The following is a 112,656-nucleotide window of genomic DNA, read 5'->3' as shown; positions in this document are numbered from 1 at the left end:
CCTGCAAGAGCGGGCGGAAATTTATCAACTTTCTCCGCGTCTGAAAAGCCCCCCTGCGCATATTTTTTGTTTTAAAACAGCCACTTGTCCCTAGACGAACGGTTGATGGCTGGTTACGCAGTGAATTCCACCACCTCCGGCAGACACGGCATCAATATTGAGCTGCACCACTTCGCGGTCCGGATAGAGCCCGGACAACAGCTCAAAAGCCTTTGCGTCCGCCGCTTTGTCACCGAACTCGGGCGCAATGATCGCCCCGTTGATCACAAAGTAATTGATGTAGCCGGCCGCAAAATCCGGGTTGTTGCGGTTGAACTTGCTTTGGCGCGGTTTCAACGGTGGCGACACGGTGTGCACCTGGAGCTTGCGACCATCGGCGTCCGTGGCGTTTTGCAGAATCTGCAGATGCGCTCGGGTGACCTTGTAATCGTATGACGCGGGATCGTTGTCGAGGTTGGCGATCACCACGCCCGGCTTGATGAAGCGCGCATAGAAATCGACGTGGGCGTCGGTGATGTCCTTGCCTTTGATCCCCGGCAGCCAGATGATTTTGCGCAAACCCAGGCGAGCTTTCAGTTCTTGCTCGACCTCGGCCTTGCTCCAGTCGCGATTGCGGTTGCTGTTGATCCAGCTGCTTTCGGTCATGATCCCGGTGCCGTGACCGTCCACTTCGATCGCACCGCCCTCGCCCACCAGTTCGCTGCGCAGATACTCCGCCTCGGCGTTGCGCGCGACCAAAGCCGCCAACTTCGCATCCTTACGATGCTGCTGTTTGTTGCCCCAGCCGTTGAAGTTGAAATCCACGGCGCCCAGTTCGCCTTGCCCATCGACCACAAAGTTGGCGCCGATGTCGCGCATCCAGATGTCGTCGAGTTCGGTGATGACGTAGGTGATGTTGGTGGTGCCGCAGTGTTCTTCGGCTAGTTCTCGTTCACGCTGACGACAGAACACGGTCACCGGTTCATAACGGGCGATGGTGCGCGCGATCAGGCCGATGGCGGCTTGCACGTCGGCAGTGAAATCCTCCCAGATCGCGTCCTGAGCGCCAAACGCGATGAAGGCCCGCTCATGTTTATCGCCCTCATCCGGCATGTGCCAAACACCCGGGGTGGCCGCTTGCAGGAGCGACGGCGTCAGGCCCATGGACACGGCAGCGCCGAGGCTGGCAACCACCGAAACCTGTTTGATGAACTCACGACGCGTCGACATGTATTGCTCCCTTTGTGAAGTCATTTCGCGGTGGCCGTTTTGAACTTGGTCCAGGTGCGCATCCGCGCGCGCATATCGGACTGAGGAATGTCCTTGCCGGTAATCAGCCGCGCATAGGTGGCCTCGTCGAGGTAAATATCCGGGTTGTTGCGCATCGCAGCATCGACGCTCGGGCGCGCCTTGGCATTCGAAGTCGGGTAACCGGTGAAGTTACTGATGGCAGCCATGTTCTCCGGGCGCATCACGAAGTTGATGAACGCATAGGCATATTCCGGATGTTTGGCATCCACCGGAATCGCCATGGTGTCCATCCACACCGTGGTGCCTTCGCGGGGAATGCGGTACTGGAACGAAGTGGTCTTGCCAGCGCTGTCGGAGGTGCGTTGCGCCTGGGTCATGTCACCGCTGTAGCCAAGGGACAGGCACAGGTTGCCGTTCACCAAATCAGTCACCGGTTGCGACTGAAACTTGCGAATGTACGGGCGTACTTTCATCAGCAGCTCACTCGCTGCGGCCAGGTCTTGCGGCTTGGCGCTGCGAGGATCGCGACCGAGGTAATTGAGCACCACTGCCAGCACTTCGTCGGGCGAGTCGATCATCGAGATGCCGCAGTCGGCAAATTTGGCCGCCAGTTCCGGTTTGAACAGCATGTCGAGGCTGTTGACCGGCGCATCCGCCAGACGCTGTTTGATCTGCTCGGCGTTGTAGGTCAGGCCGATGGTGCCCCAGGTGTAAGGCACGGTGGCTTTGCCTGAGTACTCGTAATGAGTGCGCAGTTTCTGCAAGCCGGGTTCGACGTCGCCCACAGCGGTGAGTCTGGATTGATCCAGCGGCAGCAAACTGCCGGCGCGCATCAGGCGCTCGGACACCGTGTCTCCGGGGAAGATCAGGTCATAACCGCTGCCACCGGCGAGCATTTTGGCTTCCAGGGTTTCGCTGCCATCCATGACGTCGTAGATCACCTTGATCCCGGTTTCGGCGGTGAATTTGCTCAGGGTGTCCTCGGCAAAATAATCGGCCCAGTTGTACAGCCTGAGGGTTTTCTCTTCGGCATGCAGCGATGGCGTGGCACACGCGAGTGTCAGGGCCGCGAGCAACAGTTGGTTGGCAATGCGCATGATCAAACCCCTTGAGTGGCCCAGCGAGAATGGAGATGACGGCCGTCCTGGCTCAACAGCGCGCCGTACATGTCCGGACGGCGATCGCGGTAGATGCCCCAGCTCAGGCGTTCTTCGCGCATCAGCGACAAGTCCAGGCTGTGCACCAGCACGCCGGTGCTGTCGCGGTCGGCCTCGGCGAGCAACTTGCCCTTGTGGTTGCAAATAAACGACGAGCCATAGAAGCTCATCTGCAAGGTCGGATCGGTAGTCGCCGTTTCTCGGCCGACGCGATTCGACGCCACCACCGGCAGCAGATTGGCCGCCGCATGCCCGCGCATGGTCATCTGCCAGTGATCGCGGGAATCCAGCGCTGCGCAGCCCGGTTCAGAGCCGATGGCGGTGGGAAACAGCAAGACTTCGGCGCCCATCAACGCCAGGCAGCGTGCGGTTTCGGGGAACCACTGATCCCAGCAGATGCCCACGCCGAGGCGTCCGAATGCGGTGTCCCAGACACGAAAACCGGTATCGCCGGGGCTGAAGTATTCCTTCTCCTGATAACCGATGGCGTTGGGGATGTGGGTCTTTCGATACACCCCGAGCAAGCGCCCGTCGGCATCGGCCACGCTCAGGGAATTGAAGTAGGCATTGCCGGCCTTCTCGAACCAACTCAGCGGCAGCACAACGCCCAATTCCTTGGCCAACGCGGCAAAGCGCTTGAGCACGTGGCTGTCGCGATATTCTTCGGCCAGCGCCAGGTGCTTGTGGCTTTGCTCGATGCAGAAATACGGCGTGGCAAACAGCTCCTGCAACAGGATGACCTGCGCGCCTTTGGCTGCCGCGTCACGCACCAATTGCTCGGCCTGATCGAGGTTGTGTTGCAGGTCCCAGGTGCACGGCATCTGGGTGGTCGCAATCGTCAACAGGGTCATGATCTCAACCCTCCACCGGCCAGGCAGGCTGCTGCTGGGTGATGCAATGCACCCCGCCGCCACCATGGGCCAGGTGATTGATCCGCACCGGCACCACTTCGCGGCCCGGGAACGCTTGGGCCAACACTTCGGCCGCCGCGTGGTCGGCGTCGATGCCATAAGCCGGCATGATGATCGCGCCGTTGGCGATGTAGAAGTTGGTGTAGGACGCACAGAACACTTCGGCTTCGGTGTCCACGGCATCGGTGGCTTCGTACAACTCGATAAGCTCGAATTTGCGGCCCTGGGCATCGGTGGCCAGTTCGAGTGCGCGACGGTTTTCCCGAGCGACTTCGGCGTACACCGACTGTTTGTCGTGGGTCGCGTCCACCAACAACACACCGGGACGGGCGAAGGCGCAGACGCCATCGACGTGGCCGTCAGTCATGTCGCCGGTCACATAATCCGGATCGCCCGGCAGCCAGATGGTTTTCTTCACGCCCAGCAGGCGACTGAAGATTTCTTCCATCTCGGCTTTGCTGGTGTCCGGGTTGCGATTGGCGTTGAGCAACACCGACTCGGTGGTGATCAGCGTACCTTCGCCATCGACATGAATCGCCCCGCCTTCGTTGCTCAACGGTGTGCCGAAGCACGGCACGCCGAGGTGATTGAGTGCACGGCGCGCCAGACCTTCATCCAGGTCGTGGGCCGACTTGCCGCCCCATGCGTTGAAGCGCCAACTCACCCCGGCCAGTCCGTGTTGCGGATGGCAGACGAAGCTCGGGCCGGAGTCGCGGCACCAACTGTCGTTCACCGCCAACGGGATCAATTCGATGTTGGGACCGCACAACGCTTTGGCACTGGCGATAGCCGAAGGATCAACGACCATTTTCACCGGTTCGAAACGGGCAATCGCATTGACCACGCGAGCGAAATCTTCTTGCACTGCCGGCAAAGTCACGCGCCAACCCGACTCCCACAGCGCCTGGTTATGCGGCCAGACCATCCAGGTCGCGGCGTGCTTCACCCACTCTGCCGGCATCATCCAGCCATTGCTTTGATTTTTTTCTTGCTGCATGACAAACACCTTTTAGTTAAGTCATTGTGTTCAATGAAAACTGCCTCGATGGGCTTGGCATGCATGCTACGGCTGTAAAATCGGGCGAACAAACGATGGATTTAGTGGAAAACTGATTAGAGGAACTTATCGATATGCTCAAGCACTGGCCCCCGCTCAGCACCCTTCGCGGCTTTGAAGCCGCCGCGCGACTGGGCAGTTTTCACAAGGCCGCCACCGAGCTGAACCTGACCCAATCGGCGATCAGTCAGCAGATTCGCAGCCTTGAGGCCTACCTCGAACAACCGCTGTTTTTCCGCAGTGGGCGCAGCGTCAGCCTGACCGATGCCGGCCAGGATTTGCTCAGCACCACCCAGGCGCTGTTGCAACAATTGGCCGTCGGCATTCGCCGTCTCGGGCAGTACCAGAAACCCAATCAACTGGTGCTCAACACCACGCCGGCGTTCGCCCGTCACTGGCTGCTGCCACGCCTGGGGGATTTTCGCCGCCAGCATCCGGAGGTCGATCTGTGGATCTACAGCACCGACGAAGTCCCGGACATGACCACCCAAACCATCGACATCGCGGTGCGCGACGACATCAGCTCCCAAGCCGAATGCAGCTTCAAAGTGCTGCACACCGACCGCCTCTACCCGGCGTGTCACCCGAGCGTGTTGGCGTTGCCGCAGGAGCAGCGCACCACCCTGCACGGCGAGCGGGAAATGGATTGGAGTCACTGGGCGGTGGAGGCTGGTGTCGATGTCGGCCAGCAGGATCAGGGGCTGAATTTTTCTGATCCCGGCCTGCTGCTTGATGCGGCGTGTACGGGACTGGGTATCGCGCTGGTCAGCCAACTGTTGAGTTGTCAGGCCCGTGCCAATGGCTTGTTGCAACCCTTGGTGGAGCAAACCATTCGCGGCCCGAATTGGGCGCTGCTGACCCATCGCGACAGTGAAAGCAATGCGCGGAGTTTCACTGAGTGGCTGCTGAGTCAGCTGGAGGCGGCATAACGATTCAATTCATGCGGAATCCGGCAACAGTGTTTGTCCTGTGCCCCGCTGTTTGGGGCAAAGCCAAACACCTAGCATCGTCTCTACCCGGTGAGCAAACAGCTCCCCGAGGTAAACAACTAACCCTTGGACGAGACGGTGAACATCATGAAACTTTCAAGTGCAGCAATTTTTCTGGCCCTTATCGGTATCGGCGCACCTGCCTTTGCAGACGACGCGACCAGCACCACACCGGTCGAGAGTTACAGCTACGGCATGAAACTCGACATTCAAAAAGTCATTTCGATTTCCGATACCGCCGATAAGTGTGGCCCGGTGCCGACCCAGATGACTTATGAAGACTCGAAAGGTCAACGGCACATCCTGCAGTATTCCGTGATGGGTACTGGCTGTTCGAACGGTTGAGCCCGGTGCAGAAGATGGAGGGTCGACACTCCATACCTGCGGTGCCAGCGACGATTACTTGTTTGATGACCCGACGACTTTTGCATCTGCGGCCAACATGCCCGGAATGTAGTCTTTAAGAAACTCCACCCACGTCCTTATCTTCGCGTCCACGAACTTGCGTGACGGGTAGATCGCAAACAGATTCAACTCTTCCAGATGGTAGTCCGGCAGCACGCGCACCAACTTGCCGGCCCGCAAGCCATCGACCGCCGAAGCAATCGGCTGAATCCCAATCCCCATCCCGCTGAGTATGGCAACCGTCATGGCGTCCGCCGTGTTGACGTGAATGGGCGACTCGGGAATCGTCACCGTGACCCCGCCGTCCGGCCCTTCGAATGCCCAGTTTTCTACCGGCATTACCGTGTTCACAATCCGCAAGCAATCATGTGAGGCCAACGCATCCGGTAACTCGGGGGTTCCGCGCTTCTTCAGGTACGCGGGCGACGCGCACAGAATGCTGAACGTGATGCCGAGCCGTTGCGCGACGAAGCCTGAGTCGGGCAAATCCCGCGCCAGCACAATCGACATGTCATAGCCCTCCTCCAGCAAATCCGGCAGCCGATTGGTCAGGGTCAGATCGAACATGACCGAGGGATGCGTCTCCCGGTATTTGGCGATGGCGTCGATTACGTAATGATTGCCGATGGCGGCCATCGCATGAATCTTCAGCCGGCCTACCGGCATGACCTGGGCGGTGCCCGCCTCTTCGTCGGCCTCACGCACCTCATCCACAATTTTCTCGCAGCGCTGTAGATAACGATGGCCAGCTTCGGTCAGGGCCAAGCGTCGGGTGGTGCGGTTGATCAGGCGCGTTTGCAACCGGGCTTCCAGGCTGGACACCGCTTTGGACACGTTGGTCGTGGTGGTGTCCAGCAGGTCGGCCGCCGCCGTGAAGCTGCCGCTTTGCGCGACGGCGATAAAGACCCGCATGGTTTGGAAAACGTCCATCGTTTCGCCTCAACGGTATGGCCAAAAATTGGAGTGATTATTGTGGGAGCGAGCTTGCTCGCGATAGCGGTGGTTCAGTCAGCATCAATGTTGACCGATAAATCGCCATCGCGAGCAAGCTCGCTCCCACAGGTTCGGTGTCAGTCCAAGTGACCGGGTTTACTCGGGTTTCCTACGCGGAATAAACCCGGGCACTCCAGTCTCCACCACCGAGTTGAAGCGCACCCGGGTGGTAATGTCTTCCTTGATCTCACGCATGGCCCTTTGCGGCAAGGTCTCGATATTGATGTTTTCCTGGATATGGCTCGGTGTCGCCGACGTGGTCAGGAACGCCACGCCACGCTGCACTGCCCAGGCCAAAGCCACTTGCGCCGGGGTCTTTTGCAGGCGCTTGGCGATGCCGGTGATCACCGTATCTTCCAGGACGTTCGGCTCCATGCCGTGACCCAGTGGCGCAAACGCCAGGACGATGATGCCGTGTTGCTGACAAAACTCCAGCAGTTCCCATTCCGGCAGATAAGGATGGGATTCCACCTGCACCACCGCAGGCTTGATCCGGGCCTCCGCCACGATCTCTTTCAATGCCTCCAGCGTAATATCCGACAAGCCGATGGACCGGCACTGCCCTTCATCCACCAGACGTTCAAGCTCGCGCCAGGTCTCAAGCAACGTCACGCCCGAATCGTAGATCACATGCCCGAACGCATCCCGCGGATCCTGGTTATCACCGGGCTGAAAAGCAAACGGCGTATGGATCAGGTAGCAATCAATGTAGTCAACTTGCAGGCGCCGGCAACTGGCCTCGAATGCAGGTTCGACCCGCTCGGGACGGTGGTTGGTGTTCCACAGTTTCGTGGTGATGAACAATTCTTCGCGGCGAATCATGCCTGCCTCCAGCGCGTCCTTTATTGCAACGCCGACCTGGTCTTCATTGCGATACCGTTCCGCACAATCGAAATGGCGAAACCCGGCGTCCAGCGCATGCTTGACCGCTTGCGTGGTGACGCTCAGATCGCGAAACAGCGTGCCAAACCCTACGGCCGGCATTTCAACCGACCCGTGATTAAGCGCGAACCGGGTATCGCGAAGTCCATCGTGAAAAGCTTCGTATGACATGTCATTACTCCACAACTTGGGGCCGCAGCCGTTATTGATACGTATGTTTCGGTGCTTCGCGAGACGCGACTTTCTGCTCGAACACGCCGACGGAATTACCGCCGAGTGCCACGTACAACCGCACGGTGTCGAGGTACTGTGCGGTCTTCACGCGGATTTGCCCCAACAGCGCTTGCTCATAGGCACGCTCTGCTTCCAGCACTTGCAGGATGCTGTTCTCGCCCTGGGCGTAGGCTTGCTGGTTCAAGCGAAAACTCGTGTCGGCGGCGCGCAACGCGTCTTCCTGGGCGAGGTTTTGCTCGGCGTCATGGTTAATCGCTTGCAGGGTGTCCGCGACCTGGCCAAACGACTGGATAACGGTTTGCTGGTAACCGGCGAGAGACGCCTGATAACCATCGACGGCGGCCTGACGTTCAGCCTTGAGGGTGCCGCCATTGAAAATCGGCGCCGTCAGCCCCGCCGCAAAACCCCACAGCGCCGCGCCGCCATTGCCGGAAGCGGCTTGCGCCAGTGAGGCCGAAAGCTCGACATGCGGATAGAGGTTGGCGGTGGCGACACCTACCGCCGCGCTGGCCATGTGCAGTTCGGCCTCGGCTTGCAGGACATCCGGCCGGTTGCGGGCCATCTCCGAAGGCAAACTGACCGGCACGTTGGACGGCAAGGCAAATTCGGCCAGTTCGAACTCAGGCGCGATCCAGTCAGCCGGGCCTTTGCCCGTCAGGATCGACAGCGCATGACGAGCCGAATCGCGCTGCTGTGCGAGGGGCGGCAACAGCGTGCGATCCTGGGCCAGACGGGTCTCGGTCAGCGAAACGTCGATCTGGGTGGTGGCGCCATTGGCATGCGCCGCGCGGACCAGTTCGAGGTTTTTGGCGTCATTGGCCAGCAACTTTTCAACGGCCTTCATCTGCGCATTGGCAGATGCCAGCAACAACGCCTGACTGGTGACATCGCCGGTCAAGGTCAGGTACGCCGCTTCGTAGCGATGCTTTTGCAACTGGGTAAACGCTTGCTGTTGTTCGACCAGACGCTTGTTGCCGCCGAATGCATCCAGATCAAAGCCAACTCGCGGCCCGATTGCGTAGAAGTTCGAAACGCTTGGCTCAGGGCCGTTATGGGTGCGTTGACGCCCCGCCTGAGCGCCGAAATCGACCTGAGGATAAAGCGCCCCTTCCGCCGCCGCGACCGAGGACGCTGCTTGCCGAATCGTTGCATCCGCCGCTACGAGATCAAGGTTGCCATCGATGGCGCGACGCACCAGCGTGTCGAGCTTTGGCGACCGAAAAGCAGTCCACCAATCACCGTTGATTTTCTTGCCGTAGCTGATGTTTTGAGCGAGTTGCTGTTCGGCCTGCGGGTCATAGTGTTGCGACTCGCTGGCCGCAGGCGTTTTAAAGTCCGGGCCGACGGTGCAGGCGGACAGGAACACCATGAACGACATCGCACCGACCACTCTCGGGAGCTGATGTCTGTTGATGAAAAGCGCAGGGGATTTCATTGGGCACACTCCACGACAAATTAGTTGGTCGGAACGGGTTTACGAAGAAAGACAACCAGTGGGCTCACCACCAGCATCGCGACCATCAAAATCTTGAATTGGTCGACCACCGCGATAAAAGCCGCCTGCCCGGTGATCATTTCATTGAGTCCCGCCAGCGCTTGCAGGGACGGCATCTCGGCGCGATACGGCGTTATGTTGCTGACCAGCGCCAGGTGCATCGCCTGGGTGTTGTTGAAGAAAAACAGCTGCACAATCGCCACGCCCAACGTGCTGCCGTAGACCCGTGATAGGTTGAACAGCCCCGTGCCTTCCGGGCGCAGCGTCGGGTCGAGGGTGCTGAATGCAACCTTGGTCAGCGCCGGCATCAAGATGCCTATACCGATCCCCTGAACCGCGCCGGCAACCGCCACTGGCGTCCAGTCCATCAATGGCGAATAGCCGAGCATCATCCAGTTGGCATAAATCACCAGGGCCACACCCGCCGCGACAAACAGCCGACGGTCGAAACGCTCGGGAACCCGGCCCATCAACAGAAACGCGCCAACCAGGCCGATACCACGCGGGATCGTCAGCGAACCGGTGGTGTCAGGCGGGTAGCCGAGAATCTCGTCGAGCATTGGCGAGGTCAGGGCCATGGTCGACAACAGCACGAAACCGACGGCGAAAAAGATCACGGTCGACAGCACGAAGTTGCGGTCGTCGAACAAACGCTTGTTGAGAAAATGCACCTTGGCGGTGAACACATGCACAAGGAACAAGTAGAAGCCCAGCGCAGCTCCCAGCGCTTCCAGCCAGATTTCGGTCGAGGCGAACCAGTCCAGGCGCTCCCCGCGATCAAGCAACATCTGCAGGCTGATCAACCCCAGCGTGAAAGTGCCAAAGCCGAAAAAGTCGAACGTCGGGCGCTTCTCGGCCTTTTTCTCGGTGAGCAACAACGCCATCGCCAGAAAGACAAACGCCGACACCGGCAGGCTGATGTAGAAGATCGGCCGCCAGCCGAAATGCTCGCCGATCCAGCCGCCGATGCTCGGGCCGCTGACGATGCCAATGAGCACGATGGCCGTCCACGTCGCGCCAAATTTAGCGCGCTTGGGCAGTGGCAACGTCTCCATGGCAATTACCATCGACAACGGCGCCAACACACCACTCGCCAGTCCTTGAACAATCCGCGCGCCGATGAATTCCAGCGAGGTTGTCGCCTGCGTCACCAGCAGCAGGCCAAGTACGAAACACGCCAGCGCGATTTGGTAAACCCGCTTCAAGCCATAACGCCCGGCGAGCCACTGCGCGATCGGCAACGTGATCGCGCTCGCCGCGAGGTACGAAGTGAAGATCCAGCCCGCCTGATCATCGGTCATCGACAGGCTGCCCTGAATCAAGCGCAGTACAGCATTGGGTAATGGCAGGTTCGCCGACTGCATGTAGGTTGCGAGCAGTGCGGCGAACCTTAATGCCCCCGCACCTTGAGGCCCGGCAAGATTGGCGTTCATCAGAAGGCTCCTGCGGTCAACAGCGTTTTGAACGGACGCCACCACGGCGAGCGAAAACCGGTATCGACCTTGACCGTGGCGCTGGTGCCCGAGAACAACGGCAGCGCCGGATTGGCCTCATCGAGTTCAAGACGAACCGGCACCCGCTGGACCACCTTGACCCAGTTGCCAGTGGCGTTTTCCGGCGGTAACAGAGCAAAATCCGCGCCGGCACCCGGGCTCATGCTGGTGACGTGAGCCTTGAAAACGTGATCAGGGTAGGTGTCGATGCTGATCGTCGCTTCCTGGCCCGGACGCATGTGAGTGACGTCGGTTTCACGGAAGTTGGCTTCGATCCAGACTTCACGATCAGACAGCAGCGCAAAGGCTGGCGCGCCGTTGTTGACATAGTTGCCTACTTGCAAATCATCAACCTTGGCGACGATGCCATCGTCCGGCGCATACACCGTCGCATACGACAGGTAGAGCTGCGCCTCGTCGAGCTGGGCCTTGGCCTCATGCACCGTCGGGTGGTTGTCGGCATCGATGTCGGGGTCGCCGTTCAAGGCAACCACGGTGCTGGCGATCTGTTGTTCGATCGACGCGATCCGCTGGCGGGAAACCTTGAGGTCGGTGTCTGCGCGTTCATAAATAGCCCGGGAGACGAACTCGGTCGCCACCAGTGCTTTCTTGCGGGCAAATTCCTTTTGGTCGAAACCGGCCGATTCTTTGGCCGATTGCAATTCGGCCTGTTGCTGGCGGTAACTGGCCTTGAGGCCATCGATGCGCAGCCTGGCGACGCTCAATTGTGCTTGCGCTCGATCAACCGCGATCTGCAACGGTTTCGGGTCGATGCGAAACAGCACCTGGCCCTTGTGAACCGGCTGGTTGTCCTCGACCGCGATCTCGACGACTTGCCCGGAAATCCGCGCATTGATCGAGGCCTTGGCCACCCGGGCGTAGGCGTTGTCGGTGCTGACGAAGGGTTCGCCAGCCACGTAATGCGCATACCCGACGGCTGCGAAAAGCACCGGAAAACCAATCATCAGAAACGGCCGCAGTTTCTCTCTGAGCGGCTTCTTGATGGGCAGGTCCGGGCCTGGATGCTCGATGGCCTGTGCTGCTGAGATATCGAACTGTTTAGTCATGATCGAATGCACCTATAACCGGGGAATTGGGGATAGCACCCTTAAAAAACAGCCATTCCGTGTGCGGTCTGGAGGATCGCTCCACCGCACTTGTTTCGTCGCCGCAACACCCAGTTCGAGCTCCGCTACAACAAACCTGAAGCCAAGGAATTTTTGGTTCCTTAATTTTGTGCGATGATGTAAGAATATAGACGCACCCACCTTCCATCAAGAGTTTTATACGACATGGCACAAAAAAAGATCAGCGAAGGAAAAGGACGTGGTCGCCCTCGCGCGTATGACCCGCAAACAGCCTTGCAGCAAGCGCTTGGTGTGTTCTGGAACACCGGCTATTCCGGCGCCTCGCTGGACAGCATCGCCACCGCCGCCGGGATGAATCGCCCCAGCCTGTATGCCGCGTTCGGTGACAAGCACGCGCTGTACATCAAGGCGCTTGAGCAATATTGGGAGTTCGCCGCAGCGGCCATGCACGAGGCGCTGACGGACAGCACGCTGACCTTGAGCGAGGCGCTGATGCGTTTTTACGAGGGGCAGTTGTCGATCTACTTCTCGGGTGAAGGCCAACCGCGTGGCTGCTTTGCGATTGGTACGGCGACCACCGAAGCCGTGGAGGATCAGGAAATCCGCGACGTGCTTTCCGATCGACTGAGCCGGCTGGATGCCGATCTCGAAGTCCGTCTGCAAACCGCCGTCAGCGCGGGCGAATTGAAAGAAGGCGCAGACCCGGCAGCCCTCGCCGTTCTCGCGTCCTCCTTGCTGCACAGCATTTCGATTCGTGCACGAGCAGGCAAATCCCGGGATGAACTGACGGAACTGGCACGCAATGCGGTCAGCGTCATCTGCGGATAAGGGGCTTTTAAGGTGGGACTCGAAGACATTCTGGCCGAGCAACTGGCAGTGGTTTTCTGCGGGATCAACCCGGGAATGCTGGCTGCAGCGCAGGGACATCATTTTGCCGGCCGGGGCAATCGTTTCTGGCGCACGTTGCATCTCGCTGGCTTCACGCCGCAGGAAGTGCGTCCTGAACACGACCGGACGATCTTGCAATACCAGTGTGGATTAACCGCCGTGGTTGACCGACCCACGGCGCGGGCGGATCAACTGTCGCAACATGAATTCGCCGCAGCGGCTGCGGCCTTCGAACAAAAGATCACTCGTTATGCGCCGCGCTTCGTCGCGTTTCTCGGCAAAGCGGCGTATTGCGCGTTATCCGGCCAACGAACAATTGCGTGGGGGCTTCAGCCAAGGACATTTGCAGGTGCAGCGGTGTGGATCCTGCCGAATCCGAGCGGACGAAACCTGGCATTCACGCAGGATCAACTGGTCGACGCGTACCGCCAGCTCTATTTAGCCGCGATAAACGGAGCCTGACTCCGGTAGCATTACCCAACGGATCAATTCCCCCCTCAAGGAGCTTCAATGCTGTTCACCCAACGCTCGACCCACACCCCGTTTCTGCTGTGCGTGGCGATCTTCGGCACGTTCTTGCTGGTCCAGCTCAATGTGTTCAACATCATTGTCTGGAGCTACAACTTCTGCCACTTCCTGTATGGCTTCTGCGCGGCAATGTCGTTGGGCTACGTGACCGTCCCGTCGCGTTTTTTCAAGCGCTCGTTGCGAGAAAACCTTCACGTGCTGAAGGATGGAATCCCGTGGAGTCCATGGGGTGGCTTGATCATTGTGCTGTTCCTCTCGGCGTACAACGAGATGTATGTGGACCCGCGAGAAAACGGCATTCCGTTCAGCGCTGCCTACGCCAATTTTGTCGCCGATATGCTGGGCCTTGGCCTATGCCTTTTTCTCAGCCACTTCACCTTCCGTGACCGCCAGGGCAAGACCCGGACGGACTACGAAACAGCGCCAGCGATGGGTACTGCCGGCGATCAATGCTGACTCATCAACCCATGCATCACACCAAAGCGTAACCCCGGCTCGGACGGAGTCATGTGCGAGATGCCAAACACCTTGAACGCCGCCAGCATGACCACCAGGCCGCCGGGCAGAATGCTCAGCCGATGGGTCTGCAACCCGGCCAGTTTGAGTTGTTTGACGTGCCCGACTTCGAGCAGGCGCAATGACAGGCGCAACAGCCCGCCATAAGTGATGCCGCTCTGGCCATCGTCGTTCAGGCCGTTGGCCTTGAGCACCTTGGCCAGCATCCGCGCGGTGCCTGAGGAGCCGATGGTCTCCTGCCAGCCCAGCGCGCGATAACGCCGGGCGACTTTTTCAAACTGCAACGAGGCTACGCGCTCGGCCTCCAGCAGCGCCTGGGCGGTGATGCGACCGCCATGAAAGTACCGTGAGCCGAAGGTGCCACTGCCGATGGCAATGCTTTCGGTCATCAGTGGCTGAGTCCCGCGCCCCAGGATCAACTCGGTCGAGCCGCCGCCAATGTCCACCACCAGACGCTGACTCTCCGCGCCCGGCAGCGTGTGGGCAACCCCGGCGTATACCAGGTGCGCCTCTTCCTGGCCGGAGATGACGTCAATCCGAAACCCTAAATGTCGCTCGGCACTGGCCAAGAACAGTTGCGCATTTTCGGCTTCGCGCACCGCGCTGGTGGCCACTGCCCGCACCCGGCACGACTCAAAGCCGCGCAACTTCTTGCCAAATCGCGCGAGCGCCTGCCAGCCCCGGTCCAGCGCCAACTCATCCAGCGCACCGCCCTGTAAGCCTTCGGCCAGACGCACCGGCTCGCGCAGGGTTTTCACTTCCTGAATGACGAACTGCTGATTCCGCCGGACCGATTGGCCAATCATCATGCGAAAGGCATTGGACCCCAGGTCAATGGCCGCAAACAGAGAGGCGTCTCCTTTCATGGTAGGGATTCCTGGCAGATTCATTCGCCCGCAATCGGGGCCTTCAAGACGGTTTGCGAAGATCTTGCCATGGCTTAGGTGACACGAAGATGACACCGCCCTATCTGATGTCCTACAGCCTTTTCGTCACCACTTCGTCATATCTCCCGGAATACCATCGTCAGTGCCACCTTCCACGGGAGCCTCCCACCATGCTTGTAAATGACCACACCCTGATGCAGCGGATCCATCGCGAGCTGCTCGACCATAACGACGAAGAGTTGGAGCTGGAACTGCTGGAGGACGGCCACGATCTCGATGCGATGTTCGACGGGCACGTCAACGACGGCAGCGAGAAGGAAGAGAGACGACGTTATTTCAGCGAACTGTTCCGCCTGCAAGGCGAGCTGGTGAAGCTGCAAAGCTGGGTGGTCAAGACCGGCGCCAAAGTGGTGATTCTGTTTGAAGGACGCGATGCCGCCGGCAAGGGTGGCGTGATCAAGCGCATTACCCAGCGACTCAACCCACGGGTTTGCCGGGTCGCCGCCCTGCCCGCGCCGAATGACCGCGAACGTACCCAATGGTATTTCCAGCGCTACGTTTCACACCTGCCGGCAGCAGGTGAAATCGTGCTGTTCGACCGCAGCTGGTACAACCGCGCCGGGGTCGAGCAAGTCATGGGCTTTTGCAACGCCGATCAGTACGAAGAGTTCTTCCGTACCGTGCCGGAGTTCGAGCGGATGCTCGCCCGTTCCGGCATTCAGTTGATCAAATACTGGTTCTCGATTTCCGACCAGGAACAGCACCTGCGCTTTCTCAGTCGCATCCATGACCCGCTCAAGCAATGGAAACTCAGCCCCATGGACCTGGAGTCCCGTCGGCGTTGGGAAGCCTATACCAAGGCCAAGGAAATCATGCTCGAGCGCACCCACATCGCCGAGGCACCATGGTGGGTGGTGCAAGCCGACGACAAGAAAAAGGCCCGCCTCAACTGCATCAACCACCTGCTCGGGCAAATGCCTTATGAAGAGGTGGAACATCCGACCATCGAACTGCCCCAGCGCGAGCGACAAGAGGATTATTCCCGCAGCCCGACGCCGCCGGAACTCATCGTGCCGCAAGTCTACTGATCGTCATCATTCTGTAACCTGACGCCGTCAATACTCAGGCCATACAACGCGTGCTTTTTTTTATTGCTGCCTTAACCGGCAGCATTTTTTTTGCCTGTGGTTTTTGCACCGGCAGACGCTTCAAGCCTGCCCGTCAAACCGCTTCAACGAAAACGCCGACAAATCCAGCTCACTGCTGCCCCGCACGCACCACTGCGCGAGTGCTTCACCCAACGCGGCGGAATGCTTGAAGCCGTGCCCGGAACAGGCGGACACCACCAGCGTGTTTTTCAGATGCGGATGCTCGTCGATGATGAAATCGCCATCCGGCGTAACGGTGTAGGCACATACCGACGACTTGGCGACGCGTGAAGTGACGCCCGCGATCTTGCCACGCACCTGGGTCTCGAACATCTCGCGTGCTTCGGCCTCGCTGACGGTCCGGTCGAGCGTGTCTGGCGAAGACGCTTCGCTGTATTGCTCGGTGGCGACTTTCAGGCTGCCTTCGCCAGGCAACGGTGGAAAACCATAGTGCAGGTCCTCATCACCCGGCCCGTGATGCAGGATGAACGTCGGCGAAACCGGGGCAAACCGGGCGTGTTCTTCCAGCTCGAACCAGAACAGCTTCTGCCGACACACCCGCAGCAAGCGGTCGAAGGGCTGGCCCAACAATTCCCGGGACCACATGCCGGCGCTGATCACGACCTTGTCGGCCAGGATCGTTCGCTGGTCGGTAGTAACGGTGACGCCCTGCTCGTCCGAGGTTATTTGCGTGACGGTTTCACCCTTGAACAGGGTCGCGCCCAGCGTTTCGGCGAGCTTGAGTTGCACGGCAATGCAGCGCTCCGGACGGACGTAACCGCCCTGCGGTTCGAAGTAGCCGATGGCGCTGTCCAGCACCGGTGAAAACTGCGGGAAGCGCTGGCGGATCTGCGCAGCCGACAGCCGCTCATGTTCGATGCCGTTGCTGTGGGCGAGTTGCAGGGTGCGATGAGTGAAGTCCGTGGCGTCCTGCGCGTCATAGTCGGGGCTGGAGGTCATGACCAGCACGCCGCACTGCTCGAACAGCGACTCGCCCGACAGCGCTTCGAGCTCACGCCAGATTCTGTGCGAGTTGCGAACGATAGGCAGATAGGCGGCACCTTCGCCGACCGAGAGTCGGGTGATGCGCGTATCGCCATGACTTGAGCCCTGAGTGTGCGGAGGATGATAACGATCGACGCCAATCACCTTGACCCCGGATTTCGCCAGTTGGTACGCCGTGGCGGCGCCCATCGCGCCCAAACCGAGAACCGCTACTTCACACCGTTCCATTCAATCGCCTTCCAGTCATCACCCGTTGAATGCTCAACCCTATGACATTCGCCGGCTGAAAAGCCAGACGTCTGCGCAGCACTGGCCGTAGACCCGCCATTACGCATACCATGCCGCCATTCCAAAAAAGGCAGACATGTCCATGTTCAAAGCAAGCCTGCGTAGCCACCTGACCCTCTGGTTTGCCGGCCTGTCGCTGCTCACCTTATTGAGTGTGGGCTTCTACGTCGGCCACATCGCCACCGGGCAGATGAAGCAGGCGAGCGGCAATGCGTTGCTGAGCACCGCCAAATCCGCCGCCGAGTTGTTGGGTGCGCAATTGCGTGAACGTCAGCTCGAAGTGTCGCTGCTCAGCCGGGCGCCGCTGTTGAAGCGTGGCAACCTCGACGACCCGGACATTTTGACTTCGATGCAATTGCGCACTCAGTCCCGCGCCGAATACGCCTGGATGGGTGTGGCCGATGCGGATGGGCGCGTGCGGCAAGCGGTGAACGGGTTGCTGGTCAATCAATCAGTGAAGCAACGCCCGTGGTTTCAGGCCGGACTGCGCGGTGACTACACCGGCGATCCGCACGAGGCAGTGTTGCTCGCCAAGCTATTGCCGGGAAGCGCCAGCGGCGAACCGTTGCGGTTCATCGATTTTGCCGCGCCGATCCGCAATGCCCAGGGCCAGGTGGTCGGCGTGCTGGGTGCCCACGCGCATTGGAGCTGGGTGACGAAGATTGTCGATGCCGCCGTGTTGCAAAAAGGCACGGCGCCGGAAGTCGAAGCGTTGATCGTCGATCACGACGGCAAAGTGCTGTACCCGGAACAACTCGCCGGGGAACAACTGCCGAATTTGCCAGGGACATTGAAAAACCCTGACACCGCGCCAGGCTGGTCGGTGGGCAATGGCTACCTGACCAGCGCGGTCGCCGTGCCGACACCGTCGAGCGCAGGCCTGACGTGGTACATCGCGGTTCGCCAGCCACTGGATATCGCCTTGCATCCGGCGCGAGTGCTGTTCTACAAATTGCTGGCGCTGGGGTTCATCGCAGCGATCATTTTCGGTCTGGTGGCGTATTACCTGGCCCTGCACCTCAGCCGTCCGATCGAGCAACTGGCGCGAGCGGCCAAACAAGTGCAGGACCATCAACCGGACGTGGCCTTCCCGCTGCAGCATTCGGTACGGGAAATCGCCCAACTGGTGCAGTCCATCCAGGGCATGACCCAGTCGTTACTCGGCAAGGAGCGCGAATTGCAGGAGGCCAATACCTCGCTGGAAGCCACGGTCGCGCAACGCACGGTCGCCCTCACTCAGGCCAATGCCGACTTGTTGAAACTGGCGACCCATGACGCGCTGACCGGGGTGTTCAACCGCCGGCGTTTCGATGAGAAGCTGGCCGAGTGCAGCCTGTTGTTTCAGCGCACGGGACGCACGTTCGCGCTGCTGTTCATCGACGTCGACTACTTCAAGCGCATCAACGATACCCACGGCCATGCGATCGGCGATGAAGTGCTGGAACAATTGGCGAAGCTGATTCAGCGCAACACCCGCGCCACCGACTTCGTCGCACGCTACGGCGGCGAAGAGTTTGCCGTGCTGTTGCCCGAAATCGAGGAGCCGGAAAGCCCCGAGGTCGTCGCCGAGAAGATTCGCGTGGCGATTGCCGAGGCGCACTTTTCCTCGGTCGGCCAGGTGACCGTGAGCATCGGCGTTGGCCTGGCTGGGCTATCGGATAGCAATGCCTCGGCGCTGATCAGACGCGCCGATCAGCAGTTGTACCAGGCCAAAGGCGCGGGACGGAACCGGGTTTGCTGTACAGCGTAAATATTCAAGATTGACTGAAACCTCCTTGTGGGAGCGGGCTTGCTCGCGAAGACGGTGTGTCAGTTGACGATGATGTCGACTGACACGGCCCCTTCGCGAGCAAGCCCGCTCCCACAAGGGGATCAGTTGGGTATCCGAAAGTGTTTAAGGCGCCGGATAGCCTTCGACCTGATCCGGCCAGGAGGTCAGCACTTCGAAGCCATCATCCGTGACCGCCACCATGTGCTCCCACTGCGCTGACCACGAAAGATCCTTGGTCACCACGGTCCAGCCATCGGCCAGGGTTTTGACGTGGCGTTTGCCGGCATTCAGCATCGGCTCGATGGTGAAAATCATCCCGGTCTTCAGCTTCAGGCCCTGGCCCGGATAGCCGTAATGCAACACCTGCGGCTCATCGTGATAGACCTTGCCGATGCCATGCCCGCAGTACTCGCGCACCACACTGAAACCGTCGCGCTCGGCCACGCTCTGGATCGCGTGACCGATGTCGCCCAGTGTCGCGCCGGGGCGTACGACGCGGATACCGGCGCACATCGCTTCATAGGTGGTCTGCACCAGACGTCGTGCTTCGGGGCTCGGTTCACCGACGAAGTACATGCGACTGGTGTCGCCGAACCAACCGTCCTTGACCACGGCAATATCGATGTTGACGATGTCGCCGTCCTTCAGCACCTGGGCTGAAGGAATGCCGTGACACACCACTTCGTTGACCGAAATGCACACGGTTTTCGGAAACCCGTGATAGCCGACATTGCCGGGAATGGCTTTCTGCACGTTGACGATGTAGTCGTTGCAACGGCGATCGAGCTCATCCAGCGTAACCCCGGCTTTAACGTAGGCCCCGATCATTGCCAGCACCTCGGCCGCCATCTGACCCGCCACGCCGGACTGGGCGATTTGTGCCGGACTGTTGATCACGACGCTGGTTCTCACGGCGCGGTTCATTGCACGGCTCCTGCGCTGGCTTGCGATTCATCGGCCAGTGCGCACACCTGTTGCAAATCGAGGCCACCAGCCTGTTCGGCGCGAATCAACAAACGGCAAATGTCACTGTGATCCAGGTCGGGATGCAACTCCGCGAGCATGCCGATGCGCATCCAGTGCTCAGCCTGAGCGTTGATCGAGCGACTCAGCGCATTGCTGGCGACGCGCAGATTCTCGTGCATGTCTTCTGAAATTTTAACGATTCCCACAGATCCATCCGATACGAAGTGTATATGATTCGTATACTAGCTGAGCCACTTGGGGGATCGCAACCGCCGATAGCGTTTTTCCGTCCTGCGGCGCTTTTGCTTGGGCACAATCGATCTAAAAAGACTGGCCCTGGCCTGGGAGTTTTTGGCTATTCTGAAGTGGTAGGTGAAGACGCAGACTGATGCGCAAGAGGATAGCGAGGAAGCGTGGGGCGCGCTCCGAAGGGTACACGGTTAGAAAGATCTCCGCGCTGAGATCCAGCCCTTATGCCGTGTGAGGCAGTGAAGCACAACGCTTTGCTGTGAGAGGCCTGATAAATCTCGTAAGCCGGAGACCAGCACCGGCCACCTACTCAATTTCCAAAGCCCGCCCTGTGCGGGCTTTTTCGTTTCTGCGAAATCATCAGGCAAATCGCAAAAGACGCTTCTCCACCCTTCCCTCAATTTTGAAAAATCGCTTTGCGTTCTTGGCCATAACCTTAAGAGCGGCTGCGAATTAGACTGGCTGACGTCTGATCCGCGCCACGATTAAGGAAGAGAACGTGCATGACATTTTCACTATCAACTGGCTGCTTTGGCTGTCCACCATGGCACCGATGACCCTGAGCGCTGGCCCCGGCAACCTGATGGTGGCGACCTCTGGCGCACAGAGCGGTGTGCGCCGCTCGGTGCGGTTTATCGTCGGGCTCGATATCACCTACTTTCTGCTCGCGGTACTGGTGGGGTTGGGGCTTTATCACACGCTGATGAGCCATCCGGCGCTGGTTTGGTGGCTGCAAGTGGTCGGCAGTTTCTACATTTTGTGGCTCGGTATACGGCTGCTGCGCCGTCCCTTGAAAGCCCCCGACGACAAGGCCCTGCACCTGCAATTTCGCGACGGCATCGTGGTGCAACTGGGCAATGTGCAAGGCATCGTGATGTTGCTGGTGATGTTCACCACGTTTTTGCCCTCCGCTGACACCAGCAGCAGCGTCGTGCTGATCCTCAGCGCCGCGCTGATTTCGTTGAATTTTTTCTCCCACGTCATCTGGGTATCGATGGGCTCGACGGTGCAGAAACTGATCCGGGCACGGCCCAGGCTGTTGGCATTTCAGAACACGGTCTTCGGACTGATGCTGATCGTCGTAGCGATCTGGATTTTCCTGCGTACCGGCCCGCTGTAAGGAGCTCCAATGACCCACGCACACGGAATTGTGTTCGCCGCCCCCGGAACCCCGGACGTCCTCGAACTGCGCGAATATGAATTGCGCGCCCCCGGCCCTGGGGAGATCACCGTCGCCATCGAAGCGGCGGGCGTGAACTTCATCGACCTGCACCGTCGCTCCGGCGTGCTGGAGGACGGCTCGCCCTTCCCCCGGGGCCTTGGCATGGAAGGCGCGGGCCGGGTTGTCGAATGTGGACCACAAGTGCATGGTTTTGCACTGGGTGACCGGGTAGCGTTCGTCGACAGCTCGACCGGAAGCTATGCCAGCCATGCGGTGCTGCCGGCAGCAAGGACGATCCGCCTGCCCGAAGATGTGCCGAGCGAACTCGCCGCGTCATTGATGTTCAAGGGGCTGGCTGCCGAATACCTGACCCATCGCTGCGTACCGCTCAAACCGGATGACTGGGTGGTCTGGCACGCGGCGGCAGGCGGGGTCGGCAGCATCGCTACGGGCTGGCTGATCGCACGCGGCGTGCGCGTCATTGGTCTGGCTTCGACTGTAGCGAAAAGGCGCCAGGTGCTGGAGGCCGGTTGCAGCGCCGCCTTCGATGCCCAAGCCCCGAGGACGCCGGTGTTTATTCGTGAAATGACCGAGGGCCAGGGCGCTCACATCGTTTTCGACTCCGTCGGGGCCGCGACCGTGGAACTGTCACTGGCAAGCTTGCGCCCACGCGGCCATCTGGTGCTGTTTGGCAATACGTCAGGCGACGTGACCGGTTTCAATCTGTCGCGACTCGGCTACCTGGGCTCGTTGCATGTGACCCGACCGTCCTTGAAACACTACATTGGCCAGGACAACGAACTCGCTGCCGCTGCAGATCGGGTGCTACTGGCGTTGGCTGCCGGCGCAATCCTGCCGCCGCAGGTGACGCGCATGCCGCTCGCCGAGGCAGCACATGCGCATCGCATGGTTCAGGACCGACAAACCCGGGGCTCACTGATCCTCGTGCCCTGAGCGTCCGGCACAATGGCCGTCAGGGTATTTCGGTGGTTCGGCTGTGGAACAGGCCCGTCAAATAGTCCACCACCCGATCAACCCGGCCCAAGCCCTGGGTCGCCTGATTGCGCAACAGCCAAATATCAGAATGGCGCGAAGGCCCGTCGGGCAGCACCTGACGCAAACCCAATCGGTGCCCGACATAGGCTGGCAGCGCGGCGATGCCAAGATTGGATTCGACGGCCTTGAGCTGGGCATTGAGGTTGGACACACGCATCCAGAGCTTCTGGTCAGCGCTTATTTCTTTCAACCACCGGGCGAGCGGCATATAGGACATTTCTTCGGTCCAGCCGATCAGATAGTGGTGCTTCAACTCGGCGACGTCCGTTGGCAGGCCATAGACGTTGGCATAGCCTTCGGAGCAGAACAGGCTCTGCACCAGGGTGCCGACCCGGCGCATGGTGAAATTGCCGTTATCGGGCCGGTGCAACCGGATAATGATGTCGCTCTGGCTCTGCGTCAGTTTTGACGACACCGCCGAATTCATGAAGTCAAAGCCGATCCCCGGGTACTGCTCGCGAAACTCGGCCAGCGCCGGAATGATCAAGTGCGTGCCCATCAGCTCCGGGCAATCGATACGCACCTGCCCCGCCATCCCCTCGCCTGGCTGCGACATCTGCCTTTCGATCAGTTTGAAGCGTTCCTCCGACTCTAGCGCCAGCGGCAATAGCGTCCTCCCGGCTTCGGTCAGGAAATAGCCATTGGTCTTCTTCAGGAACAACACAGTACTGAGCGATTCCTCCAGCCCGGCGATTCGTCGCGCCACGGTCGAGGCCGAAACTTTCAGCAAGTTGCCGGCCTCGGTCACGTTGTTCGATTTGGCGACAAAGATAAAAACCTTCAGATCGTCCCAGTTCATGTCATTCCCAAAAATGGAGTATCGATCACCACCTATTTCTATTCGAAATAAGAGGAGGTCACGTTAATTTTTTCGCATCGAGCCAAACCAGGGGAAACAGGGATGATACGTAACTCGATGCGCGCACTTCCGGGGTTCATGCAACCGTTTTTGAGCTGGCTCACGGCCAAGCCCCTGCCTGAAGATCTCAATCAGGTCCGCCAGTTGAAGCCGGTTCACCATATTCTTGTGTCAGTGGGATTAATAGCGTTCGGCGTGGTGTTTGCTGCAATCGGTTACTTGCACGCCAGCCTTGCCCTCTGGTTGTCGGGCTTTGTCATCGCAACCGGTGGCATCAAGCAGATGCAAGTCATGATCTGCCACAACTGCGCCCACGACATGGTGTTTGAACAGCGTGAGTTGAATGTTCGAGTGGGCCGGCTTATCTCTGGCGTACTGATGCTCAAGCCGTTCGATATCTACAAACAGGAACACGCCCTGCATCACAGCTCCAGAACCCTGCTGACCGACGATGACGACACACTGTCCTACCTGCGGAACGTGGTGGGCTTAACACCGTCCGACAGCATCGCAACCCTGTGGACCAAACTGGTGAGCGCCGCGTTGTCGCCACAGGCCATGCTGCGTTCTGCCTGGGGACGATTAAAGGCGACGGCTCGCGCACCAAACAGGCCCGTGGCGCGATGGACGCTGATCTTCTGGGCGACCCTCTCGTTGCTGGCGGCAGCCGTTGGGCACTTTGATCTCTTTGTGATGACGTGGGTCGTACCGGTGTTCATCGGCTATCACATCAGCACCACCTTCCGCCTGGCGGCCGAGCACACCTGGCCCAGCATCGAGGTGCTGGAGCGACGCGGTATCGACTTCATTTGCGAAAGTACGACCGGGGTGTTTATCGGTGAAGAACTGCGCATACCTGAAGGGGCTGGCGTTGTTCGACGCTTCGCTCATATCGGCGTATGGCTGATCAAAATGCTGGGGTTCCACTTGTTTATCCGCCTGTTCGTCATGGTCGGCGATACGCCGTGTCACGACTTTCATCACCGGCGCCCGAGATCGAAGGACTGGCCCAACTACGTGACAGCGCGAGAGCGGGACAGGCTCGAAGGCGCCCTGCCTTTTCCCAGTAACTACATCGACCATTGGGGATATATCAGCGCTGTCACGACCAACTTTCGCAAGTTCCAGCAGGCACTTCCGTATTACACAAACAGGCTGGCTACCTCAGAGGGATTTTAATGATGGCGTTCAACAAGACCGTTCTTCTTATGACTGTTCCCTCCGATTCCCATAGCTGGAACCTGGTATTCATGGAATTCCTGCTTAATGACTTCGGCTACAAGGTCGACAACATGGGGCCCAACACGCCGATGGATGAAGTGATTGAGCGGCTGCATAGCCACGGTTACGCGATGGTCGTGGTGAGCACTGTCAACGGCCACGGTTACATCGAAGGCACTCAACTCGCCCGACGCATCCGCAGCGAAACGAAACATGCCGAGGCGTTATATATCGGCGGTAAGATCTGTACCGAAAACGACGCCCGGACCATTGCCCGGCATAGCGATACGCTGATGGCTGCCGGTTTTGACGAGGTGTTCGACGACAGCGTGGCGAACAGCTTCGATGCCTTTCAGCGACTGGTCAGCGCACAGCTATACCCGACGTACCTGGAAAAACGGGTCGCCGGATGATCGACTTCAACCGCCACGTCCTCGAACGATACGACTCGCACGGCCCGGTCCTGCAGCCGCGAATGGGCTTCAGTTGCCCGGTCCGGATGCAGTCCGGGCTGGAAGCCACGGCGGCCAGTCGCGCGAACACCGTGTGCACCATCACCCTCGATGCCTTCACTCGGGTGAAAGATCTCGACGCGGCTCAGCGCGCGATTGATAGCGGATCCATGCTCAACGGCTATCCGATCGTCAACCATCCGGCGGCCCAGACCCGCGCCATGCTCGATCAGATTCATGCCCGCTATCGTTTGCCGGTGCAGATTCGTCATGGCTCTCCCGACCCGCTGCATATTTTTCAGCGCATGGTCGAAATTGGCTCGGCCACCACCGAGGGCGGGCCGCTTTCCTATTGCCTGCCCTACAGCCGCACGCCGTTGCGCCAGGCTTTCGCTCATTGGGAGAAAGCCTGTCAGGTGTTGGCCAGTGGTGTCGAACACAGCCATATCGAAAGCTTCGCCGGTTGCATGATGGGGCAAATGTGCGACCCGGCTGTCCTGATCGCACTCAATATTCTTGAAGGGTTATTTTTGCGCGCCCAAGGGATTGAGACCCTGTCCTTTTCCTACGCCCAGGGCACCTCTCCCGTACAGGATCGCGCGGCGGTGACGGCCCTGCAGCAACTTGCCGCCGAGTTCTTTGCGCCGGGCAGTTATCACTGCGTGGGGTATGTGTTCATGGGGTTTTTCCCGCGCACACTGGGCGGTTTCTGCCGAATCACCGGCGATGCGCTGGGCATGATCCGCGCCACCGGTGTGCAGCGGGTGATCATCAAGACGCCGGTGGAATCACGCCGGATTCCTCGGATCGAGGAGAACATCGCCGCGCTGGAATATGCCGATTACTGCCTGCGCACCGACGGTGCTTTGCCGGACATACCTTTCGACAGGCAAGAATATGTGCGCATTTTCAACACTGCGAAACGACTGATCAAGGGCACACTGGCACGGGATTCCGACTTGTCGGAAGCGATTCTCGACGCTTTCGACAGTGGTTTCCTGTCGATTCCGTATTGCCTGCACCCGGACAACAAACGGGGGGCTGGCACCGTGGTCACCGCGCAAAACTACTACCAGGGGTTCGAGGGCGAACGAGTAGAAAATGCCTTCTCGTTCCTGGCGGCGCTGCGGCACAACATCCGGACTTACGATGCGGTGCTCTGAAGTACACCACCTGACAATGTGGGAGCGGGCTTGCTCGCGAATGCGGTGTGACAGTCACCCTCCAGGCTGAATGACACACCGCATTCGCGAGCAAGCCCGCTCCCACAGGTGTTTTGAGGCGGGTCTTACTGAACGGTTTTCAGCTTGATCACGTCACCCGAAACCTTGGTGGTGTAACCGGTCAGGACGTAGGCCCAGAACCAGTTTTCTTGCACTTGGGTGTTGATCATGGCGTCGCCGCCCTTGGCCTTGATCGCCGCGTCTTGCGCGCGGACAAAACGGTTGTTGTGCTTGATCGGGATGCAACCGAACAACAGCATGCCGGTGGCCGTGGCTTCACTGTGGCCCAGGACCGTGTATTGGCTGCTGTCGTAATGCTGGGTTGTCATCGGGGTGCCGGTGCAACCCGCCAGAACCAGACCGAACATTGCAACGGCGACCATTTTGCTGAGGTAATTCACTGTGTAACTCCATTAGAAAACGCCCGGGATCCGTCTCCCGAGCGGCGCGTACTCTAACGAAGGTAATGGCTGATAGATATCACTTTCTAGGGAGATTCAGACCGCTTCCTGCACCACGCCCCGCTCCTCCAGCAAACGCACAAACATGGTCAGGCTTTGCGACACGGTGCCCCGGCGCCACACCAGCCAAGTGCGCAAATAACGGAAAGACTCAGACAGCGGCCAGATGCTCACCGTGGTGCAGCCCGGCATGCTTTCGAGCATGCTGCGGGGCATCAGCGCCAGACCCGCGCCGGCACTGACGCAGGCCAGCATGCCGTGATACGACTCCATCTCGAAAATCTTGCCGGGCACCGAAGCGTCCTTGCTGAACCAGCTTTCGAAGTGGTGTCGATAGGAACAGTTGGCGCGAAAGGCGTAGATGTTCTCGCCATTGACGTCCTGCGCACGATGGATTGGCGCGTGATTGAGCGGTGCGATCAGCACCATTTCTTCCTCGAACGCCGGTACGCCTTCAAGTGCCGGGTGCAGGACCGGCCCGTCGACAAACGCGGCAGCCAATCGCCCGGACAGCACGCCGTCAATCATGGTCCCGGAGGGTCCGGTGGACAGGTCCAGTTCGACTTTGGCGTGCTTCTGGTTGTAAGCCGCCAACAACTCGGGAATCCGCACCGCCGCCGTGCTTTCCAGCGAACCCAAGGGAAACGATCCCTGGGGCTCTTCGCCCGCGACCGTCGCCCTCGCCTCTTGGACCAGGTCGAGGATACGCCGGGCGTAATCAAGAAAACTCCACCCGGCCGGCGACAGGCGCAGACGGCTTTTCTCGCGGATAAACAGGTCCACGCCCAGATCCTGCTCCAGTTGTTTGATTCGCGTTGTCAGGTTCGACGGCACCCGGTGGATGTGTTGAGCCGCCGCGCTGATGCTGCCGTGCTCGGCGACAGCCTTGAAAATTTCGAGCTGGACCAGATCCAAGTCATTCTCCAAACGTGAACGATAGACTCAGTATTATTCAGTTTCCAGAAAACAACCACCCCCGTAACCTGAGCGCATTCCCACCCAGCAGGACGGTGCCATGAACCCGATTTCCAGTCTCACCCACGCCATTTCGATCAACCCCGTCAACGGCGAGCAGATCGGCCACTATGCTTTTGAATCCGCTGCGGAACTGGATGCCGCCCTCGCCCGTGCCGCCAGCGGCTTCTCGGTCTGGCGCCGCACGCCCGTCGATCAGCGCGCGCAATTGCTGATTGCCCTGGCCCGTACCCTGCGCGACGACGCGCAAAAACTGGCGCAGATGATCAGCCTGGAAATGGGCAAGCCGATCAACCAGGCCCGCGGTGAAATCGAAAAATGTGCGCAGCTGTGCGAGTGGTACGCCGAACACGGCCCCGCCATGCTGACCGCCGAACCGACCCTGGTTGAAGGCGGCAAGGCCCGCATTGAATACCGGCCGTTGGGCCCGATTCTCGCAGTGATGCCGTGGAACTTCCCGATCTGGCAAGTGCTGCGTGGCGCCGTTCCCGCGCTGATCGCTGGCAACACCTATGTCCTCAAGCACGCACCCAACGTGATGGGCAGCGCCTACCTGCTGCGCGATGCCATTCAGCGCGCCGGGCTTGCCGAAGGTGTGTTTGAAGTGATCAACGTCACGCCGGAGGGCGTTTCCAAGGCGATCACCGATCCGCGCATCGCCGCCGTGACCCTCACCGGCAGCGTGCGCGCCGGCATGGCCATCGGTGCCCAGGCCGGTGCCGCGTTGAAAAAGTGCGTGCTGGAACTGGGCGGCTCCGATCCGTTCATCGTGCTCAACGATGCCGACCTGGATGACGCGGTCAAAGCCGCAGTGATTGGCCGCTATCAGAACACCGGGCAAGTCTGCGCCGCAGCCAAGCGCCTGATTGTCGAGCAAGGCGTGGTCGAGGAATTCACCCGCAAGTTTGTCGAAGCCACGCGCCAACTGGTGATCGGTGATCCACTGTCCACCGACACCTACATCGGTCCCATGGCTCGCTTTGACCTGCGTGATGAACTGGACCAACAAGTGCGCGACACCCTGGAAGAAGGCGCGACCCTGTTGTTGGGCGGTAACAAGGCTGCAGGCCCTGGCAACTTCTACGAGCCTACCGTGCTCGCTGATGTCACCGACCAGATGACCTCGTTCAAACAGGAACTGTTTGGCCCAGTGGCCTCGATCATCACCGCGCGGGATGCCGACCACGCACTGGCGCTGGCCAATGACAGCGACTTCGGGCTGACGGCGACTATCTACACCCGCAATCTCGAACTGGCCAGGCAGATGGCCGACGAACTGGAGACCGGCGGTGTGTTCATCAATGGCTACAGCGCCAGCGACCCACGCGTCACCTTCGGTGGCGTGAAGAAAAGCGGGTTTGGCCGTGAACTGTCGCACTTCGGCGTGCGTGAATTCTGCAACGCCCAGACCGTTTGGCTGGATCGTCGCTGAGTGCATCGATAAGCCTGGGGGCGTTTAGCTCCCGGGCGTTGGTCAGGCTTTAACTGACGGATTGCCTGGGCCATGTCGTGCAAACCACTGCCCGGTAATCCGCCCGCCCCACTGCTCCACTTCTTGCTCCTGCTCCAATGTGAAGCCCACGTCTTCATACAATTTGCGCGCCGCATCCAGGCCCTTGAACGTCCAGAGTCGCGTTTCGCGAAAGCCCCATTCATCACAGAACTTGATGGCCTCGGCCAACAGGCGTTTGCCCGCGCCTTTGCCCCGGGCGCTGTCATCCAGAATGAAACAGCGCAGCAGCGCGCCGCCACCCTCGCCTTCACCGTCGATGGCGATCGAACCGACAATGCGCTCGCCATCCAGCGCTGCCCACACCTCGTTGCGCGGGTTGTGCAGTCGGCCCATCAGTTCGGCCATGTCAGAGGCGACCAGGCTTTCAAATGGCTGACCGAAATTCGCGTACCGGGCGTAGTAGCTGGCATGCATTTCCACCATGCGACCGATGATCCCGGGCCGGTAGCCCCGTGCAATCGCCAGCGACGCCGTGAGTGGTTGTGTACCGAGGCGCTGGGTTCGCAGGGCAGTTGCGTAATGACCAAGCCCTGCACTGACCGTCTGCTGTTGCACCTCGCTCAAATGCGCCATGGCCGCACCGACCCGCTGGACTGCAAAGGCGTCCACCGCGCGCAGAGTCTGCCGACCCTGATCGGTCAGTTGCAGCTTTTTTGAGCGTGCATCCTGCTCGTTGGGCACTTCTTCGATCTCACCCGCCTCGATGAGTTTGCGCACCATGCGGCTGACACTGGATTTTTCCAGACCGAGCATTCCTACCAGTTCCACGGCGGTCAGCGAATCGTGGTTACCCAACTCGACGATGGTGTGCACGGAGGACGGCGGATAGTCCGTCGCCGCCAGCGTGGCCTGCATGAAACCCAACTCGCGCACCATCAGGCGCGACGCCGAGCGAACGTGGTGGATCAGGTCGGAATCGATCACGGCGCGCACCTCATGGAAAACGGTTATTTAGTTGTATCGCACAACAAAATAACCGTCAATTGAGGATCGTCTGGCCATGGAATTTTGAAAGGAGCGGTCACATCACTTGGCAGCCCCGACTCCTGGTGACAGAGACGGGGGGTTAGGTATCGGTTTATTGATGAATGGTGATGTAAGCAATAACCGGCTTACTCACCCGAGCCGCCCATGCATTCCGCAGTGGCGGCAAGCGACGTTCCAGCTTGTTGGACCAGCTTGCGCCACTCGTCACTGGTGATGAGATCGGCTCGCTCCATGTCGTCAGCTCTCCTCAACAACCTGAAGTATTTGTCCTCTGGGTTTATTTGGTTTTCAGTCAAGGCGAATAGCTTGCGCCAGGCTGTCATGACGAGTCTTCGCTGCGCCTCTCTCATTGGAACCCCTATTGTTGGTCTACAAGGGTAGAGGTTAGCCCTTCGGTAGCGTTCCATATGATGGCACACCACGCGACCAATGGTGGCCGCGCGCCATTAACATGAAGGCATTCAGAGGAAAGAAGGGACTCGACACGGCCAGCTGTAGACAGCCGGTGAAGGAGAAAAGGGATCAATGAGCCCGATGCACGGGTGCGAGCAGTTGGCCAAGTCGCAGCTACGATCCCTGTATTGGCATTCAGACTCATTGATCATTGCCCAGCTCAATGTTGGGCTTATTTCCATTTCACCAATGGAGATGATGCAGTGGTCACGCGAATCGCGGCCATGCACTTATTTTTTAGCAAGGTTACTTTTGCCTGTCTAATAACCTTTTGACTCGGCTTTATAGGCTAATGAAATAGCTGATTTGCCCAGGCGCGATGCCGTGCGGTGGACCGTCTGGAAGACCTTGAGGCGCAGGGTCCTGGCTTGCCAGCGCAACCGTTAGCGCCTCAGCGTGATGAGGGCATAACCGTTCGCGATACGAGCCATGCAAGTACGCAAGCGATCAGAAGAAATACGCCACTTGCGATGAAAGTGGCTTGGAAGCCAGCGCCGTCATACAGCACACCACCCACCGTCGCGCCGAGTGTGATTGCCAACTGAATGACTGCCACCATGAGACCGCCGCCGGTTTCGGCATCCCGGGGAAGCATGCGTGAAAGCCATGTGAACCAGCCTACAGGCGCGCATGTAGCAACCAGCCCCCACGCACCCAACAGAACGGCTGTAATCCAGAACGAACTACCACAGACAATCAACGCCACTGCAATTCCCGACATTACCAGTGGAATGAGCATCAGCACTCGATAAAGACTGTGGTTCAGCACTGAGCCGATCACCATCGTGCCCGCCAATCCGGCCATTCCGATGATCAGCAGTAGCAGGGATAATCCAGGCACATCAACGCGGGTCACCGACTCAAGAAACGGACGCAGATAGGTAAATAACGCGAACTGCCCCATAAACAAAAATGCTACTGCGGCCATGCCCAGCGAGACATTGGCGTTACCTAACAGCCGAAACACATCAGTTACAGATCCGGACTCATTTTGACCAGGCATTTTCGGCAACGTGAATGCTTGCCAACACAGCGCCACAGCGGCGAGCGGAACCACACAGAAGAATGCACCTCGCCAGCCGATCAGCCCCCCCATGAAACTGCCGATGGGTGCTGCAACTGCAGTGGCCAGTGCAGTACCGCCCTGGATCAAAGCGATGGCTTTAGGCACGAAACTCTCGGGTGCAATCCGCATCATGACGGCGGTCGACATTGACCAGCTGCCACCAATAGCGATCCCCAAAATGGCTCGACCCACCATCAGTGTCGAGTAGTTCGGGGCAAAAGCAACGAGCGTGCCCGAGGCAATCAACAAGGCTGTCAGGAATAGCAAAACGGGCCTTCGGTCGAGCCGGCGAATGACTGAGGAGATGAAAAGACTGGTGACGACCGCAAAAAGCCCAGAAATGGAAATCGCTTGCCCGGCTTGCCCTTCGGTCAGCGCGAGATCGGTCGCAATCGGCGTGAGCAAACTCACCGGCAGAAACTCGGAAGTCACCAAGGCGAAAGCGCACAGCGACATGGCCAATACGGCGCCCCAAACCTGTCGGCTCGTTGTTTGAATGGGTAAGGCGGTGCTGCTCATCTGGTTCCCTCGAATACTCAAATACATAAAGCGCCAGCGTCGTTCCACGACAAAAGTCACTTAAGGCCGGATTGGAAGAACGCGGTCAGCTTGGCAAACGGGATCAGGTCAACCCGATCGTAGAGATCCACATGGCCCGCACCGGGAATGATGACCAGCTCCTTGGGTTGACCCGCCAGTCGATAAGCCTCTTCGCTGAACTCACGCGAGTGAGCATTTGCACCGGTGATGAACAACATCGGGCGCGGCGAGATCGTCTCGATATCGTTGAACGGATAGAAGTTCATGAACTTGGCATTGCTGGTCAGCGTCGGGTGAGTGGTCAGCAACGGTGACTGGTCTTTGGGGGTGAACTCACCGCGTGGCGTGCGGTAGAAGTCGTAGAATTCGCGCTCGATAGCGTTGGATGTGTCCGTCAGTTCATGGACGGTTCCGCTGGTGTATTTGCTTTTGCCACCAGTGAACTCGACATAACGCTGCTCGGCAGCAGCGGCAATGGCTTGCTTCCTTTGCTCGACAGTGACGGAATGCTGCAAGCCGTTTCGATTGGCCGCGCCCATGTCATACATGCTAACCGTGGCAATGGCCCTCATCCGAGGGTCAATCTTGGCAGCGCTGATAACAAAGCTCCCGCTACCACAAATGCCCAGGACACCGATCCGGCTCCGATCAACGAATGTCTGTGTGCCGAGGTAATCCACGGCTGCACTGAAGTCTTCCGCATAAATTTCTGGCGAAACCGCGTTGCGCGGTTGCCCATCGCTTTCGCCCCAAAACGACAGATCGATGGCAAGGGTCACGAAACCTTGCTCAGCGAGCTTCTGGGCATACAGGTTCGAACTCTGTTCTTTGACCGCGCCCATGGGATGACCAACGATGATTGCTGCACTTTGGCTGCCGGGCTTCAGACCTTTAGGGACGAACAGATTCCCTGCAGTTTTCATCTGGTACTGATTTTTGAAGGTCACCTTCTGCATCGTGACCTTCTCGCTTTTGTAAAAATTATCAGCTCCGTTAGACATGTCTGCTCCCAGTACGGAGAGCGACGCCATCAGAAGGCCGAGCAAGATAACGAGTTTTCTCATGAGGGTGCTCCCATCAATGAATAGGTGCTGATCCACCTGGTTGCCGGGTCTGGATCAGCGAGTGGTATGAGCCATACCTGTAGCTACAAGTGAGGCTTGCCCTATTCTCTGGGAATACGTCATGCTTGATAATCTAATGAAAGCTTGTTGTAGCTATAAGCACAGCTAATCAATCTGGATAGGCGGGCTTCGATGCCACGACATAATCTGAACGACCTCCTGGCCTTTGTGACGGTCGCCAGGGAAGGTAGCTTTACCCGAGCGGCGGCCCATTTGGGTGTCACGCAGTCCGCCCTGAGCCAGACTGTTTCCGGGCTTGAAAAGCGACTGAAGATTCGTCTGCTTACGCGCACAACCCGCAGCGTTTCGCCGACCAGCGCGGGCGAACGCCTGATGCAAGCCATTGGTCGTCGTTTCGATGAGATCGAGGCCGAGCTGGATGCGTTGACCGAACTTCGTGACAAACCTGCGGGCACGGTACGCATTACCTGCGGTGATTTTGTCTTGAAGACAATCCTCCTTCCGCGACTTACGCCTTTGCTCCTCGAATACCCTGATATCAAGGTTGAGTTTGATATCAACTATGGCTTCCGGGACATCGTTGCTGACCGCTTCGATGCGGGCATCAGATTTGGCGACACCGTCGATAAAGATATGATCGCCGTTCCAATCGGCCCGCAGGTAAGGATGGCTGCAGTGGCATCACCAGCGTATTTCGCAGACAATCGCGCGCCAAAAAAACCGCAGGATCTGGTGACTCACCGCTGTATCGACATACGCTATCCAACCCTTGGCGGACTTGATGCCTGGGAATTCGAAAAACGTGGTCGAAAGATCAACGTGCGCGTGGTGGGCCAAGTCATTGTGAACACGAGCGCACATGTCCCGGCGGCGGCAGTAAACGGTTTAGGTATCGCCTATTTACCGGAAGAAGAATTTGCACCGTACATTGAGGATGGCCGCTTGATACGAGTATTGGAGGACTGGTGCCCGTTGTTCTCGGGTTATCACCTGTACTACCCAAGCCGTCGCTTGCCAACACCCGCCTTTTCACTGGTTCTGAATGCTCTTCGAGGTGATGAATTCTCTAGAGGCGGCGCATGAGACGGGGATTGTCTTGCCGTGCCGAGTCAGAATCCGTCTGACGCTTGCCATGGATTGTGGCATCGACCGGAATCAAGCCAGCAATTCAGTGATCCACCGTGCCTGCTGGGCGATCTCTTGCAGCTTCTCCTCGGGCACGGCTTGCCGCGCTTGGGCGAAGTTGGTCAGGGTCTTGTGCTTCTCACGCAGGATGCGTTGCCACTTCGCCAGAAACACCGGGCTGCGGGCCTGCATCTGTAGCGGGCCGAAGTAGAGTTCCTCGGCGGTATACGTCACTGGCCCGGCGCGCTCGGCGACGATGATTTCGTAGTCGAAGCGGTTTTCCCGCAGCAGTTCCTCACAGAGGATGCAGTAGCCGTTTTCCATCAGCCATTGGCGCAGGGGCTGTTCGCCGCCGTTGGGTTGCAGGATCAGGCGCTCCTCGCCGCTCAGGTACGCCTTGCCGCTGTCGAGGATGTCGCGGATCGTCTCGCCGCCCATGCCGCAGACGCTGATCGCGGTGATCGCGTCTCCCGGCATGATCGCCGCCAGGCCACTGGCCAGGCGCACGCTGATCTGTTGCTCCAGGTCGTTCTCGCGCACGGTGCGTTCAGCCGCGCGGAACGGCGTCAACGCCACCTCCCCCGCCACCGCCGCCACGATGGCGCCACGGCGCATCAACGCCACCGGCAAGTAGCCGTGATCCGAGCCGATATCGGCCAGGCGCGCACCGGCAGGCACATGCGCCGCCACGCGCTCCAGGCGCATGGACAATGTGTGTTGGTTCAACTGCTGCCCCTTTTCACCACGAACGACCGGCATCACTGGCCGGGTCGGGGCGCGACTCTGTCGAGCAACGCCGCGCATGTCAAATTTCTGCGACCGGGGCCATTTGAATGCGTGGCCGCGTATCCCAATGTATCCGGCGCCCTCCCAGACATCTTTTGCCTTAAAAGCCACGGTTTACGACACATGGCAGATACCTCGGATCGATCAAATGGGTTCCATCGAGGCAAGACGACTTGCCTCACAACAGCTACCCATTAAATCCTGAGGAAATCATCATGAACTGGAAAACACTTGCTACCGCCAGCTTCTTCGCTGTCTTGAACGTTGCAGCGTTCTCGGCCCATGCCGACGACAAAAACCAATCCCAGGCCCGCACTCATCTGGATATTCAGAAGGTGATTTCAATCGTCGACAACGGCGGCGGCAACTGCGGCATCGTGAACGCCCGGATGACCTACCTCGACTCCAGCGGTACGCAGAAGGTGCTGGATTACAGCAAATTCGCAGAGTGCGGCAATCAGGGCAGTTGAGTCCCAGCCACTCGATGTTGCGATCCAATTAACTGAACTGGCTGGCCAGCATTTCCCGTACAGCACTCACCAGTTCCGACTCCCCCGGACGGGGCGGTAATAGGCTGAACTCGACCTCCGGCAACAGTGGCAAATTCGGGGCTGATCGGCACACCTCGGCCCCCGGCGGTACGGCAGACGCGTTCAAGCAAGCGACGCCCAAACCGGCCACCAGCGCCGATTGAAGCCCCGCGACGCCGGAAGCGGAATGCGCGACCACATAAGCCACGTCATGCTGCTCCAGCGTCTCGCGGGCCAGGCGTTGCAAGCTGCATCCCTGGGGCAGGACCAACAATGGCAACGGGGTGTTTTCTTCTCGCTCGGGTTCGAAACCGGCGACCGATACCCAGTGCAACGCCTCCCGTCGAACCGGTATGCCTTCGGGAAGGCTGCGGCCGTCGAGGATGCGCATGGACAGGCCGATATCAAACTCATCCGCGTCCGCCCCGCTCTCGATCTGCATGCTCTTGCGCACCGACACGTGCAGACGCAGGTGTGGATAGCGTGTGCGCAGTTTTTTCAGCAGATCGGCGATTGAGCTGGGCAGGAAGTAGTCGGTGATGGCGAGCCGCAACTCTCCGGCAAAGGTGACGCCCCGCACGTCTTCAAGAGCGCGATCACTGAAGGCGAGCATTTCTCGTGCATGCACCAGCAAACGCTCGCCCGCCGGCGTGGGCCTGACGCCTTTTTTGCCGCGCTCCAGCAAGGTCACGCCGGTGAAGGCTTCAAGTTTGCGCAGCTGCTCGCTTAACGCCGATTGCGAGCGAAACAGTTTAGGGGCGGCATCTGAGAGCCTGCCGGCTTCCATCGCCACGGCGAAGGAGTGCAAGAGATCCAGATCGAAGGGGCGCATGTCTTATCCTGCCGTTTTCCCGATGGATAAGATCATATCTTCCGGCTTTTCAGCATTCAACCAGCGACTTAATCTGAATCCGACATTACTTCCTGCGAGGATTCAATCATGCCTGGTATCACCCTCAAACTTGCTGGCGAACCCAATGCTGAACTGGTCCAGCGTATCGTCCCTCAACTCACCGCGTTGACGTGTGAGGTGCTGGAGAAGCGTCCGGAACTGACCATGGTGATGGTGCAATTCGTCCCGCATGCGCTGTGGTTCATTGACAGCCGTTCGCTGGCAGAACTCGGGCGCAACTCGTTCCGCCTGGAGGTCACCATCACGGATGAGACCAACACCAAGGCGCAGAAAGCCCGGTATCAGAAGGAGGCTTTCGCGCTCTTGGCCGAAGAAATTGGCAACCTGCACCCGCACTCGAATATTCATGTGATCGATTGCAAGGCGAGTTCTTATGGCTATGGTGGGGTGAGCCAGGAATACAAGCTTTACCATCCTTGATCCACATAGCTTGCGAACGGCACCGGACAAAATGCGGGAGTGGGGTTGCTCGCGAAAGCGGTGGGTCAGGTGACATTGATTTTGGCTGGGTCACCGCCATCGCGAGCAAGCTCGCTCCCACAGGGGATCTTTGGTGTTGTCGAATATTCGGCCTGCCACAGAATCAATGTGGGAGTGAGCCTGCTCGCGAAAGCGGTGGGTCAGTCGACATTGATTTTGACTGGGCTGACGTCTTCGCGAGCAAGCCCGCTCCCACAGGGGATCTTTGGTGTTATCGAATATTCGGCCTGCCACGGAATCAATGTGGGAGCGGGCTTGCTCGCGAAAGCGGTGGGTCAGGCGGCATTGATTTTGGCTGGGCCGGCGCCATCGCGAGCAGGCTCGCTCCCACAGGGGATCTTTGGTGTTGTCGAATATTCGGCCTGCCACAGAAGCAATGTGGGAGCGGGCTTGCTCGCGAAAGCGGTGGGTCAGGCGGCATTGATTTTGGCTGTGCCGGCGTCTTCGCGAGCAGGCTCGCTCCCACAGGGGATCTTTGGTGTTATCGACTATTCGGCCTGCCACAGAATCAATGTGGGAGTGAGCCTGCTCGCGAAAGCGGTGGGTCAGTCGACATTGATTTTGGCTGGGCTGACGTCTTCGCGAGCAAGCCCGCTCCCACAGGGGATCTTTGGTGTTGTCGAATATTCGGCGCGCCACAGAATCAATGTGGGAGTGAGCCTGCTCGCGAAAGCGGTGGGTCAGTCGACATTGATTTTGACTGGGCTGGCGCCTTCGCGAGCAGGCTCGCTCCCACAGGGGATCTTTGGTGTTGTCGAATATTCGGCCTGCCACAGAATCAATGTGGGAGCGGGCCTGCTCGCGAAAGCGGTGGGTCAGGTGACATTGTTTTTGACTGGGCTGACGTCTTCGCGAGCAAGCCCGCTCCCACAGGGGATTGGGGTTGGCCACACATTTTGCGAACGACACCGGACAAGATGCTAACCCCGAATCGCCGCCTCAATCGCCGCGATGTCGATCTTGCCCATGGTCATCATGGCGTCGAATGCGCGTTTGGCTTTGGCTTGATCTGGGTCGGTGACGGCATCGGTCAGGACGCGGGGGCTGATCTGCCATGACACGCCCCACTTGTCCTGGCACCAGCCACAGACATTTTCCTTGCCGCCGTTTCCGACAATCGCGTTCCACAGGCGGTCGGTTTCGGCTTGGTCGTCGGTGGCGACCTGGAACGAAAACGCCTCGTTATGCTTGATCCCCGGCCCACCGTTGAGCCCGAGGCAAGGGATGCCGATCACGGTGAATTCGACCGTCAAGATATCGCCCTGCTTGCCCGCTGGATAGTCGCCAGGCGCGCGGTGCACGGCGCCCACTGCGCTGTCCGGGAAGGTCTTGGCATAGAACGTTGCAGCGTCGAGTGCAGTGCCGTCGTACCAGAGACAAATCAGGTTTTTGCTGACCATTTTGGTTCTCCAGAATTGGGAATGACCCGTTCATTGTAGGAGCTGCCGAAGGCTGCGATCTTTTGGCGTTTGTGACGGCGCCAAAAAATCAGGATCAAAAGATCGCAGCCTTCGGCAGCTCCTACGCGAGGTTTGAGTACGCCCGCGTCATCGGGCAACACCCGGCGCCGTTGGAGGTCCGGGTGTCGTCGCCCCCGCCGTTACTTCTCCCACTCAGCCTTGGGAATCAGCAAGCCATGGTTGCCGTTATAGGCCGCACGCTCAGGCTGTTTCCAACCTTCCAGCAGCGATTCGTCGAGACGGTAAATCTCCACGCCCAACGGCCGGCAAACCTTCAACGGATCTTCCGCATCCGGCCCCCACATCGGCAATGACAAGTCACCGCCCGGACAGGTGGACAGCGCACACAGCAGATCGATTTCCGCAAAGAATTCCAGGTAATCACCCTGCTTCGCCGGGCACGCCTTCATGAAGTACATGTCGTCGTGATTGAGGCCGGTGCACTGGAAAATGTTCAGCACATCGTGCACGTCGAACTCGGTCAGGCCGTGAGGCAACACGGCGCGGGTCAGGTTGGAGTGGCAGTGATGATGGAAGTCCTCGCCGGTGAGCATCTTGTTCACGTAAGGATCACAACGGGTGCCGAGCAGGTCGTGCAAACGGCCACCATGTTCGTCAATGCCGTAGCCGGCCAGGCTGTCGTCGGTGATGGTGACCATCGGCCGCAAGAACGGCAGGTTCGACCATAACCGGTCGTAAGTGGTGACGTGCGCGCCTTGCAACTGGCGGGTGCGGGACGCCCACATGCGTTCGCGGGGATCGTTGGCGCTCCACACATTGAAGTCGCCAACCTGCGGCCCCACCGGCGTGGTCACGCGAAATACATGCCCCGCCGGCACTTTCCAGGCCCGGCCGGTGCGGATCGGCACTTCGAATTGCTCGACCAGCGTGCGGCCATCCTTGCTTTCACGCACACGGTCATAAAACGCTTTATCGACCTGCAAGGCGGCGCCTTTGCTGACTTGGTAAGCCGCTGGATAATCCTTGTACATGATGGATCCTCTCTTCAGTGTTTGGGTTGGCTGCTCAGGATGTGCAGCAGCTCCGTTTCGGAGTCGTTGAGGTAGCTGCTCATGGCTTCCTCGGCGTCTTTCTTGCGACCATCGCCCAGCAAGTCGTGAATGTGTCGATCACGTTCGAGCCAGGGTTTCTGGAAGGTTTCCTCGCTGGGCGCGTTGGAAAACACCAGGCGCATCTGCGCCGCCACATGGGTGAAGAATTCGTCGAACAGCGGGCTGCGCATCAGGCCGACGATGTGTTGGTGAAAACGCAGACTGTGGGTGCCGAAGGCTTGCCAGTTCTCACGATCCTGGGCCAGTTGCGCCGCCTCGATGGCATCGAGCATCAGGTCGGACTGGTACTCGCGCAGCGGCTTGCTCGCGGCAATCGCCTGCAATTCAAGGGTGCGGCGGACCTTGAAGATGTCGCGCACATCGTCGATGCCCATTCGGCGCACCATCACGCCTTTGTTGCGCACATAACTGGTCAGGCCTTCGCGACCCAACTGGTGCAACGCCTCACGCACCGTGTTGCGCGAGGCGTTGTAGGCGTTGACCAGCTCGCTTTCGACCAGCGCCATGCCCGGCAACAGTCGCCCGCCGATGATGTCTTCGCGCAGCTCGATGGCGACCTGGTCCGGCAGCGACAGGCTTTTTTCCTTGGGTTGACTCACCGTTGCACTCCTCCGCTCACGCCAGTTGTACGTCTTTGAGGAATTTGGTCATGCGCTCGCTGCGCTGCTCCAGCATCTCGCGCGGCGCGGCGTTCTGGATAATCTCGCCACCTTCCATGAACACCACCCGGTCGGAGAGCCGGAAGGCGAAGTTCATTTCATGGGTCACGATCACCATCGTCATGCCTTCGCGGGCCAGTTCCTCGATCACGGCCAGAACGTCGCCCACCAGTTCCGGATCGAGAGCCGAGGTCGGCTCGTCGAACAGCATTACCGACGGTCGCATGGCCAGCGCCCGGGCAATCGCCACCCGCTGTTGCTGACCGCCGGACAGTTGATGCGGGTATTTGCCGGCGTGTTCCAACATGCCCACTTTGCGCAACAGCGCCAGGCTCAACAAGCGCAGCTCATCGCCGCCGCCATGGGCGTGATAGACCGGTGCGAGCATGACGTTTTCCAGGGCGGTCTTGTGCGGGAACAGGTTGAAGCCTTGGAACACCATGCCGACCTGCACAATGCCTTGCATGTGTACCTTGTGGCCCAACGCGCCCTGCGGTTCTTTTGTGCCCCGCAGAAAGGGTTGGCCCTGCAGGGTGATTTCGCCGTGGTCGAGGCTTTCCAGGCCGTTCATGGTGCGGATCAGCGTAGTCTTGCCCGATCCGGATGGGCCGATGATCGACACCACTTCGCCCCAACGCACATTCAGCTCGACGCCTTTGAGCACTTCCAGCTCGCCATAGGACTTGCGCACGCCCCGCGCCTGCAACGCAAACTCGCCGGGCTCAGCCTGACCGGCCGCACGCCGGGTCGCTACCTGCCCGAGTTCGACGGCGGCGATGCGCTTGGGTTTGCGCCGGGTCACGTCCAGATGGTTTTCCAGCAGCCGCAGCAGACGGCTGAACACCGTGACGATAAACACGTAGTAGAAGGCCACCGCGAACATGGTCTCCATGACCAGGAAGTTCTGGGTGTAGAGCTGTTGGCCGACCAGCAGGATTTCCGACAGCGAAATCACCGAGACCAGCGAGGTCAGCTTGACGATGGTGATGTATTCGTTGGCCAGGGTCGGCAAGGCGACGCGCAGCGCCTGAGGCACCACGATCAGCCGCTGCACGCCGCGATAACCGACGCCCAACGCCTTGCCCGCTTCCAGTTGACCCTTGGCCACCGCCAGCAAACCACCGCGATGGATCTCGGCGATATACGCCGCTTCACTCAGCACCAACGCGATCAGACCGGCCGAGTACGGGTTGGACAGCAACGCGCTGGTGGACGGATACGCCTGGGGCAAGTTGTAGACGAAGATCAACAGCACCAGCAGCGGCAGGCTGCGGAAGAACCAGATATAGAGGCCCGCCGCATCCCGCAGGAAACGTCGCTGCGACTGTCGCGCCAGGGCCAGGAAGAAGCCCAGGACGATACCCAGCAGCCAGGTTTCCAGGCTCAGTTCGACCACTGTCGCCACGGCGCGCCAGAAGTCGCCGTTCCACAACAGGCCCAAGGTGTAATGCCAATCGAATTGCATGTACGTACTCCGCGTTGCTGTGAGGTTTCCACAGCCTGGAAAGAATCGATGAATCGGCTACCGAATGGCTCAGGGTGCAGGGGTGCCCAGCGCTGCGTTGACTTCCTCGGCATTCGGTTCGTCCAGGTTGTAGCGGGCGAGCAACTCGCCGTAGCTGCCGTTCTGTTTGATCTGGCCGAGTGCCGTGGTCAGTTCCCCCAACAGCGCCTGATTGCCTTTGCGCACCGCCAGGCCGATGACCACCGGGTAGATCAGTTCGGTGGAGCTGATCACCGTTTTACCCTGCAGTTTTTGCACGGTGATCTTGGCCACGGCGGGGTCTTCCATCTGCACGTCAACCGCCTTGGCCAGCAGGGCCTGGGCTGCTTCCGGCGAGGTCGGGAATTCACGGGACTCAATCGCCGGTTTACCCGAGGCCAGGCAATAGTCGGCGGACACTTTGTTGAGTTTCGGCACCCAGGACGCGCCTTTGATCGAGCCCACGCGTTTGCCGCACAGGTCTTCCGGGCGCTGTGGCCGGAAGTCACTGGCAGTGAGCACCATCAGCGAAGACCCGGTCTTCAGGTAGCTGAGAAAATCCACCTGTTTGGCGCGTTCCGGGGTGACGTACAGCGCCGAGGCGACCAGGTCGTAACGCTGGGCATTCACACCCAGGATCAGGTTGGCAAACCGCGTGTCGAGAAAGCGCGGCGCCAGCCCCAGTTGTTTGCCGATCAACTGGATGAATTCGGGATCGAAGCCGCTGGGCTGCTTTTGTTCCAGATAGGTGTATGGCGGATAGGTCAGGTCGGAACCGACCGACAGCTCGCCCGGCTTGAGCGTGCCCTTGATCTCGGCGGCAGACAGCAACGGCGCCACGCACGCCAGGGCGACCGTTAACGCAAGGTTGCGCTTGGTGTTCTTGCCAGTCAGACCTTTTTGCATGTTCTTATCCTCGGTTGGCGGGTGATGACGATTGTTCAACAATCGTGTAACCACACACATGCGTTTAGCGTGCCAAATCCAGAATCGAAGGTCTGATGGAAAGTTTTTTATCTGTGAATTGTTCTTTTTCGACGGGCGCGCATGCCAATCCAGTGCACGTGGTTACCGAAGGCCACGTCGCGGGGCAAAAAGCAGCGGTTTTTCAGGCGGGGATGACGTTTCAGGCTGTTACCCATCGCGCACGTCCCGGACCGATGGTCAGCGGCTCGAGCCCGTCGCCATTGGCGATCTATACTTTTGAGTTCGATATCTGAGCGTCACGCAACACGTCGACACCTGTGCGCTGTGCAGCGCACCCGTGCCAATCGCCAACGTAACCAGCCCGAGCCCCAGCGTCGGATCGTTCGACCGACCGTGCTCGATGGCTTTGCGGCTGATGGGTTATGGAGAACATCATGAAATATAAGTTTTTTTCAGGCGTTGTATTGGCACTTGCGGCCACTGTGGTAATGCCGGGTGCGTGGGCGGCAGAGGCGCGAGCCTTGGCTTCGGATGGTGCGGATCATGTAGGCGCGGGATCGGTTGCGGCGGATGGTTCTGATCATGTCGGGGCTGGGGCAGTTGCTTCCGATGGGGCCGATCATGTTGGCGCTGGGGCAGTTGCGTCCGATGGTTCCGATCACGTCGGCGCCGGCGCAGTCGCCTCTGACGGTTCTGATCACGTCGGGGCTGGGGCAGTTGCTTCCGATGGGGCTGATCACGTTGGTGCCGGAGCAGTCGCGTCGGATGGCGCGGATCATGTCGGTGCCGGCGCAGTCGCCTCCGATGGCGCAGATCACGTCGGTGCCGGAGCAGTCGCCTCCGATGGTTCCGATCACGTCGGTGCCGGGGCTGTCGCTTCCGATGGCGCGGATCACGTCGGTGCCGGCGCAGTCGCCTCTGACGGTTCCGATCACGTCGGTGCCGGCGCAGTCGCCTCTGACGGTTCCGATCACGTCGGTGCCGGCGCAGTCGCCTCCGACGGTGCCGATCACGTCGGCGCTGGAGCCTTGGCCTCCGACGGCGCAGATCACCTCAATGCTGCTCGCCTCGCTTACTCGCGCAGTGGAATAGGTTCTGATCGCGTGGCATCCTCGCTCATGGACGGCAGTTACTCCGACCAGTTCAACAGCCCGATCGGTAACCAGTAAACGGGCCACTTCATCAAGGGGAATGACTATCCATGACGACGCAAACCGAAACCGCCATCCTGGCCGGTGGTTGCTTCTGGGGCATGCAGGATCTGCTGCGACGCTATCCCGGCGTGGTGTCCACGCGGGTCGGTTATTCGGGCGGCGATGTGCCGAACGCGACGTATCGCAACCACGGTAACCACGCCGAAGCGATCGAGATCGTGTTCGACCCGGAGCAGATCAGCTACCGCCAGATTCTCGAGTTTTTCTTCCAGATCCATGACCCGACTACCCAGAATCGCCAGGGTAACGATATCGGCGCCAGCTACCGCTCCGCCCTCTTCTACCTCAGCGATGAGCAGAAACGGGTCGCCGAAGACACCATCGCCGACGTCGAGGCTTCCGGCCTCTGGCCTGGCAAAGTCGTCACCGAAATCACCCCGGCCGGCCCGTTCTGGGAAGCCGAACCGGAACATCAGGACTACCTCGAACGCCTGCCCGACGGCTACACCTGCCACTTCATCCGCCCCAACTGGAAACTGCCGCGACGAGCGTAATCACACAACAGAGGCGGCTCGAATGAGTCGCTTCTGTTACACCCGTTGCCACCTCACCCGACTGCTTTATCAAAACGGCATGCGGCTTTAACGCGTGACCGGATACCTTTGACTATCTACACTGCCAAAGACGCCAAAAATGCCTTTGGCCAGTTCGAGAAAACACGCATGGATCTTCAACATCGCAACAACGTGAAAGTGCTGGGTGAAGGTCCGTCGACACTGGTCTTTTCCCACGGCTTCGGTTGCGACCAGACCATGTGGCGTTACCTCGTCGACCACTTCACCGGTCGCTTCAAGGTCGTGCTGTATGACCTGGTCGGTGCGGGCCAGTCGGACCTCGATGCGTATGATCGGGAAAAATACAACTCGCTGGCCGGGTACGCCCGGGACCTGGGTGAGATCATCGATCAATACGCCAGCGGCCCGGTGATTGTCGTCGGCCACTCCGTCAGCGGCATGATCGGCGCCTTGGCTGATCGACTGTCCCCCGGCAAAATCGCCGCCCACGTGATGATTGGCCCTTCGCCCTGCTACATCGATGTCGACGACTACGTGGGCGGTTTCAAACTCGAGGACATCCACTCGCTGCTCGATACCCTCGACAGTAATTACCTCGGCTGGTCCAGCACCATGGCCCCGGTCATCATGGGCGCACCCGGGCAACCGGCGCTGGGCGAAGAGCTGACCAACAGTTTCTGCCGCACCGAGCCCGAGATCGCCAAGCAATTTGCGCGGGTGACGTTCCTGTCCGACAACCGCCAGGACATCGCCGGGCTGACCACGCCGACCCTGATTGTGCAATCCACCGACGACCTGATCGCCCCCGTCGCGGTCGGCGAATACCTGCACGCCGTCCTGCCCAACAGCACGCTCAGCCTGGTGGCCAACGTCGGCCATTGTCCGCACATGAGCGCGCCGAGTGCCTGTTCCGAAGCGATGGACCAGTTCCTGTCGCCGTGGATGGGTGCCAATGTCGACTGAGCAACCGTCGCTGCCCGACGCGCAGACACTGTTCGAACAAGCCCCCTGCGGATTGGTGGTGACGAAAGAAGATGGCACGATCCTGCGCAGCAATCAGACGTTCAGCCTCTGGATCGGCTTCGACGCCCAGGCGTTGATCGGTCGGCGTTTCCAGGATCTGCTGACCATGGGCGGGCGGATTTTCCATCAAACCCATTGGGCGCCGCTGATGCAGATGCAAGGCTCGGTGGCCGAGGTGAAACTCGATCTGATCCATCAGGAAAAACGCACCGTCACCATGTTGCTCAACGGTGTCCGCCGCGAACACGCTGGCAGTGCCTATTATGAACTGGCGCTGTTCGGCACCACCGATCGCGACAAGTACAAGCGCGAACTGCTCAACGCCCGGAAAATCGCCGAAGACCTGGTGCGTGAAAAAACCGCGGCTGAAACCGCCCTGCAACGCGCCCAGATCGAACTGAACGACGCCTACGAAAAATCCCTGCGCCGCGCCACGTTCGCCGAGCAAATGGTGGCCATCGTCAGCCACGACCTGAAAAACCCGCTGACCGCCATCAAGATGGCCTCCGAGGTCCTCGCCCGCGCTGAACGCACGCCCAAAGAAAGCAAAATGCTCGGCCACATCAGTCAGTCGGCGGACCGTGCCGAAAGGATGATCGCCGACCTGCTGGACTTCGCCCTGGCCCGAGTCGGACGCGGCATTGCGATCTCACCTGACTGGCTCGATCTGCACCGGTTTATCAGCCATAGCATTGATGAACTGCGTGTCGCCTTCCCGCAAGCGACGCTGCTGCATCAGTCCATCGGTTCGGGCAACGCGTATCTGGATGCTGACCGCGCGCAACAGATTATCGGCAACCTGGTCGCCAACAGCGTGGCTTATGGTGATTTGCAGCAGCCGATTACCGTGACGTCGGAATGGATCGAAGATCACGCCGTTATTGCGGTGCATAACCACGGGACGGTAATCCCGGACGCGTTGCTGGCGGTGCTGTTCGAGCCCATGACCCGGGGCACGGAAACCGACAGTGACGTGCGCAGCGTCGGGCTTGGGTTGTTCATTGTCCGGGAAATCGCCAGGGCGCATGGCGGGGATGTTTCGGTGGTTTCAAAAACCGGCATTGGCACGACGTTTAGCGTGCGCTTTCCGGTAGTCGACACTCAGCATTGAACGCGCTCCCCACCTGATCAAACTCTTCAACGCCATCAGTTCGAATCTGCAACCCCACCTTGACGTTGCTCTGGAACACCTGCGCCTTAAAGCACCGGGCGCGCCCTCAGTCCATGTTCAACATCCCCTCCTATCACCCCGGCCAACGCCGCGATTGACACTTATAGACTTAACTGTCTATTGTGGAAAAAAATAACAGAAAGCCCGTTTCCATGGGCCACGCCAAGGTTGTCTTCAGTCGTCTATCTGCCCGTCCACCTCAATCAATCAATCAATCAATAAGGGGCTCGTCCGTCGATGGTCTGCGGCCTGCCCCGGAAACAGGAGAGACACCGTGAACAAAGCACTATGGCTGGGACTCGCATTGGCAGTGTGCACCTTGGGTGCCCAGGCGGCGGACAAGCCGTTGCGGATCGGCATCGAAGCGGCTTATCCGCCGTTCGCGTTCAAGACGCCTGACGGCAATATTGGTGGCTTCGACTACGACATCGGCAATGCCCTGTGCGCGAAAATGCAGACCCAATGCGTGTGGGTCGAACAGGAATTCGATGGCCTGATTCCCTCCTTGAAAGTGCACAAGATCGACGCGGCGATTTCCTCGATGCTGATCACCGATGAACGCAAACGCTCGGTGACCTTCACTGACAAGTACTACGCAACCCCGGCCCGTCTGGTGATGAAGGAAGGCGCGCAAGTCGATGACAGTTTCAGTTCGCTCAAGGGCAAGCGCATCGGCGTGCAGCGCGGCGCGACCCAGGATCGTTTCGCGACCGACAAGCTGCAACCGCTAGGGGTGGAAGTGGTTCGATACGGCTCGCAGTCGGAAATCTACCTGGACCTGGTGTCTGACCGCCTCGACGGCACCATCGCCAATGCCGCGCCGCTGGAAGAAGGCTTCTTGAAGACCCCGCGCGGCAAGGGTTTCGCCTTTGTCGGGCCGGAGCTGCGCAGCAAGGAATACTTCGGTGAAGGCGCCGGCATTGCGGTGGCCAAGGACAACACCGAACTGGCCCAGCGTTTCAATGCGGCGATCCAGGCCCTGCGTGCCGACGGGACTTACTTTCAGGTCCAGCAGAAGTACTTTACCTACGACATTTACGGCAACTGAAACCTGCCGCGCGGGAGTCCCTTGCATGACGGTCATTCAAACGCTGATCCGCAATGCCACCCTCATCGACGGCACGGGGGCCGCTCCATTTATCGGCGATCTCGCAGTCGTGGACGGGCGCATCCATGCCATCGGCGATTTGTCCGGGCTTGAGGCGCTGAGCGTGATTGACGCGGGTGGCAAGATCCTCAGCCCAGGCTTCATCGACGTGCACACTCACGATGACCTGGCACTGCTCAACCAACCGGCGATGCTGCCGAAAATCTGCCAGGGCGTGACCACGGTGATCGTCGGTAACTGCGGCATCAGCGCGGCCGGGGTGCGTCTGCGCGGTGAGCCACCGGACCCGATGAACCTGCTCGGTGGCGCCGCAGATTTCAAATACCCGAGTTTTGCCGATTACGCGACGGCCATCGAAGCGGTCCGGCCGGCGGTGAACGTCGCGGCGCTGGTGGGGCATACCGCGTTGCGCGCCAATCATATGGAGCGCTTCGACCGCCCCGCCACACCCCTTGAGCTGGAGGGCATGCGCGACGATTTGCAGGCGGCTCTGGATCAAGGTGCGCTAGGCCTGAGCACCGGGCTGGCCTACCGCAATGCGCTGCAGGCACCGACAGTGGAAATTGATTATCTGGCGGCGACTTTGCAGGCGGTCGGCGGGATCTATGTGAGCCACATCCGCTCCGAAGATGACGCAATTATCGAAGCCATTGACGAGGCCATCGACATCGGTCGAGACGCCGGGGTGCCGGTGATCATCTCGCACCTCAAGTGCGCCGGGCGGCAGAACTGGGGGCGCAGCACGGCGATTCTGGGCCGGCTCGATACGGCTCGGCAGCAGCATCCCGTGGGTTGTGATTGCTATCCCTATGCGGCGAGTTCGACCACGATTGACCCAGCCATTGTTGATGACGGTTTCAAGATCCAGATCACCTGGTCTACTCCGCACCCGGAAATGGCCGGCAAAACCCTCGAGGAAATAGCCGGGATTTGGAATCTGCCGCAGGTTGAGGCCGCGCAACGGCTGGAACCGGGCGGTGCGATTTATCACGAGATGGAGGAGCGTGATGTGCAGCGCATCCTGGCGCATCCGCAGACCATGATTGGCTCGGATGGTTTGCCGAACGACCCGCGTCCGCACCCTCGGTTATGGGGCACTTTTCCTCGGGTACTCGGGCATTACAGCCGCGATCAGGCGTTGTTTACGCTTGAAGAAGCCGTGCGCAAGATGACCGGACTGCCAGCCGAGCGTTTCGGGCTGCGCGATCGTGGTCAACTGTGCGTCGGCGCGCACGCCGATCTGGTGCTGTTCGACGCCGCCGCTATCCGCGACTGCGCTACCTTCGACGAGCCGACGCTGCAACCCCAAGGCATCGACGCGGTGTGGGTCAACGGCGAACTGTCTTTTAGCCAGGGAAGCAGCACCGAGGCGCGCAGCGGGCAGTTCATTCGCCGCTAGAGCGTAGCGGCCGCGCGCAATGCACGGCCGCCAGATCAGTCCGCAGACTCAGCCCTTCGCTGCCATCGCGGTGACTTCCACACGCATGCCTTCCACCGCCAACGCGGCCACGCCGACAGCGGCGCGTACCGGCCACGGCTTGGCGAAGAAGCGCTGGTACACCTCGTTGAACGCGGCGCGGTCGGCCATGTCGGTGAGGTAAATGGTCAGGTGCAAGACCCGATCCATGGAACTGCCAGCGCCTTCCAGCGCGATTTTCAGCGCCTGCAAGGTGCATTCACTCTGCTCGACAATCCCGCCCAGTTCCAGGCTGCCATCGGCACGCGTGGGGATCTGCGTGGAAACCAGCAGGCCACCGAAACCGGCGACGTCGGAGGAAATGGAGTCCGCGTCTGGGTCGGGGATGAAGGTGATGTCTTGGTTTGCCATTGAGGATCTCTTGAAGATGGATCGGGCGATGAGTTTACAGCCCCATCGCCAGACTGTTCGAGCAATGCCTTCGAAATACCGCGCGACGCCACTCGTCGGCTAGCCCCTAAATTCCCTGTTGACACGTCTCTGCATCTGGAGGAATATTATTCCATCGGATACGATATAAACGTATACGATAACAAACCCAAACCTAATGCAATTTTTGAGGATTCATCCCATGAGCAAGATCGAAAAAGTCCTGGCCAGCGGCAAAACCCACACCACCCTGAGCAGTGCTGGAACCACTTCCCGTGGCCATAACGGCAGCGTCGATATTCAGCTCTCTTCGCCTGGCAGCACCCAACCGGCCCACGTGTTCACCGCCATCCAGCCACACCCGACCGCCGAGCAACTGTTCTCCGGCGCCTGGTCTGCCTGCTTCATCGCCGCTGTCGGCCTCGCCGCCAAGCAACTGAACGTCGAGCTGCCAGCCGATCACGCAGTCGACATCGAAGTCGATCTGGGCCAGACCGGTCAGGCCTACTTCCTCCAGGCTCGCTTGACCCTGCGCGTTCCAGGTCTGTCGGAAGACACCGCCAACGCACTGGTACACGCCGCCGACAGCATCTGCCCGTACTCGAAAGCGATCAAAGGCAACATCGACGTGGCCCTGAACGTTCTCACGGCGTAACGCCCTGAGCAGAATTGATAACACCTGACCTACTAAAAGCCCCACATATATCGCATGCGATACACTCGCATGCGAACATCACTACAAAACAGTGAGAATCCATCATGAGCAAGATTGAAAAAGTATTGGCCACCGGCAAAACCCACACCACGATCAGCAGCACTGGGACCACCTCCCGTGGGCATAACGGCAGCGTCGACATCCAGCTCTCGTCGCCCGGCAATGCGAAGCCAGCCCACGTGTTTGCGGGCACCCAACCACACCCGGCCGCCGAGCAACTGTTCGCCGGCGCGTGGTCGGCCTGCTACACCGCTGCTGTTGGTTTGGTGGCCGGTGAAATGAACGTGGTGTTGCCGTCGGATTTCTCCGTGGATATCGAAGTCGATCTGGGCCAGACCGGTCCGGCCTACTTCCTCCAGGCGCGGCTGACGTTGCGAGTGCCAGGCCTGGCGCATGATGTGGCGACGACCCTCGCGCACACTGCCGACCAGATCTGCCCGTACTCGAAAGCAACGCGCGGCAATATCGACGTGGCTCTGAACGTTCTCACGGCGTAACACCCCGTGTGGCCGGTTCGACGCTGCCCTGCGCGTCGAACCGACCGCCCACCATCGAAGGCCGCGCTAATTTTGAGCATTTCCGACACCATCGCACACGATGTATATTTCACGCATTCAAGCCATAAAACTGGCCAAAGAGGATGCCCATGGAACCCACCGACAAATTTAACCCCGCCGACCTGAAGCTCTCCGACTTCCTGTGTTTCGCGGTCTACTCCACCAACCTCGCCTTCGGCAAAGCCTACAAACCGGTGCTCGAACGGGTCGGGCTGACCTACACGCAATACATCACCATCGTTGCGCTGTGGGAGGCAGACAATCAGACCGTCGGCAGCCTCGGTGAAAAGCTGTTTCTGGAATCGAACACCCTGACCCCCATCCTGAAAAAACTCGAAGCGATGGGCTATGTCCAGCGCCAACGCGACCCCGAAGACGAGCGCCAGGTGCGGATCAACCTGACCCAGGCCGGTCGTGATCTACGCAAGGACCAACCGCAATTGGGCGCCGATACCACGGGCCTGACCCAGGACGAGTTCACCCAATTGCAGAAAGCGATCGTGCGGTTGCGCAGCAACGTCATCAAGTCGACGAAAGACGGGGAATGAACGCAGACCGCCCTGCCCTGACCGCCCGCGAGGTCTGCCAGTTATTGCGCGACGCCGCTCTGGGCGTTCGTCCGTTGCAGCGCCTCGATCCACCCGGCACGTCCGAGTCTATGAAGATCGATATCGAGGGCTGGCGCCTGACCCTCGACCTTGACGGTCAACGCCTGCGTCACTGCCAAAGTTGTCAGAGCCCGGACGGTCGCGAGGGTATTTTCGACAGTTGGCAACGCTACGGCACCGACCCGGTGAGTTTGCTCAGCACTTGGGAATTGGCGCAGATCGAGCGGTTACTGAGCGCCGAACCCGGTCAGGTGGATGACGCGTCCGACTCCAGGTGAAGGACGATCTGCTCGACGAAACGGCTGACCGCCAGCGGCACCTGCCGACGACTCGGGTACACGATGTTCAGGCCATTCTTGAAACGCCCGTTGTCCGGCAGTATCTGAATCAAGCGCCCGGTTTGCAGGCTCTCGCGCAAGAACGGCAGCGGCAGCAGGCAGACACCGAGTCCCGCCAGCGCCGCCTTCAATTGTGCTTGCGCAGTGTTGGCGCAAAAACGCCCCGTGACGTCGACACTGACGGTGCCCTGTGGCCCGTCGAGGTTCCACACCGTGCTCGCGGCGGGCCTCACCGGGCGAATGCATTCGTGGGTCGACAGTTCTTCTACCGTCTGCGCAATGCCATGGGTTTGCAGGTAATCCGGGCTGGCTGCCAACACCTGAAACACTGTGTTGATTCTGCGTGCCACCAGACTCGAGTCCGGTAAATCGCCGCCTCTGAACGCGACGTCGATGCCCTTGTCGATCAAGTCGTCCCGGCCATCGCTGAGCAGAAAATCCAGCTGCACGCCGGGGTACTGCTGGAGAAATTCAGCGATCCGCTCCATCGGGTACACGTCGAAAAAATCCGCCGGCGCAGCAACCCGCACCGCGCCGCTCGGCTCCTGGCTGTCCCCGGCCAAATGACGCGCCGCGTCGATCAACTCATTGACCTGGGCCGCGCTGCGATCGTGCAAGGAGCGCCCCGCGTCGGTCAGCACCAGTTTGCGCGTGGAGCGCTGCAACAACCGCACACCCAAGTGCTGCTCCAATTGGCCCACGCGCCGACTCAAGGTATTGGCCGGCATTCCCAGCCGCCGCGCCGCCCCGGCAAAACTGCCGGCCTGCACCACCTGGACAAACATCGCCACTTCATTCAGATCCAGCATGGCATTACTTCCAAAAATGGACGGGTTCAAGCCAATCATAGCGACTTATCAACGTATTACACGCTGGATACCCTTGGCTTCTCTTTTTCGAAGTCCGAGACATGAAGATGAATTCGCTCAGCGCTCGCCTGCCCGATAACGCCCGTCGCATCAGCCACAGCACCCGCGGTCATGGCCACGGCCCTATCGTGCGGCTCATGAGCCCTTCGGATTTCGGGCAGTTGCTCAAGCCGTTCGTGTTCCTGGACCTGTTCGAAACCGATCTGCGGTCGTTTGGCAGCATGCCGCTGCATCCTCATTCCGGGATCGCCACCATTACTGTTATCACCGAAGGCAACTTGCGGTTTGACGACCCGGATTCCGGTACCGGGCTGATCGGCTATGGCGGCGTCGAATGGATGCGCGCTGGCGCGGGTGTGTGGCACGGCAAAGAGTTGTCGGCCGGCACCTCGTCGCAGGTTCAGGGATTTCAATTGTGGATCGCGCTGCCCGCCGCGCTTGAATTGGCGCCCGTCGACAGCCAATACCTGGAGGCCGATGCGATGCCACACGCGGGTCCGGCCCGGGTCATTCTCGGTGAGTATCAAGATGTGCGCAGCCCGGTGCGCGCGCCTTCGGGGATCACCTATCTATTGGTGACCCTGGCTGCCGGCCAGCGCTGGGAATACCAGCCACCCGCAGGCCATGAGGTGCTGTGGTTGAGCGTCAGCCGCGGCACGTTGCACTCGCCGGAGCCGATCCTGGAAGGCGAACTGGTGGCTTTCGAGCCTGGCAACGGTGCGTTGACGCTTGAGGCGGGCGATCAGGGTGACGCGGTGTTCGTGCTCGGTTCGGCGGTGCCTCATCCTCATGAGCTGAAAATGGGCAGCTACTCCGTGCACACCAGCGTGCAAGCGTTGAACACCGGGGAAGCCAATATTCAGCGGTTGGGCGAAAGGCTTAGAGCGCAGGCGTCCCCGGAGTCTGGAACACGTTCGACCCCAATCTACAAATAACCACCCCCTGTAGGAGCGAGGCTTGCCCGCGAAGGCGTCGTATCAGTCGATATCAATGTTGAATGAAAGGACGCCTTCGCGGGCAAGCCTCGCTCCTACAAGGGACTAGGTTCAGGCCATGACGCCGATCACACCTTGCGCATGCATCTGCTGCAACAGCGCCAGGCCATTGTCGATGAACTCCTGAGACCCGGCAGCCCCCGCCTCCTCCGCCAGCCCTTGCAGCTGCGCACGCCCGTCCAGCTCGGGAAACTCGCCAATCCGCTGCAACAGACGCCATGCCAACGGACTCAATTCGGAGAACTTCACGCTCCAATCCGCCGTGCGTCGAACCAGCAGCAACGTCGGTTGATCCGGCAGCGTTTCCGGTTGATAATCCGGCCCCACCCATTGCACCGGCCAGCCATACGCCAACGGCCAAGCCAATGGCGAAAGCTGCAACGGACGCTCCAATAGCAACCCGGCATCACTCGCCGGCAACGGCTCGTCGTCCGACTGTTGCAACGCCATCTCGACCCACTCGTAATGCGCCAGTTCGACCATGAACGGCGGCCAGGTTGTTTCGCCCAAGCCTTGAGGCTCACCCGCGAGAAACTCGACAAACTCCTTTGCGATCTCACCAAACTTTGGCGTGCGGGCACGGTAGTCCCGCAGGAAGATCCGCATCAGCAAACGCCAATCCTCATCCCCGAGAATCTTCACCAGCACCGGGAACGTACCGCTGAGCAACAGCGACAGATTGTTGAACACCAGATCGCGATAAACCTGCACCCGTGCGGCGTCCATTCCGGCCGGCGGCGCGCAATGTTCGGGGTCGCGCAGGTAGCGAGTCAGGGCATCCTGTTGTTGATGCAACGATGGTTTATCCACGCTTCACCTCCGCGCCTTGCAAGCGGCGAATGGTCTGCAACTCGGCCACCAGTTCTGAAAACGCCGGGAAGTTGAAATCACGTTCCAGTAGCGTCGGTTGCGCGCCGAACTGCGCGTACGCCTCGGCCAGCAGCTTCCACACCACCGGTTTCACCGAGGCGCCGTGGGTGTCGATTTTCAAGGTGTCGGACTCATCGAAATGCCCCGCCACGTGCATCGCCACCACACGCCCGGCATCGATCCCGGACAGAAAAACCTGCGGATCAAAACCGTGATTGATCGAGTTCACGTACACATTGTTGACGTCCAGCAACAGGTCGCAATCGGCTTCCCGCAGCACGGCATTGGTGAAGGTCAGCTCGTCCATGTCTTGTCGAGGCGCGGCGTAGTAGGAGACGTTTTCCACCGCCAGGCGCCGACCGAGAATGTCCTGGGACTGACGAATTCGTGCGGCCACGTGATGCACCGCTTCTTCGGTGAACGGCAGCGGCAGCAGGTCATAGAGATGACCGTCATCGCTGCAATAACTCAGGTGCTCGCTGTACAACGGCACGTTGTAGTGATCGAGGAAAACCCGCACTTCCTGCAAAAACCCGACATCCAGCGGCGCCGATCCGCCCAATGACAAAGACAAACCGTGGCACGACAACGGATAGCGTTCGGCCAAGGCCCGCAACGCCGCGCCATGGGCGCCACCGATGCCGATCCAGTTTTCCGGCGCGACTTCCAGGAAGTCGAAACTGCCCACCGGCGCGGCCTGGAGGTCTTTCATCAAACCGCGACGCAGGCCCAGGCCGACGCTGGTTTTCGTGGAGGCAGTGGAGGTCTGCATAGTGTCGATCTCGTCCGGGTTCAAATGAGCGGGAGCACCTGGGGTGCCCCCACCAAGCGGTCTCAGGATTCTTCGGCGGCGCTGCCGCACTTGCCTTCGCCACACTTGCCTTCAGCGCTCTCTTTCGCTACATCAGCAGAAGCCTGGGCCTGGCTGTAACCCGACGCCAGGTCGGTCATGCTCAGCGCGGAGGCGGCTGTGGAAAGACCCAGGCCGCCCACCAGGGCCAGACCGATTGCCAGGGACGAAACTTTAGTGAAATTGAACATGGGTGAAACTCCTGCAATGCATAACGGTGAACCGGTCTCCAGCACCGAGGGCTCGGTGCTGGCCGGTGAGTCCATTTAAACCAAGGGATGTATCGGGTCTGTGTGCGGTTTGGCTGGAAAATGCCAGCGGATGTATCGTCGGCGGGCCTGTACACAGTTCGGTACAAACCCGCCGATTGCGGTTACGGCAAGTCGTACTTTTCCCGCACCAGATGGCCGATGCCTATGCGATCCAGCACCGCCATCGGGCACAGAAAGGTCACGCGCACGGTGCCCGGCAAACGGCTGATGTCGATCGAACCGGTGATGGTCGCGCGGTTGAGTACTTCGTCGTAAGGCAACCCGGTGACCGCAGCGGCGCGTTGCAAGCCGTTCTCCACCGCCAGGTTGAGGTTCTCGCCGCTGCCGATAAACGTGATCGGGCCGCTTTGCTCGATCTCGTGCTGGCCCCAACGGGCGCCGAGTTCACGGACTTTTTGCTGCTGCGCGGCATTCATCGGGCGGGCCATGGGCGGCAGGTCGTCGAGGTTTTGCAGCAGGATCGGCCCCTCTAAACGCAGGTGTTTGATCACGTGCACCTGCACTTCGGTTTCCCCGGAGCAATCGGTGGCATGCCCGGCGATCTCGCCGTTGCCCTGCTGGGCGTGCATGTCGCCCATGTACACCCCGGCGCCCGGCACTTTGACCGGGCAGATCAGCACACAACCTTCGCGAATCGAATTGGTATCCATGTGGCCGTCGGTCTTGGCCGCGTGCAGTTCTTCGCGGGTCATGCCGTAACGGTGCGGCGCGTCGATCAGGTACTGGCCGAAATCGGCGCAATTGTGCGAATCGGGCAGGTCCCGGGACGGCGTGGTGCCGATGTTGCCGAGGAACGGACGCATGTGCGCCGCCACGCCGGGCATGTCGGCGCGGGCCAGGGACAGGATCGAGTGCTGGGCGGCGAACTCCGGCAACGCCGCCATCTCGGAAGCATTGCCGGCCAGTTGATTGGCGATGTCCTGATTGACGGTCAGGCTGACCTGATGCTGCGCATCGAACACGATCACATAGCCATGGCTGAAGCGAAACGCGCTGACCTCGGCGCCGCAGTTGTTGCAGCGGATCGCGTCCTCGCCAATGCCTTCGACATGGCTGGCCGGGTGTTCGGTGCCGCACTTGCCGCAGAACTTAGAGACGAAGGGATCGCCGTGATAGCGCCCTTCCACGAAGCTCATCACCCCGGACGAGGTGGCCAGGGACGTGACGCGCATACTTTTGATCTTGATCGCCACCGCATCGCCGATCTCGGCGCCGGCAATCGACACCGGTTGCGTGACTTCATGGCCGCCCTGGAAGGCCGGCGTAATCATCGGTCCCCAACAGCCCGGCGGCGTGCCGGTAATCAGGGTGCCGCCGTCGGCCAACGGGCCGAGCATCGGTTGGCTCGGGCCGATAATGCCGTTGGTGTAATGGTCGACGCGCAGCCGATCCAGCGGTGCCGGTTGCAGATCGGATTGAGGCAGGAGCGTTGTCATGGAAGGTCCCTTCACAGTCAGGAGCGAACGGCCGCCGATTGTGTGGCGACCCCGGGATGCCATGGGCGAACCCTTTTGCGGGGCAGCCGTTGGCCTTCACAGTTCATCGCAGGTTTGTATCTGGTCTGTGTTCGGCAGGGGCTGGTGTTGAGGGGAACTGTATCTTGAGGCGCGTTATATACAGTGGGATACAGGCGGGAAAACGCGGATTATCACTTGTGGGAGCGGGCTTGCTCGCGAAGGCGTCGCATCAGCCAACATCAATGTTGAATGACACACCGCTTTCGCGAGCAAGCCCGCTCCCACAGGTTGACGGGTGTTTGTCTGGGGTTACGGGGTTGGGATGTTGAGGGGTTCAGACATGAATTGGCTGATGCGCGAACGCAGCCATTTCTCCGCCGGATCGTTGTCATGCACCCCGCTCCAGGCCATCGACAGTTGCGCGGCTTCGATGGGGAACGGCGGGTCTTCAGCGCGCAGGGCACAGCCTTCGACCAGGGCACACGCTGCATAGTCCGGCACGGTGGCGATCATTTCGGTGCCGGCCAACAAGGCGCGCAAACCGCTGAATTGCGGCACGCCCAGCACCACTCGCCGACTGCGACCGATCTTGGCCAGATCGAGATCGATGTTGCCGCTCAAGTCCCCGGAGAAGGACACCATCGCATGCGGCCGTTCGCAGTACTCATCCAGGGTCAGCGGACCGGGGCGCTTGTCACCGCGCAAGACTTTGCAGGGAATATCCCGCAGTTTCTTGCGCTTGGCATTGGCCGGCAAATCGGTGGTGTAGCTGACACCGACGGAAATTTCCCCGGACGCCAGTAACGCTGGCATCAGCAGGTAATTGGCCCGGCGCACGACGACGATGATCCCCGGCGCCTCTTCGCGCAGCTGGCTCAGCAGCGGTGGAAACAAGCCGAACTCGGCGTCGTCCGACAGGCCGATACGAAACACATCACAACTGCTCTGCGGTTCGAATTCCTTGGCGCGGCTGACGGCGCCGGAGATCACGTCCATCGCCGGTTGCAGTTCCTTGAGAATCGCCAGTGCCCGCGCCGTCGGCTCCATGCCGCGACCGTTGCGCAGCAGCAACGGATCGTCGAACAGATCGCGCAAACGCCCCAGCGCCGCACTCACCGCCGGTTGGCCCATGAAGAGTTTTTCAGCGACCCGGGTCAGGTTCTTTTCGAACATCAGGGCTTCGAAAATCACCAACAGGTTCATGTCGACGCGGCGCAGATCGTTACGGTTCATCAGCATGGTTCCTTTGTGTGCCTGAACACCCTGTGGCGAGGGAGCTTGCTCCCTAGCTACAGGTATTGCGTTCGCCTTGGCTAAGCAGTGCTGGGGACTTTACTCGATCAACGGCACTTTCGCCGCTCGTTTGTAAGGACCGTACTCCACGGGCACCCACTGGAAATGCTTGCCCTCGGCGGCGATGTGGCCGATGCCCGGGAACGGCAAGTGCGCGGCGGTGACCCAGGTCTTGCTGGTCGCGGCATCGGTGAAGACCTGGTTGCGGCTCTTGATCGCTTGCTGGCCGTTGACGTCAAAACCGATCGACACCTCAGGGTGCAAGAACTGCACCGCCAGGTTATGCACCAGATCGCCCATGAACAGAATGCTCTGCCCTTGGGAGGTGAAACGGTACGTGGTGCTGCCCGGCGTGTGCCCGGCTTCCAATGTGGCCTCGACACCCGGCACCGGCGATTGGCCGGCGTCGAAGGTTTTGAAGCGACCCGCCGCGACATAAGGCGCGGTGGAGTCCTGAGCGATTTTGAAGTACGGCTTGGCGCCTTCGGGTGCTTTGGCGAGGGCTTGCGGGTCAAGCCAATAAGCGGCTTCGGCCTTGGCGGCGTAGACCGTGGCGTTGGCGAACACCGGTTTTTGCTCGGCATCGACCAGACCACAGACGTGGTCGAGGTGCAGGTGAGTCAGCAGGATGGTATCGACCTGTTCCGGCTGATAACCCGCCGCTTTCATGTTGTCCGAGAGCATGCCAGCGGTGGCGCCGATGCACTGCCCTGCCCCGGTGTCCACCAGGATCAATTGCTTGCCGGTATTGATCAGAAAGGCATTGAACGCGGTTTGCACACCCGGGGTTTCAATCGAACGACGGGCCAATAGTGCGCGGATCTGACTCTGGGTCAGGCCCTTGAGCAGTTTCGGCGACAGGTCGTTGTAACCGTCAAACAGCGCGGTGACTTCGTAATCACCCACCGCCAATCGGTAGTAACCGGGCACTTGGGTGCCGACCTGCGCCGGTGCCGCCGCAAGGGAAATACCGGAGGCCAGCGCAACCGCGAGGCCCAGTGTGCAAACCAGAGAATGCTTCATGCGTTCACCTTTGATGTCCTGAGGAAAGCAGCCCGCCAAGGGCCGCCATACGTATCCCATGTTGCACCGTCGCGCCCCCTGCCCGATTGCAGCGATGTGCTGAGTTAGCGCGGTTTCTTCGCCCGGACCGGGCGCGGAATTAACAACGTTTAACTCGCCTGCCAGACCCTCGCGCCCAAGAATGAAGCCTTCTGCGCAGACCTGTTTTCTTCAAAAGGGAAGGTGCTGACCCACCGTGCAGTGCGCCCGCGCATTCCCACCGACACGGATATTTGTCATGGCCCATGTTCAGCACTACGCCGTCAGGGCGTCCGCCACGCCGGCCCATAAAACCACCACCGGCGGCCTTGCCCCCTGGCGCGAAGCCTTGGTCAAGCAACTGATTCTCGAAGGCCTGAGCGACACCCTGGAAGTGACCGAACTGGCCCGGGCCTGCGCCCTGTCGCGCAGTCATTTTTCCCGAGCATTCAAGTGCAGCACCGGGTTGTCACCGCAGGACTGGATTCGCTGTCAGCGCATCGCCAAAGCCAAGCAATTGATCCGCGATACTGACCTGACACTGACGCAAATTAGCCTGGAATGCGGTTTTTGCGATCAGGCGCATTTCTGCCACATCTTCACCCGCAGCGAAGGGATTACCCCGTTTGCGTGGCGGTGCAGGGTTGTGCGCTCAATCCCATGCGGGAATGGGTTGGCAATCCCAGTCATCTGAACAACACAATCCCCTGTGGGAGCGAGCTTGCTCGCGATGGCGGAGTATCAGTCAACATCAATGCTGACTGATCAACCGCTATCGCGAGCAAGCTCGCTCCCACAGTTTTGTTTTGTGATCCTGATCAGGCCTTGAGGAATGCCAACAGATCTTCGTTGAGCTGATCCTTATGCGTATCCGTCAGGCCATGCGGCGCACCCGGATACACCTTCAGCGTCGAGCCCTTGACCAACCGCGCCGAAGCAATCCCCGCCGCTTCAATCGGCACCACCTGATCCGCATCGCCATGCACCACCAATGTCGGCACGTCGAACTTCTTCAGGTCTTCCGTGAAGTCGGTTTCCGAGAAGGCCTTGATGCAGTCATAGGCGTTCTTGTGGCCCGAGGTCATGCCTTGCAGCCAGAACCAGTCGATCATGCCTTGCGAAGGCTTGGCATCCGGTTTGTTGAAGCCAAAGAACGGGCCGGCGGCGAGGTCTTTGTAGAGTTGTGAACGGTCCACCAGTGAGGCCTGGCGAATCCCGTCAAACACTTCCAGTGGCAAGCCACCCGGATTGGCGTCGGTCTTGAGCATCAGCGGCGGCACCGAGGAAATCAGCCCGGCCTTGGCAACGCGAGCGGTGCCGTGGCGACCGATGTACCGCGCCACTTCGCCGCCACCGGTGGAGAAGCCGAACAGCACGGCGTCTTTCAGGTCCAGCAATTCGATCAATTGCGCGAGGTCGTCGGCGTAGGTGTCCATGTCGTTGCCCGACCACGGCTGGCTGGAGCGGCCATGACCACGACGGTCGTGGGCAATGACGCGGTAGCCCTTGGAGGCGAGGAAGATCATCTGCGACTCCCAGCTATCGGCGTTCAGCGGCCAGCCGTGGCTGAAGATGATCGGCTGACCGGTGCCCCAGTCCTTGTAGTAAATCTCGGTGCCGTCGCGGGTAGTGAATGTGCTCATGTGGCGTGCTCCTTTTTGGGGGGATGTTTCAAATCGGGGTGTGATGCAGACGTTCAGCCAGACGCGCGACCCGCTCGCCCAGAAGCGCGGCGGTGCAACGGTCCTCGGGCGGTGGCGCATCGTCGGGGGATTGCTCGACATTCGACTGGGCCATGGCCCCGAGGGAGCTGCCGAGGCGATTGAGTTGCCCATCGAACAGGCCGGTGCCGCTGCGTGCCGGTAACACGTCGAGACCGACCCAGATCATCGAATGCTGGGCCGCGAACACGGCCATTTGCAGCAAGGTGTTGAGTTTGTCGCCGCACAGGCAGCCAGAGTTGGTGAAGCCAGCGGCGAGCTTGTCGCGCCAAGGCTGGGCGAGGTAGAACGCCGCCGTGGCTTCCATGAATCCTTTGAAGGCTGCCGAGGCGCTGCCCATGTAAGTCGGGGCGCCGAAGATGATCGCGTCGGCCCGGTGCAGGTACTCCCACTGGGTCTCGACGTCTTCCACCGCAATCAGCCGACAGGTGCTGCCCAAGTGTCGTTCCACGCCCAGCGCCACGGCTTCGGCCATGACCCGGGTGTGCCCGTATCCACTGTGATAGACCACCACCACATCGCTCATTCCGGCATCCTCCAGAGGTGTCCATTCCTTTGCAGCGCGAAGACACCGGTCTTCGTTGGACTTGAAGCCCTAGAGTTTTGGGCGTAGACCAGAGTCTCGACGAGTTAAACGTTGTTAATTTTCAAAACCGCGTCCAGCGCCCCGCCGTGCTTTTTGTCACACTCGAGCGCAATAAATACGCAGCAGCGCCCCCACTGCGAACGCGACGGTCGCAGTGAACACCTGACAGTCAGTCGAGAGGTCATTGCGTTGATGGACAATCCTTAGGAATATGCTCGGAAACCGCGATCTAGACGGATGCAAGCAGGAGTGACCCGTTGACCCTTTCCCCCGAACAGGCCGTACTTTTCGGCCCTTACCGGATCTATCCCGGACAACGTCTGATCCTCGAAGGCGACCAGCCTTTGCGCCTGGGCCGGCGCGCCATGGACATTCTGTTGATCCTGCTGGAACACGCCGGGAATGTGGTCAGCAAGCAGCAATTGATCGCCGGGGTGTGGCCGAAAAGCGTCGTCGAAGACATCAATTTGCGGGTGCACATGGCGGCACTGCGCAAGGCGCTCGGCGACGGTCAGGCCGGCCAGCGTTTCATCGTCACCGTGGCGCAGCGCGGCTACAGTTTTGTCGCGCCGTTTTCCCTGGAGGCCGCCGGGCCACATCCTGACAATGGGGTGCCCGAACCGCGTCGGCATAACTTGCCGGTGCGTCGCACACGCATGATCGGGCGCCAGCATTTGGTCGACAGCGTGGTGACGCAACTCGCCCGCCAACGTTTCATCACCCTGGTCGGCCCAGGCGGGATCGGCAAGACCACCGTGGCCTTGCGGGTGGCCGAGCAGTTGATCGGACACTACCGCGACGGCATTCGCCTGTTGGACCTGGCGCCGATCAACGACCCGGGGATGATTACCGCGCACCTGACGACGCTGCTGGACCTGGCCCTGCACGACGGCGAGCCGATGAGCGGCTTGGCGGCTTTCCTGCGCGAACGGCAGATGCTGCTGGTGATCGACAATTGCGAACACTTGCTCGACGCGATTGCGCTGCTGTGTGAAAGCATCCTGCGCGGTGCGCCACAGGTGCATATCCTGGCCACCAGTCGCGAGAGCCTGCGGGCCGAAGGCGAATACGTGCAACGCCTGGAATCCCTCGACTGCCCGCCACCCATCGCCGTGCTCGACCGCGCCCAGGCCCTGAGTTTTTCCGCGCTGCAATTGTTCGTCGAGCGCGCGATGGCCAGCCACGACAGTTTCGAACTGAGTGATGCCGAGTTGCCGCTGGCGATTGATATCTGCCAGCGCCTGGACGGCATTCCGCTGGCCATCGAACTGGCGGCTGCGCAAGTCGCCGACCTCGGCATCAGTGGATTGCACACGCAACTGCAAGGCAGTTTTCGCCTGCTGACCCAAGGCAGCCAAACAGCCCTGGGCCGCCATCAAACCCTGCGCGCGACACTCGACTGGAGCTTCGAACTGCTCAGTGCCTGCGAGCAAACCTGCCTGCGCCGGTTGGGGATATTCCGCGACAGTTTCACCCTGGAATCGGCAGCGGCGGTGATCGTCGGCACGTACATCGAGCCCAGCGAGGTGTTTGCCTCAATCACGCAACTGGTGGCCAAATCTTTACTGAACGTGGAAGTCGGTGACGACGAGGTGTTCTATCGGCTGCTGGACACCACCCGTAGCTATGCCCTGGAAAAACTGCATCTGGCGGGCGAACTGTCGGACACCCGACAACGGCATGCCGAGCGCTGCCTGGCCTTGATGCACCAAGCCCAGAACGATTGGGAACAAACCCCCACGCACCTGTGGATCGAGCGATACGCCCGCGGTCTGGAGGACATTCGCGTCGCCCTCGAATGGGGTTTGAATGCCAGCGGTCCGCAGGACCTGGCGATTCGCTTGACCGCCAGTTCCACACCGCTGTGGCAGGAGCTGTCACTGCTCAAGGAGCACGGGCTCTATGTACGCCGGGCCCTGGCGCTGCTGGCGGCCAGCCCCGCGCCCTGCCCTCGCCTGACCATGTCCCTCAAGCTGGCCCTCGGCAGTTCCTGCTACCACGCCCAGGGTGGCAGCGCTGAAACCGTCGACGCGTTTGTCAGCGCCCGAACCCTGGCCGAACACTGCGAGGATGTCGCCGGTCAGTTGCGCGCGGTGTCCGGGCACATGGCGGTCAATCTCTGTAGCGGCAACTATCAAATGGCCCTGGAGCAAACCCGGCAATTCGACCGATTGGGCCTGCACGGCGACGCGGTGCTGGCGCTGAGCGCTCATCGTTTGCGCGTCCTGGCCCTGCACTTTTGCGGGAATCAGCACCAGGCGCGGGTGGATGCCGAGCAGGTCATCCAGCGCATGGCCCAAAGCGGGCACCTCAACCGTTTCACCCACGGCTTCGGCGTGCAGTACGACCAGAGCGTCGCGTCACTGACGATTCTGGCGCGGATCCTCTGGCTGCAAGGGCTTCCAGAACAGGCCTGGCGCACTGCGCGCCAGGCGTTGGACATCGCGATCCAGATCAACCACGGCACGTCCATCTGCTACACCCTGGCGCTGTCCGGTTGCCTGATCGCCCAGTACAACGGCGACCTCGCCACCGCCCGCGATCTGGTGCGACTGTTGCTGGAGCAAGCGCAGAAGCATTCGGTGCTGCTGTTCTACAACTGGGCGCGGCAATACGCGCGGGTGATCGATGGTGTCGAGGGGCCTGCGCAGCCGAGTGTCGGATTGGTGAAAGAAATCATGGTGACGCTGGACGGCAGTTTTGTGGATGAGGGGTTGTTGGAGCGCGCTGAAAGTGGTGCGGCGGGATGGAGTGCGGCGGAGATTTTTCGGGCTCGGGGGGAGGCGCTGGTGGCGGAGGAGAATCTGCAGGCTGTGGGTTGTCTGGAAGGACGCCATCGCGAGCAAGCTCGCTCCCACAGGGGTGAGGCGGTGTTGCTTAAAGCGCTGGGGGTGGCGCGTGAGCAAGGGGCGTTGGCCTGGGAGTTGCGCAGTGCGACTTCACTGGCGCGGCTTTGGCAGGGTCAGGGGCATTTTCAGCGAGCTTATGAGTTGCTCGCACCGATTTACGGGCGGTTCACTGAGGGCTTTGCCACGCCGGACCTGACGAAAGTCCGGCGTTTACTCGACGAACTCAGCGGCCAATGGCACGCCTGAGAACCAGCGCGCCCGACTCGTGTACTGCGCATGACTGCGTTCGAGTGCACGCAGGTGGCCGCTGTTTTCGAGTTTCTCCAGGGCGTAGGTGCGCGTGGTGTTGAGGAAGCGATAACGGGGCATGACGTTGGCCTGTTCGACCGACAGCAGCGATTTGCGCACCAGGCGTTCCACGATGGCCAACAGGTGCATGGGCGGCAGCACGGCGCTACTGATCACGCCAATCGCCGCATCGAGCGTGAAGCCCATTTTGAACACCGCCAAATGCTGCAAGACCATTTGCTCCAGCGGGCTCAGGCGTTCGTAGCTCCAGTCCAGCGCGGCTTTCAGGGTTTGATGGCGCGGCACGGCGGTGCGACGGCCCTGGGTCAGCAGCTGTAAGCAGTTGTCCAGTTGCGCTTGCAGCCCCACCAGCGCCAGAGCATCGATCTGCGCCGCCGCCAATTCGATGGCCAGGGGCAGACCGTCGACCCTGCGGCAGATGTCGCGCACGGCGTTGAGGTCTTGTTCGCGCAGGGTGAAACCTTGCTGACGCGCGCGTGCGCGACTGACGAACAGCTGCACCGCCGAGTAGCTCATGGTTTCGGCCACGCTGTACAACGCCGAGGCCGGCGGCACCGCCAGGGGTGGCAGCCGCAGTACGGTTTCGTCCCGGGCCAGCAGCGGTTCGCGGCTGGTGGCCAGGATCGACAAACGTGGTGCCATGGCCAATAAGTCGTCCACCAGGGTGCGACAGCGTTCGAGCAAGTGCTCGCAGTTGTCGAGCACCAACAAGGCATGCCGTGAGGTCAGGCCCGTGTCGAATGGCAGGGTGTTGGTCAGATGATCGACCACTTGCGACGGATCGTCGAGGCTCGCCAGGTCAATCAACCAGACGCCGTCGCGGTAGTGCTGCAGCAGCAATTCGGCCACGCGCAACGCTACGGTGGTCTTGCCGATACCGGCCGGGCCGGTCAGGGTCATGAATCGCCGCACCGGCAACTGGCGCACGATACTGCCAACAATCGAGTCGCGACCGATGACCGGCGTGAGTCGCGCAGGCAGGTTGTGCTGGGGCGCGTGCACGCTGTCGATGAACACCGGCGTCGCTTCCAGCGTGCGCTGCACCGGGGCGATAAAGCTGTAGCCGCGCTGTGGGATATTGACGATATAGCGCGCGCCGTTCTGGCCATCGCCGAGTGCCCGACGCAGGGCGGCGATGTGCACGCGCAGGTTGATCTCTTCGACCACCGAAGTCGGCCAGACCCGGGCGATCAATTCGTCCTTGCTGACCACATCGCCGGCGCGCTCAAGCAGCACCTGCAAAATATCCAGCGCCCGGCCCCCCATGCGTAGCGGCCGATCACCTTCAAGGATCAGGCGTTGGCTGGGGTGAAACGCGTAGGGGCCGAAGCGCAGCACCGCATCGCTGGTTAAATCTCTGAGGCTGTTCATGCACGTTCACGCGCTGAAACCTGGCCGGGCTCAAGGTTTGAAACTTCCGTTGCGCCGTCTATCCAGATCCCCGCACCTCCATTGCAAAACATTCACAGCTATCTTGGCAGGCATCCGTGACCGTACAACGTCCGCGCGGTGAGCAGTACGGACATCACGGTGCGCAATACAGCCACAAGCGCTCTAGCTGAACTGTTCGCGGTATTGCGCGGGGGTCAGGCCGAGTTTTTCACTGAACAGAAAGCGCATGTGCCGCACGCTGCCGAAGCCGCTTTTGTAGGCCACGGTCTTGAGCGGTGCGTCGCAGGTTTCCAGCAGATTGCGAGCGTGGTCGATGCGCGCACTTTGCAGGAATTCCATCGGCGTCATGTTCACCTCTCGGGCAAACAGACGCGCGAAGTGGCGCGAACTCATGTTCGCGAGGCTCGCCATGCGTTCGATGCTGAAGGCTTCATTGAGGTGTTCGAGCACGTAGTTCTGCACACGCGTAATCGGTGTTTCCTGGGGCGCGACGGTGGCCATCAACGGACTGAATTGCGCCTGCCCGCCCTGGCGTTTCATCACCACCAGCAGCACTTTGGCCACGTCCTGGGCGACTTTCTTGCCATGGTCCTGAGCGACAATCGCCAAGGCCAGGTCGATGCCGGCGGTGACCCCGCCGGAGGTGATGAGTTGGCGATCCTCGACGTAGATCTGATCGGTCTCGACCATCGCCTTGGGAAAACCTTTGATCAGCCGTTCGGTGTAATGCCAGTGAGTGGTCACGCGATAACCGTCGAGCAACCCGGCATGCCCGAGCACGAACGCGCCGGTGCAGATAGAGCCATAACGTCCGGCACGGGTCACGGCGCCGCGCAGCCAGTCCAGCAAGGGTTGCGGTTTGTCGTTATAGGCGCCGGGGCCGCCGGGGATCAGTAACAAGTCGTAGGGCTCGCTGGCCTGATCGATATGCAGGTCGGCCTGAACGCCGACGCCGTTAGAGGCGCGCAACGGACCGTGCTCGGTGCCGATCATCGACAACACATAGTGATCGGCCGGCTTCAGGTAACGGTTGGCGATGGAAAACACCTCCATCGGCCCGGCCATGTCGAGCAGGAGAAAGTTGGGGAACAGCACCATTGCCACGGTTTTCATGGGATCAACATCATTGAAGTCATAAGAAGGTCTGTTTGCCGAACACCTAACCCCTGTGGGAGCGGGCTTGCTCGCGAAAGCGGTGGGTCAGCCAAAGCAGATGTCGACTGACACGACGCCTTCGCGAGCAAGCCCGCTCCCACAGGGTTGTGTGTTGTGCATTATGGCTAAGTACAGCGATGGTGTCGGATAAGAATGCGTGATCGCCCGCACAAACTGTCAACCTGAAAGGGACAGTATTTCAATTTCCATCTACTTATTGCATCGCACGGTAAACATTAACCTTCTCCTCACTCGGACGAATTCACGTCCTGACAGGAGATTTCATTATGCTGACCCTTCGCAAAGCCTCGGATCGCGGCGCCGCCAATCACGGTTGGTTGAAGTCGTTCCACACCTTTTCCTTCGCCAACTATCGCAACCCGAAAGAACAGGGTTTTTCCGATCTGTTGGTGATCAACGATGACCGCGTGGCGGCCGGCAAAGGCTTTGGCCAGCACCCGCACCGGGACATGGAGATTTTCTCCTATGTGCTCGAAGGCGCTCTGGAACACAAGGACACCCTGGGCACCGGCTCGGTGATCCGCCCCGGCGATGTGCAACTGATGAGCGCCGGCAGCGGCGTGGCACACAGCGAGTACAACCACTCGGCCACCCGTGGCGTGCACTTCCTGCAAATCTGGATCGTGCCGGAAGTCAGCGGCGCCAAACCGCGTTATCAGCAAGAGCACTTCAGCACCCAGAAAAAACGCGGTCGCCTGCAGTTGATCATCTCCCCGAACGGGGCCAACGGTTCGCTCTCGGTACGCCAGGATGCGCGGGTGTACGCCGGTCTGTTCGACGGCAAGGAAAGCGCCACTCTGGAACTCGCGGCCGACCGTTACGCCTATGTGCATGTGGCTCGTGGCAGTGTTGAGCTGAACGGCGTGCAATTGCAGGAAGGCGATGGTGTGCGGGTTCGTGAAGAACAGGTGCTGACGCTGAGCAATGGCGTGGATTCGGAAGTGCTGGTGTTTGACTTGCGGCCGCAGGAATTGCCGGAAATGCCATAACACATCAAGATCAAGAGATCGCAGCCTCGTTTCACTCGACAGCTCCTACAGGGAAATGCATTCCATTGATTGCATCCCTCTCCTGTAGGAGCTGTCGAGTGAAACGAGGCTGCGATCTTTTGATTTTCATTCACCCGTGCCGGAAAACCCCGCCACAATCTCATCAATCACCGCCCTCACCCGCGCCGTGTGCCGCAAATCGGCGTGGGTCACCAGCCATACGTCATACGGCACCGGTCGCGTGCGTTCCGGCCACAACCGGACCAACCCGTCCCGCTCGCCCATGTACACCGGAATCTCGCCAACCCCGATCCCCGCCGCAATGGATCGACGCACCAGCAAACCGGACCCCAGGCTCGACACAATCCGCCCTCGCGTCAGCGGTTCCGAGACCAGCGTCATCTCCTTGTTGCCCGCCAGATACGGCTGATACACCACCAAATCATGCCCTTCAAACGCCGAGCCCGGCTCGGGTACGCCGTGTGCGTCCACATAACCTTGGGAAGCGAACAATCCCACCGGCCAGCGCGCGATGCGCCGGGCGATCAGGTCCGGGTTGTCCGGCCGCGCATTGCGCACCGCGATGTCGGCTTCGCGCTTGGCCAGGCTGATCATTTGCGTGGACGCGTCGAGTTGCACCTGCACATCTGGATGCTTGTCGTGCAATCGGGCAATCGCCGGGATCAGAAAATCGATGGCCAGGGAATCCGTGGTGCTGACCCGCACCGTGCCGGTCAGCCGATCATCCAGGCCCTGGATTTGCCGTTGCAGGTCCAGCGCCGACACCTCCATTTTCTCCACGGCCTGCAACGCCGCTTCGCCCACCGCCGTCAGCGCATAGCCTTCGGAAGTACGCAGGAACAGCGTCGCGCTCAAGGACTTCTCCAGCGCCGTCACCCGCCGCCCGACCGTGGCCTGATCGACCCCCAGCACCCGCGCCGCACCGCGCAACGTCGATTCGCGGCACACCGCCAGAAACACCCGTGCGTCATCCCAATTCATACCGTCCCCCTACGATGCATATATGCATCACTGTAGCGCGAAATCGCTGCAATACTGCATCAATCATTCTCGGTAGTCTGGAGGCCAGAGATAACCTCACAGGACTGCTCTCATGCACAGCACATCGACCACCTCACCCAGGGCCATTTGGCTGCCAATCTTCGCTGGCCTCTGCGCCAGTCTGGTCAGCATCGGCCTGGCGCGTTTTGCTTATACGCCGTTGATTCCTTCCTTGATCCAGGCGCAATGGTTTTCCGCCAGTGACGTGGTGTACCTCGGCGCCGCCAACCTGGTGGGTTACCTGATCGGCGCGCTGATCGGTCATCCGCTGGCCCGACGGGTGGGCAACAGCACTGCCCTGCGCCTGATGATGCTGGCGGTGACGCTGTCGTTTTTCGCGTGTGGCTTTCCCTTGTCGGTGAGCTGGTTCTTCGGCTGGCGCTTGCTGTCAGGCGTGGCCGGTGGCGCGATCATGGTGCTGGTTGCCGCGACCGTGTTGCCGCATGTGCCAGTGTCCCGTCGAGGCCTGGCCAGCGGTGCGATTTTCCTTGGCATCGGCTTGGGCATTGCCGGCTCGGGGACGATTGTTCCGCCGCTGCTGAGCCTGGGTTTGCAGAACACCTGGTTCGGGCTCGGTGTGCTGGCGCTGGCGTTGACCGCCGCGAGCTGGTTTGGCTGGCCGACCTCGACCCCGCAGCACTCTGCGCCGGCTCACAATGACAGCGTGAAATCGCCAACCCCGCCCGCCCTTTACCTGCTGTTCGCCCAATACGCTTTCATGGCGGCGGGCCTGGTGCCGGCGATGGTGTTCCTGGTGGATTTCGTCGCTCGCGGCCTCGGTGCCGGAGCGCATGTGGGTGCGCTGATCTGGGTCATGTATGGCCTGGGGGCGATTGTCGGGCCGGTGAGCTACGGTTTCCTGGCGGACAAACTCGGCGCGCGGTTGAGCATTCGGATTGTGTTGGTGGTGCAGGCGATTGCCCTGGGTTTGCTGGCGGTTTCCAATTCGTTCCTGGCCTTGGCGTTGCTCGCCGTGATCCTCGGCTCGTTCCCGCCCGGCATCGTGCCGCTGGCCTTGGCCCGGGTGCATGAACTGGTGCCCAATCACCATCAGCAACAAATTGCCTGGAGCCGCGCCACGGTGTCGTTTGCCACGTTCCAGGCGCTGACCGGGTTTGCCTACTCGGCGATTTTCAATGCCACTGGCGGGCATCACGCGCTGTTGTTTGTGATCGCGGCTGGGGCCATTGTTGTGGCATTGGTTTTGGAGTTGGCGATGCGCTTGATCGCCAAAATCAAAAGATCGCAGGCTTCGCCAGCTCCTACATTGAATCGCGCACACCCTGCAGGAGCGGTGTAGGAGCTGTGTAGGAGCTGTGTAGGAGCTGTCGAGTAAAACGAGGCTGCGATCTTTTGATCTTCAACCACCCCACACGGTCCACCTGATATCCACCTTCCCAACAGGAACCCAAAAATGACCCTGCCGCAAACCATGACCCTGATCGAAATCACCGAACCCGGCGGCCCCGAGGTCCTGAAACCTCGCGATGTGCCCATGCCCACCGTCGCCGCCGGTGAAGTGCTGATCCGCGTGCACGCCGCCGGGGTCAATCGCCCGGACGTGCTCCAACGCGCTGGCAAGTACCCGATGAAACCTGGCATGAGCCTGATCCCCGGCCTGGAAGTGGCCGGTGAAGTGGTGGCCATCGGCAAAGGCGTCAGTGAGTTTGTACTGGGTGACAAGGTCTGCGCGCTGACCAACGGCGGCGGCTACGCGCAATATTGCGTCGCCCCGGCGAGCCAGACGCTGCCGATCCCCGACGGCATGGACTGGATTCAAGCCGCCGCGATCCCGGAAACCTTCTTCACGGTCTGGGCCAACCTGTTTGAAATGGGCGGCGCGAGCAAAGGCCAGCGTGCCTTGATTCACGGCGGCACCAGCGGCATCGGCACCACCGCGCTGATGCTCTGCCGCGAGTTCGGCGTTGAAGCCTTCGCCACCGCTGGCAGCGAAGAAAAGTGCGACGCGATTCGCAAGCTCGGGGCCAAGGCGATCAACTACCGCGATCAGGATTTCGCCCAGGTCATCGCCGAGAAAACCGGCGGCAAAGGCGTCAACGTGATCCTCGACATCATGGGTGGCTCGTACTTCAACAACAACGTGGCCGCCTTGGCGATGGAAGGCCGGCTGGTGATGCTCGGCTTCCTCGGTGGCGCTCACGCCGACGGCGTCGACTTGCTGGCGATCATGGCCAAGCGCGCAATCATCACCGGCTCACTGCTGCGCTCGCGCACCCGGGAAGAGAAAGCTGCCATCGCCCAAGGGTTGTACGAATACGTCTGGCCGGTGCTGTCCGCCGGGCGTTGCCTGCCGATGATCGACAGGGTCTACCCGTTCACCGACGCCGCACAGGCCCATGCGCGGATGGAAGCAGGCGATCACATCGGCAAGATTGTGTTGCAGATGAACTGACGTTCAACGCGTCTCCCCAGCCCGGTTTCTGACCTTCAGAACCCGGGCTTTTTATTGTAGAAAACTTGTACAACCTTTTCACATAAATAACCGTTCATCGCTCTATACCGGCCGTTCGACAAATAATTAGTTGTACACAGAACTTTTAATGTACAAGAAAAGTCGTAATACGAGACACTATATTGACATCACCCAGGCGTCCGCTCCAGGAGCAACACATGCATGATCATCATTCGGAAAAACTTCGCCTGGAAGCAGTACAAGCCCTGGAATGGCTGAAAACCGCAGAGTCGGAAAACTTCGACCGGATCTGCCGACTGGCCGCCGCCTATTTCAAAGTCCCCACGGTCCTGATTTCGCTGGTGGAGAAAGATCGCCAGTGGTTCAAGGCGCGAATCGGTTTTGACCGGGACGAAACTCCTATCGACCAGTCGTTCTGCGCTTACGCGATTTGCGAAGCCGGGGTGCTCCACGTCCAGGACGCTTCACGCGATCTGCGCTTTTGCGCCAACCCGTTGGTGACTGCGCCCGACGGTATTCGCTTTTACGCCGGAGCCCCGCTGCGCACCCGGTCGGGACACGCCATCGGCAGCCTGTGCATCATCGACAAAGAGCCCAAGCAACTCAGCGATGACGAGCGCCTGGTATTGCAGGATCTGGCAGAGATGGTGATGGCGCAGATCGAGCAACGGCAGCTCACCGACTGCCATGACCCGGTCAGTGGCCTGCCCAATCAGCGGCGGTTTTTTGCTGACCTCCATGATTTGGGCCTGCAAGCCGGTTCGGAACAACGGGTGCTGGTGCTGATCGATGCCCTCGACTCGCACCGACGCCACGAAATGGCGCTGGAGCTTGGGGCCGGTGCGCTGCAGTCGATCATGCTCGATATTGCCCTGCACCTGAAAAAAAGCCTGGTGGGTATCAGCTGTGCGTACCACGTCAATGATCGGCAGTTCTGCTTCATGTTGCCGGCCACGATGCCGGACTATGAGCTGTTCGTTCACCGACTGATCGACCGCTTGCGCTGCATGACGCAATCGGACAGCGCCCTGACCAGCCCTTCGCCGCGCGCCGGCATGGTGATCTTCGATCACGATGCGCAGTCCCACGCCGACCTGTTGCGCAAGGCCATGCACGCCGTGGAATCGGCTCGTCAGGCCAACACCTATTGGGGTCTCTATGATGTCGCGCGGGACTGCGCCTGGCGTCGCGCGTTTGCGCTGGCCAGGGACGTCGACCGCGCGCTGACCACGGATCAGATGTACCTGATGTTCCAACCGCGTTTCAGCCTGCTGGACGGTCGTCGGATCAGCGCCGAAGCCTTGCTGCGCTGGAACCATCCGCAATTGGGCGCAGTGTCCCCGGCAGAGTTCATTCCGGTGCTCGAACGCAATGGCTTGATCCAGCGGGTTACGCATTGGGTGATTGATCAAACGCTGAGCACGATGGCGCTTTGGGACGATGTCGAATGCCGGGTTTCGATCAACCTGTCACCCAAGGATTTTGATGACCAGGACATCGGGGAAATTCTCAGGCTCGCCTGCAAGCGCTTCAACATCGAGCCGCATCGTCTGGAAATCGAAATCACCGAGGGCGAATGGATCCGGTCCCACCCGCATGTGATCCAGCAACTCAAGGGAATACGCGAGCTGGGCATGGACGTGGCGATCGATGATTTCGGCACCGGCTACAGTAACTTCGCCTACCTGCACGAAATCCCGGCCAACGTGATCAAGCTCGACAGGTCCATCGTGACGGACCTGCCCGGCAGCCTGCGCAACCAGATCATCGCCCGTTCAATTCTGCAACTGGCCAGGGACCTGGGTTACCGCACCGTCGCCGAGGGCATCGAGGACTTCCAGTGCCTGGCGCTGATTTCCCACTATGGTTGCCACGAAGCTCAGGGCTATTTTCTGTCCCGGCCCCTTACGCAGATGCAGTTCATGGCACAGGGACAAAAGAGCCGTTGCTTGCTGCCCGTCCAGCTTGTGGACAATGCGGCTCTGGAGCAGCGGATCCCGGGAGCCCTGTGCCAATCCGTCGAACCCGCGGAGGCGCCTCAGTTGGCATTGCGCTGACTCAGTAGCCCTCGCCCGCCGCCAGTGCTCCACCGATGATCGCGATGCCGGAGCTGCTGCCCAGACGGGTAGCGCCAGCCTCGATCATTGCCACGGCGGTCGGGTAATCGCGCACGCCGCCCGAGGCTTTCACGCCGATGATCGGGCCCACGGTGCGGCGCATCAGGGCGACGTCTTCGACGGTAGCGCCGCTGCGGCTGAAACCGGTCGAGGTCTTGACGAACGCGACGTTCAGCTCGCGGCAGATCTCGCAGGCCTTCACTTTTTCCGCGTCATTGAGCAGGCAGGTTTCAAGGATGACCTTCAACGGCACATTGCCGCAGGCCTGTTTGACCTTGGCGATGTCGTCCTGAACCTCGGCGAACAAACCGTCCTTCAACCAGCCGATGTTCAACACCATGTCGATCTCGCCCGCGCCGGCGGCAATCGCTCGCTCGGCTTCAAAGGCCTTGGTGTCGCTCAGCCCGGCGCCCAGCGGGAAGCCAACTACCGCGCAAACCTTGACGCTGTGCCCCGTCAGGCACTGCGCGGCGTGGGGCACTTGCCCGGAATTCACGCACACCGAATAGAAGCCATGTTCCGCAGCTTCGCGGCACAGGGTGGCGATTTGTTCGCGGCTGGCGTCCGGCGCCAGCAAGGTGTGATCGATGTACTGCGCCAGTGCCTGGGGTGGGAGATGGGCCATCGCAAAAACTCCTGTTTGTATATTCAAATGCCCCTGCGCCACAATCGAAGATCATTTGCGCAAAAACGTTACAAAACTCACAATTAATGTTACTTAAATAACATCAACAATCAACCCCGGAATGCCTGTGGACAGTAAAAAAGCCGAGCGTCTCAAGCTGATTCAACAAGCCCTGCAAGACCAGAGCGCCATTCACCTGCGCGAAATGGCGGCATTGCTGGACGTGTCGGAGATGACCCTGCGCCGCGACCTGAGCAAGTACACCGACCATCTGCGCCTGCTCGGCGGCTATATCACCAAAATCCACGACGGCAACGAACCCGGCGATTACCGCGTGGCCGAACAGGACACCCGGCACGTCGAGGAGAAACGCCGCATCGGTAAACTCGCCGCGCGGTTTATCCAGCCCGGCGACACGGTGTTTTTCGACTGCGGCACCACCACGCCATTCGTAGTGGATTTCATCCCCGACGAGCTCGAGTTCACCGCCGTGTGCAACTCCCTCAACGTGTTGCTCAAGCTCTCGCAAAAACCCAATTGCCACATCGTGGTTTGCGGCGGCACGTTCCACCGCAAGAACCAGGTGTTCGAGAACACCACTGAAACCGGGATCCTCGATGGCGTGCGCCTGACCTGGGCCTTTGTGTCCGCCGCCGGGGTCAGCCAGGACTTCGGCGTGACCTGCTTCAACTTCAATGAAGTGGAGGTCAAGCAGAAGGTCCTGCGCCAGGCCCAACAACGGTTACTGCTGGCCGATCACAGCAAGTTCGACACCGTGCGCACCGCGCATTTCGCCGCTCTTGAGGACTTCCAGTACGTGGTCAGCGACAAGAAAATCCCCAAGGCTTATCGCGACGCGATTGCTGCCAGTGGCGCACAGTTGATTATCTGATCAGGGCCTGTTGCTCAGCCTTGTTCAGATAGCCGGTGGTGACCTTGAACGCCGCCGTCTCCCCCGCCGCCAATGCGCACACGTGGCCCTTGGCGGACTCGGCGCGATAGCCTTCCGGCTCGCAGGTGGCGGGCAAGATAAACGCCGCCACTTGTTGATCGGCGTTGTGCAGGATCCAGCGCGCGGCGTGGTCGAATTGGTCGGGGCGATAGCGCGTGTAGAACGCCGCGCCGTCCGGATGACTCAGCAGGAAATGCGCATCACCGTTGGCATCGGCGTGTACGCCATCGAAGAAAAACACGATCTCCGGGTCGTACAGGTCCGGGCGATCAAGGCAGCGGAACTGTTCCGGCTCCAGCGCCAATTGCTCCATGTAGCGGCTCCAGGCCGGCGTCGGCTTGACGTGGGCCGGCACGCTGCTGCGCAAACGCACCCGTTCAAAGCCCAACGGTTCGACAAACCGCGCGCCCTCGACGTAGGTGTAATTCATGTGCGCCATGTACATCAGGTCCATGGGTTTGCCCGCCAGGTTAGTCACGGTCATGGCGATATCGAACAGGCCTGAATCGGCGCGCAAAGTGACGCTCGGGCTGGCCAGATAACGGTCGCCAAAACCCTGGGCGTATTCGTACTCGCCGCCCAGGCGCAGGAACGCTCCGGCGCTGTCTTCACCGACTTCCAGCCACGCACGATCCATCGCCGCGCAGGGCATTTCGCCGTGCAGCGGATGGTCGTCCTCCGGTGTCGGGCAACCGTTGCGCAGCAGGCCGCTGTGGAACATGAAACAGCCGTAGGTGCCGATCACTGTGGGACTCGGTCTGGGTTGGCTGAACAGGTTGCTCATGGTCAGGTCGCAACCGTCGAACACGGCGTCCCAAATCATCTGGCCCTGATACGGCAGCACCACCAGTTTTCCACGGCTGTTGCTCATTTCCAGCGCCAGTACGCCGCTGGGATAAACGCTGGCGCTGACGCTGAATTGTTCGGACTCCAGCAACGTCTTCGGCGCTTCGCCAAACAGCGCCGGATAGAGATTGATCCGCGTGCTCATGAAGTCACCGCCGCACCAACGGGTGCCGTTTCGCTGGCGGAATGACGCAGGCAGCGCACGGCGTAGGCGACGATCACGATGAAGCACAGCAACGGCACGCTGTAGGCCAGTTGCATGTTGCCGCCGCTGTAGTCGGACAGCAGGCCCTGGAAGATCGGAATCACCCCGCCACCGACGATGCTCATCACCAGCAGCGAACCGCCGACACCGGTTTCTTCACCGAGTCCGTCGATGGTCAGGCCATAAATGGTCGGCCAGCACGGGCCGAGGAACACGCTCACACCCACTGCTGCATAGACTGCGGTGATGTTCGGCACGAGGATGGTGTAGGCCAGCAACACGATGCACAGCACGCCGTATATCGCCAGAACCTTGGCCGGGTGCATTTTGCGCATCAGCACGTTGGCGATCATTTTGCCGATGAAATACGCGGCGAAGGTCGTCAGCAAAAACCACGACGCGCTGCGCTCGTTCATCCCGCCCAATTGCATGGCCAGGCGAATGGTGAAACTCCACACGCCGACTTGTGCACCGACGTACAGGAACTGCGCCAGCACACCGAAAGTGAACCGCTTGTTACTCCACAACCGCGACAGGCTCTGGCCGAGGCTGGCGGTTTTCTTGGTGGCGGTCTGCACGCCTTTGCACGCCGGAAACCGGGTGATGGCGATCAGGATGAACATCAGCACCAGCACCGCGATCATCCATTTGTACGGCAGCAAGGTGGACTGGATCATTTGCAGTTGCTGGACCGCCGCATCCGAGGCGCTCATTTGCGTGAGCTGCTCGCGGGTGGCGTCGGTGTCCTTGAACATCACGAAGCTGCCGACGTAGACCCCGGCCATCGCGCCGAACGGGTGGAAAGTCTGGGAAATGTTCAGGCGACGGGTGCCGGTTTCACGTGGCCCCATCAGCGTCGAATAGGTGTTGCACGCGGTTTCGAGAAACGACAAACCCGCCGCAATCACGAACAGCGCCAGCAGGAACATGCCGTACTTGGCGGTGGACGCCGCCGGGAAGAACAGCAGGCAACCGAGCATGTAGAGCATCAGGCCGATGAGGATGGTGGTCTTGTAGCTGAATCGCCGAACCACCAACGCCGCCGGAATCGCCACGAAGAAGTAGCCGAGGTAAAACGCCGACTGCACGAACGCGGTCTGGAAATCGCTGAGCAGGAAGGCTTTTTTGAAATGCGCGATGAGCACGTCGTTCATGCTCGCGGCCGCCGCCCACAGCGCAAAAATGCTGCACAGCAAGATGAAGGCGAACCAGGGCGTGCGGTTCAGGTAAAAACCATCGGGCGTCTGTTGGAGCGGAGGCTTTGTCATTGTTGTTCTCCGGGTGAGCGTTAGGTGGTGAATCGGTCGGCGTCAGGCGCCGAACTGGCGCTGGAATTCAGCGAATGCGGTAGCGTCCGGGTAGGAGGTTTGGGTGCCCAGGCCAGTGACCGAGCAGGCGGAATAGGCGACCGCTTCGAGCATGGCGGCGCGGATGTTGCGGTCGCGGCTCCAGCGCTGGATGAAACAACCGATGAAGGCATCGCCCGCACCGGTAGTGTCGCGGGCAGCGACTTGCAGGCCGGGAATCTGGAACTCACCCTCCTCACCGACGTACAGCGCACCTTTTTCACCGAGGGTCACGATCACGTGGCGAATGCCGCTGGCGACCAAGGTTTGCGCAGCTTTCAGCGCGGACTCGGGCGAATCCACGGTCTGGCCACTGATCAGCGCCAGTTCGGACTCGTTCGGTACCAGGAAATCCAGTTGCGCCAGGTGCTCGCGACTCAGGCCGGCCAAGGCTGGCGCCGGGTTGAGCAATACCGGGATGTTGTGTTCGCGACCGAAGGCGATGGCGTGGTAGACGGTTTCGACATTGATTTCGAGTTGCAGCACGATCAGGGAACACTCGCGCAGGGCTGGCGCGGCCGCGTCGATGTCCGCCGGGACGAGATGGGCGTTGGCGCCTTTGACGATCAGGATGCTGTTGTGGGAATCGGCCTGGACGAAGATCGGCGCCACCCCGCTGGATACGCCGGGCACGCGCTGCACGTAGCGGGTGTCGATGCCGAAGCGCTGGAAATTCGCCAGGGTGTTGTCGGCAAACATGTCATCGCCGACCTTGGTCAGCATCAGCACATCCGCCCCGAGCTTGGCCGCGGCCACCGCCTGATTGGCGCCCTTGCCGCCGCAACCGAGGGCAAACCCCGGCGCTTCCAGCGTCTCGCCCTGGGCCGGCATGCGGTCGATGTAGGTGATCAGATCCACCATATTGCTGCCGATGACTGCGATCTTGCTCATTGCTATCCCACCTTGTGACGGCTTGCCGGACTGGAGTCGGCGTTGTTGTTTTGTTATTTAAATAACATTTGATGTGATTATTCAATCTTTTTTATTGGATTGATGGACAGGCAAAGACGAGCGGCTTTGCGCAAATGCGGTGCGGAGCCAGGGCGAACGTGGATCCCCTGTGGGAGCGAGCTTGCTCGCGAAGGCGGAGTGTCAGGCGACATCGATGCTGACTGTCCCGACGCCTTCGCGGGCAAGCCTCGCTCCTACAGGGGGACTGCGGTGAGCATTGATTTGGGTGAACGACACAGAACCACTGTGGGAGCGAGCCTGCTCGCGAAAGCGGAGTGTCAGGCGACATCAATGCTGGATGTGCTGCCCTCTTCGCGAGCAGGCTCGCTCCCACAAGGGGAATGATCTTGCAACACTCACGACTGTCGAAATAATTCCCCTCCCCGCCGCGCATCTGTTAAAACCCGTGCTTTCCCCTGTTCGACTGGATCGCTGCATGTTTTCTACCCTCATGAGCCGCTTGGGCCGGCGCTGGTTGCCGTTGTTGTGCATGGCGCTGTTGATCGTCGGTCTGCCGGTGGGTTGCGGGGTGCTCAAGTACAAAGAGCGCGAGTTACTGTTTCGCATCGAGCCGGGCACGGCGGGCTGGTATCACGGTTTGCCGCAGGACGTTCAGGAGTTCGACATCAAGCCTGCCAGCTTCAAGGGTGGTCAAAACCTGCATGCCTGGTGGTGGCCAGCGGCGCGCCGCGATGCACCGTCGATCCTGTACCTGCACGGCGTGCGCTGGAACCTTACCGGCCAGGCGTTCCGCATCGAACAATTACGCGCCATGGGCTACTCGGTACTGGCCATCGACTATCGCGGGTTTGGCCAGAGCAAAGGGGATCTGCCGTCGGAAGCCAGCGTCTACGAAGACGCCCGCGTCGCCTGGGAGCGTTTCACGTCGATGCAACCAGACCCGAATAAACGCCTGATCTACGGCCATTCGTTAGGCGGCGCGGTCGCTATCGACCTCGCGGCCGACCTGGCCACCCAGGCGAAAAAAGATCACGTCCCGGTGCCGGTACGCGGGCTGGTGATCGAATCTACCTTCACCACGCTGGGCGATGCCGTCGCACAAGTGGCCGACAGCAACCTGCCGGTGAAATCCCTGCCGGTGCGCTGGCTGCTGTCGCAGAAATTCGATTCCATCGACAAGATCACCGACATCGGCATGCCGTTGCTGGTGGTCCACGGTCTGGCGGATGCGTTCATGCCGTCGCGCTTCAGCCAGCAGTTGTTCAATGCCGCCAATGAGCCGAAGCGCCTGCTGCTGATCCCCGGTGGAACGCACAACAACAGCATGAGCCTGGGCGGCAGTCAGTATCGCCAAGCCATCGAAAACCTGATGAAAGCCAAGCCTGCCCAGGTCGCCGCGGTGAATCGCAGTTCGCCAGAGACGTAAGGTCTAGCGATACCCTCGGGCCTGCAAATCGAACAACTGCGCATAACGCCCACCCGCCGCCACCAGACTGTCGTGATCGCCGCGCTGCAGAATCGTCCCTTGGTCCAGCACGATGATGTGGTCGGCGTTGCGCACACTGGAAAACCGGTGCGAGATCAGCAAGGTCATGCGGTCCTGGGTGTGCTGGCTGAAATGCTCGAACACCGCCGCTTCCGCTGCCGGGTCGAGGGCTGAAGTCGGCTCGTCGAGAATCAGGATGTCGGCGTCGCGACGCATGTAGGCGCGGGACAAGGCGATCTTCTGCCATTGCCCGCCGGACAGTTCCTGGCCACCGGCAAACCAGCGTCCCAACTGGGTGGCATAACCGCGATCCAGCCCTTCGATAAACGGTGCGGCCATGCCCTCGGCAGCCGCCGCTTTCCAGCGTTGTTCATCGTCGAAAGCCAAGGTATCGCCGACACCGATGTTCTCGCCCACGGAGAACTGGTAGCGAATGTAGTCCTGGAAAATCACGCCGATGCGCCGGCGCAGCGCATCTTCTTCCCAGCTATTCAGGTCACTGCCGTCCAGCAGAATACGACCCTGATCGGGGCGATAGAGTCGGGTCAGCAGTTTGATCAGCGTGGTCTTGCCCGAACCGTTCTCCCCCACCAGCGCCACACTGCGACCGGGCACCAAGTGCAGGTCGATTCCTTCCAGCGCCGCGCGACTGGCCCCCGGATATTTAAACCCGACGTTCTCGAACCGCAGGCCATCGCCGGGCACTGCGCCCACGATCAGGCTGCCGTTATCGCTTACCACTGGTTCGGCCAGATATTCGTAAAGGGCCGACAGGTACAAGCCGTCTTCATAAAGACCGCTGATCGCACTGAGGCTACTGCTGACGGCGGTTTGCCCCTGCTTGAACAACACCAGGTACATGGTCATTTGTCCGAGGCTGATCTGACCGTGGACGGTGTCCACCACCACCCACGCATACGCCAGGTAAAACGCCCCGGTGCCCAGCAACCCGAGCACAAAACCCCAGCCGTCCCGGCGCAAGGTCAGGCGCCGGTCTTCGGCGTAGAGCCGGGCAAACGTCTCGCGATAACGCTTCAACAGCAACGGCGCAAAGCCGAACAGCTTGACCTCTTTGATGTAGGCCTCGTGGGACAGCAGCGTCTCGATGTAACTCTGCTGCCGACTCTCCGGCGCCCGACGAGTGAATAGTCGAAACGCATCCCCGGAAAAATGCGCCTCGGCAAAGAACACCGGCAACGCGCCGACCACCAGCAACACCAGCGCCCACGGCGAAAAATGCACCAGCAGCACGCCGAAACTGATCAGCACAATCAGGTTCTGGATCAACCCCAACGACTTCATCACCAGCGCCAACGGCCGGGTCGAGGCCTCGCGCCGCACCCGCACCAATTTGTCGTAGAACTCGGAATTCTCGAACTGCACCAGCGACAGTGTCTGGGCCTTCTCCAGAATCATCGTGTTGACCTTCTGCCCCAACTGCACCCGCAACAGCGACTGCAGAACCGACAACGCCCGTTGCGTCCCGGACAACAACGCCAGCACCCCCGCCTCAAACAACACATAACGCACCACCGGCCACAACGGCGCACTGCCCTGCTGCGCGTGTAATTGCATGGCGGTGACGACCGCGTCGACGATGCGCTGGCCAAGCCAGGCAGCGAGTGCCGGGAGGACACCGGCGATCAGGGTCGCCAGCACCAGGCCGAGGAATAATCCGCGAGAGGTGCCCCAGACCAACAGCAAGGCGCGTCTCGCCTGGTCGAGCAGAGCGGCGAAACGGGTAAGGGTTGGCATGGGCGATTGGCTCGGCAAGAAGGAACAATGATGGACGATGGTACTTCACCCGGCAATAAGCCGAACTCACAATCAGTCCTTGTGTAAATGAAGCACACCTATAGTTGATTTACGTTGCCCTACATCGACTGCAATAGCTCAAATCAAGCATACACTTTTTATTTATTTAATTTAGATGCCGACAACCTACATTAAATAACTTACAAGAAAACGGAAACTCAAAGCACAAAAACACTCAAAAACCCGTCAAAGCCTAAACATTAGTAACTAGCTAAAACCCCACTCCGCCTTTAAAAACATCAATCGATCAATAAAATCATACCACCCCATCCACACCTTGCTATACCACATATAAAATCTTAACTTAAGCACTGCAAATTCCTAACTCACTAAAATCGACAGATCGATACCAGCATCATAAAGATCCTTATAACTACCCACGCTTAAATTCACTCGGACGTGCTCTCGCAGCATACCAAGATATGGAGCACCCGCCTCAAACCTTTTTCGCAGGCGCTCCTTTACGATACGAAACTGCAACCGTTTTTCCTCTAAATCCTCTCTTAAGACGTTATTACTGTCCATTCCTGCAAGGTCCTTAACAACCATTCGCAGTGTATATAAATCATACTGAAAATCAGTAATAACTCTCAAACGCTCGTGCACTAAAGCCTGTCGCTGCAATGCAAAAACGTTAATAGAAACACTTCCTCGTCTATTGGGAAGGTTATTAAAGTCCGTTCTCGCCCGAACAAAACCATTAATATCAAACGTTAGATATTTTTCTGGCTGATCTTTACATGGATCAAGTAGTAACCGATATGGCTCCTCTGATGCAATATCAGCAGTATGATCCCTAACTCGCTGCGTTTCATCACTCAATGGAAACTGCGAGAGTTTACCAAGCGTACGTTTCTGTTTAGAGCCAGGCACAGCATGTCCTCGTGAACGATTACAGTCTGGGCAGGAAATCAAAAGATTGCTCCACTCACCAGCCAACCAAAAATAACCAGGCCGCAACGGTAGCTCGCCCTCATTGGATATTTTCAATTTCGGGCGATAATGTTCGATATCATAAGATGTCACATGTGCAAACCGACTTTCGCAATAGGCACACTTCCCATTAAATATCTGCTCAAGTGCATTTACAAGAGCACGATTCTTATACACTTTGAATTCAAAATTCTTCTTAATTATCTTTTTTTCATCTAGATAGTTATTCTCATCAGTAAAAAAATTGATTGCCATTTCGAGCTCATTACCGGCTCCGGTCTGCGCTGGCTTCCCTGCAGAGTGGACAATCAGTTTTGTGAAAATATCAATTGTAGGTGTAACACCGCGACACACATTGATCAATTTACTCGTCCTCCTTGAGCTCTGGTGTTTCCTCGTTCCAGATACGGGCAATCTCATCAATAGCGGCTTGCTTTAATTTTGGTATGGATTGTGGCTGCTCTCGTTGATGGGCGACCAGTTTGTCGATGGCCTCAAACATTAATTGCTCTCGTAGAGTATCTCCGATCAGACGCCGCCCATCAAGAATCACATGGAGTTCCGCGAGCCTTGCTGTCTCAACTTCGTCGTGAGTATCTTTTGCCAAGAGGCAATAGTACTCGTCAAATAACTCCTCAGTTTCCGGGTCTTGTGTAGAACTGAGACCGAAAAAGGTCGACGTTAATAATTGATCAATACGAAAATCCGAGGGAGATGGTAGCTCGCTAATAACTTGTACTTCACCCGTAACATCACGTCGCATCACGACGATCTCGTTCTCTCTAAGTCCTCGTAAGCAAAGTGGCTCATGGGTGGTAGCAATGAACTGCACTCCAGGGAGGGCCCGCCTTAGACTGCCCACTATGCGCATACGCCAAGTGGGGTGAAGGTGTGCACCAATCTCGTCTAAAAGCACTATTCCTTCGGCGCTTTGCAAGCCAGGCCATAAACGCATGAGTACTTCGAGAATATCTATACTCATCGCAATTACGCTTTGATAACCATCACTAAGATGTTTTATAGGCACCTTTCGACCGTGCAACTCCATTAAAACGCTACCTCGATAGCGTATAAGCCGAGCATTATCATCTAATGCAAGCAAATCCTTAAGCACCAATGCCACCTCATTAAAACTTTTTAACGGCAAAGACTTCAACCAAGCATCCGCGTCTACCAGCGGCACAAAAGAATCAAAAAGGTTATCAACGCGCGAATATAAAGTACCATACTTTATTTTATTATTGCGAGGCAGCAATCTTGTAGAACCATACCCGAGAAGTACTGCTTGCATCGACTGGTAATCGACGCTGGAAGTAGCACGAATAAGCCTACCTTCTTTGTAATCAAGAACTTCTGACTCACCAGTCGGAGTAATATAAGTGACACGCTCCCGTTCCAGCATAAGTCGATGCGGGCCAACGAATCCGCTCAGTACAATCTCCATTTGCGCTTTACGGCTACGTGCACGGACAAACTCTGAGGGATTAGCTCGCCCCTCAGAAACCAATTTTGACAAATAATCTGCCCCTAGTAGCGTCATTGCTATGGCTTGAAGAACTGAGCTTTTACCAACCCCATTCTCCCCGAGCAACATAAGCCAGGTTGATAAGCCACCACCATTATTAGTTAAATCAATATCGAGTGATTTTATCCCCTTAAAATTTCGTATAGACACTCGCTCGACTTGTCGACGTTGCGACAAAAAAATATTACGCCCCTTTTCTGTTGTTAATGAAAAATCTGACTGGAGATGAGTGAATGCATAATATGATTTTTTTACGTTATTTCGACTCGCACGAGAAATAATCGGCGTTACCGCATCCCATTTCGAGACAAGCTCACTAACAACCGTATTTTCAAAACCCGAAAGATAAGGAAGAATCAATTGACGCTTCATACCAGCAAACTCTTGACTAGCATCAGTCATTTGCTTTAATTGGTTTAGATACTGCGCAAACATCATTGAAGCGGAATATCCAGCTTCGATGTGCTCTTTCATCGATCTTAGTATCTGCAACTGACTTTTTATAGTATTTGCTACCTGCAGCCTTCTCTCAACAAGACCTTTTCGGTTTAGTCCTAGTAGGCTTATCGTAGTTTGACCTCGTAAAGTCCCACTCATTACAAGACCTTGCTCATCGAATACTAGGTGCTGCTCTGGAGAGTCAATACAAGGATCAAGTAACAGAGGTCGCTCTTTTGCCTCTTCCCCTGGAAAAAAAGCTCGACAATCTTCATCTTCCAAAGGAAATCTGTTCGCTTTCCCGCTCAATACACCCTCGATACGACGTGTTCGATTACAGTCTATACAAGAGGACAACAAGTTCTCCCATACGCCGGCCAGCCACCAGTAGCCAGGGTGTTCCTTTCGTTCCGCAACTGCACTTTTCGGGCGAAACATCTCAACATCTATAGGCCCCGTTGAACCTATTTTGCTTTCGCAATATGCACATTTGCTATGGAATAACTCGAGAAGAGCATCACGTACATCAGGAGATCTATACGCTTTGAATTCAAACCTGATTTGACGTGTAAATGATGTCTCAAAATATGATTGTGCATGTTTTCTCTCGGCGATGCCCTCTTCGAGCAATGCTTTTGGAGGATCTACACGCGATCGATTTACGTAAATCATGGATTATCCTTTGAAAAATCTCGACGCACCGAGCCTAAAAACCACCAATATGAACAAGGAAATCGCGTCACTTTTTTGCATCCTTGCTCCCCCTATAAATACTATCCAAGACTCACGCATGCCTGATTTTTCGTCAACCACCACACTCTGTTTCAACAAGATCACAAAGATCAATATCTACGATAACTATTACTTTGCCTGAAACCTCGCCCGATACCGCCCCGGACTCTCCCCCGTCCACTTCTTGAACGCCCGGTGAAACGCACTCGCTTCCTGAAACCCCAACTGCTCGGCAATATCCCCCACGCTCGCCTTGCCATGGCGCAACTGCTCAAACGCCACCCCGCGGCGCACTTCGTCCTTGATCTCCTGATACGAGCAGCCTTCGCGCTCCAGTTTGCGGCGGAAGGTGCTGGGGCTAAGGTGTTGTTCGAGGGCGAAGGCTTGCAGGGTTGGCCATTGGCTGTAATGGCTGTTGCGCAGGCGTTGGTGAACCTGGGACGCGAGGCCGTGCTGGTTGCGGAAGCGGATGACCAGCCATTGCGGCGCGGTGCGCAGGAATACTTTGAGTGACGCCAGGTCCTGCACTACGGGCAGGCGCAGGTAGTGGCTGGCGAATTCGATTTCGGTGCGTTCGGTGCCGAAGGTCAGGTTGGGGCCCCAGAGCAGTCGGTCGTCGCTGAGGGAGACGCGGCCGTGGCGGAAATCCGCGCGGTCGATGGGGATGCGCCGTCCGCCGAGCCAGCACAGCAGGCTGATCATCAGCACCATGAAGGTTTCTTCGCCCAGGCAACTCACGTCGTTGTCGGTCGAGCGGGTTTGCAGGCTGATGACTGCGCGTTTGCCACGCACGGTCAGCGTGCCGCGAAAATCGCTGAGGAACAGGGCGAAGTAGGCCAGGCATTGGCGCATGGCTTTGTGCAGGTCGGGTTCCTGGATCAGCGCCCGGCAGATCAAAGCGAAACTGCCGAGTGGCATGCCGTGGCTGTCGAGGCCGAAGAACTCGTCGTTGAGCTCGCGAATCTGCAGCAACCACAGCGCGGCAAAAGCGTTGGCCGGCACCCGGGCTGTGGGCTGGTCGAGCAACGCCGGGTCGATATTCGCCTGCTCCAGCACGGCCGCCAGACGCTGGGGATTGTCCTCCAGCCGATGGATCATCGCCCGCACGAAGTAGGCTGCCACTGAATCCTTTTCCCGCATGTGAACGCTTTTCTCCCCATCGCCCGAATGGCAAAAAACACCACTGCCGTTGAACAGTTGCGGCATAGGACAAGCGCCCTGCCGCCTCTAGACTCGCGCCATAGTACGCCTTCGGCTGTTCTGGCGGCCAAGGTATCGAAGGGTTTGATCGCAAGGATTTCCAGCATGAATCTGCAACACATCGGCGTGATTGGCGCGGGCACCATGGGCAACGGGATTGCGCAGGTCTGCGCGGTGGCCGGCTTCGACGTGACCTTGATCGATATCAGTGAGAACGCCCTGCAAAAAGCCCTCGCGACTGTCGGCAAGAACCTTGATCGGCAAGTCGCCAAAGCGACGTTGAGCGAAGAGCAGAAGCTCGCCGCCCTCGACAAGATCCGCACCAGCACTGATTACAGCAGTCTGCAAAGCGTGCAACTGGTGATCGAAGCCGCCACCGAAAACCTCGACCTGAAACTGCGGGTGCTGCAACAGATCGCCGCGCAGGTCAGCGCCGAGTGCGTGATCGCGTCCAACACTTCATCGCTGTCGATTACCCAACTCGCCGCCAGCGTCGGCCGCCCCGAGCGTTTCATCGGCCTGCACTTCTTCAACCCGGTGCCGGTGATGGGGCTGATCGAAGTGATTCGCGGCCTGCAAACCAGCGACGCGACCCACGCACTGGCGCTGGACATGGCCACCACCCTGGGCAAAACCGCGATCACCGCCGGCAACCGTCCGGGTTTCGTGGTGAACCGGATTCTGGTGCCGATGATCAACGAAGCGATCCTGGTGCTACAGGAAGGCCTGGCCACAGCGGACGACATCGACGCCGGCATGCGCCTGGGCTGCAACCAGCCGATCGGCCCATTGGCGTTGGCCGACCTGATTGGCCTGGACACGGTGCTGGCGATCCTCGAAGCGTTCTACGACGGCTTCAACGACAGCAAATACCGCCCGGCGCCACTGCTCAAGGAAATGGTCGCCGCCGGCTACCTGGGACGCAAAACGGGGCGCGGCTTCCATGCCTATGCCTGAGCGTTGTTCGCGCTTCGCCGAGTACCGGGACAAAGTGCTGGAGCTGTTCGCCAGCAAGGGTTTCGGCCAGGTCGGCATGCGCGAACTCGCCACCTGCCTGGGGCTCGCCCCGGGCTCGTTGTATCACCACTACCCGAGCAAGCAGCACTTGCTGGCGGACTTGATTGAAGAGTTCTACGAAGAGCTGCTGGCCACGCTTGGGCGTATCGAGAAAAAGACCAGGCGCGACATGCTGCCGAGACTGATTCAGGCGCACCTGAATCTGCATCGGGAAATGCCTTGGCATTTTCGTTTGGCGGAGCGGGACAGCGGTTGTTTGAATGACGATCAGCAGGCGCGGGTCCGGCAGTTGCGCGAGCAATACGAACGCACGCTGATGCAAATGCTCGGCAGCAAATCCCGGCTCGGCGATCAGGCTCAGTCAGCCATCGGTCACGCAATCGCCAACTTGCTCAATAGCGCACCAGGCTGGCTGACCCAGCATCCATTGGCCGATGCCGAGCGTGATGAATTGCTGGAAAACCTGGTGAGCGGCGCCGTCGAGCGCTTGCTGCGTCCCTCGGCCCCGCGAGCAGTTGCCTGAGGCCCGCACGTTCACGGCATAATGGCGCCCCCTCAAAACACCAAAAGGATTTCGTGTGTTCTCGCGCCTCAATACCCTCTGGACATGGCTGTTTTACGCCATGAGCTGGCTCGTCGTACTCGTCTTGATGTTGCACTACGCCTTCTATGATTGGTTGTTGATCACACCGATCGATGTCGGCGGCACGTTTATGGGCGGCGGCATGGCCACGCAGCTGTATCTGATGGGTTGGACCGTGGCCACGCTGGGCCTGATCGTCGCCGTGCTGTTGCGCCTGCCTGGCGCCCTCTACGGCTGGATCGGCGCCGGCCTGGTGCCGTTGGGCATCGGCGCCTGGTGGCAACTGAACTACCCGGACAATGGGGAAGAAGTGATCTACAGCACCAGCCCCCACGAGATCGGCACCGTGATGCTGATCGGCGTGATGTTGCTAAGCAGCGGTCTCTACTTTCGCGCCAAACGCAAACGCTGGGCGCTGGACCGGGAGTTCATGTCGGTGCAATTCATTGTCGCCATGATGCTCGCCGCCTTCTTCATTGGCGTGCCCATGGCGATCTACAAGCAGCAAAACCTGCCCCACTGCGCCTTCAGCAAGGAAGGTCAGCAATTGACGGTGTGCCTGGGCGATGACGACAACGAACGCGTCATCGTCGATTGATCGGGCAATAAGCCGCGCAGCTGCTATAGAAAAAACGTCTGAACAATCCCGGCAAAAGTTGCCCTCTAACGCTTTGCTATTTGAGGTCAAACCCCATTGAAGCTGGCGGCCGCCGAGGCCTCCAGCCAGACTCGGTTACCGGGAGTACAACATGAAAATCAATCCCTACCTGATCTTCAACGGCGACTGCAAAGCCGCGTTCACTTACTACGCCAAGGCCCTGCCCGGCACCATCGACGCGATGATGACCTTCGGTGAAACCCCGGCCAAGGATCACGTACAGGCGGACTATCACAACCTGATCATCCACACCCGCCTGTCGGTGGGCGACCAGGCGATCATGGGTTCGGACACCACACCCGACCGCCCGACCGATGACATGAGCGGCTGCTCGATTTCGCTCAACGTCGACAGCATCGCCGAAGCCGAGCGCGTTTTTGCTGTACTGGCGGATGGCGGCACGGTGCAGATGCCACTGGAGGCGACGTTCTGGGCGGCACGGTTTGGAATGTTGGTGGATCGGTTTGGCGTGGCATGGATGGTGAATTGCGAGAAGGATCAATAAGCAGAAAATCCCGACCGTGAAAGGTTGGGCTGTCTGGCTGACGCAGATTGACGAGTACCTGTGGCGAGGGAGCTTGCTCCCTCGCCACAGGTCCAGTGTTAAGCCGGGCATTGTGGCAACTCGCAGCCCGTCTGCTACCTTCAACTCGCCGTCCCCCGTCGCGTCAACGGAGGTCCAATGAATCATCTGCTGATCGCACTGATCGTGTTCACCTGCCTGTTCGGCAGCGCACTGGTGGGCTCGTATGTGCGGCAGCGCTTGCCCTCGCATCACCTTAGCGATGACTCCGTTGCCGTGCTGAAACTGGCCACCGGCCTGATCGCGACCATGTCGGCGCTGGTGCTGGGCCTGCTGGTTTCGTCGGCAAAAGGCACGTTCGAAACCACCAATGCGCAACTGGAAAGCGCGGCGGCCAAGGTCGTCGAGTTCGACCGGGTGCTGGCGCGTTATGGCCCGGACACTCAACCGATCCGCACGCAACTCAAACACAACTATGCCGAAATCGTGCAGGTCCTCGCCTCCCGGGAGCCGTCCCGCCTCGCCTTGCTCGACAGCCCAGAAGCGATCAAACGCTCCGAAGCGCTGCAACAACAGGTCGCCGAGCTGTCCCCGACCACCGACAACCAACACGCGCTCAAGACCTCGGCGCTCCAGACGATGAACGCCGTGTTCGCCGCTCGCTGGCTGACCATGTTGCAGGCCAACCAATCGATCCCGCCGGTGATGCTGGTGATCCTCATCACCTGGCTGTCGATCATCTTCGGCTCGTTCGGCTTGTTCGCCCCGCGCAATGGCACGATTGTGGTGGTGTTGCTGCTGTGCGCCGCGTCGACAGCGGCGACGATTTTGCTGGTTGAAGAGCTGAATCGGCCGCTGGACGGGTTGATCAGTGTGTCGCTGGAGCCGATGGTGCACACCATGGACCGGTTGGGCCAGTAACCGTCCTGTGGCGAGGGAGCTTGCTCCCGCTTGAGTGCGCAGCGCTCACAAGATTTTGGGGCCGCTTCGCAGCACAGCGGGAGCAAGCTCCCTCGCCACATTGAGATCCTGTTACGCCATCGACTGCACCACGCACTGTTCACCCAACGCATCCATCCGCGGCCGACCAAACAGATAACCCTGCCCCCATTCGCTGCCGCATCCAGTCGCCAACGCACGATCAGCTTCGGACTCGATCCCCTCGATAATCACGCACGGCGCCAAGGTTTTGCACAGTTGCACCAAGTGGCCAAGTGTCTGGGCGTTGTTGGTTTCCAGACGCGCGCGCTGCAGGTAGCCCTGGTCGATCTTGACGATGTCGGGGCGGGTCTGGCGGATGAATTCCAGGGTGCCGAGGCCTGCGCCGAAGTCGTCGATGGCCACTCGGCAACCCAGCTCGCGCAGGCACAGGACGAACTCGATGGCGGCCGAGATGCTCGGCGGTGTGGCGCTTTCGGTGATTTCGATCACCAGTCGCGCCGCCACAGAAGGCGCGTCACGCAATTGCGCGAGGATGTCTCGCCAATGACCATCGACGATCGCACTTTGCGCGGAGATGTTGCAGCCCAGGCGCAGGTGTTCGTTTTGCTGCAAGCGCTCGATCACGCTGTGCACCACGCTGCGGTCGAGCTCGCGCATCAGTTGGTGTTTCTCCAGCATCGCGAAGGGATAGACGCCCTCGCCCCGGGCATCGATGTGGCGCAACAACCCTTCCTGGTACAGCACCCGACTGCTGTCAGGCAACCAGACCACCGGTTGAAACGCCAACACCAACCGGCCCTGTGCCAACTCTCGATAAAAGCTTCTGACTCTGTGCATGTCATATCCGTAGACAAAGCGGCGGCCGGCCGCGGTTGAGCGTTGACTGCCGGCCATAATCGACGCTCACCCCGCCCTCAGGAAGTGTTCCGGGATACCTTTCGCTTGTCCTTGGAAACGCGCACATACCGTTTATCGACTGCGATCATTTGTTTATTGCGATCATGCGCCGGCTTGCGCGACATCACTTAGCCATCACCGCGGGAAAGACTATGCACAGAATGACCAGCGCCAGTTTTCAGGTGCTTGCCGATGTCCTGACTGACGGTGGGGCCAACGTTGACGCCTTGCTCAAACAATTCGACAGCGGCGAAGAGGTCTTCGCCAACCCCAAGGGGGTCGGGATGGAGCTGGTCTATAAGGTGATGGCGGAAGCGGCCAAGCGCACCGACAACCCGGACATCGGCCTGCTGGCGTATACCCGGGCGCACCCGGCGAATCTGGAGGTGTTGGGTTACGCGGTGATGTCATGCGCAACTCTGGGCACGGCATTGCAACGGCTGGTGGACTATCACTCACTGATCTGCAATGGCTTTTATATGTGCCTGGACCACAAGCCCCGGGCGCTGAAGCTGATCGGTTTCGACATCAGCATCGAGCCGTCGCTGACGCCCCGGCCCTTTATCGACGCCGGCGCGGCGCAAACCCTGGGGCTGGTTCATTGGCTGTTGCCCAAGCACAAACCGCATCCGCTGGCGGCAACGTTCACCTACCCCGAACCCGCTGACACCTCCCGATTGGAACGATTGCTGGGCAGCAACCTGATGTTTGGCGCGGCGTATAACAGCCTGACCTTCAGCAAGGACGATTGCTCGATTGCCCTGCCCACCGCCGACCCGGCGCTGGATGTGCTGCACGTCGAATACGCGCGTGCACGCTTGAACGTGCTGCTCAATGGCTCGATGACCGCGCGGGTGCGGCGGGTGTTGTCCGAGCGCCTGGCCCAGGGCGTGCCCAGTGATCTGGACAAGATCGCCCAGGTGGTCGGCGTCAGCGCGCGCAGCTTGCAACGGCGCTTGAGCAATGAAGACATGCACTTCTCGGCGTTGCAGGATGAGGCGCGGTTGATGCTGGCGCATAACTTTTTGCGCAATTCGGCGCGCAGCGTGAAGTACATCGGCGCGTTGCTCGGGTTTCGGGATCAGAGCAGTTTTCACAAGGCCTGTATTCGCTGGTTCGGGATGACGCCGGGGCGGTATCGGCAGGCGTCCTGATTCGTGATCCGCAGAAAGTTTGTTGTGAACACAAGCTTATGAGTAGCAAAGATCAAATGTGGGAGCGAGCCTGCTCGCGAAGGCGTCGTGTCAGTCAACATCTACATTGACTGATACACCGCCTTCGCGAGCAGGCTCGCTCCCACATTGGTTACTGCGCTCACAATTCCCCCGCGACATCCTGTCCATCCGCTGCCGGTGGTAGACGGCCCTCCTCGACTGGTAACCTGCGCCCTGCTCTTTCAATGACGACGGTGACGCATTTGATCAGCAGTACCCCCACCCTGGCCCGGGATATCGACGGCAAAGCCATCTCCGCCCAGGTGCTCGACGAGGTTCGGGAAGAGGTTCAAGCCCTGGCCGCGCAGCAGATTTTTCCCGCGTTGGCGGTCCTGCTGGTCGGCGACGATCCGGCCAGCCACGTGTATGTGCGCAACAAATTGCTGCGGGCCAAGGAAGTCGGAATTCGCTCCCTCGAATACCGTCTGCCGGACGATGCCAGCCAGGCGCAAGTATTGGAACAGATTGCACAACTGAACGCCGATGCCTCGGTGAACGGCATTCTGGTGCAGTTGCCGTTGCCGGGGCATATCGACGAAGCGGCGGTGATTCATGCCATCGACCCGATCAAGGACGTGGACGGTTTCCATCGCGAAAACGTCGGTGGCCTGGTGCAAGGCATGGAGGTGCTGACGCCGTGCACGCCCAGCGGTTGCATGCGTCTGTTGAAGGAAACCTGCGGCGACATCAGCGGTTTGCACGCGGTGGTCATCGGCCGGTCGAACATTGTCGGCAAGCCGATGGCGACCTTGCTGTTGCAGGCTCATTGCTCGGTCAGCGTGGTGCATTCGCGCAGCGTTGATGCGCCGGCGCTGTGTCGATTGGCGGACATTGTGGTGGCAGCGGTGGGTCGGCCGCACTTGATCGATGCCAGTTGGCTCAAGCCTGGAGCGGTGGTGATCGATGTCGGGATCAATCGCGTGACCGATGCATCCGGCAGCCATTTGGTCGGTGATGTCGACTACGCCAGTGCGCGGACGGTTGCCAGTGCGATCACGCCGGTGCCGGGGGGTGTTGGGCCGATGACGATTGCGTATTTGCTGAAGAACACGTTGATCGCAGCCCAGTTGCAGCGTGCGGTGCAGGCGCGTGATTCGGATCCGGATGGGTGTGATTCGGATATCAACTGACCGACGCTAATCTGTAGCGAGAGGGTTAGCCGGTTATTACAACCTGTAGCAGCTGGCGAAGCCTGCGTTCGGCTGCGTAGCAGTCGTCAAATCAGGCAACGCGGTGCTTCAGGAAGACCGTATGCTCAGGTTTTACGACTGCTTCGCAGCCGAACGCAGCCTCGTGCCTCGGCAGCTGCTACAAGCCGAACGCAGGCTGCGTCAGTAGCGATCAAAACCTAGGCTTAACCGTCTTCCACTCCGGCTTGTACCGCTGCATCTGCTTCACATCATCGCGCTGGCGAATCCCGCAGGTCAGGTACTGATCATGCAGCTTGCCCAGTTGATCGTGATCCAGTTCCAACCCAAGCCCCGGCGCCCGGGTGATCTTCACGCAGCCATCCACGATCGGCAGTTTGCCGCCCTTGATCACCTCTTCGTCCGGTTCCTGCCACGGGTAATGGGTGTCGCAGGCGTAATCCAGATTCGGCACCGACGCGGCAACATGGGCCATCGCCATCAGGCTGATGCCCAGGTGCGAGTTGGAATGCATGGACACGCCGAGGCCAAAGGTCTGGCACATTTTCGCCAGCGCCTGGGTGTCGCGCAGGCCACCCCAATAGTGGTGATCGGCGAGCACGATCTGCACGCTGTTCAACGCCACGCTGCGGCGGAATTCATCGAAATCGGTGACCACCATATTGGTCGCCAGCGGCAGGCCAGTACGTTTGTGCAGCTCCGACATGCCTTCCAGGCCCGGCGTCGGGTCTTCGTAATATTGCAGGTCATCGCCCAGCAGTTCGGCCATGCGAATCGAGGTATCCAGCGACCAGTTGGCGTTCGGATCGATGCGCAACGGATAACCCGGAAAGGCTTTTTTCAGCGCCTTGATGCACGCGACTTCATGTTCCGGTTCCAGCGCGCCAGCCTTGAGCTTGATGCTCTTGAAGCCGTAGGTTTCGATCATTCGCCGCGCTTGGGCGACGATCTGTTCTTCGTTCAGCGCCTCGCCCCAACTGTCCGGTTTGTAGGGTGAATCAATGTGCTGCGCGTACTTGAAAAACAGGTAGGCGCTGAACGGGATTTCATCGCGAATCGCCCCGCCCAGCAGGTCCACCAACGGCACGTTCAGCGAGTGCGCCTGCAGGTCGAGAAACGCCACTTCGAACGCCGAATACGCGTTGCTCACCGCTTTGCTGGCGTGGGAGCCCGGCGCCAGTTCTGCACCGGCAATGCTCGTGGTTTTGTTGGCCGCCACGGTTGCCTGGACGATGGCGCGCAACTGGTTGAGGTTGAACGGGTCGAGGCCGATCAGTTGATCCTTGAGCTGCATCTGGATTGCCAGCGCCGGGGCATCGCCGTAGCTCTCGCCGAGGCCGATGTAGCCGTTGTCGCTCTCGATTTCGATTATCGAGCGCAGCGCAAAGGGTTCGTGAATGCCGCTGGCGTTGAGCAGTGGCGGATCGCGGAAGGCGATGGGGGTCACGGTCACTCGTGTGATTTTCAAAGGGTCAGGCTCCGATTATCCAAGTCTTAATGTGAAGCGGCGTGGCGCGGCACCACGACGTCGTTGCGCGGGGTTGGCTTACCGGCTTTCGGGGTGGTGCGGGCAAAGAAGATCACCACGGCGGCCACCAGCGACGTCGCCGCCAGGCCGTACAGGCCACCTTCGATCGAACCGGTGGATTGCTCCAGGAAGCCGAACGCCGTTGGGGCGACGAAGCCGCCGAGGTTGCCGATGGAATTGATCAGCGCAATCACCGCCGCCGCGATCCGCGCATCCAGATAACTTTGTGGAATCGGCCAGAACAGCGCCGACGCAGCCTTGAAGCCGATGGCAGCAAAACAGATCGCGACAAAGGCGAAAATCGGGCCGCCGGTGGTGGACATGAACATGCCGAACGCCGCGATCACCAGGGTCAGTGCGACCCAGGCCTGCTGGAATTTCCATTTGCTGGCCATGGCCGCGAAGCCGTACATCGCGATGATGGAAATGATCCACGGCACCGAGTTGAACAGGCCGACCTGGAAGTCGCCGAGGTTGCCCATCTTCTTGATCATGCTCGGCAGCCAGAACGTGGCGCCGTAAATGGTCAGGGCGATGGAGAAGTAGATAAAGCAGAACAGCGCAATCTGCCGGTCCGCCAACAGCTTGAACATCGACGGCACAGGGCCTTTCGCAGCCTCGCGGACTTGCTGTTCTTCGGCGATGGCAGCAATCAGCGCACCCCGCTCCTCGTCGCTCAGCCATTTCGCTTCGCGTGGATGGGATTGCAGCCAGAACCAGACAAAACCGCAGAGCACGATGGAAGCAAAGCCCTCGATCAGGAACATCCACTGCCAGCCATGCAGGTTCAAGCCGTTGACGTTCAACAATGCGCCGGAGACCGGGCCGGAAATCACCGAGGCAATCGCCGAACCGCTGAGGAACACCGCCATGGTCTTGCCGCGTTCAGACGCCGGCAGCCACTGGGTGAAGTAATAAATGATGCCGGGGAAGAATCCGGCCTCTGCCGCGCCGAGGATAAAGCGCAGCACATAGAAACTGGTTTCACCTTTGACGAAGGCCATCGCCATCGCGGCAGCGCCCCAGGTGAACATGATCCGCGTCAGCCAGACCCGCGCGCCGTAGCGCTGCAGCAGCATGTTGGACGGCACTTCGAACAGCGCGTAACCGACGAAAAACAAACCGGCGCCCAAACCATAGGCTGCGGCGCCAATGCCGAGGTCCGTCTCCAGGTGGCTGCGCACGAAACCGATGTTGACCCGGTCGATGTAGTTGACGATGAACATGACCACGAACAGCGGCAGCACATGCCGTTTCACTTTCGCGGCAGCACGCGCAAGTACCGTGGGCTCCGGCGAACTCTGGAGGGTTTTCAAGGGGCGACTCCCGATCTTGTTTTTTTGGGGACAAACCGATCATGGACGCGGCAATTGATCCCGTCTAATCTAACTTGGCATTCGATTGATACCTGGATTAGATCAATGTTCGAACTCACCCAGCTGCGCTGCTTCACCACGGTCGCCACCGAACTGAATTTTCGTCGCGCCGCCGAACGCTTGAACATGACCCAGCCGCCGCTCAGCCGGCAGATTCAATTGTTGGAGCATCACCTGGGCGTCGAACTGTTCACCCGCACCACCCGCAGCGTCGCCCTGACCGCCGCCGGTCGCGCGTTCTTCATCGAAGCGCAGAACTTGCTGGAGCGCGCCCAGCAAGCGGCGGTCACCGCCCGGCGCTTTGCCGAAGGCGACATCGGCACGGTCAACATCAGTTTCGTCGGCAGCGCAGTGTATGAATTCCTGCCCAAAGTCATCGCCGAAGCACGGCTCAAACAGCCCCACGTGAAAATCGATCTGTCGGAAATGAACACCTACCAGCAGCACGAAGCGCTGCGCGCGCGCCGTATCGACCTGGGTATCGTTCGTGCGCCGTTGCAGGAACCGGGCTACGCCACCGAATGCCTGGTGCGCGAGCCGTTCGTCCTCGCCGTGCCGAGCAATCATCGGCTGGCCAGCGCCGAAAGCGTGTCCGTGCAAGACCTCGACGCGCAACCTTTCCTAATGTACTCCCACGCCGCCTACCCGCCGTTCAACGAACTGCTGACCGGTATGCTGCGTTCGGCGCGCGTCGCCCCGGAATACGTGCAATGGCTGGGCTCGTCGCTGACCATCCTGGCGCTGGTCAACGCCGCAATGGGCCTGGCCCTGGTGCCGCGTTGCGCTTCAAGCGTGGTGTTCAAGAACGTGGTGTTCCGCGATATCGACCTGGGGGAAGGCGTGCAAAGCGAGCTGCATTTGATCTGGCGCGAGAACAACGACAACCCGGCGTTTGCGATGTTGCTGGAAGGGATTCGGCGGGCGGTCCGGGACGGCTGGGGAGCGCCGTGAACGCCTTTTCGACAGGCATGAAAAAGCCCGGCGCGAAGACACTCGCCGGGCGTTTTGATCATTGCACTGCAATGACGTTGATTCGAGTTTAAGGCAACGGATCGAACTTCAAACTGCTGAGGCTTTGCACCTTGTCCTCACGCACCATTTTGTACGCGGTGTTCGGACCGATCCAGCGGTCCCAGATCGCATCGATCTCCCCGGCCTTCTCCATTGATGCCAAGGATTCGTTGACCTTGGCGAGGAACGCCGGCTCATCACGACGCATGCCGGCGCCAATCGGCTCAAGCGCCATCGGCTCCTTGGCCAGTGCCAGTTCGACGCCACTTTCCTTTGCCTGGCCGACCAGTTTCAACGCAGTCATGGTGTTGGTCACCAGCCCCACGACCTTGTTTTGCTGCAAGGCCATGTAAGCCGAGCCGGTGTCCTGGAACGTCACCGGCGTGGCCCCGGCCAGTCGAATCGACTGCTCGGACGTCGAGCCTTTGGTGGAACTGATGCGCTTGTCCTTGAAGAAGCTTTTCGGCTGATCGACGTTGACTGCGCGCACCACCAGGGTTTCCTTGGCGATGTAGTACGGGTCGCTGAACTGGATCTGTTCGGCGCGAGTCTTGGTGTAGGCCAGGTTGGCGAAGATCACATCGACACGGCCCATTTTCACTTCAGGAATTCGTGCTTCCACCGACAGCGGCTTGAGTTCCAGTTCGACGCCCATGGTCTTGGCCAGGGCCTTGCACAAATCGACGTCCATGCCCACCAGTTCGCGGGTCTTCGGATCGGGTGCCGAGAACGGCGGCACGTCGGCGTATACGCCGCAGCTCAACGACTTCTTGGCCATGATGTCGCTCAATTGATCGGCCTGCGCGACCGCAACAGCCAAAGGACCTAACGCCAGCGTGACAAACAGATGCTTCATACGCATGGATAAACTCCGGGAAGGGGAAAGTCGGATGGCAGAGTGAGCAAAACCGCTGCGGCTCAATGAGCGCGCAGGTCGGCAATAAAGCGTTGCGCGCGCGGATGCGCGGGCTGATTGAAGAAGCTTTCGGGCGTGCTCTTTTCCAGAATCTGACCCGCGTCCATAAACCAGATGGTGTCGGCGACTTCACGGGCAAAGTTCATCTCGTGGGTCACGCACATCATGGTCATGCCTTCCTTGGCCAAGCCCTTCATCACACTCAGCACTTCGCCGACCATTTCCGGGTCCAGCGCACTGGTGGGTTCATCGAACAACATGACTGGCGGTTCCATCGCCAACGCCCGGGCGATGGCCACCCGCTGCTGCTGACCGCCGGAGAGCTGTGCCGGATAGGCGCCGGCCTTGTGCGCCAACCCGACCCTATCCAGCAATTGCATGGCTTGCTGCTTGGCAGCCGAACCTTTCAGGTTGCGGATTTTGCTGGGCGCCAGGGTGATGTTTTCCAGCACCGACAAATGCGGGAAAAGGTTGAAACTCTGGAACACAAAACCCACCCGACTGCGCAGTCGATTGATGTGCGCATCGGTGCCGTGCACATCCTGGCCGTCGAACAGGATCTGACCGTCCTGAATGTCTTCCAGGCGATTGACCGTGCGGATCAACGTCGACTTGCCGGAACCGGACGGGCCGCACAGCACCACCACTTCACCGGGTTTCACTTCGGCGGTGATGTCGGTCAGCGCGTGGTACTCGCCGTACCATTTGTTGATGTTCGAAAACATGATCATTGGATGCATGGGCGCAACCCTCTTCAATTATCGATGGCCAGCAAGGGGTCGGCGGCCACGGCCGGACCGCCGTTGCCCAGACGCTTGCGAGCGATACGGCGCTCCACCCAGCCGGCCAGATGGGTCAGGCCGAAACAGAGCAGGTAGTAGATGATCGCCAGGATGAAAAACACCTGGAACGGCTTGGTTAGCAGCTGGTTGTTGACCTGGTTGGCGGCGAAGGTCACTTCCTGGACATTGATCACATAGCCCAGCGAGGTTTCCTTGATGATCGAGATGAACTGGCTGATCAGGCTCGGCAACGCGTTGTACAGCGCCTGCGGCAAAATCACCCAGATCGTCGTGCGCAGGTAACCGAGGCCCAGCGCCCGGGATGCTTCGTATTGACCCGGCGGTAATGCCTGGATGCCGCCGCGAATGATTTCGCACAGGTAGGCGCTTTGGTAGATCACCAGGGTGCACAGCATCGTGACGAACCCGGTGATGTTGTGGCCGATCAGCAACGGCACCAGGAAGTAGGTCCAGAAAATCACCATCAGCAGCGGAATACCGCGCAGCACATAGACCCAGACCGTCGCTGCCCAGCGCAACCCGGTCCACGGGGACACCCTGGCCAGCGCCAGCAGCAGCCCGAACGGGAACGCCAGCAACAGCGCCAGCGCCGCCAGAATCAAGGTACTGGCCAAGCCACCCAACGGGCCGTGCGGGTACTGACCGATCAGAAACAACGTCCAGTTCTGCTGCACAATCGAAAAGAGATCGAACATCGTCGTCTACCTCGCCAGCGCTTTGTTGAAGCGTCGCGCCAACAGCGCGCCGAGCCCCATCAACAACAGTGAAAAGACCAGGTAAAACACCGTGGCGACCAGGTAGGACTCGAACGTGCGGAAGGTGTAGTTCTCGACTTCGCGGGTGGCATACGTCAGCTCGACCACGCCGATGGCCATGGCCAGGCTGGTGTTCTTGAACAACAGCACCGTGTGATTGATCAGCGATGGCAGGCAATTACGCACACCCTGCGGCAGGATCACGTAGCGCATCGAGCGCACATAACCCAGCCCCAGCGCCCGGGACGCTTCGGTCTGCCCGGCCGGAATGGCGCGCAAACCGCTGCGGATGTCTTCACAGAAATACGCGGCCTGACACAGTCCCAGCGCAATCACCGAGAACAGGTATTCGGTGCTGTAGTTCGCCAACCACAGCTGGGTGGATTCGCTCAGCAACGTCGGCACACCGAAGTACCAAAGCATCAATTGCACCAGCGTCGGCACGTTGCGGTGATAGGACACGTAACCGGCCACCAGACGATCAGCGAGCTTGTTGCCGGTCAGGCGCACGGTCACCAGCAACAGCGCGAGGGCCATTGCCAGCAGCCAGGCGAACAGCGCCAGCTGTAGAGTCGTTTCGATGCCCTTGACGATCAGCTCGGCATATTCGCCTTGCAGAACCGCGGCCAAATCGAAGTCATGCTTCATGGTCAATCCCTATCGGCATTGGGCTAGGGCAGAAATAAGTCGCCAGCGACAGGCGTGGCGTGGGTACGGCATGACGGATTGTTCCGTTCTTCTGGCAGGCGTCTTTCGCAGGGGAACTCAGCCCTGGTAATCCTGTGGACGGGCTGTCGAAAGACCGCCGGGCACTTGCAGGGTCGGGGTGATTTCCATGTGCCCGACGTTGACCGCAATCGGTGCGGCGATGGCAAAGGCGATGGCGTCGGCGATGTCTTTGGCCTGGGGCAGCTCGAAGCCTTCGACGAAGCGCTTGTAGGTCTCTTCAGAGTCACCATGAACGTGGGCGAAGATGTCAGTGGCCACTCGCCCAGGACAGATCTCGGTGACCCGCACCCGCTTGCCGAAGGCGTCGATGCGTAGTTGCCGCGAGAGCATGCTCACCGCCGCTTTCGTTGCGTGGTAAGTGGAGTTGCCGCCGAAGTTGTACGCGGCAGCAATCGAACTGATGTTGATGATGTGGCCGCAGTCGCGTTCAACCATCCCCGGCAGCGCCAGGCGCGCCAGGTGCAGGACCGCGCGCAGGTTGACGTCAATCAGCAAGTCGATGCCTTCGGCGTCTGCCTTGAGAATCGAACCCGGCTTATCGACCCCGGCGTTGTTCACCAGGATGTCGAACTGCTGGGTTTCGAACAGACGAGTCAGCCCGGCGAGGTCAGTGACATCGATGGCGTGTGCGATACAGCCGGTCTTGGCCGCCAGCTCTTGCAGCTTGTCGGCGCTGCGGGCCAATGCATGCACTTGCACGCCTTCCTGACACAAGCGTTCGACGACGGCGGCGCCAATCCCGGAAGAAGCGCCGGTCACCAGCGCGGTTTTGTAATCTGAAAATGGCATGACGTTGTCCTCGTATTACGTGTGCGGATCACTCGGTGATCGCGATGACTTCGACTCTATCCAGCCCTGAAGCCGTGGACCAAGACGGAATGACTGTGTGGCAATAAGCCCTGCTTATGACCGTGCAACCGTTACGCCAACAGCTGCGAAATCGGCGTGATAGAACCACCTGCCAGCTCGATTTCTCGACGGATGGTGCGGGCCAGTTCCACCGCTCCAGGCGTATCGCCATGCAACAGGATCGAATGCGCCGGCACCGCGATGTGCTTGCCATTCAGGCTGGTCACGCTGCCCTCCTCCAGCAACTGGCGAACCCGTTGCAACACGGCCGCCGGCTCCTTGATCACCGAGCCCGGCACCTTGCGCGGCACCAGCAGGCAGTCATCGTCATAGGCGCGATCGGCCAGAAACGTCGTGGCGACCCGCAGCCCACATTTGTCAGCAGCGTTCTCGATGGCACGACTGCTCGATGAGCTGATGATCAGTGTCGGATCGAACGCTGCCACCGCGCGCACCAAAGGCTCTGCCAACGCCGCATCGGCGGCGACCATATTGCCCAGCGCGCCGTGAAAGCTCATGTGCGTCATGCGGTGGCCATTGACCGCCGCCATCCCGGCCAGCGCGCCGAGCTGATAAATCACGTAGGTCGCCAGTTCCTTGAGCTCGATGTTCATCTGCCGCCGGCCAAACCCCATCAAGTCGGGAAAACCCACATGGGCGCCCAGATCGATGCCGCCGGCCTTGGCCAGGCGCACGGTGTTGTCCATGATCAGCGGATCACCGGCATGGAAACCGCACGCCACGTTGGCCGATGAGATCAGGCTCATCAACGCTTCATCCTCACCCATGCGCCACGGGCCGAAGCCCTCGCCCAGATCAGCATTCAAATCAATCTTCATCACGTCTCCTCTCATCCGTCTTCAACACCCGTAGCAGCTGTCGAGCCTGCGAGGCTGCGTTCGGCCGCGCAGCGGTCGTTAAACCTGTCACCGCGTTATTTCAGGTAAACCCTATTCGCCGGACTACGACCGCTGCGCGGCCGAACGCAGCCTCGCAGGCTCGGCAGCTGCTACGTGGGGGTTGGGCTTCAGGCCGTCAGGCGCATGAACGCCTCGCCATAGCCGACGGTCGTGCCGCACACCGTCAACACCGCCGCCAGCCGTCCTGCCTTCTGGCTGCGCACCGGCAGCAGCAAATCACCGACTTGCAGCAACGCCACCAGTTGCCCTTGCTCCACTCGACTGCCAACTGACACCAGCACCTCGTTCTGTTGCGGATGCGTCAGCAGCAACTGGCCGAGGCCGGGGGTCTTCAACAGCCATTCATCTGTAACCTTTGGCGCGATGGGTGTGGCGATTTGAAGGGGTGCCGCGACCTCGTCAACACCTCGCTTGAGCAGCAAATGCAGCCCCGGACGGCGGATTTCCGCGCCAGCCAGGTGGGTCTCCTTGAGCCACACCGCCAACTGGCGGATTTCCTGATTTGTCATGTCTTAATGTCCTTAACGCGAGGCCAGCCCGTGAAGATCGACCAAGCGGCTGACCTCCGCGAGATAGCGCGAATTGTCTTCCAGGGCCGCAACGGCTTCGGCATAGCTGCACTCGATAAACCGCACCTTGCTGCCAATCGGCGCCTGACCCAGGCGCCACAGATCGGCCTCGATCACCGTGCCGAATTTCGGGTAACCGCCGCTCGGTTGTGCGTCGCGCATCTGGATGATCGGCTGGCCACCGTGGGGCACTTGAATCACGCCGGGGACGATGCCGTGGGAGCGGACTTCCATTGGCGTTTTGGGCAAGATCGGCGCGCCTTCGAGCCGATAACCGTAACGGTTGCTCTGGGTCGTGACCTTCCACTCTCCAGACCAGAATGCCGCCCGGGATTCCTCCAGAAAGCACTCGTATTGCGCCGCAGGCAGCACACGCATGGCCGGCAATCCATCGAGTTGCAACGCCAACGCCTGATTCGGGGATACCACGCCGAAATCCGTAGGCAGCGCACTCACGCCTGGACGCAGCGCCGAAATCCGGTCGCCCTGCTGCAAGGCTCGCCCCTGCAAGCCACCGAACTCACCGCGCAATTGAGTGCTGCGCGAGCCCAGCACCTGCGGTACGTCGATACCGCCGGCCAGACACAGGTAAGCGCGGCTGCCTGACGTCGGAAAGCCAAGGCTAAGCACCTGGCCTTCCCGCGCCTGCATCACCCAGGACGGTGGCAATGGCTGACCGTCGAGGGATGCCTCGCAAGCCGCGCCGGTCACCGCAAAAGCGCAGTCTTGGACAAACCGTACGTCGAACGGGAACAGCGGGATTTCGATGGCCGCCGCGTCCTCGGGATTACCCAACAGCAGATTGCCCAACGCCAGCGCCAAATGGTCCATCGCGCCGGAGGTTCCGACGCCGTAACCGAGGCTGCCAAAGCGGCCGAAGTCCTGTACCGTGGCCAGGGCCGTGGCGGATAAAATCTCGATCATCGAATGATCCTCTCGATGCGCAAGCGCAACATATCGCCCGGACGCAGCATGGCCGGCGGGTTTTGGGTCGGGTCAAAAAACGACATTTCGGTACGGCCAATGGTGTTCCAGCCGCTGGGGCCGGCCGAGGCGGAAACACCGGTCTGCACCCCGCCAATCGACACCGAGCCGGCGGCGATGCTGATCACCGGCACCTGGCGCCGTGGCGTGGCCAGGCGCGAATCCATGCCGCCGAGGTAGCAATAGCCGGGGTGGCTGCCCAAGGCGTATACCGGGTACAACGGCTCGCAATGCAGGTTGGCAATGGTTTCGATGTCGAGCCCGGTGTGCGCGACCACGTCGTTCATGTGTGGGCCGAACTCGCCGCCGTAGACCACCGGCAATTCAACGATGCGCCCTTCGAGTGGCAGCGGCTGACTGGTTTCCCAGGCCTCGATCAATCGCTCGCACAACCCGTTGAGGTCTCGCGGCGGTTTGATGAAAGTCAGCATCAAGTTGTTCATGCCGGGAACCGCTTCGTGGATCTCGGCCCATTCCCCTGCCTGCAACGCCAGGCTCCAGATACGTTGTTGCGGCGCCAGATCGAGTTCACCCGGCGCTTCGAACAACAAGGCCGTGGACCCCAGCAGACTGATGTGCGGACGCGGCGATTCAGATGCAGTACTCATGTCGGACTCCGTTGCTGCAACCAGCGCTCCAGGTGATGAATGTCTACGCCGCCAGCGCAGAACGCCGGGTCGTCGAGAATGTCCCGGTGCAAGGGGATATTGGTCGAGATGCCTTCCACGACCAGTTCGCTGAGGGCCAGGCGCATACGGGCCATGGCCTCATCGCGCGTCGCGCCATGGGTGATGACCTTGGCCACCATCGAGTCGTAGTACGGCGGAACCCGGTAACCGGTGGTGACGTGGGAGTCGACCCGCACACCAAAACCACCGGGGACTTCCCAGCGCTGGATCAGCCCTGGCGTCGGCATAAAGGTGATCGGGTCTTCGGCATTGATCCGGCACTCCAGGGAATGACCGTTGAGTTGCACGTCTTGCTGACGCAGCTCCAGTACTTCGCCGCGGGCCATGCGCAATTGCTGCTGGACGATGTCGATGCCGGTGGTCATCTCCGTCACCGGGTGTTCGACTTGCAGCCGGGTGTTCATCTCGATGAAGAAGAACTCTCCATCCTCATACAGAAATTCGAAGGTGCCGACTCCGCGATAGCCGATCTGCCGGCAGGCCGCTGCACAGCGTTCACCGACCTTGGCAATCAACTCAGGATCGATGCCTGGCGCCGGCGCTTCTTCCAGGACTTTCTGGTGCCGGCGTTGCAACGAGCAATCGCGGCAACCGAGCCAGATCGCGTGACCATGCGCATCGCACAACACCTGGATTTCCACGTGCCGGGGATGGCCGAGAAACTTCTCGATGTAGAGTTCTGGATTACCGAAAGCCAGCCGTGCCTCTTCGCGGGTCAGGGCGATGGCGTCGAGCAACTCGCCCTGTTCTTTCACCACGCGCATGCCACGTCCACCGCCACCGCCGGCAGCCTTGACGATCACCGGGTAACCGATTTCACGGGCAATCGCCTGAATGCTGGCATCGTCGGTGGGCATCACCGAATCCGGCCCCGGCACGCACGGTACGCCGGCTTCACGCATCGCCCGTTTCGCCGCGACCTTGTCGCCCATGGTGCGAATGCACGCGGCGCTCGGCCCGATAAAGGTCAGCCCGGCGGCCTCGATGCGCTCGGCGAACCCGGCGTTCTCCGACAGAAAACCGTAACCCGGATGAATCGCCTGGGCGCCGCTGACCTTGGCCGCAAACAGCAGCGCTGCCTGGTTCAGATAACTCTGGCTGGGTGACGCCGGCCCGATGCACAGGGCCTGATCGGCGTTTTGCACATACTGCGCGTGACGATCCGCCTCGGAGTGCACGACCACGGTTTGTATCCCCAGGCCATGGCAGGCACGCTGAATGCGCAGGGCGATTTCGCCACGGTTGGCGATCAGCACTTTGTCGAACATTGAATTCACCTGAAAACGTAAGAGCGTGGGATCAACCGAGTCGGAACAACGACTGACCGGCTTCGACTTCGACGCCACTCTGGGCAAGGATCGCGCTGATTCGGCCGGCGGTTTTGGCCTTGACCGGGTGGAACATTTTCATCGCTTCGAGGACCGCCAGGGTTTGTCCCGCTTCAACTTGATCGCCGACAACCACAAAGGGTGGCTCCCCGGCGGCCGGCGTCAGATGCAACACGCCGTAAAGGCTGGCCTTGATCTCCGTGGCCGTCACCGACGGGGTCGCCACCTTCGCTGATTGCTCGGTGGGTAACGGCAATGGATCGGCCTGCGCCTCGGTTGCCACGACTGTTCCGGCCTGCTTGAAAAGGCGAATCGTACTGTCGCCTTCGGTCAGACTCAGTTCGAGCAGATCGGATTCGGCGAGCAAATCGATCAACCCCTTGATGCGTTCTGAATCCATGCGTGGGCCCCTGCCTGTCGAGCTGTCTTGAGTGGATGGGGTCAATGTAGCGAGCCCGTCCGAAGACGACCAAGACGCTTTGGCTTTGGGGTAATAAGCCGTCCTTATGACTGCTCAGACCAGGCTGCCGCGCATCTCCGCCACCAGTTCCAGCAGGATCGCCTTGACCGCCTGGGCCGGCACGGACAGCGGCAGGTGACCGGACAGACACAGCGCCAGCGGCGCTTCGACTTCGGGCTCGACAATCCGGCACATGTGCATCGAGGTAGCCGCCACCATCACCCGCGCCGATGATTCGGGCAGGATCGTCGAGCCGAAGTGCTCGGCAACGGCGGCGGTCAGGGTGATCGACGATTCGATTTCCGCCACCACCCGCGCGCTCATGCCGATGCGCTGGAAGGCTTCATCCACCAACCGCCGCATGACGTTGTAAGGGCGCGGCAGGAGCATGTCCATGTCTGCGAGTTCGGCCAGGGGAATCTCGTCGAGCGCGCTGACCGCCGGATCAGCGCTCACCAGATAAAGGTGTTCGCGCAGCAGCGAAATGAAGCTCAGGCCATGCACTTCCCGCCCGCCGTAAAGCACCGCCATGTCCATCCGGCCGTTCATGATCAGCTCGCTCAAGGTGGTGCCGAAGTTTTCATTGAGGTACAGCAAAATCCCCGGATGGCGCTCGCGCACCCGGCGCAACAGCGGCAGGGAAAGTGTCGATGCGGCAGTGCCCGGCGCCAAACCCACCGACACCTGCCCAGACAACGCATGTCCCGTGGCATTGATGTCGCTCTGGGCCTGCTCACACTGACGCAGAATGATTTGCGCATGGCCGTAGAGCACCTTCCCCGCCTCGGTCGGAGTGACACCGCGTTTGGTCCGAATCAGCAATTGCTGCTGCAGTTCCGCTTCCAGCGTGGCCAGTTGCTGACTCAATGCCGGTTGCGCGACATGCAGCACATCGGCGGCCTGGGTCATGCTGCCGATATCGACGAGTTTCACGAAATACTTCAAACGGCGCAGGTTCACGGTGGCGATGCTCTTGCTCGAAAAAGGGAGACAACCCACAGGCTTTAGCAAGAGCCAGGCCAGCCGATCCCGGAACCCGTAGGAGCGAGGCTTGCCCGCGAAGAACGATGACGCGTGATACCTGAAAAACCGCGCTGCACTCTTCGCGGGCAAGCCTTGCTCCTACAGGTTTAGCGTCTCAACCATAAGGCTTTGCTATGGCTGGAATGTGGCGACGTCAGTCGACCCCCGTCTCGGGCATACAGGCTTGATCGCACCAACCTGGTGCAAGCACTGTTCAGTTCCAGCCATAAGCGATTCCTATCCGACCAGAACGATCTCGTCTTATGGCTGCCCGGTTAGCGGCTCGTACTGTAGGACCTCGTCAACGTCATAACGAGGAACGACACGTGACCGCCTCCCGCATCGCCGCCCGTGTGCAACGCATCAAGCCGTCTCCCAGCAGCGCCGCTTCCGACCGTGCGAACGAACTTCGCCGGCAGGGCAAATCCATCATCAATCTGGTGGTCGGTGAGCCGGACTTCGATACCCCGGTGCATATTCGGCAAGCGGCCAGCGCAGCCATCGAACGGGGCGAAACCCGCTACACGCAAAATGCCGGCACCCCGCAATTACGTCAGGCGATTGTCGACAAGCTGGCACGGGAAAACGGCCTGACTTACAGCGCGAATCAGATTCTGGTCACCAGTGGCGCGAAGAGTGCGATTTTCAATGCCTTCGCCGCCACCCTCGGCGCGGGCGATGAAGTACTGATTCCGGCGCCATATTGGGTGTCGTACCCGGACATGGTGCTGGCCTGCGAAGGTGAACCGGTGACCCTCGCCTGCCCGGAAGAAAACGCCTTCAAGCTGACTCCGGAGCAACTGCGCGACGCGATCACCGAACGCACTCGCTGGCTGCTGCTCAACTCGCCAAGCAACCCGACCGGCGCCAGCTACAGCGCCGCCGAACTGCGCGCCCTGGCCGATGTGCTGCTCGACCATCCGCACGTATTGCTGATGACCGACGACATCTACGAACACATTCGCTACGAAGGCCTGGAGAACCCGCACATCCTCGCTATCGAACCGGCACTGACCGAGCGCACGCTGGTGGTCAACGGCGTGTCCAAGACTTACGCCATGACCGGCTGGCGAATCGGCTATGCCGCCGGCCCGGCCGACCTGATCGGCGCCATGGCGACCCTGCAATCGCAATCAACCAGCAACGCTTGCTCGGTCAGCCAGGCGGCAGCGGTCGAGGCGCTCAACGGCGACCAGACTTTCGTCAAGCAAAGCGTGGCGGTGTATCAGCAACGCCGTGATCGTTGCCTGGACCTGCTCAACGCCATTGATGGCTTGAGTTGCCGCAAACCCAATGGCGCCTTCTATCTCTACGTGAACTGCTCGGGTTTGCTGGGCAAATCGACGGCTCAAGGCAAACGCCTGGACACCGATTACGACGTGGTGATGTACCTGCTGGAAAGTCAGGGAGTGGCCGTGGTGGCCGGGACCGCGTATGGACTCGCGCCGTTCTTCCGGATGTCGATCGCCACCGACATCAAGACCCTCGACGAAGGCTGCGCACGGATTGCCGCTGCCGTTGCGGCGTTGAGCTGAGGAGCCGGCGATGAGCGTGGCAACCCACCCGCCCCTGAGCTTTCGGCAAGCGTTGCTGGCGATGCTCGGCATCTCGCTGGTGCTGATGCTTTCGGCGCTCGACCAGACGGTAATCGGCAACGCCTTGCCGAGCATCGTCGCCGAGCTCAAGGGGTTTGAGCTTTACGCGTGGGTAGCCACGGGGTACATGCTGGCGTCCATCGTCACCATCCCGATTTTCGGCCGACTGGGCGATTACTACGGACGCAAACCCTTCCTCATCGCCGCTACCGTGATCTTCACCTTGGCATCGCTGGTCTGCGCCGTGGCCAGTGACATGCTGTGGCTGGTGATCGGTCGCGCCTTGCAGGGCGTTGGCGGCGGCATGCTGATCGGCACCGCGTTCGCCTGCATTCCGGAACTGTTTCCCGACACCCGCCAACGCCTGCGCTGGCAGATGTTGCTCAGTGCCTTGTTCAGTGTGGTCAACGCTATCGGGCCGGGGCTGGGCGGCTACCTGACCGGGGCCTACGGTTGGCGTTCGGTGTTCTATATCAATCTGCCGCTGGGTTGCCTGGCGCTGTTTTTTGCCTGGCGCTATCTGCCTTATTACCGCCCGCAGCAGCGCGCAAAAATCAGCCTCGACTGGCCCGGCGCGTTGCTGATCGCCCTGGCGTTGGGCAGCCTGCAATTGTTCGTCGAATGGTTGGGCCATTCCAGCCTGATCCTGAGCGCGGCACTGGGACTGAGCTGCATCGCGGCAACCCTCGCCCTATGGCACTGGGAACGACGCTGCCAACACGCGCTGCTGCCGGCGGCGTTACTCGGATTGCCAAGCATGCGCCTGTTGTTCCTGCTGTCGATGGCAGCCGGGGCGATCATGTTTTCGCTGTTGTTCTATCTGCCGCTGTTACTGCAAGGCAGCTACGGCTACTCGCCGCAGGATGCCGGCCTGTTGATTACGCCACTGGCGTTGAGCATCACCCTCGGCGCCATCGTCAACAGTCGCATCGTCACCCGCTTGCGCAATCCAAACCTGTTGCCGCTGGGTGGTTTTGTCGCGCTGCTGCTGGCTTGCCTCGGACTGGCCTTCGCCGGACGCGGTGCTTCGTTCAATGCGCTACTCGGCTTGATCTTGCTGGCGGGCCTTGGCCTGGGTTTCATCCTGCTGAACCTGACGGTCTTCACCCAGACCCTCGCCGAACGCCAGTTCCTCGGCATCGCCACCGCGCTGACCCAATCGCTGCGCCTGGTCGGTGGTTTGCTGGGGACGGCGGGAATGGGGGTGTTGGTCAACCTGCTGTACAGCGCCAACCTGCAACGACTGTTCATTGCCCAAGGGCACCTCGACGAATTGATTTTGTACGCCGATCCGCAGGTCCTGTTGCGCCCCGACACCGCCCTGCTCGAACACCCGCAATGGCTGAACCTGGCCCGTGATGCACTGGCCCAGTCAGTGGGCGTCGGCCTGCTGCTGTGTGCCGGCCTCGGCGTATTGGCGTTGTTCATCCTGTACCGCTTGCCGCCCGTGAAACTGAACGTTTCACCGGCCACCGTCGCTCCTGAAAAACAATAAAAACGTCTACTGCCGCTTTTGACTGCCTCTCACAACATTCGACAACTCATGGGGATGACTCCGATGGAGCTTTTCAATCGCGCACCTAAAGTAGTGGCCGGCATTTGCGGCCTGATTATCGCTCAACAGGGTTACGCCGCCGGCCTGGTGGAAGACAGCAAGCTCAGCGTGCTGGCGCGTAACTTTTTCAGCAATGCCGATAACCGCAGCGGCGCGGCCGACCCCAATTACACACAGGAATGGGGCCAGGGTTTCATCGCCAACTTTCAGTCGGGCTTTACTCAGGGCACCGTCGGTTTCGGTGTGGATGCGATTGGCATGTTCGGGGTGCGGCTGGACTCTGGCAAAGGTCGGCACTACAACCCGCAAAGTACGGCCTTCAACGGCAACGTCTTCCCGACTGACAGCGACGGCCGTGCCGTGGATGAGTTCGGCAGCCTGGGCCTGACGGCCAAGGCGAAGTTCTCCAACACCGAACTGAAATACGGCACGCTGGTGCCGATGCTGCCGGTGGTGATGTCCACCGACCGCATGCTGCAACAAACCTTCAATGGCGGGCAGATTCAGTCCAAGGACCTGGAAAACTTCACCTTCACCCTAGGCCAGCTGGAGCACGTCAAAGGTCGCGGTTCGAGCAACCAGATGGGCATGTCGATTCCCGGTGCAAACAACGCGCAGACGGGTGAGTTCGTCAACAAGTTCTATTACGGCGGCGTGGACTACAAAGCAACCAAAGACCTGACGTTGCAGTACTACTACGGCAACCTGCAGGACTTTTACAAACAGAACTTCCTGGGTCTGAAATACGATTGGCAAGTTGGCCCCGGCACCCTGCGTACCGATCTGCGTCACTTCGACAACCGTTCCGATGGCGCCAACGGGCATGATCCGGACTTCTACACCTTCGGCTACTACGGCAATGGCGTTACCAAGGGCAAAGTCGACAGTCGCCTGGACAGCGCACAATTCACCTACCTGGTGAACGGCCACACTTTTGCCGCCGGCCTGCAGCAAGTCAGCGGCGACAGTGACGCGGTCTGGCTGAACCAGGGTGACGGTTCCACCGCTTACTTCATGACGGAATCGATGATTGGCAAGTTCCAGCGCGCCGGGGAAACCACTTGGCAGGTTCGCTATGGCTATGATTTCGCCAGGGTCGGGGTTCCGGGCCTGAGCTTCCTGGGCATGTACGAAAGCGGCTCGAACATTCGCACCCCGACAGGCGACAAGAGCGAGTGGGAACGTAACCTGACGGTGAGCTATGTCATTCAGCAAGGACCGCTGAAGGACCTGAGCATCGCCCTGCGTCATGCCTCGTTGCGTACAGAAGTGTCCACACAACGGGACAGCGATGAGCATCGGGTGATCATCAGCTATCCGCTCAACATCCTGTAAACGCGCGGCGCACTGGATGATGCGCATCGTCGTCCAGTGTGTTGTCCGATTCCATGAACGCCGTCGCAACGGGATAATCCCCGTTGCTTCAACCCCCCTCTTCACAACCACCTCAACCTTGGTTGCGCAGCACTAAAGCATCGGCGAAGTGCTCACCACCCGCAGCGCCAGACCTTCGAACGCATCCA

Annotated in this window: 112 protein-coding genes and 1 tRNA gene (2 of these 113 only partly in view); 47 read left to right on the top strand and 66 right to left on the bottom strand. The window is 59.8% G+C overall.

Features of this window, described 5'->3' with window-relative positions; genetic code table 11:
• From LOY68_RS11675 to LOY68_RS11655, 5 genes are all read right to left on the bottom strand, one after another.
• A tRNA-Gln gene (locus LOY68_RS11675) sits at positions 1-3 on the bottom strand; it reaches 72 nt to the left of the window's first position.
• Between the two features lie 87 nt (positions 4-90).
• Complete coding sequence (locus LOY68_RS11670) at positions 91-1,209, bottom strand: agmatine/peptidylarginine deiminase (protein ID WP_265044737.1); 1,119 nt, start codon at positions 1,207-1,209, stop codon at positions 91-93.
• A 20-nt stretch (positions 1,210-1,229) separates the two neighbouring features.
• Positions 1,230-2,327 (bottom strand): extracellular solute-binding protein, encoded by a 1,098-nt coding sequence (locus tag LOY68_RS11665; RefSeq protein WP_265044735.1) that lies wholly within the window; start codon positions 2,325-2,327, stop codon positions 1,230-1,232.
• A gap of 2 nt (positions 2,328-2,329) precedes the next feature.
• A complete protein-coding gene (aguB, locus tag LOY68_RS11660; RefSeq protein ID WP_265044734.1) occupies positions 2,330-3,238 on the bottom strand; it encodes an N-carbamoylputrescine amidase in 909 nt (302 codons plus the stop codon).
• A gap of 4 nt (positions 3,239-3,242) precedes the next feature.
• Positions 3,243-4,295 (bottom strand): agmatine/peptidylarginine deiminase, encoded by a 1,053-nt coding sequence (locus tag LOY68_RS11655; RefSeq protein WP_265044732.1) that lies wholly within the window; start codon positions 4,293-4,295, stop codon positions 3,243-3,245.
• 134 nt (positions 4,296-4,429) lie between these two features.
• Here LOY68_RS11655 and LOY68_RS11650 point away from each other — a divergent pair, with 134 nt between their 5' ends.
• Together LOY68_RS11650 and LOY68_RS11645 are read left to right on the top strand one after the other, a co-directional pair.
• Positions 4,430-5,284 carry a LysR family transcriptional regulator gene (locus LOY68_RS11650; RefSeq protein ID WP_265044730.1) on the top strand — a complete coding sequence of 285 codons (855 nt, stop codon included), beginning with the start codon at positions 4,430-4,432 and terminating at the stop codon, positions 5,282-5,284.
• A gap of 147 nt (positions 5,285-5,431) precedes the next feature.
• A complete protein-coding gene (locus LOY68_RS11645) occupies positions 5,432-5,689 on the top strand; it encodes a DUF2790 domain-containing protein (protein ID WP_054048828.1) in 258 nt (85 codons plus the stop codon).
• A 54-nt stretch (positions 5,690-5,743) separates the two neighbouring features.
• Here LOY68_RS11645 and LOY68_RS11640 read toward each other — a convergent pair whose 3' ends face one another.
• From LOY68_RS11640 to LOY68_RS11620, 5 genes are all read right to left on the bottom strand, one after another.
• The gene (locus LOY68_RS11640; protein WP_163909461.1) at positions 5,744-6,679 is read right to left on the bottom strand and encodes a LysR family transcriptional regulator; all 936 of its coding nucleotides are present in this window, start codon (positions 6,677-6,679) and stop codon (positions 5,744-5,746) included.
• A gap of 159 nt (positions 6,680-6,838) precedes the next feature.
• Complete coding sequence (locus LOY68_RS11635) at positions 6,839-7,795, bottom strand: aldo/keto reductase (protein WP_265044728.1); 957 nt, start codon at positions 7,793-7,795, stop codon at positions 6,839-6,841.
• A 31-nt stretch (positions 7,796-7,826) separates the two neighbouring features.
• A complete protein-coding gene (locus LOY68_RS11630; protein WP_265044726.1) occupies positions 7,827-9,293 on the bottom strand; it encodes an efflux transporter outer membrane subunit in 1,467 nt (488 codons plus the stop codon).
• A gap of 20 nt (positions 9,294-9,313) precedes the next feature.
• Positions 9,314-10,786: a DHA2 family efflux MFS transporter permease subunit gene (locus LOY68_RS11625; protein WP_265044725.1), complete on the bottom strand. Its 1,473-nt coding sequence runs from the start codon at positions 10,784-10,786 to the stop codon at positions 9,314-9,316.
• Positions 10,786-11,913 (bottom strand): HlyD family secretion protein, encoded by a 1,128-nt coding sequence (locus LOY68_RS11620; protein ID WP_265044723.1) that lies wholly within the window; start codon positions 11,911-11,913, stop codon positions 10,786-10,788. Before LOY68_RS11620 ends, LOY68_RS11625 begins: the two co-directional genes overlap by 1 nt.
• A 225-nt stretch (positions 11,914-12,138) precedes the next feature.
• Here LOY68_RS11620 and LOY68_RS11615 point away from each other — a divergent pair, with 225 nt between their 5' ends.
• From LOY68_RS11615 to LOY68_RS11605, 3 genes are read left to right on the top strand one after another with little or no spacing between them, the layout of a single operon-like run.
• The gene (locus LOY68_RS11615) at positions 12,139-12,762 is read left to right on the top strand and encodes a TetR/AcrR family transcriptional regulator (RefSeq protein ID WP_054048839.1); all 624 of its coding nucleotides are present in this window, start codon (positions 12,139-12,141) and stop codon (positions 12,760-12,762) included.
• Between the two features lie 12 nt (positions 12,763-12,774).
• Entirely contained in the window at positions 12,775-13,284 is a 510-nt protein-coding gene (gene mug, locus LOY68_RS11610) for a G/U mismatch-specific DNA glycosylase (RefSeq protein ID WP_265044721.1), read from the top strand.
• Between the two features lie 48 nt (positions 13,285-13,332).
• The gene (locus tag LOY68_RS11605; protein ID WP_265044719.1) at positions 13,333-13,806 is read left to right on the top strand and encodes a hypothetical protein; all 474 of its coding nucleotides are present in this window, start codon (positions 13,333-13,335) and stop codon (positions 13,804-13,806) included.
• On the opposite strand, the gene LOY68_RS11600 is transcribed toward LOY68_RS11605, so the two are convergent.
• Positions 13,797-14,732, bottom strand: coding sequence for a Ppx/GppA family phosphatase (locus LOY68_RS11600; protein WP_054048845.1), 936 nt, complete (start codon positions 14,730-14,732; stop codon positions 13,797-13,799). The two genes, LOY68_RS11605 and LOY68_RS11600, sit on opposite strands and share 10 nt — an antisense overlap.
• Positions 14,733-14,947: 215 nt before the next feature.
• Here LOY68_RS11600 and ppk2 point away from each other — a divergent pair, with 215 nt between their 5' ends.
• Positions 14,948-15,841 carry a polyphosphate kinase 2 gene (gene ppk2 / locus LOY68_RS11595; RefSeq protein WP_177331458.1) on the top strand — a complete coding sequence of 298 codons (894 nt, stop codon included), beginning with the start codon at positions 14,948-14,950 and terminating at the stop codon, positions 15,839-15,841.
• Between the two features lie 120 nt (positions 15,842-15,961).
• On the opposite strand, the gene solA is transcribed toward ppk2, so the two are convergent.
• Positions 15,962-17,134, bottom strand: coding sequence for an N-methyl-L-tryptophan oxidase (gene solA, locus LOY68_RS11590; RefSeq protein WP_265044717.1), 1,173 nt, complete (start codon positions 17,132-17,134; stop codon positions 15,962-15,964).
• A 142-nt stretch (positions 17,135-17,276) separates the two neighbouring features.
• Between solA and LOY68_RS11585 the strand changes: the two genes are divergently transcribed.
• Positions 17,277-18,944: a diguanylate cyclase gene (locus tag LOY68_RS11585; RefSeq protein ID WP_265045768.1), complete on the top strand. Its 1,668-nt coding sequence runs from the start codon at positions 17,277-17,279 to the stop codon at positions 18,942-18,944.
• Between the two features lie 144 nt (positions 18,945-19,088).
• Here LOY68_RS11585 and map read toward each other — a convergent pair whose 3' ends face one another.
• A complete protein-coding gene (gene map / locus LOY68_RS11580; RefSeq protein WP_413787176.1) occupies positions 19,089-19,889 on the bottom strand; it encodes a type I methionyl aminopeptidase in 801 nt (266 codons plus the stop codon).
• Positions 19,886-20,137: a ParD-like family protein gene (locus tag LOY68_RS11575; protein ID WP_054048853.1), complete on the bottom strand. Its 252-nt coding sequence runs from the start codon at positions 20,135-20,137 to the stop codon at positions 19,886-19,888. The genes map and LOY68_RS11575 overlap by 4 nt, the downstream gene beginning before the upstream one ends.
• Before the next feature lie 587 nt (positions 20,138-20,724).
• Between LOY68_RS11575 and LOY68_RS11570 the strand changes: the two genes are divergently transcribed.
• Both LOY68_RS11570 and LOY68_RS11565 read left to right on the top strand, forming a co-directional pair.
• Positions 20,725-21,300, top strand: coding sequence for a LysE family translocator (locus LOY68_RS11570; RefSeq protein WP_413787190.1), 576 nt, complete (start codon positions 20,725-20,727; stop codon positions 21,298-21,300).
• Between the two features lie 9 nt (positions 21,301-21,309).
• Positions 21,310-22,296, top strand: coding sequence for a quinone oxidoreductase family protein (locus LOY68_RS11565; RefSeq protein WP_265044713.1), 987 nt, complete (start codon positions 21,310-21,312; stop codon positions 22,294-22,296).
• A gap of 19 nt (positions 22,297-22,315) precedes the next feature.
• Here the strand turns inward: LOY68_RS11565 and LOY68_RS11560 are convergent, their stop codons facing one another.
• A complete protein-coding gene (locus tag LOY68_RS11560) occupies positions 22,316-23,197 on the bottom strand; it encodes a LysR family transcriptional regulator (RefSeq protein ID WP_265044711.1) in 882 nt (293 codons plus the stop codon).
• Between the two features lie 102 nt (positions 23,198-23,299).
• Here LOY68_RS11560 and LOY68_RS11555 point away from each other — a divergent pair, with 102 nt between their 5' ends.
• The 3 genes from LOY68_RS11555 to LOY68_RS11545 are packed head-to-tail and all read left to right on the top strand — an operon-like array spanning position 23,300 to position 26,093.
• Positions 23,300-24,436, top strand: a complete 1,137-nt coding sequence (locus tag LOY68_RS11555; protein WP_265044710.1) for a fatty acid desaturase — start codon at positions 23,300-23,302, stop codon at positions 24,434-24,436.
• 29 nt (positions 24,437-24,465) lie between these two features.
• A complete protein-coding gene (locus LOY68_RS11550; protein WP_265044708.1) occupies positions 24,466-24,891 on the top strand; it encodes a cobalamin B12-binding domain-containing protein in 426 nt (141 codons plus the stop codon).
• The gene (locus LOY68_RS11545; protein ID WP_265044706.1) at positions 24,888-26,093 is read left to right on the top strand and encodes a methylaspartate mutase; all 1,206 of its coding nucleotides are present in this window, start codon (positions 24,888-24,890) and stop codon (positions 26,091-26,093) included. Before LOY68_RS11550 ends, LOY68_RS11545 begins: the two co-directional genes overlap by 4 nt.
• Before the next feature lie 125 nt (positions 26,094-26,218).
• On the opposite strand, the gene LOY68_RS11540 is transcribed toward LOY68_RS11545, so the two are convergent.
• Together LOY68_RS11540 and ptrR are read right to left on the bottom strand one after the other, a co-directional pair.
• Positions 26,219-26,554 carry a hypothetical protein gene (locus LOY68_RS11540; protein WP_054048860.1) on the bottom strand — a complete coding sequence of 112 codons (336 nt, stop codon included), beginning with the start codon at positions 26,552-26,554 and terminating at the stop codon, positions 26,219-26,221.
• A gap of 96 nt (positions 26,555-26,650) precedes the next feature.
• Positions 26,651-27,529: a putrescine utilization regulator PtrR gene (gene ptrR / locus LOY68_RS11535; RefSeq protein WP_054048863.1), complete on the bottom strand. Its 879-nt coding sequence runs from the start codon at positions 27,527-27,529 to the stop codon at positions 26,651-26,653.
• A gap of 100 nt (positions 27,530-27,629) precedes the next feature.
• Here ptrR and LOY68_RS11530 point away from each other — a divergent pair, with 100 nt between their 5' ends.
• Positions 27,630-29,021 carry an aldehyde dehydrogenase family protein gene (locus tag LOY68_RS11530; RefSeq protein WP_265044705.1) on the top strand — a complete coding sequence of 464 codons (1,392 nt, stop codon included), beginning with the start codon at positions 27,630-27,632 and terminating at the stop codon, positions 29,019-29,021.
• A gap of 42 nt (positions 29,022-29,063) precedes the next feature.
• On the opposite strand, the gene LOY68_RS11525 is transcribed toward LOY68_RS11530, so the two are convergent.
• From LOY68_RS11525 to LOY68_RS11510, 4 genes are all read right to left on the bottom strand, one after another.
• Positions 29,064-29,978 carry a bifunctional helix-turn-helix transcriptional regulator/GNAT family N-acetyltransferase gene (locus LOY68_RS11525; protein WP_265045766.1) on the bottom strand — a complete coding sequence of 305 codons (915 nt, stop codon included), beginning with the start codon at positions 29,976-29,978 and terminating at the stop codon, positions 29,064-29,066.
• 236 nt (positions 29,979-30,214) lie between these two features.
• Positions 30,215-30,412: a hypothetical protein gene (locus tag LOY68_RS11520; RefSeq protein ID WP_265044703.1), complete on the bottom strand. Its 198-nt coding sequence runs from the start codon at positions 30,410-30,412 to the stop codon at positions 30,215-30,217.
• 521 nt (positions 30,413-30,933) lie between these two features.
• Complete coding sequence (locus tag LOY68_RS11515) at positions 30,934-32,127, bottom strand: MFS transporter (protein ID WP_265044701.1); 1,194 nt, start codon at positions 32,125-32,127, stop codon at positions 30,934-30,936.
• 56 nt (positions 32,128-32,183) lie between these two features.
• Positions 32,184-33,212 (bottom strand): alpha/beta hydrolase, encoded by a 1,029-nt coding sequence (locus LOY68_RS11510; RefSeq protein ID WP_265044700.1) that lies wholly within the window; start codon positions 33,210-33,212, stop codon positions 32,184-32,186.
• Between the two features lie 192 nt (positions 33,213-33,404).
• On the opposite strand from LOY68_RS11510, the gene LOY68_RS11505 reads away from it, so the two are divergent.
• Positions 33,405-34,316 carry a LysR family transcriptional regulator gene (locus LOY68_RS11505; RefSeq protein ID WP_265044698.1) on the top strand — a complete coding sequence of 304 codons (912 nt, stop codon included), beginning with the start codon at positions 33,405-33,407 and terminating at the stop codon, positions 34,314-34,316.
• A gap of 72 nt (positions 34,317-34,388) precedes the next feature.
• On the opposite strand, the gene LOY68_RS11500 is transcribed toward LOY68_RS11505, so the two are convergent.
• A complete protein-coding gene (locus LOY68_RS11500; RefSeq protein WP_320110094.1) occupies positions 34,389-35,084 on the bottom strand; it encodes a tRNA (adenine(22)-N(1))-methyltransferase in 696 nt (231 codons plus the stop codon).
• A gap of 275 nt (positions 35,085-35,359) precedes the next feature.
• Here LOY68_RS11500 and LOY68_RS11495 point away from each other — a divergent pair, with 275 nt between their 5' ends.
• Positions 35,360-35,614 (top strand): DUF2790 domain-containing protein, encoded by a 255-nt coding sequence (locus LOY68_RS11495; RefSeq protein WP_265044695.1) that lies wholly within the window; start codon positions 35,360-35,362, stop codon positions 35,612-35,614.
• A 28-nt stretch (positions 35,615-35,642) separates the two neighbouring features.
• Here the strand turns inward: LOY68_RS11495 and LOY68_RS11490 are convergent, their stop codons facing one another.
• Positions 35,643-36,506 carry a LysR family transcriptional regulator gene (locus LOY68_RS11490; RefSeq protein WP_265044694.1) on the bottom strand — a complete coding sequence of 288 codons (864 nt, stop codon included), beginning with the start codon at positions 36,504-36,506 and terminating at the stop codon, positions 35,643-35,645.
• A 108-nt stretch (positions 36,507-36,614) separates the two neighbouring features.
• On the opposite strand from LOY68_RS11490, the gene LOY68_RS11485 reads away from it, so the two are divergent.
• The gene (locus LOY68_RS11485) at positions 36,615-37,007 is read left to right on the top strand and encodes a tautomerase family protein (protein ID WP_054048883.1); all 393 of its coding nucleotides are present in this window, start codon (positions 36,615-36,617) and stop codon (positions 37,005-37,007) included.
• A gap of 45 nt (positions 37,008-37,052) precedes the next feature.
• On the top strand, positions 37,053-37,991 hold the full coding sequence (locus LOY68_RS11480) for a hypothetical protein (RefSeq protein WP_265044692.1): 939 nt from the start codon (positions 37,053-37,055) through the stop codon (positions 37,989-37,991).
• Here LOY68_RS11480 and LOY68_RS11475 read toward each other — a convergent pair.
• From LOY68_RS11475 to LOY68_RS11450, 5 genes are all read right to left on the bottom strand, one after another.
• On the bottom strand, positions 37,988-38,467 hold the full coding sequence (locus LOY68_RS11475; RefSeq protein ID WP_265044691.1) for a VOC family protein: 480 nt from the start codon (positions 38,465-38,467) through the stop codon (positions 37,988-37,990). The two genes, LOY68_RS11480 and LOY68_RS11475, sit on opposite strands and share 4 nt — an antisense overlap.
• A 200-nt stretch (positions 38,468-38,667) precedes the next feature.
• Complete coding sequence (locus LOY68_RS11470) at positions 38,668-39,519, bottom strand: urea carboxylase-associated family protein (protein ID WP_265044689.1); 852 nt, start codon at positions 39,517-39,519, stop codon at positions 38,668-38,670.
• Between the two features lie 14 nt (positions 39,520-39,533).
• Positions 39,534-40,199, bottom strand: coding sequence for a GntR family transcriptional regulator (locus LOY68_RS11465; RefSeq protein ID WP_054615367.1), 666 nt, complete (start codon positions 40,197-40,199; stop codon positions 39,534-39,536).
• A 16-nt stretch (positions 40,200-40,215) separates the two neighbouring features.
• Positions 40,216-41,724: an amino acid ABC transporter permease/ATP-binding protein gene (locus tag LOY68_RS32095; RefSeq protein WP_320110093.1), complete on the bottom strand. Its 1,509-nt coding sequence runs from the start codon at positions 41,722-41,724 to the stop codon at positions 40,216-40,218.
• 69 nt (positions 41,725-41,793) lie between these two features.
• Positions 41,794-42,648 carry an ABC transporter substrate-binding protein gene (locus LOY68_RS11450; protein ID WP_265044687.1) on the bottom strand — a complete coding sequence of 285 codons (855 nt, stop codon included), beginning with the start codon at positions 42,646-42,648 and terminating at the stop codon, positions 41,794-41,796.
• Between the two features lie 95 nt (positions 42,649-42,743).
• Between LOY68_RS11450 and LOY68_RS11445 the strand changes: the two genes are divergently transcribed.
• Complete coding sequence (locus LOY68_RS11445) at positions 42,744-42,962, top strand: hypothetical protein (protein WP_265044686.1); 219 nt, start codon at positions 42,744-42,746, stop codon at positions 42,960-42,962.
• A 159-nt stretch (positions 42,963-43,121) separates the two neighbouring features.
• Here the strand turns inward: LOY68_RS11445 and LOY68_RS11440 are convergent, their stop codons facing one another.
• Positions 43,122-43,847, bottom strand: coding sequence for a hypothetical protein (locus LOY68_RS11440; RefSeq protein WP_265044685.1), 726 nt, complete (start codon positions 43,845-43,847; stop codon positions 43,122-43,124).
• 23 nt (positions 43,848-43,870) lie between these two features.
• Between LOY68_RS11440 and msrA the strand changes: the two genes are divergently transcribed.
• The 5 genes from msrA to LOY68_RS11415 all read left to right on the top strand — a co-directional run bounded on the left by msrA (position 43,871) and on the right by LOY68_RS11415 (position 49,099).
• Positions 43,871-44,377, top strand: a complete 507-nt coding sequence (gene msrA / locus LOY68_RS11435) for a peptide-methionine (S)-S-oxide reductase MsrA (RefSeq protein WP_054048897.1) — start codon at positions 43,871-43,873, stop codon at positions 44,375-44,377.
• Positions 44,378-44,545: 168 nt separating this feature from the next.
• On the top strand, positions 44,546-45,361 hold the full coding sequence (locus LOY68_RS11430) for an alpha/beta fold hydrolase (RefSeq protein WP_265044683.1): 816 nt from the start codon (positions 44,546-44,548) through the stop codon (positions 45,359-45,361).
• Positions 45,351-46,532: a PAS domain-containing sensor histidine kinase gene (locus tag LOY68_RS11425; RefSeq protein ID WP_265044681.1), complete on the top strand. Its 1,182-nt coding sequence runs from the start codon at positions 45,351-45,353 to the stop codon at positions 46,530-46,532. Before LOY68_RS11430 ends, LOY68_RS11425 begins: the two co-directional genes overlap by 11 nt.
• Positions 46,533-46,866: 334 nt before the next feature.
• The gene (locus LOY68_RS11420) at positions 46,867-47,640 is read left to right on the top strand and encodes an ABC transporter substrate-binding protein (RefSeq protein ID WP_265044679.1); all 774 of its coding nucleotides are present in this window, start codon (positions 46,867-46,869) and stop codon (positions 47,638-47,640) included.
• A 25-nt stretch (positions 47,641-47,665) separates the two neighbouring features.
• Positions 47,666-49,099 carry an N-acyl-D-amino-acid deacylase family protein gene (locus LOY68_RS11415; protein WP_265044678.1) on the top strand — a complete coding sequence of 478 codons (1,434 nt, stop codon included), beginning with the start codon at positions 47,666-47,668 and terminating at the stop codon, positions 49,097-49,099.
• Between the two features lie 48 nt (positions 49,100-49,147).
• Here LOY68_RS11415 and LOY68_RS11410 read toward each other — a convergent pair whose 3' ends face one another.
• The gene (locus LOY68_RS11410) at positions 49,148-49,528 is read right to left on the bottom strand and encodes a RidA family protein (RefSeq protein WP_265044676.1); all 381 of its coding nucleotides are present in this window, start codon (positions 49,526-49,528) and stop codon (positions 49,148-49,150) included.
• Positions 49,529-49,748: 220 nt separating this feature from the next.
• Here LOY68_RS11410 and LOY68_RS11405 point away from each other — a divergent pair, with 220 nt between their 5' ends.
• The 4 genes from LOY68_RS11405 to LOY68_RS11390 all read left to right on the top strand — a co-directional run bounded on the left by LOY68_RS11405 (position 49,749) and on the right by LOY68_RS11390 (position 51,704).
• Positions 49,749-50,201 (top strand): Ohr family peroxiredoxin, encoded by a 453-nt coding sequence (locus tag LOY68_RS11405; protein ID WP_054048907.1) that lies wholly within the window; start codon positions 49,749-49,751, stop codon positions 50,199-50,201.
• A gap of 104 nt (positions 50,202-50,305) precedes the next feature.
• Positions 50,306-50,758 carry an Ohr family peroxiredoxin gene (locus tag LOY68_RS11400; RefSeq protein WP_054048909.1) on the top strand — a complete coding sequence of 151 codons (453 nt, stop codon included), beginning with the start codon at positions 50,306-50,308 and terminating at the stop codon, positions 50,756-50,758.
• A gap of 149 nt (positions 50,759-50,907) precedes the next feature.
• Positions 50,908-51,366 carry a MarR family winged helix-turn-helix transcriptional regulator gene (locus LOY68_RS11395; protein WP_054048912.1) on the top strand — a complete coding sequence of 153 codons (459 nt, stop codon included), beginning with the start codon at positions 50,908-50,910 and terminating at the stop codon, positions 51,364-51,366.
• A complete protein-coding gene (locus LOY68_RS11390; protein ID WP_265044674.1) occupies positions 51,363-51,704 on the top strand; it encodes a hypothetical protein in 342 nt (113 codons plus the stop codon). Before LOY68_RS11395 ends, LOY68_RS11390 begins: the two co-directional genes overlap by 4 nt.
• Here the strand turns inward: LOY68_RS11390 and LOY68_RS11385 are convergent.
• A complete protein-coding gene (locus LOY68_RS11385; RefSeq protein ID WP_265044672.1) occupies positions 51,674-52,573 on the bottom strand; it encodes a LysR family transcriptional regulator in 900 nt (299 codons plus the stop codon). The genes LOY68_RS11390 and LOY68_RS11385 overlap by 31 nt on opposite strands.
• Before the next feature lie 107 nt (positions 52,574-52,680).
• On the opposite strand from LOY68_RS11385, the gene LOY68_RS11380 reads away from it, so the two are divergent.
• Positions 52,681-53,568 (top strand): pirin family protein, encoded by an 888-nt coding sequence (locus LOY68_RS11380; protein ID WP_265045764.1) that lies wholly within the window; start codon positions 52,681-52,683, stop codon positions 53,566-53,568.
• 111 nt (positions 53,569-53,679) lie between these two features.
• Here LOY68_RS11380 and LOY68_RS11375 read toward each other — a convergent pair whose 3' ends face one another.
• The 6 genes from LOY68_RS11375 to LOY68_RS11350 form a co-directional block, all read right to left on the bottom strand.
• Positions 53,680-54,438: a DUF2063 domain-containing protein gene (locus tag LOY68_RS11375; RefSeq protein ID WP_265044670.1), complete on the bottom strand. Its 759-nt coding sequence runs from the start codon at positions 54,436-54,438 to the stop codon at positions 53,680-53,682.
• Complete coding sequence (locus tag LOY68_RS11370; protein WP_265044669.1) at positions 54,431-55,270, bottom strand: DUF692 domain-containing protein; 840 nt, start codon at positions 55,268-55,270, stop codon at positions 54,431-54,433. The genes LOY68_RS11375 and LOY68_RS11370 overlap by 8 nt, the downstream gene beginning before the upstream one ends.
• Before the next feature lie 62 nt (positions 55,271-55,332).
• The gene (locus tag LOY68_RS11365) at positions 55,333-55,539 is read right to left on the bottom strand and encodes a hypothetical protein (protein ID WP_265044667.1); all 207 of its coding nucleotides are present in this window, start codon (positions 55,537-55,539) and stop codon (positions 55,333-55,335) included.
• 182 nt (positions 55,540-55,721) lie between these two features.
• Positions 55,722-57,056, bottom strand: a complete 1,335-nt coding sequence (locus LOY68_RS11360; protein WP_265044665.1) for an acetamidase/formamidase family protein — start codon at positions 57,054-57,056, stop codon at positions 55,722-55,724.
• 330 nt (positions 57,057-57,386) lie between these two features.
• The gene (locus tag LOY68_RS11355) at positions 57,387-58,310 is read right to left on the bottom strand and encodes a LysR family transcriptional regulator (RefSeq protein ID WP_054615381.1); all 924 of its coding nucleotides are present in this window, start codon (positions 58,308-58,310) and stop codon (positions 57,387-57,389) included.
• A gap of 99 nt (positions 58,311-58,409) precedes the next feature.
• A complete protein-coding gene (locus LOY68_RS11350; protein WP_163909423.1) occupies positions 58,410-59,393 on the bottom strand; it encodes an MBL fold metallo-hydrolase in 984 nt (327 codons plus the stop codon).
• Positions 59,394-59,670: 277 nt separating this feature from the next.
• On the opposite strand from LOY68_RS11350, the gene LOY68_RS11345 reads away from it, so the two are divergent.
• A complete protein-coding gene (locus tag LOY68_RS11345; protein ID WP_163909422.1) occupies positions 59,671-60,105 on the top strand; it encodes a helix-turn-helix domain-containing protein in 435 nt (144 codons plus the stop codon).
• Positions 60,106-60,229: 124 nt separating this feature from the next.
• On the opposite strand, the gene LOY68_RS11340 is transcribed toward LOY68_RS11345, so the two are convergent.
• Both LOY68_RS11340 and LOY68_RS11335 read right to left on the bottom strand, forming a co-directional pair.
• Positions 60,230-61,054 carry an alpha/beta fold hydrolase gene (locus LOY68_RS11340; RefSeq protein ID WP_265044662.1) on the bottom strand — a complete coding sequence of 275 codons (825 nt, stop codon included), beginning with the start codon at positions 61,052-61,054 and terminating at the stop codon, positions 60,230-60,232.
• Positions 61,055-61,082: 28 nt separating this feature from the next.
• Positions 61,083-61,658 carry a flavodoxin family protein gene (locus LOY68_RS11335; RefSeq protein ID WP_054048933.1) on the bottom strand — a complete coding sequence of 192 codons (576 nt, stop codon included), beginning with the start codon at positions 61,656-61,658 and terminating at the stop codon, positions 61,083-61,085.
• A 317-nt stretch (positions 61,659-61,975) separates the two neighbouring features.
• On the opposite strand from LOY68_RS11335, the gene LOY68_RS11330 reads away from it, so the two are divergent.
• Positions 61,976-64,813 carry an ATP-binding protein gene (locus LOY68_RS11330; RefSeq protein ID WP_265044659.1) on the top strand — a complete coding sequence of 946 codons (2,838 nt, stop codon included), beginning with the start codon at positions 61,976-61,978 and terminating at the stop codon, positions 64,811-64,813.
• Here LOY68_RS11330 and LOY68_RS11325 read toward each other — a convergent pair.
• Complete coding sequence (locus tag LOY68_RS11325) at positions 64,778-66,247, bottom strand: ATP-binding protein (RefSeq protein ID WP_265044657.1); 1,470 nt, start codon at positions 66,245-66,247, stop codon at positions 64,778-64,780. The two genes, LOY68_RS11330 and LOY68_RS11325, sit on opposite strands and share 36 nt — an antisense overlap.
• A gap of 183 nt (positions 66,248-66,430) precedes the next feature.
• Entirely contained in the window at positions 66,431-67,381 is a 951-nt protein-coding gene (locus LOY68_RS11320) for a GlxA family transcriptional regulator (RefSeq protein ID WP_265044655.1), read from the bottom strand.
• A 329-nt stretch (positions 67,382-67,710) separates the two neighbouring features.
• On the opposite strand from LOY68_RS11320, the gene LOY68_RS11310 reads away from it, so the two are divergent.
• Complete coding sequence (locus LOY68_RS11310) at positions 67,711-68,433, top strand: pirin family protein (protein WP_265044654.1); 723 nt, start codon at positions 67,711-67,713, stop codon at positions 68,431-68,433.
• A 126-nt stretch (positions 68,434-68,559) separates the two neighbouring features.
• On the opposite strand, the gene LOY68_RS11305 is transcribed toward LOY68_RS11310, so the two are convergent.
• Positions 68,560-69,435, bottom strand: coding sequence for a LysR family transcriptional regulator (locus LOY68_RS11305; protein WP_054048943.1), 876 nt, complete (start codon positions 69,433-69,435; stop codon positions 68,560-68,562).
• A 112-nt stretch (positions 69,436-69,547) separates the two neighbouring features.
• Between LOY68_RS11305 and LOY68_RS11300 the strand changes: the two genes are divergently transcribed.
• The 3 genes from LOY68_RS11300 to LOY68_RS11290 all read left to right on the top strand — a co-directional run bounded on the left by LOY68_RS11300 (position 69,548) and on the right by LOY68_RS11290 (position 73,986).
• Positions 69,548-70,795 (top strand): MFS transporter, encoded by a 1,248-nt coding sequence (locus LOY68_RS11300; RefSeq protein ID WP_265044651.1) that lies wholly within the window; start codon positions 69,548-69,550, stop codon positions 70,793-70,795.
• A 114-nt stretch (positions 70,796-70,909) separates the two neighbouring features.
• Entirely contained in the window at positions 70,910-71,908 is a 999-nt protein-coding gene (locus LOY68_RS11295; protein ID WP_265044650.1) for an NAD(P)H-quinone oxidoreductase, read from the top strand.
• A 218-nt stretch (positions 71,909-72,126) separates the two neighbouring features.
• Positions 72,127-73,986, top strand: a complete 1,860-nt coding sequence (locus LOY68_RS11290; protein ID WP_265044648.1) for a GGDEF and EAL domain-containing protein — start codon at positions 72,127-72,129, stop codon at positions 73,984-73,986.
• Position 73,987: 1 nt separating this feature from the next.
• On the opposite strand, the gene deoC is transcribed toward LOY68_RS11290, so the two are convergent.
• Positions 73,988-74,671, bottom strand: a complete 684-nt coding sequence (gene deoC / locus LOY68_RS11285; RefSeq protein ID WP_265044646.1) for a deoxyribose-phosphate aldolase — start codon at positions 74,669-74,671, stop codon at positions 73,988-73,990.
• A gap of 121 nt (positions 74,672-74,792) precedes the next feature.
• On the opposite strand from deoC, the gene deoR reads away from it, so the two are divergent.
• Positions 74,793-75,563, top strand: a complete 771-nt coding sequence (deoR, locus tag LOY68_RS11280) for a DNA-binding transcriptional repressor DeoR (RefSeq protein ID WP_177331441.1) — start codon at positions 74,793-74,795, stop codon at positions 75,561-75,563.
• Here the strand turns inward: deoR and LOY68_RS11275 are convergent.
• Genes LOY68_RS11275 through rbsK form a run of 3 tightly spaced genes read right to left on the bottom strand, consistent with a single transcriptional unit; the run spans position 75,556 to position 78,911 of the window.
• On the bottom strand, positions 75,556-76,614 hold the full coding sequence (locus tag LOY68_RS11275) for an aldose 1-epimerase family protein (RefSeq protein ID WP_265044644.1): 1,059 nt from the start codon (positions 76,612-76,614) through the stop codon (positions 75,556-75,558). The genes deoR and LOY68_RS11275 overlap by 8 nt on opposite strands.
• On the bottom strand, positions 76,611-77,942 hold the full coding sequence (fucP, locus tag LOY68_RS11270; protein WP_265044642.1) for an L-fucose:H+ symporter permease: 1,332 nt from the start codon (positions 77,940-77,942) through the stop codon (positions 76,611-76,613). Before fucP ends, LOY68_RS11275 begins: the two co-directional genes overlap by 4 nt.
• A 42-nt stretch (positions 77,943-77,984) precedes the next feature.
• The gene (gene rbsK, locus LOY68_RS11265; RefSeq protein ID WP_265044640.1) at positions 77,985-78,911 is read right to left on the bottom strand and encodes a ribokinase; all 927 of its coding nucleotides are present in this window, start codon (positions 78,909-78,911) and stop codon (positions 77,985-77,987) included.
• Positions 78,912-79,407: 496 nt separating this feature from the next.
• Here rbsK and LOY68_RS11260 point away from each other — a divergent pair, with 496 nt between their 5' ends.
• Positions 79,408-80,358, top strand: a complete 951-nt coding sequence (locus tag LOY68_RS11260) for an alpha/beta hydrolase (RefSeq protein ID WP_163909408.1) — start codon at positions 79,408-79,410, stop codon at positions 80,356-80,358.
• A gap of 3 nt (positions 80,359-80,361) precedes the next feature.
• Here LOY68_RS11260 and LOY68_RS11255 read toward each other — a convergent pair whose 3' ends face one another.
• The 4 genes from LOY68_RS11255 to LOY68_RS11240 form a co-directional block, all read right to left on the bottom strand.
• A complete protein-coding gene (locus tag LOY68_RS11255) occupies positions 80,362-82,173 on the bottom strand; it encodes an ABC transporter ATP-binding protein (protein WP_265044639.1) in 1,812 nt (603 codons plus the stop codon).
• A gap of 381 nt (positions 82,174-82,554) precedes the next feature.
• Positions 82,555-83,421 (bottom strand): hypothetical protein, encoded by an 867-nt coding sequence (locus LOY68_RS11250; RefSeq protein WP_265044637.1) that lies wholly within the window; start codon positions 83,419-83,421, stop codon positions 82,555-82,557.
• A gap of 109 nt (positions 83,422-83,530) precedes the next feature.
• Positions 83,531-85,801 carry an AAA family ATPase gene (locus LOY68_RS11245; protein WP_265044636.1) on the bottom strand — a complete coding sequence of 757 codons (2,271 nt, stop codon included), beginning with the start codon at positions 85,799-85,801 and terminating at the stop codon, positions 83,531-83,533.
• A gap of 189 nt (positions 85,802-85,990) precedes the next feature.
• Positions 85,991-87,001, bottom strand: a complete 1,011-nt coding sequence (locus LOY68_RS11240; RefSeq protein WP_265045763.1) for an AraC family transcriptional regulator — start codon at positions 86,999-87,001, stop codon at positions 85,991-85,993.
• A gap of 165 nt (positions 87,002-87,166) precedes the next feature.
• Between LOY68_RS11240 and LOY68_RS11235 the strand changes: the two genes are divergently transcribed.
• The 5 genes from LOY68_RS11235 (at position 87,167) to LOY68_RS11215 (ending at position 90,763) form a co-directional block, all read left to right on the top strand.
• Positions 87,167-88,018: a 3-hydroxybutyryl-CoA dehydrogenase gene (locus tag LOY68_RS11235; protein ID WP_265044634.1), complete on the top strand. Its 852-nt coding sequence runs from the start codon at positions 87,167-87,169 to the stop codon at positions 88,016-88,018.
• A complete protein-coding gene (locus tag LOY68_RS11230; protein ID WP_265044633.1) occupies positions 88,005-88,601 on the top strand; it encodes a TetR/AcrR family transcriptional regulator in 597 nt (198 codons plus the stop codon). The genes LOY68_RS11235 and LOY68_RS11230 overlap by 14 nt, the downstream gene beginning before the upstream one ends.
• 100 nt (positions 88,602-88,701) lie before the next feature.
• Positions 88,702-89,259, top strand: coding sequence for a hypothetical protein (locus LOY68_RS11225; protein WP_265044631.1), 558 nt, complete (start codon positions 88,702-88,704; stop codon positions 89,257-89,259).
• A gap of 151 nt (positions 89,260-89,410) precedes the next feature.
• Positions 89,411-89,824, top strand: coding sequence for a VOC family protein (locus LOY68_RS11220; RefSeq protein WP_265044629.1), 414 nt, complete (start codon positions 89,411-89,413; stop codon positions 89,822-89,824).
• A 177-nt stretch (positions 89,825-90,001) separates the two neighbouring features.
• Positions 90,002-90,763, top strand: a complete 762-nt coding sequence (locus tag LOY68_RS11215; RefSeq protein WP_265044628.1) for a hypothetical protein — start codon at positions 90,002-90,004, stop codon at positions 90,761-90,763.
• Positions 90,764-90,874: 111 nt separating this feature from the next.
• On the opposite strand, the gene LOY68_RS11210 is transcribed toward LOY68_RS11215, so the two are convergent.
• A complete protein-coding gene (locus LOY68_RS11210; RefSeq protein WP_265044627.1) occupies positions 90,875-91,621 on the bottom strand; it encodes an EAL domain-containing protein in 747 nt (248 codons plus the stop codon).
• Between the two features lie 212 nt (positions 91,622-91,833).
• On the opposite strand from LOY68_RS11210, the gene LOY68_RS11205 reads away from it, so the two are divergent.
• Positions 91,834-92,835: an AraC family transcriptional regulator gene (locus LOY68_RS11205; RefSeq protein WP_265044626.1), complete on the top strand. Its 1,002-nt coding sequence runs from the start codon at positions 91,834-91,836 to the stop codon at positions 92,833-92,835.
• Positions 92,836-93,080: 245 nt separating this feature from the next.
• Positions 93,081-94,025: a bifunctional methylenetetrahydrofolate dehydrogenase/methenyltetrahydrofolate cyclohydrolase FolD gene (folD, locus tag LOY68_RS11200; RefSeq protein WP_413787175.1), complete on the top strand. Its 945-nt coding sequence runs from the start codon at positions 93,081-93,083 to the stop codon at positions 94,023-94,025.
• 211 nt (positions 94,026-94,236) lie between these two features.
• Here folD and LOY68_RS11195 read toward each other — a convergent pair whose 3' ends face one another.
• On the bottom strand, positions 94,237-95,511 hold the full coding sequence (locus LOY68_RS11195) for a glucarate dehydratase family protein (protein ID WP_265044623.1): 1,275 nt from the start codon (positions 95,509-95,511) through the stop codon (positions 94,237-94,239).
• Between the two features lie 26 nt (positions 95,512-95,537).
• The gene (locus tag LOY68_RS11190; RefSeq protein ID WP_054615411.1) at positions 95,538-96,887 is read right to left on the bottom strand and encodes an MFS transporter; all 1,350 of its coding nucleotides are present in this window, start codon (positions 96,885-96,887) and stop codon (positions 95,538-95,540) included.
• A 105-nt stretch (positions 96,888-96,992) separates the two neighbouring features.
• Here LOY68_RS11190 and LOY68_RS11185 point away from each other — a divergent pair, with 105 nt between their 5' ends.
• Positions 96,993-97,898, top strand: a complete 906-nt coding sequence (locus LOY68_RS11185; protein WP_265044621.1) for a LysR substrate-binding domain-containing protein — start codon at positions 96,993-96,995, stop codon at positions 97,896-97,898.
• 88 nt (positions 97,899-97,986) lie between these two features.
• On the opposite strand, the gene LOY68_RS11180 is transcribed toward LOY68_RS11185, so the two are convergent.
• From LOY68_RS11180 to nac, 12 genes are all read right to left on the bottom strand, one after another.
• Positions 97,987-98,820 (bottom strand): ABC transporter substrate-binding protein, encoded by an 834-nt coding sequence (locus LOY68_RS11180; RefSeq protein WP_265044619.1) that lies wholly within the window; start codon positions 98,818-98,820, stop codon positions 97,987-97,989.
• Between the two features lie 56 nt (positions 98,821-98,876).
• The gene (locus LOY68_RS11175) at positions 98,877-99,605 is read right to left on the bottom strand and encodes an amino acid ABC transporter ATP-binding protein (protein ID WP_265045762.1); all 729 of its coding nucleotides are present in this window, start codon (positions 99,603-99,605) and stop codon (positions 98,877-98,879) included.
• 23 nt (positions 99,606-99,628) lie between these two features.
• On the bottom strand, positions 99,629-100,372 hold the full coding sequence (locus LOY68_RS11170; protein WP_265044617.1) for an amino acid ABC transporter permease: 744 nt from the start codon (positions 100,370-100,372) through the stop codon (positions 99,629-99,631).
• Between the two features lie 6 nt (positions 100,373-100,378).
• Positions 100,379-101,080 (bottom strand): amino acid ABC transporter permease, encoded by a 702-nt coding sequence (locus LOY68_RS11165; protein WP_018609115.1) that lies wholly within the window; start codon positions 101,078-101,080, stop codon positions 100,379-100,381.
• Positions 101,081-101,197: 117 nt separating this feature from the next.
• Positions 101,198-101,950, bottom strand: a complete 753-nt coding sequence (locus tag LOY68_RS11160) for an SDR family oxidoreductase (protein WP_265044614.1) — start codon at positions 101,948-101,950, stop codon at positions 101,198-101,200.
• 131 nt (positions 101,951-102,081) lie between these two features.
• Positions 102,082-102,849 (bottom strand): LamB/YcsF family protein, encoded by a 768-nt coding sequence (locus LOY68_RS11155; protein WP_265044612.1) that lies wholly within the window; start codon positions 102,847-102,849, stop codon positions 102,082-102,084.
• Positions 102,850-103,037: 188 nt separating this feature from the next.
• Complete coding sequence (locus tag LOY68_RS11150; RefSeq protein WP_265044610.1) at positions 103,038-103,439, bottom strand: biotin/lipoyl-containing protein; 402 nt, start codon at positions 103,437-103,439, stop codon at positions 103,038-103,040.
• 12 nt (positions 103,440-103,451) lie between these two features.
• Positions 103,452-104,423, bottom strand: coding sequence for a biotin-dependent carboxyltransferase family protein (locus tag LOY68_RS11145; protein ID WP_265044609.1), 972 nt, complete (start codon positions 104,421-104,423; stop codon positions 103,452-103,454).
• The gene (gene pxpB, locus LOY68_RS11140) at positions 104,420-105,091 is read right to left on the bottom strand and encodes a 5-oxoprolinase subunit PxpB (RefSeq protein ID WP_265044607.1); all 672 of its coding nucleotides are present in this window, start codon (positions 105,089-105,091) and stop codon (positions 104,420-104,422) included. Before pxpB ends, LOY68_RS11145 begins: the two co-directional genes overlap by 4 nt.
• Positions 105,088-106,440: an acetyl-CoA carboxylase biotin carboxylase subunit gene (gene accC, locus LOY68_RS11135; RefSeq protein WP_265044606.1), complete on the bottom strand. Its 1,353-nt coding sequence runs from the start codon at positions 106,438-106,440 to the stop codon at positions 105,088-105,090. Before accC ends, pxpB begins: the two co-directional genes overlap by 4 nt.
• A 31-nt stretch (positions 106,441-106,471) precedes the next feature.
• Entirely contained in the window at positions 106,472-106,900 is a 429-nt protein-coding gene (locus LOY68_RS11130; RefSeq protein ID WP_163909384.1) for an acetyl-CoA carboxylase biotin carboxyl carrier protein, read from the bottom strand.
• A gap of 114 nt (positions 106,901-107,014) precedes the next feature.
• On the bottom strand, positions 107,015-107,920 hold the full coding sequence (gene nac, locus LOY68_RS11125) for a nitrogen assimilation transcriptional regulator NAC (protein WP_265044604.1): 906 nt from the start codon (positions 107,918-107,920) through the stop codon (positions 107,015-107,017).
• 389 nt (positions 107,921-108,309) lie between these two features.
• Here nac and LOY68_RS11120 point away from each other — a divergent pair, with 389 nt between their 5' ends.
• From LOY68_RS11120 to LOY68_RS11110, 3 genes are all read left to right on the top strand, one after another.
• Positions 108,310-109,518 (top strand): aspartate transaminase, encoded by a 1,209-nt coding sequence (locus LOY68_RS11120; protein ID WP_265044602.1) that lies wholly within the window; start codon positions 108,310-108,312, stop codon positions 109,516-109,518.
• 10 nt (positions 109,519-109,528) lie between these two features.
• The gene (locus LOY68_RS11115; protein ID WP_265044600.1) at positions 109,529-111,073 is read left to right on the top strand and encodes an MFS transporter; all 1,545 of its coding nucleotides are present in this window, start codon (positions 109,529-109,531) and stop codon (positions 111,071-111,073) included.
• 63 nt (positions 111,074-111,136) lie between these two features.
• Positions 111,137-112,468: an OprD family porin gene (locus LOY68_RS11110; protein ID WP_265044599.1), complete on the top strand. Its 1,332-nt coding sequence runs from the start codon at positions 111,137-111,139 to the stop codon at positions 112,466-112,468.
• Positions 112,469-112,600: 132 nt separating this feature from the next.
• Here LOY68_RS11110 and treS read toward each other — a convergent pair whose 3' ends face one another.
• A protein-coding gene (treS, locus tag LOY68_RS11105) for a maltose alpha-D-glucosyltransferase (RefSeq protein ID WP_265044597.1) crosses the window boundary here: on the bottom strand, positions 112,601-112,656 show its 3' end. Its footprint extends 2,011 nt past the window's final position; only the last 56 of its 2,067 coding nucleotides appear in the window; its start codon lies beyond the right edge, outside the window — the gene reads right to left on this strand; the stop codon is at positions 112,601-112,603.

This window comes from Pseudomonas sp. B21-053 (genome assembly GCF_026016365.1).
Lineage (GTDB): Bacteria > Pseudomonadota > Gammaproteobacteria > Pseudomonadales > Pseudomonadaceae > Aquipseudomonas > Aquipseudomonas nunensis.
This window is presented reverse-complemented; position numbering and strand designations above follow the sequence as displayed.

Coding starts and splice junctions, on each gene's coding strand:
- LOY68_RS11670 (WP_265044737.1), bottom strand. CDS start 1,209: ATGTCGACGCGTCGTGAGTTCATCAAACAGGTTTCGGTGGTTGCCAGC.
- LOY68_RS11665 (WP_265044735.1), bottom strand. CDS start 2,327: ATGCGCATTGCCAACCAACTGTTGCTCGCGGCCCTGACACTCGCGTGT.
- aguB (WP_265044734.1), bottom strand. CDS start 3,238: ATGACCCTGTTGACGATTGCGACCACCCAGATGCCGTGCACCTGGGAC.
- LOY68_RS11655 (WP_265044732.1), bottom strand. CDS start 4,295: ATGCAGCAAGAAAAAAATCAAAGCAATGGCTGGATGATGCCGGCAGAG.
- LOY68_RS11650 (WP_265044730.1), top strand. CDS start 4,430: ATGCTCAAGCACTGGCCCCCGCTCAGCACCCTTCGCGGCTTTGAAGCC.
- LOY68_RS11645 (WP_054048828.1), top strand. CDS start 5,432: ATGAAACTTTCAAGTGCAGCAATTTTTCTGGCCCTTATCGGTATCGGC.
- LOY68_RS11640 (WP_163909461.1), bottom strand. CDS start 6,679: ATGGACGTTTTCCAAACCATGCGGGTCTTTATCGCCGTCGCGCAAAGC.
- LOY68_RS11635 (WP_265044728.1), bottom strand. CDS start 7,795: ATGTCATACGAAGCTTTTCACGATGGACTTCGCGATACCCGGTTCGCG.
- LOY68_RS11630 (WP_265044726.1), bottom strand. CDS start 9,293: ATGAAATCCCCTGCGCTTTTCATCAACAGACATCAGCTCCCGAGAGTG.
- LOY68_RS11625 (WP_265044725.1), bottom strand. CDS start 10,786: ATGAACGCCAATCTTGCCGGGCCTCAAGGTGCGGGGGCATTAAGGTTC.
- LOY68_RS11620 (WP_265044723.1), bottom strand. CDS start 11,913: ATGACTAAACAGTTCGATATCTCAGCAGCACAGGCCATCGAGCATCCA.
- LOY68_RS11615 (WP_054048839.1), top strand. CDS start 12,139: ATGGCACAAAAAAAGATCAGCGAAGGAAAAGGACGTGGTCGCCCTCGC.
- LOY68_RS11605 (WP_265044719.1), top strand. CDS start 13,333: ATGCTGTTCACCCAACGCTCGACCCACACCCCGTTTCTGCTGTGCGTG.
- LOY68_RS11600 (WP_054048845.1), bottom strand. CDS start 14,732: ATGAAAGGAGACGCCTCTCTGTTTGCGGCCATTGACCTGGGGTCCAAT.
- ppk2 (WP_177331458.1), top strand. CDS start 14,948: ATGCAGCGGATCCATCGCGAGCTGCTCGACCATAACGACGAAGAGTTG.
- solA (WP_265044717.1), bottom strand. CDS start 17,134: ATGGAACGGTGTGAAGTAGCGGTTCTCGGTTTGGGCGCGATGGGCGCC.
- LOY68_RS11585 (WP_265045768.1), top strand. CDS start 17,277: ATGTTCAAAGCAAGCCTGCGTAGCCACCTGACCCTCTGGTTTGCCGGC.
- map (WP_413787176.1), bottom strand. CDS start 19,889: ATGAACCGCGCCGTGAGAACCAGCGTCGTGATCAACAGTCCGGCACAA.
- LOY68_RS11570 (WP_413787190.1), top strand. CDS start 20,725: ATGGCACCGATGACCCTGAGCGCTGGCCCCGGCAACCTGATGGTGGCG.
- LOY68_RS11565 (WP_265044713.1), top strand. CDS start 21,310: ATGACCCACGCACACGGAATTGTGTTCGCCGCCCCCGGAACCCCGGAC.
- LOY68_RS11560 (WP_265044711.1), bottom strand. CDS start 23,197: ATGAACTGGGACGATCTGAAGGTTTTTATCTTTGTCGCCAAATCGAAC.
- LOY68_RS11555 (WP_265044710.1), top strand. CDS start 23,300: ATGATACGTAACTCGATGCGCGCACTTCCGGGGTTCATGCAACCGTTT.
- LOY68_RS11550 (WP_265044708.1), top strand. CDS start 24,466: ATGACTGTTCCCTCCGATTCCCATAGCTGGAACCTGGTATTCATGGAA.
- LOY68_RS11545 (WP_265044706.1), top strand. CDS start 24,888: ATGATCGACTTCAACCGCCACGTCCTCGAACGATACGACTCGCACGGC.
- LOY68_RS11530 (WP_265044705.1), top strand. CDS start 27,630: ATGAACCCGATTTCCAGTCTCACCCACGCCATTTCGATCAACCCCGTC.
- LOY68_RS11525 (WP_265045766.1), bottom strand. CDS start 29,978: ATGGTGCGCGAGTTGGGTTTCATGCAGGCCACGCTGGCGGCGACGGAC.
- LOY68_RS11520 (WP_265044703.1), bottom strand. CDS start 30,412: ATGACAGCCTGGCGCAAGCTATTCGCCTTGACTGAAAACCAAATAAAC.
- LOY68_RS11515 (WP_265044701.1), bottom strand. CDS start 32,127: ATGAGCAGCACCGCCTTACCCATTCAAACAACGAGCCGACAGGTTTGG.
- LOY68_RS11510 (WP_265044700.1), bottom strand. CDS start 33,212: ATGAGAAAACTCGTTATCTTGCTCGGCCTTCTGATGGCGTCGCTCTCC.
- LOY68_RS11505 (WP_265044698.1), top strand. CDS start 33,405: ATGCCACGACATAATCTGAACGACCTCCTGGCCTTTGTGACGGTCGCC.
- LOY68_RS11495 (WP_265044695.1), top strand. CDS start 35,360: ATGAACTGGAAAACACTTGCTACCGCCAGCTTCTTCGCTGTCTTGAAC.
- LOY68_RS11490 (WP_265044694.1), bottom strand. CDS start 36,506: ATGCGCCCCTTCGATCTGGATCTCTTGCACTCCTTCGCCGTGGCGATG.
- LOY68_RS11485 (WP_054048883.1), top strand. CDS start 36,615: ATGCCTGGTATCACCCTCAAACTTGCTGGCGAACCCAATGCTGAACTG.
- LOY68_RS11475 (WP_265044691.1), bottom strand. CDS start 38,467: ATGGTCAGCAAAAACCTGATTTGTCTCTGGTACGACGGCACTGCACTC.
- LOY68_RS11470 (WP_265044689.1), bottom strand. CDS start 39,519: ATGTACAAGGATTATCCAGCGGCTTACCAAGTCAGCAAAGGCGCCGCC.
- LOY68_RS32095 (WP_320110093.1), bottom strand. CDS start 41,724: ATGCAATTCGATTGGCATTACACCTTGGGCCTGTTGTGGAACGGCGAC.
- LOY68_RS11450 (WP_265044687.1), bottom strand. CDS start 42,648: ATGCAAAAAGGTCTGACTGGCAAGAACACCAAGCGCAACCTTGCGTTA.
- LOY68_RS11445 (WP_265044686.1), top strand. CDS start 42,744: ATGGAAAGTTTTTTATCTGTGAATTGTTCTTTTTCGACGGGCGCGCAT.
- msrA (WP_054048897.1), top strand. CDS start 43,871: ATGACGACGCAAACCGAAACCGCCATCCTGGCCGGTGGTTGCTTCTGG.
- LOY68_RS11430 (WP_265044683.1), top strand. CDS start 44,546: ATGGATCTTCAACATCGCAACAACGTGAAAGTGCTGGGTGAAGGTCCG.
- LOY68_RS11425 (WP_265044681.1), top strand. CDS start 45,351: ATGTCGACTGAGCAACCGTCGCTGCCCGACGCGCAGACACTGTTCGAA.
- LOY68_RS11415 (WP_265044678.1), top strand. CDS start 47,666: ATGACGGTCATTCAAACGCTGATCCGCAATGCCACCCTCATCGACGGC.
- LOY68_RS11410 (WP_265044676.1), bottom strand. CDS start 49,528: ATGGCAAACCAAGACATCACCTTCATCCCCGACCCAGACGCGGACTCC.
- LOY68_RS11405 (WP_054048907.1), top strand. CDS start 49,749: ATGAGCAAGATCGAAAAAGTCCTGGCCAGCGGCAAAACCCACACCACC.
- LOY68_RS11400 (WP_054048909.1), top strand. CDS start 50,306: ATGAGCAAGATTGAAAAAGTATTGGCCACCGGCAAAACCCACACCACG.
- LOY68_RS11395 (WP_054048912.1), top strand. CDS start 50,908: ATGGAACCCACCGACAAATTTAACCCCGCCGACCTGAAGCTCTCCGAC.
- LOY68_RS11390 (WP_265044674.1), top strand. CDS start 51,363: ATGAACGCAGACCGCCCTGCCCTGACCGCCCGCGAGGTCTGCCAGTTA.
- LOY68_RS11385 (WP_265044672.1), bottom strand. CDS start 52,573: ATGCTGGATCTGAATGAAGTGGCGATGTTTGTCCAGGTGGTGCAGGCC.
- LOY68_RS11380 (WP_265045764.1), top strand. CDS start 52,681: ATGAATTCGCTCAGCGCTCGCCTGCCCGATAACGCCCGTCGCATCAGC.
- LOY68_RS11370 (WP_265044669.1), bottom strand. CDS start 55,270: ATGCAGACCTCCACTGCCTCCACGAAAACCAGCGTCGGCCTGGGCCTG.
- LOY68_RS11365 (WP_265044667.1), bottom strand. CDS start 55,539: ATGTTCAATTTCACTAAAGTTTCGTCCCTGGCAATCGGTCTGGCCCTG.
- LOY68_RS11360 (WP_265044665.1), bottom strand. CDS start 57,056: ATGACAACGCTCCTGCCTCAATCCGATCTGCAACCGGCACCGCTGGAT.
- LOY68_RS11355 (WP_054615381.1), bottom strand. CDS start 58,310: ATGAACCGTAACGATCTGCGCCGCGTCGACATGAACCTGTTGGTGATT.
- LOY68_RS11350 (WP_163909423.1), bottom strand. CDS start 59,393: ATGAAGCATTCTCTGGTTTGCACACTGGGCCTCGCGGTTGCGCTGGCC.
- LOY68_RS11345 (WP_163909422.1), top strand. CDS start 59,671: ATGGCCCATGTTCAGCACTACGCCGTCAGGGCGTCCGCCACGCCGGCC.
- LOY68_RS11340 (WP_265044662.1), bottom strand. CDS start 61,054: ATGAGCACATTCACTACCCGCGACGGCACCGAGATTTACTACAAGGAC.
- LOY68_RS11335 (WP_054048933.1), bottom strand. CDS start 61,658: ATGAGCGATGTGGTGGTGGTCTATCACAGTGGATACGGGCACACCCGG.
- LOY68_RS11325 (WP_265044657.1), bottom strand. CDS start 66,247: ATGAACAGCCTCAGAGATTTAACCAGCGATGCGGTGCTGCGCTTCGGC.
- LOY68_RS11320 (WP_265044655.1), bottom strand. CDS start 67,381: ATGAAAACCGTGGCAATGGTGCTGTTCCCCAACTTTCTCCTGCTCGAC.
- LOY68_RS11310 (WP_265044654.1), top strand. CDS start 67,711: ATGCTGACCCTTCGCAAAGCCTCGGATCGCGGCGCCGCCAATCACGGT.
- LOY68_RS11305 (WP_054048943.1), bottom strand. CDS start 69,435: ATGAATTGGGATGACGCACGGGTGTTTCTGGCGGTGTGCCGCGAATCG.
- LOY68_RS11300 (WP_265044651.1), top strand. CDS start 69,548: ATGCACAGCACATCGACCACCTCACCCAGGGCCATTTGGCTGCCAATC.
- LOY68_RS11295 (WP_265044650.1), top strand. CDS start 70,910: ATGACCCTGCCGCAAACCATGACCCTGATCGAAATCACCGAACCCGGC.
- LOY68_RS11290 (WP_265044648.1), top strand. CDS start 72,127: ATGCATGATCATCATTCGGAAAAACTTCGCCTGGAAGCAGTACAAGCC.
- deoC (WP_265044646.1), bottom strand. CDS start 74,671: ATGGCCCATCTCCCACCCCAGGCACTGGCGCAGTACATCGATCACACC.
- deoR (WP_177331441.1), top strand. CDS start 74,793: ATGCCTGTGGACAGTAAAAAAGCCGAGCGTCTCAAGCTGATTCAACAA.
- LOY68_RS11275 (WP_265044644.1), bottom strand. CDS start 76,614: ATGAGCACGCGGATCAATCTCTATCCGGCGCTGTTTGGCGAAGCGCCG.
- fucP (WP_265044642.1), bottom strand. CDS start 77,942: ATGACAAAGCCTCCGCTCCAACAGACGCCCGATGGTTTTTACCTGAAC.
- rbsK (WP_265044640.1), bottom strand. CDS start 78,911: ATGAGCAAGATCGCAGTCATCGGCAGCAATATGGTGGATCTGATCACC.
- LOY68_RS11260 (WP_163909408.1), top strand. CDS start 79,408: ATGTTTTCTACCCTCATGAGCCGCTTGGGCCGGCGCTGGTTGCCGTTG.
- LOY68_RS11255 (WP_265044639.1), bottom strand. CDS start 82,173: ATGCCAACCCTTACCCGTTTCGCCGCTCTGCTCGACCAGGCGAGACGC.
- LOY68_RS11250 (WP_265044637.1), bottom strand. CDS start 83,421: ATGGCAATCAATTTTTTTACTGATGAGAATAACTATCTAGATGAAAAA.
- LOY68_RS11245 (WP_265044636.1), bottom strand. CDS start 85,801: ATGATTTACGTAAATCGATCGCGTGTAGATCCTCCAAAAGCATTGCTC.
- LOY68_RS11240 (WP_265045763.1), bottom strand. CDS start 87,001: ATGCGGGAAAAGGATTCAGTGGCAGCCTACTTCGTGCGGGCGATGATC.
- LOY68_RS11235 (WP_265044634.1), top strand. CDS start 87,167: ATGAATCTGCAACACATCGGCGTGATTGGCGCGGGCACCATGGGCAAC.
- LOY68_RS11230 (WP_265044633.1), top strand. CDS start 88,005: ATGCCTATGCCTGAGCGTTGTTCGCGCTTCGCCGAGTACCGGGACAAA.
- LOY68_RS11225 (WP_265044631.1), top strand. CDS start 88,702: ATGAGCTGGCTCGTCGTACTCGTCTTGATGTTGCACTACGCCTTCTAT.
- LOY68_RS11220 (WP_265044629.1), top strand. CDS start 89,411: ATGAAAATCAATCCCTACCTGATCTTCAACGGCGACTGCAAAGCCGCG.
- LOY68_RS11215 (WP_265044628.1), top strand. CDS start 90,002: ATGAATCATCTGCTGATCGCACTGATCGTGTTCACCTGCCTGTTCGGC.
- LOY68_RS11210 (WP_265044627.1), bottom strand. CDS start 91,621: ATGCACAGAGTCAGAAGCTTTTATCGAGAGTTGGCACAGGGCCGGTTG.
- LOY68_RS11205 (WP_265044626.1), top strand. CDS start 91,834: ATGCACAGAATGACCAGCGCCAGTTTTCAGGTGCTTGCCGATGTCCTG.
- folD (WP_413787175.1), top strand. CDS start 93,081: ATGACGACGGTGACGCATTTGATCAGCAGTACCCCCACCCTGGCCCGG.
- LOY68_RS11185 (WP_265044621.1), top strand. CDS start 96,993: ATGTTCGAACTCACCCAGCTGCGCTGCTTCACCACGGTCGCCACCGAA.
- LOY68_RS11180 (WP_265044619.1), bottom strand. CDS start 98,820: ATGCGTATGAAGCATCTGTTTGTCACGCTGGCGTTAGGTCCTTTGGCT.
- LOY68_RS11175 (WP_265045762.1), bottom strand. CDS start 99,605: ATGATCATGTTTTCGAACATCAACAAATGGTACGGCGAGTACCACGCG.
- LOY68_RS11170 (WP_265044617.1), bottom strand. CDS start 100,372: ATGTTCGATCTCTTTTCGATTGTGCAGCAGAACTGGACGTTGTTTCTG.
- LOY68_RS11165 (WP_018609115.1), bottom strand. CDS start 101,080: ATGAAGCATGACTTCGATTTGGCCGCGGTTCTGCAAGGCGAATATGCC.
- LOY68_RS11160 (WP_265044614.1), bottom strand. CDS start 101,950: ATGCCATTTTCAGATTACAAAACCGCGCTGGTGACCGGCGCTTCTTCC.
- LOY68_RS11155 (WP_265044612.1), bottom strand. CDS start 102,849: ATGAAGATTGATTTGAATGCTGATCTGGGCGAGGGCTTCGGCCCGTGG.
- LOY68_RS11150 (WP_265044610.1), bottom strand. CDS start 103,439: ATGACAAATCAGGAAATCCGCCAGTTGGCGGTGTGGCTCAAGGAGACC.
- LOY68_RS11145 (WP_265044609.1), bottom strand. CDS start 104,423: ATGATCGAGATTTTATCCGCCACGGCCCTGGCCACGGTACAGGACTTC.
- pxpB (WP_265044607.1), bottom strand. CDS start 105,091: ATGAGTACTGCATCTGAATCGCCGCGTCCGCACATCAGTCTGCTGGGG.
- accC (WP_265044606.1), bottom strand. CDS start 106,440: ATGTTCGACAAAGTGCTGATCGCCAACCGTGGCGAAATCGCCCTGCGC.
- LOY68_RS11130 (WP_163909384.1), bottom strand. CDS start 106,900: ATGGATTCAGAACGCATCAAGGGGTTGATCGATTTGCTCGCCGAATCC.
- LOY68_RS11115 (WP_265044600.1), top strand. CDS start 109,529: ATGAGCGTGGCAACCCACCCGCCCCTGAGCTTTCGGCAAGCGTTGCTG.
- LOY68_RS11110 (WP_265044599.1), top strand. CDS start 111,137: ATGGAGCTTTTCAATCGCGCACCTAAAGTAGTGGCCGGCATTTGCGGC.